A 115,343-nucleotide genomic window follows, 5' to 3' on the forward strand; every position below is an offset into this window, starting at 1 on the left:
TGGAGGAGGAGAAAAAGTTTTGGATATCGCATCTTCTTTTTCTTTGATTATCGGTATCGACAATTCACAGGAAATGATTCGGACAGCACATTCCAATCAGGAAAAGTCATTTGCTTCAAATGTCCGCTTTTTCCAACAGCCAGCGCAGAATCTCCAGTTTCCGGAAGGCTTTTTTGACATGGTATCAAGCAGGCATTGTTCGTTTGATTCCAACCAAATCGCTAAAGTTTTAAAAAAAGGAGGCCTTTTTTTGACTCAGCAAGTCAGCGAAGGCGATAAGCTGAACTTAAAGCAGGCATTCGGGCGCGGGCAATGTTTTGGTGAAGCGGATGGAACGATGAAAGAGCGCTACATAAAAGAGCTGGAGGCAGCCGGATTCTCTAAAGTCGAGGCTTTTGATTACAATGCGGCTGAATACTTTCAAACGCCGGAAGACTTGATTTTTCTTTTAACCCATACGCCAATCATTCCCGGCTTTGGAGAAAAGGAAAACGATCTGGCAGTTTTCAATTTATTCATTGAAAATAACCGGACCGAAAAAGGGATTCGAACCAACTCCAAGCGCTTCCTGCTGATTGCAGACTATTAAGGAGACAACTTATGAAGAAAATTAAAAAAGGGCGCTTTGCCTATTATATAGCGGAACCTTTAGTGAAAAAAGAAACCGGCTTAGCTGTGTTTTTCTATCACGGCTGGGGGACTACCGCTGAAAGTTACTTAGATTTTGCAAAAACCTTAACTGATGAAGGATATGTAGCGATTGTCCCGGAGCTGGTTTACCACGACACGCGAAATCCTTTGGAGAACCCTTTCCGGCAAGAGCTTGTGCAACAATATTTTTGGAAAACCATCTTCGAAAGCATCGAAGAGTTTGATGAATTCAGGAAAGGGGCTGGAATTCCTGCATCTCAGGCGATTGTCTGCGGCAGTTCGATGGGCGGCTTTATCGCTGCGGGCATTATGGCACAGCATCGGCAGTTGGGCGGATTAGCGAGCATTAACGCCTCGGGCGCTTTTTTGCTGACAGAGAAGATTTTTCGGAACAGAGATTTTCGGCCAGCGCTATCGCCTGCAGAAGAGCAGTTATGGGGAAAATATGATCCGCTCCTACAGGAGGCCCCTACTGCACCGGTCCTGCTCCTTCACGGAAAAGCCGATCAGACCATTCCTTTGGAAGCACAAATGCATTATTATCAATACCTTTCGAATAAAAGTGGAATCCAAAATGTGCAGCTTAACTTATATGAAGATGTAAATCATCAGTTTACCGACGAAATGGCCATGGATTTGCTGGAGTGGCTTAGCAAACTATCTCAAAAAGAGCTGGTTTTAAAAGAATTGGTTTCTCCTTTTATTTCCCGGGAAATAAAAGAATTATTGGGCTATGCGACTTCCCTAGAAAAAGTAGAGCCAGAGTACGGTGAGTATATAAAGGCAGCTAACCGAAAATTGTATAGTATTAAATTGGATGGGCAACTTACCGGATGTTTGGGCATTGAATTCAAAGAAAGAAAACAGATTGAAATCAAGCACATAGCGGTTATGCCGCATGCAAGAGGAAAACGAATCGGCAGCCGCATGATCCAAGAGGTCTTCGACAAACATTCACCCGATGTCATAGTTGCCGAGACAGATCAGGAGGCGGTAGAATTCTATCGCAAAACCGGTTTTGCCGTTGCAAGCCTTGGTGAAAAATATCCGGGTGTCGAACGGTTTTTGTGTGAAAGGAAAGGAAATTGATATTTGAAGAATTTTAAAACGGTTGCCGATTGGGCCGGAACAAATCGGGCTCCTGCTTCGTCAACTTGGTACTGAGCATCCGCTCTATTCAGTGGCAAAGCTTAAAGAAGTGCTGAAAGAAACTTTGGAAATTGCAGAAGACTGCTATTCCGTACTTGATTCCGCGTTTGCCCATTATGGCTTCAATCAGCCGTTCCTGAGGAATTGAGGAGTTGAGGTAAAAAAACACCTTTACTTCAAAAGTAAAGGTGCAGCTTGTTCAGGGATATCCAATTTTTCCGGCTGTTCTTGGCCGGCTTGTTTTACTGGTGGGCTGGCCGCTAAAGCGGCCAGCATTCCAAGCACGGGAAAGAGCATGATGCCCCAAAGCACTCCGGTATAACCGCCGAACTGATCGAACGCAATAGCGAGCGGCATCGGTCCCAGTGCAGAACCGGTAACGATCATTGCGATTGAAATGCCGCTGATGCTGCCGATATGCTTGCGGCCGAAATAATTGGGCCATACAACTGCCATGACAATCCGCTCGATTCCCATGCTGACTCCCCAAATGATGCCAAAGACAATCGCAGCGGAAAGGGCAGAAGTGTTTTGCAGCAGCAAGAGTGACGCAATTTCTCCGACAAATACCACTGCGAGCATGTATTGTACTTTGATCTTTTCGAGAAGGATGCCAGTCAAAAACGTCACCGGAAGGCCGATGAGCGCGGTTAGACTCAGCACACTTGCTGCCGCTCCAAGCGACAGGGATTTTTCGGAGAAAATCGAGACTAAATGGAATGTCAGGCCGGAATTGACGATTCCGGGAATCACGGCACAGACAAGAAGCAGCCAGAATGCTTTTGTTTTTGAAGCTTCTTTTACGGTCCAACTGATTTCCGCAATCGGTGTACTATTTTTTCCGCCTTTTGCCGAACTGCCGTTATCCGGCAGCAAACCCATGTCTTCCGGGGAATTTTGGATGAGGAAGAAAGCAAGAGGCGTGAAGCAGACGACAATGATCACTCCAAGAATAATCCATGAAGCGCGCCAGCCGAAAGCATCAATGAGCCAAACATTCAATAACGGAAAAGCCGCTGAACTGACCAACCCGCCAATTGCTGCAATGCTGATGGCCCGTCCTCTTTTTTTAACAAACCACTGAGGGATGAGCGAGCTTGAAATAAGGCCCATCGACCCTTGGCCGAGCAGCCGGATGAAAAAGAAGCCGATAAACAGCATGACGAGACTCGTGACAAAACTATTGAAAAAACAAGCAACAGCAAGTGCAAGAGATACGATGACCGCCATTTTTCTCGAACCGTTTCTGTCAATCAGCCGGCCGATAAAAAACAGCAAAAACCCCGCAGCCAATGTTGCGGAGGAGTAAACAGCGGAAACCGTTGAACGGCTCCAGCCGAATTCGCTTATATAATAATCGATAAAAATCGCGTTGGAATATGTTTGTCCGGGACCTGAAAAAAACTGGGATAGCGCGGCAAGCGCGATGATTACCCAACCGTAGTGAAAAGAATAGCCTGTCTGTTGTTTCATAGTGCATCTCCATTTTTCTTAATCCTTAAATAAGATTAGTTTATTGAATTTGAGAAGTAAAAATATATCAAAATCACAATTTATTATCATATCATAATCGAGTTGCATTAAAAACATTTGATTTTAACTAAATTAAAGTAAAATGATTCAGAAATTTAATATTTTCAAATAGCACTTATTTCTTTCGTTCAAAACAGTTTTAAGAGATGGATATTTTAGGATTGTGCGGTGTAAATGCGTTAAAAAAGGTGTATGATTAAACAGGCAAGCAGTTTATGGCAATTAAAAGTGCAGGCACAGCATCATTCCAATAAGTCGACAGCGAATAGAGGAACCTCTTGTGCTGCGGCTTCGCAGAGAAAAGAAGCCTTGAAGTACAATGTGCTGGATACAATCAGCGCTATTATAAATTTGCTCAGGACCTCTCTGAGATTGACTGGAACTTGTCCAAATGACTACAATGTCCAACCTTACGTCATCCTTGATGCCGCCTTGTGATAAGAACAATGTTTTAAGGTGAAAAAAGGAGATCCGGTTTGGAAGCTGTGAGGCTTCCAAATTTTTTCGGCAATTTTTCGCCGGGCGCCTGATTTCACTGCTTATGATCAACATTAATTATTTAATTTTAAAGGAGAAAAGAACATGCAGTTATGGGAATTAGTTGTTGCAATGATATTAGGGATTGTTGAAGGGCTGACAGAATTTGCACCGGTTTCTTCAACGGGCCATATGATCATCGTCGATGACATTTGGCTGAAATCAAAAGAGCTGTACACAGAGCCGGTAGCAAATACGTTTAAAGTAGTCATTCAATTAGGATCGATTTTAGCGGTAGTCATCGTTTTTAAAGATCGATTTAAAGATTTACTTGGACTGAATAGAAAAGCGACAGCCGGGAAAAAACAGCGCCTTAGTTTAACAAAAGTGATTGTCGGGTTAATTCCTGCAGGCGTGCTTGGCTTATTGTTTGAAGATTACATAGATGAGTATCTATTTTCGGTAGAAACGGTCGTGATCGGACTCGTTATTGGAGCGATTCTTATGTTGATTGCAGATTTTGTCACGAAAAAGAAACCTCATCATACCGAAACGGTTGACCAGATGACGTACAAGCAAGCATTAGGCATGGGCCTTTTCCAATGTCTTGGCCTCTGGCCTGGATTCTCGCGTTCCGGTTCTACAATTTCCGGAGGTGTTTTGCTGAGAATGAGCCACCACTCTGCCGCTGATTTTACGTTCATCATGGCTGTGCCGATCATGCTTGGCGCCAGTGGGTTGTCGCTGATTAAAAACTGGCAATATTTCACGATGGACGCTTTGCCGTTCTTTGCTGTCGGTTTTGTCAGTGCATTTTTTGTAGCGCTAGTGGTAGTTAAGTTCTTCTTGAAGCTGATCGATAAAATCAAATTGGTGCCTTTTGCGATTTACCGGATCGTTCTTGCAGCATTGATCTATGTAGTTTATCTTTAAGAGCATATGGACAAAACCCAATCTTCTTGTGAAGATTGGGTTTTTATTTATGAGGATAGAAGATTTTGCAACGGAGTGCTGAAAGAGTATGTGTTTTTCCTTTTAATTAAAATTTTGAAAATTCTTTAAATTAATATGAAAATTGCTTTATAATGAATTTTAACAGCTAAGTGAATGGTCTATTTATGGCAGTTTTCACGTATTGCATCGGAGCTTGTCGAAGACTAGAGCGCACAGGGAGGTTTTTGAATGTCTACAGTTCAAAGCACTGAAAAATCAGTACCTGTTGTACCGCGTACGTTAAAAGAGAAAGCCAAAATGGTCGGACCGGGATTTGTAACCGCTGCAACGGGAGTGGGGACTGGTGATTTAATTGCGGCTCTTGTCGCTGGGGCGGCTTTTGGCATGACGCTCGGATGGGCTATTCTGCTCGGTTCATTGTTCAAGTTTTACTTCACAGAAGGCATGGGACGCTGGCAGCTGGCTACAGGAAAGACCATCCTGGAAGGCTGGCATTCGCTTGGAAAGTGGGCAACGGGTTATTTCGGCGTCTATTCCATCATTTGGGGATTCAGTTACGGGGCAGCTGCGATGTCGACGAGTGCCATTATGATGGTAACGATGTTTCCCATTATGCCCCTATGGGCTTGGGCAGTCATTCATGGATTAGCCGGTCTTGCACTGGTGCTGTTCGGCCATTATGAACTTTTTGAAAAAGTGATGACGCTCATGGTCGGCCTCATGTTTATCACGGTTGTCGGTTCAGCAGTAATTCTTCTGCCGGACATCGGAAATATCGTGAGCGGTTTTGTGCCGCGGACCGGCGGCAGTTCGCTGCTGCTAGTTTTAGGGCTGCTTGGCGGGGTAGGCGGAACGATTACGATGGCGTCATACGGCTATTGGATCCGTGAAAAGAATTGGGTGGGCAAAGCTTGGATTCCAATGATGAGAGTGGATTCCGCTACCGGGTACATCATTACAGCGATTTTCACCTTATCTCTGCTGGTCGTCGGAGCAGAATTTTTATTCGGTACCGGCATTGAAATTAATGGAGAAGAAGGGTTAGTGGCGTTATCCGGTCTATATAGCGATCAATTTGGTTCTTTTGCCCGCTGGCTGTTCTTGATCGGCGCCTGGTCTGCCGCATTTTCATCCTTATTGGGTGTTTGGAACGGCGTGCCTTACCTGTTTGCTGACTTTGTCCGGATGGTGCGAAAAAAGGGGACAGATTCTGATGAGCCGGTTTCTAAGAAAGATCCGGCATACCGTTTTTATCTTCTATGGCTGACATTCCCGCCGATGCTGCTGCTGTTTTTCGGCCAGCCGGTGCTTCTTGTTATCTTATATGGTGCGCTCGGCGCTTTGTTCATGCCGTTTCTAGCAATCAGCCTAATGCTTCTGCTCAATTCGAAACGAGTGGACCCGGGATTCAAGAACGGCTGGGTCACCAATACCGTTTTAACAGCCTGTGTCATTGTCTTTGTTTACCTGGGGACCGTTGAGCTGCTTAAATTGTTTTAACCAAAAAGAGAGAATTTAGATGATGCATGAATCTGTAGAGTTTGATAGAGAAATTGAGTGCAGAAGAAAAATTGATTTTCCCTGGCAATAAAGAAGAAGTCAGCAGGCAAGTGCTTGCTGGCTTTCTTTAAATTTCTTGCATAAATTATTAGCTTGTAAAAGAAAAAGATCTAGTTTATAGTTTATAAATACAGTATTTAGTGAATTGTATACATAACAACACCATATATAGTAATGCCAATAATAATGGTGCCTGAAAAGGCTTAATAGGGAATCCGCTGAAAACCGGAGCTGTACCCGCAACTGTAAGTGCTGACGAACTATGGCAATCCACTGTCCAACGGACGGGAAGGACATAGTGTAGGAAGAAGCATGAGCCAGGAGACCTGCCATCGTTATAAGTTAATGACCTTCTCCGGGAGCTGGGAGGTATAACGAAGGTACTCCGTGCGGTGCAGCGGCTTTTTTGCCGGCTCCCACTGGATTATTTACGTTTATCCGACCCATCCTCTCGCCTGAGAAGATGGGTTTTTTGTTTGCCCAAATACCGACTGGAGGAATAGAGATGACACAGCAAATCACAGCAAGCCGTTCGCGGACGATTCAGACCAAATTGGTGCTGCCGCCGGATACCAATCATATGGGAACGATTTTTGGAGGGACGGTGCTCGCCTATATCGATGAAATTGCGGCTATTACCGCAATGAAACACAGCGGAAAAGCGGTGGTGACCGCATCGATCGACACGGTGAATTTCCTGTCATCCGTTCGGGTCGGCAATATCTTGATTTTGGAAGGCGTAGTGATTTCCACGGGCCGTACATCGATGGAAGTTTACGTGAAAGCGGAATGTCAAAGCATCGAAACAGGGGAGAAAACCTTGACGACAACAGCTATCCTGACGATGGTGGCGGTCGACGATGCTGGAAAACCGACGCCGGTGCCCGGGGTAGTGCCGGAAACGGAACATGAGAAGCAGCTGTTCCAAGGCGCTCAAGAGCGCAAGCAACTTCGCATGAAAATCAACGAATACGCAAAGGAGCTGGTTTGATATGAATACAATCATCCACACAGAAAAGGATGCCGTGACAAAAGCAATTCTGCGGGCGAGAGATGTCTACAAACTTGATGCGGCACCCTTACTTGAAAAAGTAGCAGACCTGGAAATTCAAGCAAAAGGCGAGCAGTCCCTAATTTATGCGCTCAACCGCATATCCATGGCGGAACCGGATTGGACATTCGTTGCGGCGGAACTTTATTTAAACGAGCTATACGAAAAAGCGGCGAAAAGCCGTGGCTTCCAGGCTGAATCCAAATACGGCGATTTTTACGAATTGGTTCAAAAACTAAGCGACATCGGTATTTATTCCGGTGATTTATTAAAGAGTTACTCGAAAGAGGAAATCCAAGTATTAGGCAATGAAATCCGTGCGGACCGCGATCTATTGTTTAATTACATCGGCTTGTTTTTACTGGCGGACCGTTACTTGGCTAAGGATTATGACGGGAATATGTATGAGCTTCCGCAGGAGCGCTTCCTCGTGATTGCGATGACCTTGATGCAGAACGAACCAAAAGACAAGCGGCTGGAACTGGTAAAAGAAGCTTATTGGGCCATGAGCAATCTTTATATGACAGTTGCGACGCCTACGTTGTCCAATGCCGGCAAGAGCTTCGGCCAGTTGTCGTCCTGCTTTATCGATACGGTGGATGATTCGCTTGATGGCATTTACTTGAACAACTGGGACATCGCGCGCCTCAGCAAAGACGGCGGCGGCATCGGCGTCTATTACGGCAAAGTGCGGGCACTCGGATCCGACATCAAAAAGTTCAAAGGCAATTCATCCGGTGTCATTCCGTGGATCCGTTTGGTCAACGACACAGCAGTCAGCGTCGATCAGCTCGGGCAACGCCAAGGCGCCGTAGCGATTTACTTGGATGTGTTCCATAAAGACATCATGAACGGTTTCTTGGATTTGAAAACGAATAACGGCGACGAGCGCCGGAAAGCGCATGATATTTTCACGGGCGTAGCGATTCCGGATCTGTTTATGGAAAAACTGAAGGAAACGGACAACAGCGGCCGCAGCAGCGGTGAATGGCATACGTTCTGCCCGCATCAGGTGAAACAGATGATGGGGTGGAAAGACGAGGCGGGAACTGCGCTGGGCCTGGAAGATTTCTATGACGAAACCGATGTAAAGCATTTCGCGGAGAAATACGAAGAAGCGGTCAATAATTCTTTACTGCCAAGGAAAACCTACCGGGCAATGGATATCATGGCGCGCATCATGGTGTCTCAGCTCGAGACCGGCACGCCGTATATGTTTTACCGCGATGAAGTGAACCGCCAGAACCCGAACAAGCACTTGCGCGGCAAAGGGCGCACATCGATTTACTGCAGTAATTTGTGCACAGAAATTATGCAAAATATGTCATCTACAACGATCATGAAAGAGTACACCGACGAAGATGGCAACCTTGTGATGATCCGCAAGCCGGGCGATTTTGTCGTCTGCAACTTGTCATCGATCAACTTGCCGCGCGCGGTGAAAGCGGACGTGCTAGAGCGCCTGGTGCCGATTCAGATGCGTATGCTGGATAATGTCATTGATTTGAATACCATTTCCGTGGGTCAGGCAGACGCGACGAATAAAAAATACCGCGCAGTTGGTTTGGGAACTTTCGGATGGCATCACTTACTTGCGCTTGAAGGCATCCATTGGGAAACCGAGGAAGCTGTCATGTTCGCGGATAAATTGTACGAAGAAATTGCCTACCATACCATCCGCTCTTCGATGGAGATTTCCAAGGAAAAAGGCGCTTACCGGGAATTTGCCGGGTCGGAATGGGAGACGGGCGAGTATTTTGAACGCAAGGGTTACACCAGCGAACGCTGGGGTGAACTGCAAAGCGCTATTACGGAAAACGGCGTCCGCAACGGCTGGATGATGGCGGTAGCGCCAAATTCATCTACAGCAAAAATCGGCGGTTCGACGGACGGCATTGATCCGCTTTATGCTGTTGAATACGCCGAAGAAAAGAAAAATTTCAAGTTCAAAGTGACGGCACCGGATTTGGATCACAACACTTACGATTATTACCGCCGTGCCCGCCACGTGCTCGATCAGAACTGGAGCATCCGCCAGAACGCAGCCCGCCAGCGCCATATCGATCAGGCAGTCAGCTTCAATTTCTATGTGCCGCATACCATCAAAGCGAAAGAATTGCTGGGGCTGCATTTCGAAGCATGGGAGCAAGGCCTGAAGACGACGTACTACGTGCGCAGCACATCCCAGGCAGAAATCGAAGAATGCGAAGCATGCCAAAGCTAAGGAGGAATCATCATGTCGATACACGCACCGTTACAAAAAATCAAGCTGCTCAATCCCGAGCAGCCGAATAAATCTACAGGCATCATCAACGGGGAATCGTCCGGTTTATTAAACTGGAACGATATCGCTTACCCACAGATGTATGACTTGTACCAGACGCTGCTGGCGAACTTCTGGAAAGCCCAGGAAATCAATATGCAGGATGACATTAAACAATGGGACCATTTGACGGATATCGAGCGTGACGTATTCCTGCGCATCAACACGCAGCTGGCATCGCTCGACAGCCTGCAGACACCGACGATGAGCCAGGTCATGGACTATGTCACCGATTCCAGCTTCAAGGCGATTTTCGCCGTCATTTCACAGCAGGAAGCGGTTCACAATGAATCGTATTCGTATATCCTGAGTTCACTCGTTTCCATCAGTGAACAAAACGCCCGTTTCAATCAAGCGAAAAGCGATCCGATTGTCCGGAAGCGCAACGAATTGATTCTGGATGCTTACGAAGCGTTTCGCCAGAACCCGACACCTCAGACTTTATTCCGCTTAAGCGTCAATTCGATCAATCTCGAAGGCATTTATTTCTACGCCGGCTTTGCCTTTTTCTATCACTTGGCGCGCCAGCAGAAGATGCTCAAGACCAGCACGATGATCAGTTATATCCAGCGTGATGAAATGCAGCATGCGTATTTCATTTCCCAGTTTATCCGTATCATGCTGACGGAAAATCCAGAGTTGAATACCGAAGAAAATATCCAGTATGTATACCGTGCAGTCGATCAGGCAGTGCAGCTGGAGAAAGAATGGGCGCATCACATTCTGGCGGATATCCAAGGACTCGATTTGGACGAGTTTGAAGGTTACGTCGAATACTTGGCCAATAAACGGCTGCGCCAGCTGGGGCTTGATAATCTATATGCAGAACAAAGCAACCCGATGCCGTGGATCCAGGTGTTCGGCGATGACATGATGAACGACACGAAATCGGACTTTTTTGAGCAAAAATCCCGGACCTATTCGAAAGTGTCGCAGTCGAATGGCTTTGACGAATTATGAGCCACGGATTGCCATCGTCTATGCATCTGTCACTGGGAATACGAAAGCGGTGGCGGAGATATTACAGGAAATCTGCATTGCCAAGGGGCTGGAAGTGGAGCTTTGGCCAGTAAAAGGCTTTCCGTTTTCTAGACTCTCACGTTACGATGCTGTTTTGATTGGCACATACACTTGGGGCAGCGGTGAGATTCCGAAAGAAATGCGGAGGTTGTTTGAAACTGTTGAGAACTTAGGCTGTAAAGAACTGGTGACAGCGGTTTTTGGTACCGGCGACAGCTTTTTCGCCGAGTTCTGCGGGGCTGTCGACCGCTTCCGGGACATGCTGTATGTGCAGACGGAACTGGCGGCTACCTTGAAAATCGAATTGGCGCCGCAGGACAAGGATATCGCACGCTGTGAGAAATTGATTGACAGCGTCCTCAATAGGCTATCGGTGTTTTCCCGAAAAATAGACGGGTATAATCAGTAGGGGACAGCTAACTACTGAGGAGGAACCTGGATGACAGTGAATAAATGATGGAAGCTGGGTGCAGCAGTCTTTTTATCCGCAGGCATGCTAGCGGCATGTGGAGGAAACAGCGGCGACGCAGAGAACGAGATGGAATCCGAAGTGAATGAAAACGAAAATGAAGGAAATGAAAACGAATCAGGCGAGAACGAGAACGAGTCGGATGAAAATGAAAATGAAGCCGATGAAGATGGAAATAATTGATGAAATCGGCTTCATCATTTTGAAGCAGGCCGCTGAAGATTCGCGGCCTGCTTTTTTAATTTCTGATCCATGCGATTCAGCTTTACTGGCGGAAAAGAGCCTGTTACTTGCAGCAAATCGAATTTACTTGCGGTAAACGAGACTTTACTTGCAGCAAGCTCGTGGTTACTTGCGGCAAATTCACTTTACTTGCAGCAAATCGAATTTTACTTGCGTCAAGCTCTATTTCGTCCCCTAGCTATATCTTTACAACAAAAAAGGATCTGCTGAAAATCAGCAGATCCTGCGCTTCACTTTTAAACTCTCAGATTCTCTACAACCGATGCAATTCCCATGCCACCGGCGATGCACAGTGTTACGACGCCGTACTTCTTGCCGGTGCGCTCCAGTTCGTGCACCAGCTTCGTCAACAGGATCGCGCCTGTCGCGCCGATTGGGTGGCCCATCGCAATGGCGCCGCCATTCGGATTGACCCGGCTGCGGTCCGCACCGAGTTCGTTGATGCAGGCGACTGCCTGGGAAGCGAACGCTTCGTTCAGTTCGATGATGTCGATGTCTTCAATCTTCAAATTTACTTGCTTCAATGCCTTGAATGTTGCATGGACTGGCCCCATTCCCATGATTTCCGGGGAACAGCCGACTGCCGCTTGAGCGATGACGCGTGCTTTCGGCTGATAGCCGCGTTTCAAAGCTTCGTCTTCAGACATCACCAATAAAGCGGCGGCGCCGTCGTTGCGTCCGCTGGCGTTGCCCGCTGTAACCGTGCCGCCTTCTTTAAAGACAGGCTTCAGGCCAGCCAGCTTTTCCAAAGACGTTTGGCGCGGATGTTCGTCTGTTTTAAACTCAATCACGCCTTTGCGTGTTTTCACCGGATAAGGGGCGATTTGGGAATCGAACAAGCCTTTTTCAATAGCGTTCGCCGCCCGTTCCTGGCTTTCCAGCGCAAATTCATCTTGTTCTTCACGCGAAATGCCGTATCTTTCAGCAATATTTTCAGCAGTGATGCCCATGTTCAGTTCGCCGTATGTTTCCACCGGCTGTGAACCTGGCTGGCTCGCCGTATTCGGGTCTTTCAATAACACATCGCCAGATTTCGTGCCAAAGCGTACCTTGTTAACGTAATAAGGAGCGGTGCTCATGGATTCGGCGCCTCCTGCGATGATGATATCGCTCAATCCGGTCTGGATTTGCTGTGCGGCGGAATTGACTGCCTGGACGCCTGAACCGCATTGGCGGTGCAACGTGTAGCCAGGCACTTCAACCGGGATGCCGGCGCGCAGCAAGGCAACGCGCGCCAAGTTCGAGACATCCGCACTTTGCTTCGCTTGCCCCATGATCACTTCTTCGACAGAAGCGGGATCCAGCTGAGTGCGGCGGAGCAATTCTTCGATCACATGGGCGCCGATCAAATCGACGGTTTCATTGCCGATGGTACCGCCTAGTTTTCCGATGGCGGTTCTGACAGAATCTACGATTACTGCATTCTTCAATTCATCATCTCCTGTTTTCCGGAAAATTCTCTTGCGTAATGTTTTACTTTTTCCTTGTCGATTTCCATGCCGAAGCCCGGACCGTCGGGAACGACTATTTCAAAATTCTCGAATTTGATTTCATTGACGGTGACATTGTCTTTGAAAAGCAGCGGACCGAAGATTTCGGTGCCGAATTTCAAGTCGGAAATCGTTGAGTACAGCTGAGCGCATGCGGCTGTCCCGAGGCTCGACTCAATCATCGTTCCGCCGTATAAACCAAGGCCCGCCGCTTCCGCAATGCCGACAACTTTTTTCGTCTGCGTCATGCCGCCGTGCTTGCAGGGTTTCAGAGCGATGGAGTTGCCGGCGCGGTATTTGGCGATCCGGAAGACGTCCTGGATGCTTGTCGCCGCTTCATCAGCCATGATTGGCACGTTGAATTTGGCGGTGAGTCTGGACATGCCTTCAAAATCCCAAGCCACAAGCGGCTGTTCGACCATCGATACACCGCCAGCTTCAAGCGCTGCGATGCAATAATTCGATGTATCTTCATCCCACGCCTGGTTAACATCGACTGTCAAGCGTGCTGCATCACCGAGCGCTTCCTTGATTTTACGGACATGCTCAACATTTTTGAAAGGATCGCCTTTGCCGATTTTCAGCTTGAAAATATTATGGCGTTTCTGCTGAAGAAGTTCTTGTGCTTCTTCGATATCTTTTTCCGTATTGCCGCTGGCGAGCGTCCAGGCGATTGGCAAGGATTTATGGATTTGGCCGCCGAACAGTTCGAAAGCGGGAATGCCTTTCGCTTTTGCTGCCAAATCGATAATGGCATTTTCCACGACGGTCTTAGCGAAATAATTACCCCGTACGAGTTTTGATACATCATTCATGATTTTATCGAAATGAATCGGATTCTGCCCGATGATGAGTGGGGTGATATACGTATCGATATTCGCTTTGATGGCTTCCGGCGTTGATTCACCGTATGAAGCGCCGCCGATCGTCGCCACTTCTGACCAGCCTTCACGGCCGTCTTCGTCCGTCACACAGCCAACCACAATTGTCTGTACCGTAATGGTATGCATCGCGAGCTGGTGGGGGCGGATGGTCGGTAAATCCAATATATAAACTTCAAAAGAACGTATCTTCATGCAAATAAACCTGCTTTCTTTAGTTGGTCCTGCCACAGCAGAATTCGCTTTATTCGATAAACGAAGCTTCGGTTTTTTCTTTGACGTCATCCAGCGTAACGCCCGGCATCAGATCCACCAGCTTCAATTGATTGCCGGTGACTTTGAATACCGCAAGTTCCGTAAAAATCATATCCACTTGGCGCGTGGAGGTAATCGGGTAGGTACACTCTTTCAACAGCTTGGAACTGCCGTCTTTGGATGTATGGCTCATGGTTACAAAGACTTTCTTGGCGCCGACAAGCAGATCCATCGCTCCGCCGACTCCCATGATGTTCTTGCCCGGAACCGCCCAGTTGGCGATTACGCCGGTTTGGTCTACTTGCAGCGCCCCGAGGATTGCGACATCGACATGGCCGCCGCGGATCATCGCAAACGAATCCGAACTGTTGAAGAATGACGCGCCGACCGCTTCGCCGACCGGCAATTTGCCAGCATTGACCAGGTTCGGATCAATATCCGCTTCCTCGACATCCGTCACGCCAAGTAAGCCGTTTTCCGTATGGAGGTATATATTGTCTTCGGTCATGTATTCCGCTACCAATGTCGGAATGCCGATTCCAAGGTTAACGGTGCAAGGGCCTTTCAATTCAAGGGCAACGCGTTTCGCAATCATATGCTGAGTTTCTGATTTGCTCATCTGGACTGTCATACGCTCACCACACCTTCTTTCGTCAGAACTTGCTGTGCTTTCACGATGAAATCGACATAGATGAAAGGAGTCACGACTTCTTCGGGATTCAACTCACCGGGTTCGACAATTTCGTCCACTTCGACAATGACCGTTTTCGCAGCGGTTGCCATCAAGGGATTAAAGTTCCGTGCCGTTTTGTAGTAAACGAGGTTTCCCAATGTATCCGCCTTATAGGCACGGATCAAAGCGACATCCGCACGGATCGCTTTTTCCAGAATATATTTCACTCCATCGATTTCGCGTTCTTCTTTTCCTTTGGCAAGGTCTGTACCGACGCCTGTAGTCGTATAATAGCCGCCAATCCCGGCACCGCCAGCACGCAAGGATTCCGCTAAAGTGCCTTGCGGCAAAAGCTCCAGTTCAATTTCGCCTTTTTGGTATTTGTCGCCGACATCCCGGTTGCTGGTGAAATAAGACCCAATGCCTTTTTTAATTTTGTTTTGGTTCAATAAAATCCCGAGCCCTTTTCCGGACTCTCCGAGGTTGTTGCTGACAATCGTTAAATCTTTGACGTCTTTTTCAGTTAAACCATCTATTAAGGTAAGGGGAGCACCGATCAATCCAAATCCTCCGACCAGAACAGTGTCTCCGGCTTTTACATAAGATAATGCTTGTTGTATGTCATGCTGTATTTTTGACATCGTGTGCCTCCGTTCTGCGCTTATTCCACAGTTTTTAATGAATCACTCAGTTCAAACCAAGCCGGAATGCCGGCAGTCAAGATGCAGATATAGCCAAGATCCGCCAAGTCGGCTTCTGAAGCTCCTGCATTGCGCGCTTTTTCCATCCACGGTGCAGCGCCGCTGCCATCAAGTTCAACAATGAAATTACCGGCCATGTTCAAAAGTTTCAACTTTGAAGATATTTTGCCGTCTGTAAGAATCAAAGCGGATACTTTTTCCATATCTCCTTGGTTGAGGGCAGATGCGACTTGTTCAAGATAAGAAGTATCTTCTTCTGTAAGCCAGCCAATCATCGTACCGAGCAGATCATCGGCCGTTTCCGGAGTGGCTTCAGGAAGAACGATGGTTTTTCCGCTCAATTCCAAAGCATAAGGAACTGCTTCAAACGCTTTTTTCAGTGCCGCATCGCCTTTGTAAAGGTAAGCGGTAAGGAAGAATTCAACTAATTCAGATGCAGAATAGCCGAAATCGACCGCGCCTTTCGTATGGAACATCATGCTTCGCGAGTACAGCCGGGCAGCGTTCATGCTGGCGATCAATGCGTCTTTCTCTTTGCGAGACAAGGAACCGTCCTGCATGATTTCCCCGCGGATACCCGTATATTTATCCAACACTTCCGGGCTGTAATCGTACATTTTCTGCACCCAGCCCGGAACGACGTCATAAACTTCTTTGAAATATTCTAATGCTTTGCTCATAATGACACTCCTAGGAAAAAATTATTTTAAACTTGCCGGATATTCAAACTGGTTGATGCCGAATATAACAGGAAGGACATAGTACACAAATACAATAATCAGGAAAAGCGCTAAAATGGTTAATCCTGTCCCTTTGCGGAGCATGTCCATCATTGTGATTTTGCCTGTGGCAAAAATAATGGCGTTTGATGGTGTGCCAATCGGCAGCATGAATGCGAATCCTGCTCCCATGGCAACGGCTGTCATCAGCGGAAGCGGATGAACATCAATAGCCAGTGCCAACGCTGCAGCAATTGGAACCAAAATCGTCACTGTAGCGGTGTTCGGCGTCATTTGCGTCATGCCGATTCCGAGCAATGTTGTGATCAGCAGCACCAGCAGATAAGGAGCTCCGTCAAGCAGCATTAATTGGCTGCCAATCCAAGAAGCCAGATCCGTACCGTTAAAGCCGGATGCCAACGCAAGTCCGCCACCGACTAGAAGTAAAACGCCCCAAGGCATGTTTTTCAGGGAATCAGCATCTAATAGGCGTTCTCCCGTATTACCGGAAGCAGGAATGGCGTGCAACAAGACTGCTGCCACCATTGCAATCATCGTGTCGCTCAATCCGGGGATCAAATCACTCCACAGGAACGTGCGCGTCATCCAGAAAAATCCGGTTAAGAAGAAGATGGCCAGGACGACTTTTTCTTCATATCCCAGTTTGCCGAGTTCTTGTTTGCGTTCGAGCACAAACTGCTGGCCATTTGCGATTTTTTTAACTTTCATGGGATAGGCGATTTTTGTGAGGTAGAAAATTGAGAATATCATTAGCAATACTGTCAATGGAAAAGCAAAAAGGAAAAAGTGGGCAAAAGAAATTTCGATTCCAAACAACTCTTTAGCAAGGCCAGCGAGCACAAGGTTCGTTGGTGTGCCGATCAAAGTGGCACTTCCGCCGATCGTACCGCCGAAACCAATGGCAAAAACAATCGATTTTGTGAATTTCTGTTCTTCTTCTACCGTATAAACATCGTCTTCTTTCATTAAGTTAACGACTTTGGCGATAATGGCCAGGCCAATTGGAATCATCAGCATGACAGTCGCCATATTGGACACCCACATGGAAAGGAAGCCGGTTGCAATCATAAAGCCAAGAACAAGGCCGGAAGTACTTGCGCCAACTGCACTTAAAACGGTAATGGCGATTCGTTCATGAAGATTCCATCGCTCGAGTGCCAAAGCCAGTGCAAATCCTCCGATGAATAAGAAAATCAGCGAATCGCCATAGCTTGAAGCGGCGACGTTTCCATCAACCGCTCCCATTAATGGCAGCAAGATCAGCGGCATGAGGGAAGTGATGCCAAGTGGAATCGCTTCGGACAGCCACCAGACAGCCATCCAGGCTGTAATGGCCAGCACTGCACGCCCGGGATCACTAAGTCCCGGAAGCGGCAAGGCGAAGAGCACTAATAGAAATAGGATTGGCCCTAAAAAGAGCCCAATCAATTGTGTGGTGCTGTATGAGTTCTTGTGCTCTGTCTGTTCCTGGCCAGTGGCCGTTGTTTTTTTCTTTCCAGGCATTTCAGCAGTTGCCACCCCAGCATTGCTGTGTGTCCGGAGTTCCGCCATGGTCACCAAGTCTTTTGTTTCTTTGTGAGATTTCCACATACTTTGATTCAGTTTCTTAAACGAAAAATTCATTCATATTCCCCCATTCAACCCTCATTACTAAATTATAGTTTCTCTAAAAAAGCATCCATCTCTTTTTGAATGTCATCGCGTTGTTCGAATACCATTGTGTAATGGTTGCAGTCGGAAACCACTGTTTTGATTTCGTCGATTGAAGCCTGCGTTTCTTTGTAATCGTCCAAATAGAACAACGGAGGCATAGAGCCGATGTTTCCTTCGGCGTAGACAAGCAATGTCGGGCACTCAATATTCTTGCCGATTTGTGCCGGGTCAAAAGTATAGAAGCTTTCGAAATCAGCAACAATCTGTGACTCATCCGCTTTGTTTTCCCAATGGTCACCGGCCGGTCCAACTTCATATTCCACTGTATCCTGTAGTACATCCGTCCATTCAATGCCAAGATTTGCATAGATTTTCTTGATCTCTTCTGCGTAATGTTCCTTGGAGTCGAAATGGCGGCTGATGCGGCCAAGAGAAGGCTGGATAATGCCGCGCTGATGTTCTGAAGCTTTAGCGGCTCCGTCCAATAAAATCAGCGCTTTTATGGATTTCAAGCGGCTTGCTACAATTGCGGAGATAAAACCGCCCATGGAATAGCCCAGCAAAATTGGATTTTCGAGCTTTAGTTCTTCAATGAGCCCGAGTATATCTTCCGCATGTTTGAAAATGGAAGTATCCGGATCGGCTTCCGAGCTGTTTCCGCGGCCCCGAAGGTCCACTGCGATAAAGCGGTATTCGCCTTTCAGCTTTTCTGCATAATAATGCATGTTTTTATGAGTGCCAGTCAGTCCATGAATCGCGATAATCGGACCTTTTTCCCCTGGATAATCAGCTATTTGAATGTCATTTCCATTGATATTTAATTTGTACAATTCCATCATCCGTTGCACCTCAATTCAAAGATTGGCCTTGCATGGTAAGTATGTAATAAGAAGAGGCTGTCAAGATTTCCTCGACAGCCATAGGATCCCTGCTTATTCAGTTCTCATTACAAAGTTCAGAGATGCTTCCTTGTGGTCGCCTTTATCAATTAATTTAGATGTCAATGAAGAGCGGACGCCACCAGCAACATCTGTTTCCAGCCACTCGTCGCCTTCGAAAAATACTTGTGTAATCAATGTTTCATGGCCTTCGTGCTCGAATTTGATATGGATATGCGCTGGCCGGTAAGCATGGTAGCCAGCAGCAAAAGTGAACTCGCCAGTTGGTCCGCTAGTCGGGATTTGATAAGGGATCGGAACGATTGAATGCACTTCGAAATCGCCGTTTTCATCCGTCTGGAACTGGCCGCGAAGATTGAAGTCCGGTGCAGTTGAATCGAAGTTTGAATACAAGCCATCTGCATCATCCTGCCACCATTCCACTTTCGTGTTTGCAAGAGGTCCGTTTACGGAACTGACATTTCCGAAGAATACCAGTTTGTCGCCCGGTTCGTTTTCGCGCTGCGGTATAACGAACGGTGCTTCTTCCACTAATGGCGGGTTTTCTACGTAGTATGGTCCAAGAAGAGAAGGTTCAGTACCTGGAGAGTCCTTGTACTTCGCTTCCAGTACATGGGTTTCCACAAAGACATCCAAGAATAACGGGATTTCTCCGCTGCGTCCAAGGCGGTCTGCCCATTTCACAAAGTTTGTATACTCTTCGTGATTGAATTGCTGCTCGTCCAAAAAGTTTTTAAGATGTTTTACAAAGCCTTCATATGCTGACAATACGCGTTCGTTTTTTACAGTCGTTTCTGCCATCCTCAATTCCCCCTAATAGATAGTATGGTAATGCGGGCTTGCTTATTACTAGTTTTGAAATTAAATAATGTAAACGCATTCATGAACCTGTAAAAAAGAAAAGATCCATTCAAAACGCTTGCAATGTCAATAAGATTATTGTACGATATACGTACAATAATTCGTTATACGTACAATCTCATCTTACACAGGGGGTAAAGCAATTGTCAACAAAAGAATTAGACAATTTTAAAAAATCGGGGGACTATATTCAGTCACTGGAGCGTGGACTGCAAGTCATACAGGCTTTTTCTCAGCATAATTCTTCAATGACTGTCAGTGAAGCTGCTAAACAAACAGGACTTAGCAGGCCGGCAGCCCGGCGAATCCTTTTGACGCTTGAAGCTCTTGGCTTTGCGGAATCGAAAAATGGAAGCTACTCATTAACTGCCCGAACCTTATCCTTAGGTTATGCATATTTATCTTCCAATAATAGCTGGAGTATTGCGCATCCATTCATGAAGCAATTCGTGGACCGGACAGGGGAATCGTGTTCGATTTCGATATTGGACGGCATGCACATCCTCTATGTGGCCCGTGTATCAACCAAACGCATCATGTCCATCAACCTGGGTGTCGGCTCGCGGCTTCCGGCTTATGCCACATCCATGGGTCATGTGCTTCTCGCCAATTTGCCGCCGGCAGAGCTGGAAGCTTACTTGGAAAAAATGGAATTCGAAAAATACACCGATAAAACGATTACAGATAAAGAAGAACTTTTCAAGGTGCTGGAAGAAGTACGCCAGAACGATTGGGGCGGCGTAGATCAGCAGTTTGAAGAAGGGCTGCGTTCCATTGCGGTGCCGATCCGAAATGCAAATGGGAAAGTCATCGCCGCCATGAACTGTTCAGTGCACGCCGGCCGCATCAGCAAAGACATGCTGCGCGATGATTTTCTGCCATTGCTGCAAGAAGCAGCTGAACAAATAGGCCAAGCGCTTGCGGCGGCCAATAGCTCCACTTACGAGCAATAGAAGAAACTTCGCTCAGTGAAGATTTTCTTCATCTCTCACTGACTGATAAAACGGGATAAATAAAATAAAACAAAGCCCAGCCATCTTATGGCTGGGCTTTGTTTATGAAAAATCAATATCGGCAGATAATCAGCAGGAGAGCTGCGATTTTTATTGCGTAAATCACACAGCTGCAGCGCAACCAAGTATAATAAAATCAACCAATAGATTCAGAATAAAGAGGTGCACCCATGATCGTCATCATCGATAACCAAGATTCGTTTACCTATAATCTGGTCCATTACCTGGAACAGTTCGACTCTGACGTTGCAGTCTTTCAAAATGAACAAATCACAGCAGAAGAAGTGAAAAAAATGTCTCCAGATCTGATTGTCTTGTCACCAGGGCCGGGCCGGCCAGTGCAGTCAGGAGCAACTAAGGAAATCCTGCTTTCGCTCAGCGGTGAGTTTCCGATTTTAGGCGTGTGCCTCGGCCATCAGACGATCATCGAACATTTTGGCGGACGCATCGGTAAAGGAAAGCAGCCGATGCATGGCAAGGTTTCTGTAATGGCTCATGACGGCATAGGCATATTTGCAGGAATTGCTTCCCCGACGAATGTGACGCGTTATCATTCATTGATTGCGGAAAAGTCTGCAATGCCCGAGTGCCTGCGAATTACCGCTGAAACAGAAGACGGCGTAGTTATGGGCGTGCAGCACAAAATGCTGCCAGTAACCGGGATTCAGTTCCACCCGGAATCGATTTTAACGACAGATGGATTTCAGATGCTCGAAAATTGCTATAAAGATGCAAGAGCTTGGAAGAACAAACAGGCAAGGAGGATAGCGCAATGACCAACCCTTACCTAATGTTCGAGTTTCAAAACGACCACGGCAAGCTTGAGCCGATCGCATTTCAGAATCCAATAAAAGTGTTGGAGACATACATTGTTGAAGAAGTGCCCACAATTATGGAAAGCATTGAACAGGAAATCCAACAGGGGTTTTATGCGGCTGGCTATGTTTCCTACGAAGCGGCACCTGCGTTTCATCCGGAAATGCAGGTCCGGTCCGGAGCTGAAATGCCGCTTGTCTGGTTCGGCATTTTTGAGCATCCGTTTTCTCTGGATCAAGCACAGACAGAAGAGCCTTACCAAGTGTCGGACTGGAACATAGCCAGTTCAATAGAGCAATATAAAAACGGCATAAAGCAGATCAAAGATGCCATCGAAGAAGGGCATACGTATCAAGTGAATTATACCGATAGGCTCCATGCGAAATTTACGGGAAGTGACCGGTCGTTCTATAACCAGTTAGCCAGAAATCAGCAGGCCGGATATAGCGCTTATTTAAATTTGGGGAAATACCGGATCCTTTCCGCTTCCCCTGAACTGTTTTTCCAGGTGAAAGACGGCAAACTGACCACCAAGCCGATGAAAGGCACAGCGCCAAGAGGGCGAAATACAGCAGAAGATGCAGAAAACATGGCCAAATTGCTGGCTTCTGAAAAAGAACGGGCAGAAAATCTGATGATTGTCGATTTGCTTCGCAATGACCTCAGCCGGCTGGCAAAACCAGGGACGGTCAATGTGGCGAAACTATTCCAAGCAGAGACGTATCCGACTGTGCTTCAGCTGACATCGACTGTGGAAGCCGAACTGGATTCTGAAGCAACGGTGCTGAACTGGTTCCAGGCATTGTTTCCGTGCGGTTCCATAACGGGAGCGCCAAAAATCAGCACCATGAAAACGATTGCGGCGCTCGAACAATCACCAAGAGAAGTGTATTGCGGAGCGATCGGCTTTATCACACCTGAAAAAAATGCTGTCTTCAATGTTCCCATCCGGACAGTCGTCATCGATGCAGAAGAGAAAACGGCCCGGTACGGGGTAGGCGGAGGCATAACATGGGATTCGACTTCAGAAGGTGAATACCAGGAGCTGTATACCAAAGCACAAGTGCTGACAGCGAAGCGGCCAGAGTTTAAATTGCTGGAATCGCTGAAACTGGAAGACGGAAAGTATCCATTGCTGTCTTATCATTTGCAGCGCCTCAAGGATTCTTCCCATTATTTTAATTTCCCGGGAAATACCGGTCAGGCGGAACAAAAGCTCATGGTTTTAGCGAAAGAGCATCCGAACGGTATCTTTAAAGTAAGGCTGCTCCTGGACAAAGAAGGGAATATTTCTACAGAGGCACAAGAAATCTCACCAATAGCGGAACCGGTCACTTGTGAGTTGGCGGCTTCTGCCGTAGACAGCTCCAATCCATTTCTATTCCATAAAACTACGTATCGAAAAATATACGATAAGCATAAAAGTGGTGAAAATCACAATTTTTCAGTATTATTGTGGAATGAAAAAGAAGAACTGACCGAATTTACGATTGGCAATATAGTGGTTGAAAAAGAAGGGAAGTTCTTTACACCTCCAGTAAGCTGTGGTTTATTGCCAGGGACCTTCCGGCAATATCTGCTGGATCAAGGGGAAATCGAAGAAAAAGTAATCCATAAAAAAGAGTTGAAGGATTTCGATGCGGTCTGGTTTATCAATAGTGTCAGAGGCTGGCTAAAGACTGAAATTCATTAAATAGAAGTTAGAGTGGATAATAATTCCTTATTGTCCATTGGTTTAGCAAAAATTAGAGGCGGGTATAGTGAAGTATCCGCTTTCCGGAATCAGATTAATATCTATTTATTAAATTTTGTGCAAAAGAGTAGGCCAAAAGATTTTACTTTTACATTAGTGCGCTGTAGGATATAAGTAATCAGAAAACAATAGAGTTTCTGGGCTGACTAAAAACTTAAAATCTACGCGCTTATTTATAAAATAAAATAAACTTGGTTGGATGTTACAGACAATAGAGCTGGAAACAACGCCGAAAAGAATGTTTCAATTCTTTTCGGCGTTTTTGTACGTTTTAACCGGAAAAAGGAGCGGAATTGATGAAGTATTTTATTGATCACAATCAAAAAAGCATTCATCAGCAAAAGTTTGCGGGCGATCGCTGTGGTTTTATGGGAACGCCAATCACAAGCAGAGAATTCACGAATTGCCCTAAGTATGTGGAACGGCTTATACAGGAAGAAAATTACGAAACTTGTCCTTACTGTGTATCTGTTCAAATAACTTTATACGGTTAAAGAACCAAACAGCGTTGAACATGATGGAAGGGGAGAGTTAAGATGGAGCGGTTGGAACAAGTGGCGGAAAAAGTGGGTATGCTGTTGAAATCGGAAATCGAGCTGCAGTCGGGAAGATGTATCGTCAAAAAGAAAAGAACATTGGTGATTCATGCCAATACATCATTCTTCACCTGCACTTTGGATTTGGATATTTCTTTTAAACATCTTAAAGAAGATGGCACTGCCCACAATAAAGCAGAAATTTACTTGCTGCCTGAAGAATTTCCATGTTTCACTTTCAACTTCAGAGAGTACCCGATTCCACTGCCGACAGATTTTCAGCAACGCTTGATATCGAATCCGAATATCGTCTGTGTGCGCCTGGAATCAAAAGAGCGTCCGGAGGATTTTGCAGAACGGCTTGGGGCGGCATTGGAAGTCATTGAGCAGCTGGATGGAAAAGTTTATATGAATTAATAAACAGCAGCTAGCGCAACGAGGCAAAAGAAATATTAATGAAGCGAGGATGGGCTTATGTTAGTCAGATATAAGAAATCATGCCAAAAGATTGCGATGGGTTTATTGTCCTTCATGCCACAAGAGAGAAATTTGAAAAGTTTATGCCAAACAATCACCCGTTACACTGAAGATCCTGATTGGCAATTATACTTGCTGAAAAACGAGGAGGACTATGTAGGACTGATCGGAGTGGAAGTGGCCGACACTTATTTCATAGTACATCATGTTTCAGTGCTTCCATCATACCGGGGTGAAGGGCTTGGCCGAAAAATGATTGAAAAAATACAGGTGATTATGCAAGACCGGGAAATGCGCAGCACGAAAGAAACGGAAGCTTTTCTTAATCATTGCTCAAAAAAAAAGTACGCACTAAGTTGATTGGATGATAATGAGAAGAACAGGGTGCCATAAAGAGGAGAGAGCTGGAAATCCTTTTATATAGTAAAACTATAATTGTTAGAATTTTCAGATATAAATTGCTATAATTGTATGGAGAGTTATTTTCCGATACAGGGAGGCAATTCAGATGGAATTGACAGGAAAAATAGCAGTAGTGACTGGCGGAGCTTCAGGAATCGGCTTAGCTACTGCTAAAGCGCTGTTGGGCAAAGGGGCTAAAGTAGTTATTGCGGACATTAATGTGGAAGGCGGAAAAGCAGCTGCCAAGGAACTTCAAAGCAACGGAGCAGAAATTGTATTTAATGAATTCGATGCTTCCCGAGAAGATTCAGTAGCAAACCTTGTATCAGAAACGATTAAACAGTTTGGGCGCATTGACATTATGGTCAATAATGCAGGAATTCGCGCACTCAGTGTAACCCATGAACTTTCCTACGAAGATTACCGGAAAATAATTGCGGTGAATCAAGACGGAGTTTTCTTTGGATCAAAACACGCCATCCGAGAAATGCTGAAAACCGGAGGAGGTGTCATTGTCAATACGGCATCCATTTTGGGAAGTGTTGGAGAAGCGAATGCTTTTGCTGTTACCGCTTCTAAAGGTGCGGTGAATTTAATGACAAAATCTCTGGCTCTTCAATATGCAGATAAAAACATTCGCGTAAATGCAGTGAGCCCGGGCTATATTGAAACGGGTATGTCGAATCGCAGCACAATGAGTCCGGAATTTTATGAAAGAATAATAGCGAAGCACCCAATCGGCCGCTTAGGACGGCCCGAGGAAGTGGCGCATGCAATCGTCTTTTTGTGTGAAAACGATTTTGTGACAGGCACCACATTAATGGTGGACGGCGGATATACGGCCCAGTAATTCAGCAATGAAAACAGCGGCACAAACACTAAAAATTCCATGAAAATTCTAAAACAGATTGCGAATTTTAGCAATCTGTTTTTTTATTTGGTTTTTATTACTATTAAATCATCGTTATTAAATTCTTTAGATTATTTAATATTCAAAATAGTATTGCAAATAAAAAACAATAAGAATATACTATAAAAAAATTGGCGAGCGGGGGAATTGGATTGGAGCAAAGTGTTAACAGTTTACAGTTGACTTTTGAAAATAAAACAGCAGTCGTCACCGGAGCAGCTCATGGCATAGGCAGGGCAATATGCCATGAGCTGGCAAGCCGAGGGGCGCATGTCGCCGCCATAGATATCCTGGAAGAACCGTTGGCTGATACTAAAGAAAAAGTGAAAAAAAGCATCGCAGCTGCCGGCTCATTAGGCACAGTGAATTCATATATATGCGATGCGACTGACTCTGGAGCGGTGGCGGATGTAATGCAAAAAGTCCTCACAGATTTTGGGAAAATAGATATCCTCGTCAATGTAGCAGGAGGCGTAGCGGGGCAGATCCATCAGCCGATTGAGCAAGTTTCAGATGAAGCATGGCAGAAGGTGATAGATATCAACCTAACTTCCACATTTCTCATGGTGCGGGCGGCTGCTCCACATATGAAAAAAGCTGGATATGGAAGAATCGTCAATATTTCGAGTGGTGCCGGAAGAAGCAGCAGCTTGACCGGAATACAGGCTTATACGAGCGCCAAAGCCGGCCAAATCGGTTTTACCAGGCAAATGGCACGGGAACTCGGTCCCCATGGAATCACGGTCAATAACGTTGCCCCGGGATTTGTGTTATCGAATCCCTCCACAGAACGGCAGTGGAAGGCGATGTCTGAGGAAGAGCAGTCCAGTTTAATCCAGTCCACCTCTGTAAAAAGACTGGGGAATCCGGAAGATATTGCTCATCCGGTACTGTTTTTTGCATCAGATTTTGCCCGTTATGTCACGGGGCAAGTAATATCCGCAGACGGAGGAATGCAGCTTTTTTAAAGGGGGAAGCAGTTTGGCAATCACAATAATCGGAGCCGGCGCGATTGGCGGTGTTCTCGGTGCTTACTTGGCGCGTGCGGGAGAAACAGTCATTTTTTGCGATATTGTTGAAGAACATGTAAACCGAATAAAAACTGAAGGGCTTACGATTGAAGGCCCAGATGAAACATTTACAGTAAAAGGAACCGCCTATACTCCAAAACAATTAGTTGAAAAAAATGAACCTCTTGAAACGATCTTCCTTTGTGTCAAAGCTCATCATACAGAAAAAGCTTTAACGCCTTTTTTGCCTCTTTTAACTTCTGATTCACAAGTGATTTCATTGCAAAACGGCCTGTGCGAACGGCAAATTTCAAAAATGATTGGAGCAGAACGAACAATCGGCTGCTTCGTCAATTTTTCAGCAGATTACCTGGAACCAGGAAGAATTCTTTACGGAGGAGTAGCCTCTTTATATCTCGGGGAACTGGATGGACGCATTTCCGGGCGTATCAACGTGTTGAAAGACAAATTGCAATGCTGGGGGCCAGCCGAAGTCACTGATAATATTTGGGGCTATTTATGGGGCAAAATGTCGTATGCCGGCCTGCTATATGCGACTGCTCTAGTAGACGAAACGATGGCCGAAGTGGTCAGGAGGCGCGATTTGAGGGAGACGCTGATGGCATTATGTTCGGAAATACTGGAAGTGGCGCACAAGCAAAACATTAAGCCGCTCGGTTTCGATGATTGGGAGCCGGCTCTGGTTTATCCAAGAGAGCGGCGCGATCCGAAAAAGCTGGATGTTCAGCTCGATAAGCTGGCAGATCGCATGGCCAAAAATAAGAAGACCAAAAGCGGAATCTGGCGGGATTTAGCGGTACGTAAACGGGAGACGGAAGTGGATGCCCAGCTGGGGACAGTACTGGAAATCGGCCAAAGCTACGGTGTTAAGATGCCTTTGCTTTGCGCTTTGATAGCTTTCATAAAAGAAATAGAACGCGGAACAAAAGAAATGAGCTGGAACAATCTCTATGAACTGAAAAAAATATATGAAGCCTTGCCAACAAAGGCGAGTTGAAATAGGAGTGAACAAAATGCTAATCCCGGACCAGAGAACGCTATCTGATGATGTTGCAGCAATCATAAGGAAAATGATATTGAATAGAGAACTGCATGCAGGCGAGCGGATCAATCAAGCGCAGCTTGCTGAAAAGCTGAGCATTTCAAGAGGACCGATCCGGGAAGCGTTAAAGCTTCTTCAAAATGAAGGGCTGATCAAACACGAAACGAATAAAGGGACCTTTGTGGCAACCTTGTCACGGCAGGATGCTTTCGAAATATATACATTGCGTGCCTTGCTGGAAGGAGAAGCAGCCCAGTTGGCAGTGCCTAATTTGAAAGAAAAAGATTTCGCCAAATTAGAGCGCTTGCTCGAGAAATTCCATCAAATGATGGTAGCGAAAGACCTGGAAAAACAAGCTCAGTGTGACATCCAGTTCCACAGTACCATTGTGGGGGCTTCCAAGCACAATCGGCTGATCAGCATCCACAGGCATCTTGATACTCAAGTGGGGGCCATGTTCTTAACGATTGCCACCCAAGTGCCATTAAGGGTGGAACAGGTCGTTCATAATCACCAGATTTTGCTGGACGCTTTACGGACACAGGATTGTGAAATAATCCAAGGGGCATTTTCAAACCATTACAAAGCAGCGCTGAAGGATTTGTCCAAAGTAGCTTCAACTAAAGACTGAAGGGCGGTGGAAATATGCTGTTAGATGTAAAAGACTTGTCTTTATCACTTAAAAGAGCCGGAAAATACTCGAAAATACTGGATGGAATTTCATTTCAGGTGGCCCAAGGGGAGACGCTCGGAATTGTAGGGGAATCCGGATGCGGGAAAAGCATGACAGCGCTTTCTTTGATGCAATTGCTGCCGGATAAGGCCCGTCTTGAAGGGACAGTCGAGTTGCAAGGAGACAGAATATCCAAGTATTCCAAACGAAAACTGGAGAAGATCCGGGGGAATCAGATGTCGATGATTTTCCAGGATCCGCTGACGTCACTCAACCCTCTCCATACTGTCGGGACTCAAATAGAAGAATCTCTGATTTTGCACACGAAAAAAAGCAAGAAAGAACGTAGAGAACGTGTATTGCAGCTATTAAAAGCAGTTGGGCTGCCGCGGGCGGAAGAGCTGATTGACGAATATCCCCATCAGCTTTCAGGCGGGATGAGGCAGCGCATCATGATTGCCATCGCCATGGCCTGTGAGCCGCAGCTCTTGATATGCGATGAGCCGACTACAGCGCTCGATGTGACTGTCCAGGCACAGATACTAGAATTGATGAATGATATCAAACGGCAAACCGATATGGGCATTATCCTGATCACCCATGATATGGGTGTCGTGGCAGAAGTCTGCGACCGGGTCATCGTCATGTATGCCGGAAAAATCGTGGAAGAGGCTCCGGTGATTGAATTGTTCCAAAATCCAAAGCATCCCTATACGCAAGGGTTACTGGATTCAATCCCTAAGCTTGGCGAACGCAAAAAGAAGCTGGGGTCGATTCCAGGAACTGTGCCGACACCTGGCAATATGCCAGTGGGCTGCCGCTTCGCCGACCGCTGCATCCATGCCATGTATATCTGCAGAACAACGGTGCCTCCGATGATTGCAATACGGGAAAAACACCAGACAGCCTGTTGGCTCTACGATGAAAAGGAGGCGAAAAATGATGGCTCTGCTAGAAGTGAGGAACTTGAAGCAGCACTTCACAACTAAAAAAGGGTTTCTGGGTGAAAAAACCATTGTCAAAGCAGTTGATGGCGTCAGCCTCTCCATAGAGGAAGGCAAAACCTTAGGAATTGTCGGGGAATCCGGATGCGGAAAATCCAGTTTGGGCCGCTCCATTCTCCGCCTGGTTGAGCCGACTGAAGGAAGCATTCTGTTTAAAGGGCAGGAAGTTGTCGATATGTCCCCAAAGCAGATGAAAGAGCTGCGGAAAGAGATGCAGATTGTTTTTCAAGATCCATATGCGTCACTGAATCCAAGAAATACAGTTCGCAAAATACTGGAGGCGCCATTGATTATCCACGGTGTCGGCAATAAAAAAGAACGCAAAGAACGAATTGAAAATCTGGCCGGCAAAATCGGCTTGCGGAAAGAGCAGCTTAATAACTATCCTCATGAATTTTCAGGCGGACAAAGACAGCGCATTGGAATTGCCAGAGCGCTGGCGCTGAACCCGAAACTGATTGTGGCCGATGAGCCTGTTTCTGCTCTGGATGTATCCGTGCAATCACAAGTGTTGAACCTGATGCTCGATTTACAGCAGGAGATGAATCTGAGCTATATGTTCATTTCCCACGACTTGTCGGTTGTCCAGCATATTTCCGATAAGGTGGCAGTCATGTACTTGGGGAAAGTGGTGGAAATTGCGGATGTGGAGAAGGTTTACAACGATCCGATGCATCCCTATACACGCGCCTTGCTGTCAGCTTTGCCGGTTCCGGATCCGGTCCATGTAAGAAACCGGATTATTCTGCAAGGTGATTTGCCGAGCCCATCCAATCCGCCGCCAGGCTGCCCGTTCCATACAAGATGCCCGATGGCGACAAAAGAATGTTCGGAAATTGTTCCGCCGCTGGAAGAGAAATCAACCGATCATTTTGCTGCCTGTATCCACACATAAAACAAAAGCAAACCAAGTCATTAAAGGGGTGACAGATGAATGGATGCCTTACGCTTTATTGCCAGACGCCTGCTGTTGATGATTCCGATTCTGATCGGGATCAGCATACTGACTTTTGCCATTTCGAATACGATTCCGGGGGATCCGGCCCGGCTGATTCTAGGTCCTAAAGCGACACCGGAAGGATTGGAAGCGCTGCGGGAAGATATGGGGCTGAACGATCCGCTTTATGTCCAGTACGGCCGCTATATGGCGGGGATTTTCCAAGGGGATTTGGGGGAAAGCACCTATTCCCAGCGTCCGGTTGCGGATGATTTAATCCGGTATTCGCCGGCCACTTTTGAACTGACGATTTTTGCGATGGTGATTACATTATTGATCGGTATCCCGTTCGGAATCATCAGTGCGAGCAGGAAAGACAAACTCGCCGATCAGTTTACGAGGATATTCGCACTTCTCGGTGTGGCGATGCCGGCGTTCTGGCTCGGCTTGCTGCTGTTATTATTTTTCTATCTGAGACTGGGGATGTTTCCGGGATCGGGCAGGCTCGATAACGGCATGTCCCCTCCAGATTATATTACGGGTATGTACACCATCGATGCTTTGCTGACTGGAAACTGGCCTGTTTTCTTTTCCGCGGTGATGCATTTGGTGCTGCCGGGCATTACGCTTGCAGCGGTGACGGTCGGAATGATTACACGGATGACCCGTTCGAGCATGCTGACGGTGCTGCAAAGTGATTACATCCGCACAGCCTATGCAAAAGGGGCTCCTGAAAACCGGGTGCTGTATGGCCACGCCTTACGAAACGGCGTCATGCCGGTCATTACATTGCTCGGAATGGCATTTGGCCATGCATTGGGAGGCAGTGTCCTGGTAGAAGCCGTATTTTCATGGCCGGGACTTGGCCAATATGCAGTAAATGCCATCAACTATCTCGATTTCCCGGCAGTCATGGGTGTTACGCTATTGATTGCCATTATGTTTATCCTGGTCAATTTGATCGTCGATACGATGTATTTCTTTATCGATCCACGATTAAAACACAATTGAGGGGGTGGCCGGATTGGTACGGAGAGTCGTAAGCAGCCCGCTGACTGTACTCGGGCTCGTTATTGTTTTGATTATCGTCATATCGGCTATTTTTGCGCCGGCAATCGCCACCCATAGCCCGACTGAAGTGGATTTGCTGAGCAAATTGGAAGCTCCGAGCGGAGAGCATTATTTTGGGACTGATGAAGTGGGCCGGGATATTTTCAGCCGCATTGTTTACGGCACAAGAATTTCCTTGCGCATTGGCTTATTGGTGGTGGTGATTGCTTTCCCGATTGGAACGATACTTGGAGCAATTGCAGGTTATATCGGCGGTCGGGTAGATCAGATCATCATGCGGATCACCGATATTTTCCTGTCTTTTCCCGGCATCATCCTGGCCATGTCAATCGCAGCAGCGCTTGGGCCTTCAATAGAAAACGTCATGCTGGCTTTAGCGGCTACTTGGTGGCCTTGGTATACCCGGATTGTGCGCTCATCGGTCCTGTCAATCAAGCACTCGGAATTTATCGAAGCGTCCCGGGCTTTGGGTGCGAATCCATTCCGGATTCTATTCAAAGAAGTCATTCCAAATTCAATTGCTCCAGCCACCATTCAGGCATCGCTCGATTTAGGTTTCGTCATCTTGTCTGCAGCCGGTTTAAGTTTCATCGGCCTTGGTGCACAGCCACCTTCTCCGGAATGGGGCGCCATGTTGTCCAATAGCCGTGAAATATTAAGGGAAGCTTGGTGGGCAGCTACATTTCCAGGTCTTGCCATCCTTCTGACAGTGTTAGGTTTCAATCTGCTCGGAGACGGACTCAATGATGTGCTGGATCCGAAGCAGCGCTGAGGATGCTCTGTTGATTTCATTGAAAGGAGGGATGGGATTGACGCCGTTTTTGTCTTGGGGAATCACCAACTTATAAACAGGGGGGAAATATAGTGAAGTTCAAAAGCCGATGGTCCAAAATATTGTTGTTTCTTGTCATTGGGGTGCTTGCGCTTGCTGGATGCCAAAATTACAGTGAAGAATCTGAAGGTACACAATCTCCTGGCACTACAGATTCTGCGGAACCAAATGAAAACTTCGATGAAAATGTATTTAACTTTGCGACGAACCAGGACATCCCGTTATTGGACCCCCACGGACAAGCGGCCAATACCACATTCCGTGTCATTTATATGATGTATGACCGTCTGGTGACATACGACGGAACTTCTACAGAGCCACAGCCGATGCTCGCGGAAAGCTGGGATGTTTCGGAGGATGGCAAAGAGTACACGTTCCATTTAGTCAAAGATGCTAAATTCCATGATGGCTCTCCGGTTACGGCTGAAGCGGTGCAGTACTCCTTTACTCGCGCAATTGATGTAGGGAAATCAGCAGCCGGTATTTTCAGCAAAGTCATCGATGAAAATAGCTTTGAAATTATTGATGACCATACGATAAAAATTACCTTGAAAGAACCATTTGCTCCTTTTATCAGCACACTCGGCACCGCTTTTGCCAATATCATCAACCCGGCATTGGAAGAAAGCCACGGGCAAGACTTGGGTCAAACCTTCCTGGCTGAAGCGGAAATGGGTTCAGGGCCTTATATCCTTGAAAGCTGGGACCGCGGTGAAACGCTGGTGATGAAAGCGAATCCGGATTATTGGGGAGAAAAACCGACGATGGAAACCGTCAATATCCGTTTTGTCTCGGAAGCCTCGACAGCCCGTCTGATGCTGGAAAAAGGCGAAATTGATTTGATTGACAATACGATGGTGTCACCGGAAGTGCTGGGCCAGATGGAAGGCACTGAAGGAATCGAAATCGTGAAGGCAAGCGGCTTCCAAATCGATTATATGCCGATGAATATTGAGAGCGGTCCACTTGCGGACGAGAAAGTGCGGCAAGCGATTGCCCATAGCATCAACTACGATGCACTGCTTGAAAGCGTCTACTTGGGAAATGCTGAACGCATTGTAGGTGCAGTGCCAAAAGGCATGTTCGGTTTTAACCCGGATGCGAAGCTTTATGAATACGATTTGGACAAAGCGAAAGCCTTGCTGGAAGAAGCGGGGCAAGCTGAAGGGTTGACGCTGGAAATCGCAATTTCCGAAGATGACGAAGTCCGAAGCAATACAGCGCTTCTGCTGCAGTCGGATCTTGAAAAAGTGGGTGTGACTCTGGACATCAAGACTTACGCGTGGCCGACGTTCCTGGATCTTGTAACAAGCGGAAAACATGATTTCGGGTTGGTATCGTGGACGCCGGATTATCCGGATCCGGATTACAACCTCTGGTATTTCGCTCATTCAACGAGCAAAGGCCCTGGCTTCAACTTGGCTTTCTATGAAAATCCTGAAGTAGATTCTTTATTGGAAGAAGCCAGAACCAGCACTGACGAAGACCTGCGCGAGAACAATTATCGGGAAATCCAGAATATCATGGCGGAAGAAGTGCCTTATATCTTTGTCGCACAGCCGCAGATCCAAGCTCCTGTCAGAACTTGGGTGAAAGGGTATGAACTGAACCCAATGAACACCTGGTACGTCCCGTTCCACAAAATTACAAAAGAACAATAAAGAAAGGGGAGCGGCTGCAATCCAGCAGCCGCATCCCATTTTTTTAGCGGAAACAGGCGGCCCTATGGAAAACCTTAGATGGAGGATGGTATAAATGAGCAAAACTTGGAAAATCGCGAATTTATCTGTTGCTGAAGGAGAAAAAGTGAAAAATTATCTGGAGCTGCCGACGATTGACGAAAAATTGCCCGCTTTTCTGGTCAACGGCTCTGAAGAAGGACCGAAAGTGCTGGTACTGGGAGGTATTCACGGTTGTGAATATACATCGATTGATGCTGCCCAGCAAGTCGGAGCCTCTCTCATTCCGGAAAAAGTGAAAGGAAAAGTGATCGTTTTGCCGATTGCCAATCCGGCATCATTTTATGCGCGCAGCATCTATGTCCATCCAAAAGACCAAAAAAACTTGAATCGCATGTTCCCCGGGAAAAAAGAAGGCACCGATGCTGAACGTTTGGCTTACTGGCTGAATGAGTCGGTGTTCAAAGAAGTGGATTATATTATCGACCTCCACGGCGGCGATATGATCGAAGCCCTGGTGCCGTTTACGATTTATCACGTCACAAAAGACGAAAAAGTGCTGGAAGCATCCAAAGAAATGGCATCGCTCTTTGATATCGACTACGTCATCGGAAGCAAAGGCCAAGTTCCGGGATCTACATATGGCTGTGCTGCTGAGCAAGGGGTACCGGCAATCATCGCGGAAGCCGGCCAGCAAGGGATTATGAGCAAAGAGCATTCTATTCTCTTGCAGGAAGGCGTGAAAAATATCCTCGTTTCACTTGGGCTGCTGGAAGGTGAAGTGAGAAAAAGTGATTGCACTTATATTTCGGTATTCGACTGGTACCGCTCCGATGTAAAAGGGCTTTGGTATCCAGCGGTGCAAATCGGCGATTCGGTAGCGAAAGAGCAAGTACTGGGCAGGCTGGCAAATGAATTCGGTGAGACCGTTAAAGAAATTGTCTCTCATACAGAAGGCGTCGTGCTGTTTTTGGTCAGCTCGCTTGCCATCAACGAGACAGATCCGCTGTTAGCGGTAGGAGCGTAGCAAATGGACAACTTACTGGATCAATCCATTGTGGAAATAGCCCGGCTTTATCGCCAAAAAGAAGTGTCGCCTGTTGAAGTAACCCAAAAAACATTTGAACGGCAACAGCAGCTCGAGCCTGACCTGAATGCCTTTATCACCTTATTAGAAGAAGATGCTAATAGACAAGCGCAAGAAGCGGAAAAAAAGTTCTTAAAGAATGAAGCGGCCCATCTGTTAACCGGAATTCCGTATTCTCTGAAAGACTTATTCTACACGAACGGCATCTTTACAACTTGCGCATCGAATGTCTTAAAAGAGTTCAAGCCCGGCTATAACGCAACAGTTTTGGAAAAATTGATCCGATTCGGTGGTGTATTGATCGGGAAGAACAATATGCTGGAATTTGCCTACGGCATTGTCCATCCGGATTTCGGTAAAACCAATAACCCCTGGGACACCGCCAAGACATCGGGCGGCTCTTCGAGTGGATCGGCAGCTGCAGTAGCAAGCGGAATCGGTTTCTTTTCCCTCGGTACGGACACGGGCGGCTCCATTCGGATCCCAGCTTCCTACTGTGGGGTGGTTGGCCTAAAGCCGACCCGCGGGCTGGTCAGTACCCATGGCGTCTTTCCGCTGTCGTGGTCGCTGGACCATGCCGGGCCAATTACAAGAACAGTGAAAGATGCCGCAATTGTGCTGGATGCGATAGACGGCTATGATCCGAAAGATCCGCATTCACTGGCAGGCAAAACCAGCCGGCTCGACTTGGAGCGTTTTTCGGCCAGCCGCAGCAAGAGAAGGGTGGGGGTGCTTTCTGCTGAAAAGCTGAAAGGCTTGAAACCGGATGTGAAGAAGGTCTACGATGATACGTTAAAAACGCTGCAGTCACTTGGCTGGGAAGTGAAAGAAATTGAAATTAAAGACTGGCAGCGGACTGAAGACATCATCATGAATATCCTTCTGCCAGAAGCGGCGCAAATCCATCAGGGCTGGTTTGACCGGCAGCAAGATTATGCTCCGCTGACTTATCAGCAAATTGCCCTTGGAATGGAGCATAAAGCGGTCGATTACCTGAACGGGTTAAGGGATCTTAAAATGTTTACAGATGCCGCTTCAAAATTATTCAATGAAGTCGATGTGCTGTTGACGCCAACGGTGGCTTTTGAAGCGCCGGAGGAAGATCCGGTAATCGGCAGCGAAGAATTGGATGAAATGCAATTTACTGGACCTTTCAATATTTCCGGGCATCCAGCGCTGACATTGAATATGGGTTATACCGAGAGTGGCCTGCCCATCGGCATGCAGCTGGTTGCCCCGCATTTTCAGGATATCCGGCTGCTTCAGACAGCTTATCTGCTGGAGCAAACACAGACTGCCAAGCTGCCGCCGGTCATTAGCCGATAGGAAAAATTGATCGAACACGCAATATGAACTGAAGGGGCCGATGCCAGTTATGGATATGCTGACGATGAATTTGAGTGAATTTGAAAAAATCCAAAACACGATCAATACGGTGCTGCTGCCGATCGGCATGATTGAAGCACATGGACCGCATTGTGCACTTGGCACTGATGTGCTGATTCCGCGGGAATTCGTCCGGCGCCTGGAAAAAGCGGCAGGCGATAAAATCTTAATGGCACCGGAAGTGGCATATGGGCATTCCTGGGGACTTGCACCGTTTGCCGGCACGATCGATGTTTCATCCCAAGCTTTTTCAGATTATGTTTTTGACATCTGCCGGGGCTTTTTCCAAAATGGTTTTGACAACATTATTTTATTCAATGGCCATGGCGGCAATAATTCCAGCTTGGATGTGGTGACGGAAAAATTGGCTGATCTGGGTGTCCGGACCTTGACGGTCAATTGGTTTATCGATTACCGGGAAGACATCAAGCAGATTGCGCCGGATCCTGGCCATGCAGGAGAAGATGAAACATCATTGGTGCTGGCAATCGATGAAAACTATGCCTATACGGAAGGAATTGGCAGCCATGAAATTCCGCTTCCGAAACGGTTTCGTTTCAAAGACGGCGGAACGGTTCTTTATCCCGCTGCTTTTTCAGGCAATGCCGGAGCGGCGACCGTCCAAAAAGGCGAGAAATTATATGAAATGCTGAGCGGACTGATCCTGAAAGATATTGAAACCTTATGGGAACTTGAACAACAGCAAAGGGGGATTGAAAGATGACGTTGCGTTGGACTTCTGAACCGGTGGGCGAAGCGATCGTTGACATTGTTTTAAGTTTGAATGAGCAGGCCCAAGCATTGCATGGGCAGGAAGTGGCGACTGCCAGCTACAGCCATATCAAGCCGACCCTTTCAAGCCTGGAAGACATCGGGCGCAAAGTAGAACAAGTGGAAAAGGAAATTACGAATTTGGAAGGGCATCCGGGAAGGTATCTTCGGTCCATGGTCAATGCCTACGGCTATTTTGTCCGAAGCCTTCAAGGGGATGACTTGCCATATTCCGAATACATCGCGAATATTCAAGAACTGCCGTCCACAAGAATAGGAGAAGAAACCATATCCAGACAAAAAGAACAGGTCGAGAAAGGTTTGGCTGACCTTGGATATAGGGGAATATTAAAAGAAAAAGCGGAACAATGGCTTGAAGAAACATTGATTCCGCCTGACCAAGTGGTAGCAGTAGCAGAATCTATGAAAGACAAAAGCAAAGCCGGCACATTGAAGCGGGTGATCGGGTTGCCGGAAGAAGACGGCATCGATTCAATCAAGCCGATTACCGGCGTTTTCTGGAGCGGCTATTCCAAATATGCGGGAAACTATCGCGGCAATTTGACTTTCAATATTGACCGGCCGTGGACAGAGCCGGTGCTTGCACAAATCATGACCCACGAAGGCTATCCGGGGCATCAGGCGTTTTACTGCCGATGGGATTATTTATTCAAGCAAGGTAAGCTGCCCATTGAAGCTTCCTATTACTTGATCAATTCGCCAACGAATGCCTTGTTTGAAGGAGGGCCTGAAAGCGCACTTCATTTTCTGGGATGGGACCGTGACGAGGAAGAAACGGAAGGCATCACGCTTCAGCAAAAAAAGCAGTACAAATTGGCGCGCGATTGGATTGATATGCAGCGGATGGCGATGACCAATGCTTGCTACGCTTACAACGAAGGAGAAATGAATAAAGAAGAAGCCATCCATTACATGATGGACAGCGGCCTGATCAGCGCCGTTGAAGCGAAGAACTGCCATCGCTTCTTCTCGGACCCGATCCAGAAAACTTATTATCCTTCGTATTATTATGGCCGCTGGATGGTCGGCAAAGCCTACGACGCAGTAGCGAAAGAAAAACGGGCGGACTTTTTCAAAGTTCTATATGACACACCGCATACCACCAATACCTTTATCGATGCAGTCAGCGGACTCAGCGGCACCGAGTTCCAGCCATTCGGACAAGTGAAAACCACTAAGGAAGACTTTGTAGGATAAAGTGAAACTGCAATCAGCGGGAGCATCACCCCCGCTGATTGCTAGTTGAACCAATCGGGCTTTTACGGACAGTGGGATTTCCGCTCGAAGAAGCGGGAAGCTTACTGTCCGTTAAAGCGGGATAAAGAGAAACTCAATCAGCGGGGCTTTATCCCCGCTGAGGAACAGCAGAACATAGGCTAAGAACGCCGCGTCCTGCGGCAACGCCTATGTGACCGACATCCTGTCGGCCTCAATCGGACTTTTATGGTCAGTAGATTGCTGCTTAAAAAGCGGAGATCCAACTGACCGCTAAAGAGAAAAAGATGTTTTTTAAGGACAGGGGGATTAAGTGATGATCATTGATTTGGAACAGCCGCATCTGAAGCTGGCTGAAGCCGTATCCGGGGAACAGTTGATGGCTTTTACAGAACGCATGTCAACAGAAGTGAGGCTGTCCGGTTCCCAGGAAGAGCTTCGTGCTTTCCGGTATGCTAAAGAGATACTGGACGTTTTAGGCGTGGAAACACATTTGAGTTTCCATGAAGGTTTTATCAGTCTGCCGGTTGAAGCGGCTTTAGAAGCGGATGGAGAGGATTTCACCTGTATTACACATTCCATGTCAGCATCGACAGGAGAAGAAGGGATAAGTGGAGAAGTTCTTTATGTGAAAGAACTGGCCGGCATCGTTCCAGCAGCAGAAAGGAAAATTATTCTGACAGAAGGGATCGCTACTCCAGGGGCTGTGGAACTGGCGGAAAAAAGCGGAGCTTTGGCTGCAATCTTCATCAATGGTCCGCTGACTCATGAAATGACGGTATCGAGAGTCTGGGGCAATCCAACCCCTGAAAGCAAGAAACATTTTCCCGTAATTCCGGTAATTTCGGTTGCTGAACATGAAGGTGGTCGATTAAAACAAAAACTGGGGGAAAGAGAGGCATTATCGGTATGGCTAAGGACAGTTGTTGATACCGGCTGGCGTCCAATCCCAACACTGATTGCTGAAATCAAGGGGGAAGTGGAACCCGAAAAGTTTGTATTGTTCAGCGGCCACATCGATTCCTGGCACTACGGGGCGATGGACAACGCCGGGGCAAATGCCACCATGCTTGAAGTCGCCAGGCTGATCAAAGAACAGCAAATTCCTTTAAGAAGAACCCTGCGCATCGCTTTCTGGTCGGGGCATTCCCATGGCCGTTATTCGGGATCGACTTATTATTGTGACAGCCATTGGGAAGACATCCATGAAAACTGCCTGCTTCATGTCTACATCGATTCCGTCGGTGGAAAAGGGGCCACTATTCTGGGAGAAAGCAATTGCATGGCAGAAACAAAAGATTATGGCGGAGCGTTTGTGGAGGCGTTGACAGGAGAAACGTTTATCGGTAAGCGGTTTGGCCGCGGCGGTGATCAGTCGTTTTGGGGCGCGGGAGTTCCAGCATTGTTTATGGGTCTCTCGGAACAGCCGCTGAGCGATGATATAGCTTCACGCACCCTCGTCAAATTGTTCGGCGGCGTTAAATCCGGAGGGTTTGGCTGGTGGTGGCATACCACTGAAGACACGCTCGATAAACTTGACAAGGAAAATTTGCGGCGCGACTGCCAAGTATATGTATCCGTCATTTACGATGCCTGTACAAGGAAAGTTCTGCCGTTGAACCATGCAGAAGGCGCGCGCGAACTCAAGAAAGCGCTGGCATACTACGCCGAACTTGCAGGAGACCGGCTGGATCTCCGATTGGCGCTTGAACGAGTGGAGAGGCTTGAACAGCTTGGCGAAGAAATCAATAAAATCGTTCGGCAAAGCGATTGGCTGGATGAAGATGCCAAGAAGTTCAATCAGCGCATGCTGGAGATTTCACATCACTTGATTCCCTTGAATTATGTCAGTGGTGATATGTACGACCAGGATTTGGCGATGAATCAGCCAGTGCTCCCGCTGTTGAAAGATATTGCTGTCTTAGCAGGAACCTCGCCAGGAAGCGACGAAGAATTAGAATGGCAGACGATATTGAAAAGGCGCTTAAACAAAGTTGAATACACACTGCTGCAGGCCATTAAAGCGGCAGAGTCTCTATTAACTTATTGAGGAGGAAATCTATGTCTACTGTTAAAGGGAAAGTCATTGTCATTACGGGGGCTTCAAGTGGAATCGGTGAAGCTACAGCAAAAAAGTTTGCTCGTGAAGGCAGTAAAGTGGTACTCGCTGCAAGGCGCGAAGACCGGCTTCAGAAGCTGAAAGAAGCCATTGAGCAAGAAGGCGGGGAAGCCGTAATCAAAGTGACGGACGTGACTTCCTACCAGGAAGTTGAGGAACTGGCGGAATTTGCAATCGATAGATTCGGACAAATCGACGTCATGTTCAACAACGCGGGGCTTATGCCTTTGTCATTCATGGACAAGCTGAAAATAGATGAATGGGATCGCATGATCGATGTGAACGTGAAAGGTGTGCTTTACGGCATCGCAGCTGTTCTGCCGCATATGCAGGAGCGCAACAGCGGACATATTATTACCACTGCTTCTGTTGCAGGGCATGGAGTATTTCCTTCAGGGACGGTTTATTGCGGTACGAAATTCGCAGCTCGCATCTTTATGGAAGGCTTGAGCAAAGAACTGGCGCAGACCAATATCAAGACCACCAGCATTTCACCGGGAGTTGTCCAGACAGAGCTGGCGTCTTTTATTACCGACCCGGACATCAAACCGAGATTTGAAGATCCGAATATTCCTTCGCTGAGAAGCGAAGACGTGGCAAACGCAGTCTATTACGCAGCATCACAGCCGGAAGGTGTAGCGGTCAACGAAGTGATTGTCCGGCCGACCAATCAGGGATAAACAGTTAGGGGGACCTCGGTTCTCCTTTTTTTGTGAGATTTTATAGAAGGAATTCCGTTTCCGCAATGAAACATGTACTTATTAAGCAAAACGGAGAACACTTATTGCTTCTATGAAAAGAGGCTTGCCCTAAAATGTGAAGGCAATGGTATTATAACTAGTAAAAGAAAGATGCCAGCAAAAGGAGGGGTCATCATTTCTGAAGATAAAGAAACATTGATACTCGACGATTTAATGCATCAAATCACTTCTAAAGCTTTTAAGTCCGGTGAGAAACTGCCTTCGGAAAATGAACTTGCTGAGAAATACAAAGTGCCCCGCATGACGGTCCGGAATGCTTTGCTGAAGTTGGAGGAACGGGGCTATATTTATTCGAAGCAAGGCAAAGGGCGGTTTTTAAAAGAAGAATCGATGCAAATCCAATTGCACTTAACTGCTAAAACGAGCTTTACTGAAAAAATGGAACAAGCGGGTTATAACCTGGAGACGCGCAATATCAATTGCGAAAAAATCGCCTTCGATGAACGGATCTATAGAATTTTAAATGCGCCGGAAAACGGTACAGTTTATAAAGTATCCCGGCTGCGGCTGATTGATGGGGAGCCGATTGCCATCCATAATTCCTATGTCAATGAAGCGATGTTTCCGGACATCGGGAAAGAAGGCGATCAAATCGGTTCCATGTTCGCCTATTATCGAAATCTTGGCTATACGGAATTCGCCAGCCGCAAGTCCCTTTTAAGCATTACTTTTCCGACGTCAAGAGAACAGCAGCTCCTGTCCTGCAAAAGCCTGGTGCCGCTCATTGTGGTGGAAAGTGATTGTGTCGATGCCAAGGAAGGGAATATATTAGAGCATACGAAAATTTTATACCGCAGTGATAAGTTTAAATACGATATCACAATGGATTAAGCTAACAAGATAAGAAGGCTGTTGAGAACCTTTCGATAGCCTTTTCATTTCGCTCCAGGTGGGACGCTTTTCGCGGGATGCGGCCTAAGCCTCCTCGATCGCCCGCGGTAAGCGGAGCTGTTTGGCGGAATATCGGTTAAGGAATGATCACCAATACAAGTTTTATCTTTCTCAACAAGCCAAGCAGGCGACAGAGTTTCTCTGTCGCCTGTTTTTTTCTTTTTTAAAAGTAGTGATTTCTAACTTCCGCTTTTGGACGCTTCTGCTTTTCTTAATGTCTAGCTGCAGCGCCCAACCCCTCGAGACGCTTCGGCCTTGGCGGTAATGGCGAAAGGCCGCCATTGCCTTCAAGCCCTCCAGCGCTTGTCGGGGCTAAACGGTCGCTTCCGCTTTTCTTATTGTGAAGGTTCTTTACACAAGCTTTACCGTACCTTAAAACACAGCAACTTGGCGACAAGTTACGATGAATTTGTAGCGAAGGAGGCAGCGAATATGAAAAGACGCAGAAGAACGGAAATTCTGATTCAAGGAAATGAACGGCTGGCCAAAGAGTTTGCAGAAACGATTACACAGGCATATGAATGCCGGGAAATCTCTGCTCCGCACTATGGAATGACAATGATCAAAATGAGGGAATCGGCAAAAAACTCCCTATTTTATATCGGTGAAGTGCTCATCACCGAAGCGAAAGTGGAAATTGACGGCCGGATTGGCATCGGCATCGTCGCTGGCATGAAAGAAGAGCTGGCCCGTAACCTGGCAGTTATTGATGCTGCTTATAAAGCGGATTTACCCGAAATAGCCGAATGGCAAAATCCATTATTGGAAATGGAAAAGGTCATTGCACAAGCAAAATCACGTGAACAAGCAGAACTGTTTGAAACGAAAGTCAGTTTTGAAACGATGGAAGTTTAATCCGGCAAACTACATTACAAGTTCAGGAGAGATAATATGGCGATTGATCAAATACACGATTTGCAGCAAGTTTATCGGAAATTATTACATAGTATGTCACGGCCAGGCACCATCTCCGATCTGGAGCAGGAAGCAACAGGACTGGATTATGAACTGCCTTGCAAAAAAGCGACAATGCTGTGCGCAATGGCTTTGCTGGATGCCGAAGTCACTTTTCACATCCTGCCCGGAAATGATCAAAAGTTGAGCGAGAAAATTTCCGAATATACCTCAGCTCGATATGCAGCGATTGATCAAGCGGATTTTGTCATCATTTTAGAAAATGACAGTGAAGAAGCGGTCCTGCAGGCGATGCAGCAATGCAAAATAGGAACCCTTATCGATCCCCAGCTTTCTGCGACATGGATCATCGAAAGCGGCCAATTGGCTGAAGGCGGCGAATTGGTATTGTCAGGCCCTGGCATCCAGAACCAGAGCAGATTGCACACGGGAATACCTGCTGCTTTCTGGGAAGCACGGAACAGCCGCATCAAAGAATACCCGCTGGGTGTGGATTTGATTTTTGTGGATGAATATTCACGGATTGCCTGCATGCCACGGACGACCCAAGTACTTGCGAAGGAGGTGGAGTAAATGGGATATGTACCTGTAAAAGGCGGTACCCATGCAATTGATGCTTCCATCAAACGTTTGAAATATGAGCGCTTGAAAGGCGAAGAAATTGTGGAGATCAAAGCCATCTTGTCTTCGATGCGCAGCATGATTGACCAAGTGATGTCTGAAGCGAGCCTGTATTCGCCCGAACTGGCTGCTCTCGCCATCAAACAGGCAGAAGGCAGCATGGAAGAAGCAGTGTTTTTGATGCGCGCCCACCGCTCCACTTTGCCGCGCCAATATTACAGCCGGACAGTAGAAGCGGAATCGATGTTTGTCGAGCGGCGGATTTCTGCCAGTTTCAAAGACATTCCCGGCGGCCAGCTTCTTGGCGCTACATATGACTATACCCATCGCTTGCTGGATTTTGATTTATTGGAAGAAGAGCCTGCCGAAAACATTAAATGGCTAGCTGATTACAAAAAACAGCTGGAAAGCGTTAAAGCGAATCAGGATGTCGTTTATTTTCCAAAAGTAGTCGAGTATCTTCGGGAAGAAGGCTTGTTTGAAGTTTATGAGAAAAACGATGCCGAACCGGATGACGTGACTAAAAAAAGCTTGCAATTCCCGTCCAGCCGCAGTGCCAGGCTGCAAATTCTAACCCGCGGCCAGACTGGCGCAGTTACTTCACTCGGCTACGCTTCTCTCCGTGGCTATGGGCAAGTCCATCCGACAGTCGGAGAAGTGCGGGTTGGCAGAATGCCGATTTACGTGGACCATCCGAACGAATCGGAACAGGACAGCGGTGATGAATTTTATATTGGAGACATCCGCATTACCGAAGTGGAGTCGTTTGTGCCGGTAAAAGTGAAAAATGACAGCAATGAAGATGAATTGGAGTTTGAAATCGGCTATGGCATCTGCTACGGGCAAAACGAGACAAAAGCCATTGCCATGAGCATCCTTGATCAATGCCTGGAGCATACAGAAGCTGATTTCCCGACTCATGATGAAGAATTTGTCTTATTGCACATCGATTCGGTAGAGTCCACCGGTTTTATCTCCCACTTGAAAATGCCACATTATGTGACATTCCAATCCAAGCTCGATAGTATCCGGCAAGTGAAGAAAGGAGTGCAGCCGATTGAAAGCTAATACACATTTCGCCTTTTTTGATGAAGGCTCGAAAAAAGAAATCCGCCGTGCCACTTTAAAGGCCGTTGCCATTCCCGGCTATCAGGTGCCGTTTGCTTCAAGGGAGATGCCGATCGCACGCGGATGGGGAACTGGAGGACTTCAGCTGACCCTTTCATTGATTGGCAAAACAGATGTCTTGAAAGTGATTGACCAAGGAGCTGATGAATCCGTCAACGCCGTCAGCATCAAAAAACTGGTTCAGGAAACAACCGGAGTCGAAGTGACGGAAGAGACCGAAAAAGCAGATTTGATTCAGTCTCGCCATCGCATACCGGAAGTTCCATTGACGAAAGACCAGATATTGGTGCTGCAAGTGCCGATGCCGGAGCCTCTTCGGCCGGTCGAAGCCCGCGAATATATGACAAAGCGGATGCATTCGGAAGACGATTACAGCGGAGCTTGGCTCATGTTGTTCGAGCAGATCATGAAATACGGAAAAACCGCAACGGCGGCAGACCATCCGGTTTACGTCAATGGCCGTTACGTGATGGCCCCAAGCCCGATTCCACGCTTTGACAATCCGAAGATGCATCAATCGGAAGCATTGATCTTGCTTGGTGCCGGACGAGAGAAGAAAATCTACGCCGTTCCGCCATACACCCGTGCCGAATCGCTCGCTTTTGAAGACTATCCATTCCAAGTGGAATCGTTCGATGGAGTACAATGCCAGCTTTGCGGATCGGAAGGCGTGTTCATGGACGAGCTGGTTGACCAAGAAACCGGCAAGACCGTTTACCAGTGCAATGACACCAGCTTCTGCACGGAACAGCTCAATAACAATGAAAAAATCGAGGTGGAGAGCGCTTATGCATGAAACACCAATCTTACAAGTACGCAATCTGCGCAAACAATTCGGACCCGGCTGCACCCGTTGTGCCGATCTTGATGCGGGTCAATTAGAGAAAAACTATTGTACCAGCTGCGGCACGGTTTATGCTGTGCGTGATGTGTCACTGGATTTATATGCCGGTGAAATTCTCGGGATTGTCGGAGAAAGCGGCAGCGGCAAGTCGACAATGATGCAATGCCTCTATTTCGACACTGACGTAACGTCAGGGGAGGCTTTCATCAATGCTCCCCATCTTATCGGAGACAATGTCTTTAGTCTGTCCTCCCAGCAAAAGCGCGCCATCCGGAACCGCGATTTCGGCATGGTTTACCAGAACCCGATTCATGGCTTGAAAATGGACTTTTCTTCAATCGGCAATATCGCTGAAAAGCTGATTGCCGCTGGCAGTAGACAGGTCGGAGAAATGGAAGAGACGGGTAAAAGGCTGCTTGAGAATGTCCATATCCCGCTGCATCGCATGAAAGAAGAGCCGCGTAATTTTTCTGGCGGCATGCAGCAGCGTGTCCAGATCGCCAAAGCGTTATCCAATAATCCGCCGATTCTGTTTTTGGACGAAGTGACGACCGGACTTGATTTATCCGTACAGGCAAATGTGCTGGATTTGATTAAGAAAATCCAGCGTGACCTCGGCATCAGCATGGTCGTTGTATCGCATGACTTAGCTGTCATCCGCATGCTTGCAGACCGCACCGTAGTCATGCTGAATGGTGAAATCATTGAACAGGGCCTTACGGATCAGGTGCTTGAAGATCCGCAGCATCAATATACGCAGCAATTGGTGTATTCATTACTCTAGGAGGTTCGGTACTTTGTATATTATTCATAATGGGAAAATCATAACGGAAACTACGATTTTAGAAGGCCACGCCGTTGTTGTGGAAGGCGAAACGATTCAGGAAATCATTCTCGAACAGCAAGTGATGAATTATCCGGATGCCCAATTGATTGATGCCAACGGAGGTTTTATTTCGCCGGGTTTTATCGATATCCATTCCGACTATATTGAAACGATCGCATCTCCACGTCCGACCAGCATGATGGATTTCGATATCAGCTTGCGGGAAGCGGAAAAGATCCTGATCAGCCACGGCATCACGACGATGTTCCATTCGCTGTCGTTTTACAAGGAAGATGTATTTTCCCATAAACCGATGCGAAACCCGAATAATATCCAGCGCATGGTGGACGCCATCGATGCAACGCATAACCGGCTGCACCTGATCCGCCACCGGCTCCATGCTCGTTTTGAAATCGACAATATCGACGAAGTCGGCCAGCTGGTAAGAAATATTGAAGACGGCAAAGTCCATTTGCTGTCATTTATGGATCATACGCCGGGTCAAGGGCAATACCGCAACCTGGAAGTTTACCGGGAAACACTGAAAGGCTACCGCGATATTTCCGATGCGGACGTCAATGTCTTGATTGCGGAGCGCCAAAGTACCGAGTATCTGACAGCTGAAAAAATCAAGGAAGTGGCGGACATCGCTTTGGCAAGAGGCATCGCCGTAGCGTCCCATGACGATGATGATTGTAAGAAGCTGGATTTGGTGAAAAGCTTTGGAACGACGATCAGCGAGTTTCCCATCACACTGGAAGTGGCGATGAAAGCGAAACAGCTCGGACTTTACACCATTGCAGGCGCACCAAACGTCATGCTTGGCGGATCACATTCCGGGAACTTGTCAGCAGCCGAAGCCATCGGGCATGGCTGCATGGATATCCTGTGCAGTGACTATTACCCGTCTGCTTTGCTCCATGCCGTGTTTGACCTCCATGAGAAATACGGCAACGATCTGCATGACATGTTCATGATGGTTACTTTGAATCCGGCAAAAGCGGTTCAGTTGGACCATGAACTAGGCTCGATCACAGCTGGAAAGAAAGCCGACATCCTGGTGATTGAACGCATGGAAGACGGTTATCCGATGCTGACTGCAACAATGGTCAATGGCACGCTGATTACGACCACTAATTACCGTGTGAAATAACTCAAAACGAGAGGAGGCAACACCATGTCCATGTTGGAAATAGCAGGATTCGGCAAGAGATTCACCATTCATCATTTAAACAAAACCATGCCGGCCATTGAAGAAATCTCCTTTTCTTTAGAAGCCGGAGAATTTATCGGCATTGTGGGCAAGAGCGGCAGCGGAAAATCCACCATTTTGAAAAGCATTTACCGCACATATTTGCCGGATACCGGCCGGATTCTTTATGACTCGGAAAAATACGGATTGATCGACCTTTCCCAAATATCTGAAAGGCAAATGCTGTATTTGCGCAAATACGAAATCGGCTATGTTTCACAGTTTTTGAACGTCATGCCAAGGACGACTTGCCGGCAGCTGGTGGTGAACGCTTTGCTTGAAATGGGTGAAGACGAGGGATTGGCCGAGCTGGAAGCGGAAAAAGCGCTGACTCATTTTGAACTGGACCCGAAATTATGGGACAGCTACCCGAATACGTTTTCCGGCGGAGAAAAGCTGCGCTTGAATATCGCCATGGCAACAGTCAAGAAACCGCGCTTGCTGCTGCTTGATGAACCGACGGCGAGCCTGGATCAGCAATCGAAGATCAAAGTGCGGGAAATCATTGAAAAGCTTAAGAGAAACGGCACGACGCTGGTAGGGATTTTCCATGATATCGAGTTCATGGAAGGGCTGTGCGACAAAGTATACGATATGCAGTCAAGAACATTGACAATAACCGAAAAAGTAGGTGTTGGCACTGAGAGCTGATTTGCATGTCCATAGCCATTATTCCGATGGTTCGGATTCAGTCGCGGATGTACTGCAGCGGGCAAAAGCTTCTGGCGTGGAAGCGATCAGTTTTGTCGACCACGATACGGTGACTGGCTGGCCTGTTATTAAAGTGCTGGCATCGGGATACGGCATTAAAGCGATTCCAGGGATCGAGATATCGGCATACGACTTTAAGCGGAACCGGAAAGTGCATATTCTTGGCTATAACTACAATTCGGAGGCGAAGCATATAAAATCGCTTTGCGACAAGTTATCAGAAAGGCGCCATCGTCATTCCCTTTGGCAAATCGAACAAATCAAAGCGGCCGGATTCGACCTGGATCTGGAAGCGATCATCGTCTCTGCGCTGCCATCAAGAACGGTCTATAAACAGCACATCATGAAAGGGCTGACGAATGCGGAGTATTCTTCTATTGAATATCAGCAGCTTTATCAGCGCTTGTTCAAAGGACAAGGGCCTGCGGCAGGTGATATTGACTATATCGATGCATTGGAAGCAGTCAAGGCGATCAAGGCGGATGATGGACTTGCCGTTGTGGCCCATCCCGGCCAGCTTGATTCCTACGAGCTGATTCCGGAGCTTGTCGAGGCAGGCCTTGGTGGAATTGAACGCAACCATCCGGATCATACAGCGGAAGACTTTCAGAAAGTGGAGAAGCTTGCTGAGAAATATGGTCTGGTGTTGACCGGCGGAACCGATTATCATGGTGGATTCGGCTCACCGATTGATATAGGGGATATTGTGAGCCCCGTGGCTGTAAACAATTTTAAAAGTCTATGAAGTTCCTGTAAATTGCGATTTTTCTATCATGTATTATGTTCTAATGAAACAGACAAAGCAGGAATACCTGCTCATATTCAGTTAAAAAGGAGAATCAACCATGAAGAAGAGAAATTCGGTAATGGCAATGTTTTTGGGAGCGGCTTTACTGTTGTCTGCGTGTTCTGACGGCAGTGCGGAAGCAGGAAAAACTGAAGTGGATGATGTCATCAAAGTGGTATGGTATCCGAACGAATCAGGTACAGACATGAAATCTTCCCGTGACGAGATCGGACGGGTTATTGAAGAAGCGACCGGCAAAGAAGTGGAGCACCAATTGACAACGGATTATGCCATTGCCATTGAAACGATGGTTAATAATAATGCGGACTTGGCATTTATGGGAGCACAGGGCTATATCGAAGCAAAAAACGGCAACGATGCGATTGAGCCCTTGGTGGTGCCTACCGGCGAATCCGGAACTTTGGACGATGCCATCTATCACAGCTTGCTTGCTGTTAATGTCGACGACCAGGAAAAGTATAAAGCCGATGGCGAGTTTTCGCTGGACACCTTGGAACAAAAAAGCATGTCATTCGTATCGAATAGCTCAACTTCAGGGTTTGTAGTGCCTTCTTCTACAATCATTGAACATTTTTCTAAGAAATCAGGCTATGAAGATTTGACGCCGGAAGATTTGATGGAAGGCGGACCGCTCTTCTCTCAAGTGCTGTTCGGAAACTCGCACCAAGGATCGGCAGTCAACCTCTTAAATGGCAGTTCTGAAGTGGCGGCATTCTGCGATACTTGCGTAGAAAACTATGTGGAAGTAGCAGAAGGCGAGGCCAATACAGTGGGCTCAGTTTACAAAGTGAAAGACGATGCAGCAGAACCTTTCAATACGGTTGCTGGCAGCGAATTTGCCTTGATGGAAGTCACTCCGGTACTGAATGCGCCATTCGCAGCTAATATGGAAGTGCTCGGGCAGGAAGACTACGACAAGTTAAAAGAAGTGCTCACTTCAGATGAAATCGCCAATAACGAAAAGATTTTCGTCCCTGAAGATTCCGGTAAACCAGGTTTGTTCTTCAAATCAGCGGAAGAGCGCTTTGCACCGGTTGAAGACGAGTGGTTCAATCCAATTCGCGAACTTTCAAAAGAATAGCCATGGACAACAGAGTATGCGTCTATACCGCTGCATACTTTGTATGACTGAATTGCTGAAAAAGGAGCGGATGAAAATGTCTTTATTGCAAATCGAAAATCTCGGTAAATCCTATAATTCCGAAACAAAAGTGCTGCAGAACTTGAGCTTCGAAGTGGAGTCAGGGGAATTCGTCTCGGTCATCGGTCCTTCCGGCGCGGGAAAGTCTACGCTGCTCCGATGCATCAACAGGATGGTCGAAATTGATGAAGGAAAAGTCTTTTTTGACGGTCAGGATGTAGGGGCTTTGAATAAAAAGGAATTGCGGAAACTACGCACGAATATCGGCATGATTTTTCAGCATTACAATTTGGTGCCGCGTTTATCGGTCATTGAAAACGTTCTGCACGGACGCTTCGGCTACAAGACCACGCTGCAAGGCATCTTCGGGAAATTCAATGAACAGGAAAAAGAGCATGCTTTCTTTCTGCTGGAAAAACTGGGCATTGAAGAACATGCCTATAAGCGCTGCGACCAGTTGAGCGGTGGCCAACAGCAGCGGGTCGGCATTGCGCGTTCACTGATTCAGGAGCCGAAAATCGTTTTATGCGATGAACCGATTGCATCGCTTGATCCAAACGCTTCGAAAGTCATCATGGACCATTTGAAATCGATCACACAAGAACTGGGTATCACGTGTATTGTCAACTTACACCAGGTAGACGTGGCGCGAAACTATTCCGACCGCATAATCGGTTTGAACAAAGGCGGCATTGTTTTTGACGGGCCAAGCAAGCTGTTGCAGACACATCATACGGACGCCATCTACGGAACGAAAACCCAAACTATTCCGGAAATCAGGGAACTGGTTACGGTGTAAGGAGCAATGACAGTGAATGAAAAACATATGAAAACCAGCCGGAAAGGGCAGACGATTCTTTTTATCCTGTTGATTATCGGAATGACCATTGCTTCTTCCGCAATCACCGGCTTTAATATCGTTCACGGCATTGCGACCTTGCCTGAAGCACTTGGCTGGATTTTCTCCAATTTATTTATCACACAGGAATCACTGGAACGTTTGCCGACGATTCTGGATAAACTGATTGAAACCATTCTGATGTCTGTTGCTGCAACGACTACAGGAACAGTTGTCGCTTTTTTCTTTGGGCTCATGGGCTCCAAAAGCACGGGAACGAACAAAGCCATCGGAGCATTTGCACGCTTCGTTGCTTCTGTTTCACGGAACATTCCAGTAGTCGCCTGGGCTTTGATTTTGCTGCTTTCATTCGGACAAAACTCGGTTACCGGGTATTTGGCATTGTTTGTGGGATCAGTTGGATTTCTGACACGGGCGTTCATAGAATCGATTGATGAGACCAGCCAAAGTGCAGTAGAAGCGCTGCGGGCAACGGGAGCAACTTACTTCCAGATTGTTTTTAAAGCCGTGCTTCCTCAATGTTTGCCCCAGATGATCAGCTGGATTTTATTCATGATTGAAACCAATATCCGGAATGCGACGCTGGTCGGGATTTTAACAGGTACCGGCATCGGTTATAGCTTTGACCTGTACTATAAAACGCTCAACTACAATGCGGTTGCCCTTGTCACTTTCAGCATTGTGCTGGCAGTCATCTTGATTGAGCTGATATCAAACCATATCCGGAAGGTGATTCTGTAATGGAAGCAAGCACATACATAAAACGCAAAGCGGATGGCCGAATTTCCATCAAAACGGGCAGCCCTTCGGAGAAGGTGATTGCCTGGACACTAGCAGCACTTACTGCTTTAACGGTTTTGGCGTTTCTGTTCTTTGATTATACGGGACTGGATTTGGCAAAAGCTGTTCCCGAAACGATCTATAACCTAAAAACGATGTTCTTTGAACCCGCACTCACCCATTTCACATGGGGAGAGGCATTCTATCAAGTCGGCATCACGCTTGGTCTTGCCTTTTTGTCCACCATCCTGGGAGCGGGAATCGCTTTTTTCCTGGCTTTGATGGCGGCTGCCAACTTATCGAAAGCCTGGGTTTCAAAATCGGTAAGGGTTGCAGTGGCGTTTATCCGCGCAGTGCCAACGGTCCTATGGGTGCTGATTTTTGCCATTGCGGCAGGGCTTGGCAGTGAAGCGGCAGTGCTCGGGATGCTGTTCCATTCCATCGCTTATTTAGTAAAAGCCTTTTCGGAAGCTTTTGAAGAAGTGGATAAAGGCATCATCGAAGCACTTCGAGCGACTGGTGCAAACTGGTGGCATATTGTCGTGCACGCTGTTCTGCCTTCGACTTTCACCTACCTGCTGTCCTGGACTTTCCTGCGCTTTGAAATCAACTTTTCTGTGGCTGTGGCAATGGGTGCTGCCGCAGGAGCAGGGGGAATTGGTTTTGAATTATTTATGGCATCCGGATTTTACTTTGACTTGCGCGAAGTGGGGATGATCACATATATGATTTTGATTTTCGCGATTGTCCTGGAAATCGTATCCACCCGCCTGAAAGGCCGGTATTTTCCAGCAGCTGTGAAAAACTGATTTCAGAAGCTTTCCATTTCTATGGAAGGCTTTTTTGATTGAATGAAAATAGAAAAGTGATTAAAGCAGTCGGGATAATGGGTATAGTAGGGGTTAAATGGATTCCGTTTATCAAAGGAGAGAAGTCTTATGCGGAAATTAGGCCTTATTGGAGGGACAGGTCCCGAATCGACTGTCGATTATTATCAGGCGATTATCGCCAAGTATCAGGAAAAGACAGGGAATAATGAAGAACTTCCCGAATTCCTGATCAATAGCATCAATATGTACAAAATCTTTGAGCTGCTGGAAAAAGGGGAGACAGAGGATCTCACCGATTATCTGGCATTGGCTGTGCTAGCCCTCGAAAAAGCAGGAGCTGAGTATGCCGTATTGACCGCCAATACGGCACATATCGTATTTGAAGAAGTGCAGAAAGAAGTTGGGATTCCGCTGATCAGCATTGTAGAAGAAACTGCCCGTGCCGCTGATAAAATGAAGTTGGAGAAAATTGGCCTTCTGGGCACTAAGTTCACGATGGAAAATGATTTTTTCCAAAAAATCTTTACTGCTGCCCAAAAAGAAATTGTCGTGCCGAATCAGCAGGAGCAGGATTTCATCCATGAGAAAATTGTAGAAGAATTGGAAAAAGGCATCGTTGAACCTGAAACGAAAGAGGAGTTTCTAAAAATTGTGTCACGGATGGCAGAGCAGGAGGGTATCCAAGGAGTCATACTCGGCTGTACGGAGCTGCCGATGCTGATTAAACCGGAAGATTCGGCTATTCCGCAGATGAATACAATGGAAATCCATGTGGAAGCGATTGTCGAAGCGATGCTGAGAGAATAATGTCATTGCAGAAGCTGACCAAGATGTCTGCTCTTTGAAAAAGTTCTTTTTGCTGTAACCAATTATTTCCTGGAAGCGTCTACTCCATAAAGCGTAAATCAATGGAGGCAGGTCTATGAAAAGACTAGTAATCCTGGTATTGGTTTGCCTCAGTTTAGCGGCTTGCCAATCACACACGGTCATCGATTGGGTTGACTTTATTCAGTTTGAAGGCAAGCATTACACTTCAGTAGATTCTGCGGTCATCAAAGAGGCGAGTGGCATTGGAAAAAAGGCAGGGGAAGTAAATTTTAAAGTGGCCGATAACATCGGCAACCCCAGTTACCAGGTTAAAAACGGCGATGCGGCTTTTTGGGAAAAAGGCACCGATCTTTTTGAAGTCAATGGCTTGCCGGAGCTGCTGGCTGTAGCGGATGAGCATGAAGTGAATGGCTATCGCCTATACGTGGAAGAACAGGCAGGGAAAGATTTTCCGCACCACTTCAAAGACGTGGAGCTGGAGCGTGTGAAGAGTATCGAAATTTATACAGGAGAAAATGTCCCGGAACTGTTAAACCGCATTACCGATGCCGGAGAACTTGAGGAATTCAAAAGACTTTTGACTGAAGCTTATATACCTCCGCCGCCGGAAGAAAAGGCGGAACATCAGGATCCGGATATCTATCAAATGGTTTTATACACCGATGCAAAATTGGCCCATTCATTTTATCTCTACAAAGAAAACGGACAATGGCTATGGCATCCATGGAATCAGCAGTTTCTGCCGGACGAGATTGAGAAGTTGATCAAGCCTTAAGCCAATAAAATTCGGGCAAGCTTTTCTGCCGCTGTCCTGAGAGCAGATAGTTTGATGGAAAAAACGCCAGCCTTTACACTGGAAAAGTAGCGATAAAGAGCTGCTAAGAGGGGGATTGAATATGGTTAAGTCCATTAGTACAGAAGAATATAATACACTTGTGAAAAACGCCAACAAACCGTTTGTCCTTGATTTTACAGCAGACTGGTGACCAAGCTGCCGTTTTTTGGGGCCGGTGGTCTCAAGCGTAGCTGAACAACTTGATTCAGTTGATTTTTACAAGGTGGACGTCGATGAAGCACCGGAACTGGTTAAACAATTCGGTGTCCAAAGCATCCCGACTTTAATTTTGATTAAAGACGGCAAAGAAGCGAATCGCTCGGTCGGATTTATTCCGGAAGAGCCGATAAAAGAATTTGCGCAGTCTTAATGCGAAAAAAAGGACCCTTTTAAAAGGGGCCTTAGGCTGTAGGCAGGCTCGGGAGTTTCGAGCTGCCTATGGCTTTTTTAATTTCACAAGGATTTTGAGAGCTTCTCTTGTTTATGCCTGCTAATCCACTTGAATTTCTTCCACTGTTTGTTCCACTTCCGCACGGGTAATCTTTTCACGGCCATCTTTCATCGCTTTTAAAGATTTATGGGCCAACGCCAATGGCAGACGGCAGAACAATAAAATACTTCGCTTATTGAGTGACTTCATATAGTCGTCTGCTTTCGCCAAGTTTTCATCCGCGTAGTCAAATAATTCTTTACGGGTCCAGCCATCCGGAACGAAACTCACTCCGCGCTCCTCTAAATCCTCCTGCTCATTACGCAAGATGTTGACAGCCTGCAGGCCGCGACCATAACCGATGGCAAGGTCCCGGTCTGTTTTGACACCGGCACATCGCTCCCATAGTTCTGACAGCATCACTCCAACAAGCCCTGCTACGTAATATGTATAGTCATCTAAATCATCACGTGTATGGATTTGCCAGTTTGCCTTTGCCCATTTCGCCATGCCAAAGGCCATTTCACTAGCCGAATCCATCACGATTTCCAGCGTGTTCTCTGGGCACGCCTCTATCCACTCACCTAAACGAAGCGTGACTTCAGGCATTGCCTCTTTTACGGGCCCGATAATCTCTAAATATTTCTGTTCATTGAAAGGATGTTTGAACAGTTCGCTCAATTGCATTAGGATTGTGTATTTAACCTCGTTGGCTGTTTCTTCATGATCCTCGATTTCATCGATTGCCCGAAAGATCAAATAAGCGGATGCAACCGAATGCTTTAAGTCCTTTTGCAAAAAAGTGATCGGGATATAAAATGTGCGGCTTGTTTCTTTTAATACACGGATAGCTTCCTTTGGGAACTTCTTTTCATTCATATGATCAATCTCCTCCATCTCAATTCAACTTGTCCAGTTTTTTCAGGCTTTCAATATGCTGCAGGTGATTTTTTCCCCAATCATGCAAAGTCTCCATAAGAGGTTCAATCGTTTTGCCGTATTCAGTTAACGAATATTCCACTTTTGGCGGAACTTGCGGATACACAACGCGTTTGATCAAATCCTGCCCTTCCAGCTCTCGCAGGTGAAGCGTCAGCATTCTTTGGGTAATATCAGGTATACGTTTTTTCAATTCATTAAACCTAAGCGTCTCTTCTGCTAATAAATGCTGCAGAATAATTGGCTTCCACTTACCGAGAAGGGTGTTGAGAGAACTTACCACCTGACATTGCTCTGGGTTAATATTTTTCTTCAACTTCGTCACTTCCTCCTAAGTACCTTTTTTGATACTATGAAACATTTTTGTGCCTACTTACATTTAAGTCATATATACATGATAATGTAATTGTAACTATTATTCATTATACTAATTAAAGGACGTGAACTGAAATGAAAGTAGTGGCGATTGTAGGCAGTGTTCGTGAAGATTCCTATAATAAGAAGTTGGCAAAGTACGTGCAAAAAAGGTATGCGGACAAATTTGATTTGGAGATTTTAGATTTATCCGGGCTTCCTATGTACAATCAAGATATCGAAAACGATCCAACGGAAGCAGTAGTGAATTTCAAATCGAAAGTCAAGGCTGCGGATGCTGTACTTTGGGTTACCCCGGAATATAACGCGACCATTCCCGGTGTACTTGGCAATGCCATTGACTGGTTGTCACGCGTTGAGAAAGTGATGATCGGCAAACCGTCTTGGATTATGGGAGCTTCAATGGGGAACCTTGGCACCGTAAAAGCACAGGCTCATTTACGCGACATTTTGTTTGCAGCTGGGCTTCAATCTCCAGTTCTTCTTGGTAATGAAGTATATGTCGGCGCCGTTCATACGAAAATGGACGAAGCTGGAGATATCACGGATGAAGCGACCATCGCATTTTTAGACACGGTTGTTTCTAACTTCTTGCAATGGATGGAACAATCAGCAAAAATCCAATACGCGTGAGCTTAAAGGTTTCTATAAATTATACTTTATGCTTGTTACATAAAGATCTCAAATCGATACGGTAAAACAAAAAGAGGTTTCGGAATGAATTCATTCCGAAACCTCTAGCTTGTTGAGAAAGTTAAAGTTTTTTAGTTTTCATCACTTAACCGATATTCCGCCAATCAGCTGCGATGCAACGCCCTTTCATGTCTCGAAGCTAGCGCAGCGGCGGTTTTTTTTCATGCACCGAAGCTAGCGAAGCGATGCAGGTGCAATGCAAAGACAGAGACAGTACGGTTTTCTTCGCCGCTTGGTCAATATCTAGAGAGCAGGAAGCAACAGAAGAGAACTTATCTAAACAGTCGTGATTACAGAGAACTGTAAAAGTGATAAGCGGAAGCTGAATGCAGCGGAAGGTGGGCGACTCCTGCGGAAATAACATGAGCTGAAGGCCCCGCAGGAGCGAAGTGACGAGGAGACTGAAGCCATGTCCGCGGAAAGCGTCCCACCTGGAGCGAAATGATGAATAAGGGGGCCGAGAATTTCTCGACACCCTGAAGGTTTTGGAATAAGTCTATTCCAAAACCTCTTTTCTATTCAGCTGGCAATCCGCTAAAGCTATAGCCTTTTTCCCGGATCGCTTTGATCAAGTCCGGCAGGATATCAGCAGTATGTTGGAGTTCATGGAGCAGGATGATGGCGCCGTCTTCGAGGTTATCCCGGACGGTGCACACTATTTGCTGAGGGCTTTCTTTCAGCTCCCAGTCCATGGAAGCCACTCTCCACATCACTGTCTTCACATCCAGCACTTTTGCCGCTTGAAGAGTATCATCATTAAACTGGCCAAACGGCGGGCGGAAATGCTTTACTTCAAACCCGGTCACTTGTTCAATTCTCGTGATGCTGTTTTTGATGTCCTGGTACTGCTCCTCAAAAGAAAGGTTTACTAAATTCAAGTGTTTGGTCGTATGCGACCCGATTTGATGGCCTTCTTCAAGAACTCGTTTCCAGGGCCTTGCCGGATGCAGCAGACGAGTCTGCCAAAAGAAAGCAGCAGGAACATCTTCCTGTTTCAGTACATCCAGAATCTGTGGCAATGCCCGGCTAGGGCCATCATCAAATGTAAGGACAACCGATTTTTTTTCAGCTTTCGGGTTAACGGTTATGATATCAGGGTTAGATGAGCCGTACACGACTCTGGAACTATCAACTGCTCAAGGACTTTTCATCATGCTGATCTTCTCCTTGTGAATTCAGATTTCAGCGCCAAAGAAATAATCCTGGGACTTTGACTCGTAGGTTTCCCGGTATTCGGCTTCCGTGAAATTCCCGGGAAGGCCGTCAAAAATAACTTTGCCGTCTTTTAAAGCGATGAGGCGGGTAGCATAGCGCTTGGCCAGTTCGATATCATGTACATTGATGATGGTCAACAAGCCGAGCCTTTCATGCATTTCTTTCAGCAAAGTGAAAATGTGATTGGATGTACCTGGATCAAGGCTTGCCACCGGTTCATCACCGAGCAGCACACATGGCTGCTGAACCAGTGCGCGTGCTATGCCGACACGCTGTTTTTGTCCGCCGCTCAGCTGTTCCACACGGCGGTCCATCATTTCGGACAATCCGACATCTGCAATAACGCTCTTCGCAAAGTCGATTTCTTCCGTTGTGAACCAGCCAATCAAATTCTTAAAGGAAGACCGGTAACCGAATGTGCCGGTCAGCACATTCTGCAGGACACTGAGCCGGGGAATTAAATTGAAATGCTGAAAGATCATTCCCATTTCCCGCCTGATTTTCCGCAATCCGTCTTCACTGGCGTTTGTGATGGTCTTGCCATCCAGGTGAATTTCACCGGATGTAGGTTTTTGCAAGCCATTGATGCAGCGGATGAACGTGGATTTTCCGGCGCCGCTTTTTCCGAGCACGCAGATGAAATCACCTTTTTGAAGTGACAAATTCACATCAGAAAGGGATTCTACGGTGTTTCCATCATAAAGGACAGATAGATTTTTTATCTCAATCATTAAGCCTGCCTCCTTCATATAATCCGCTTCCGGACATAGCTGGCTAAAAAGTCGATGATAATTACCATGATCATGATGATCAATACATCAAGAGAAACGGATGAGTACTGGAACGTTTTAAAGTCATTGAACAAGCGCTGCCCGATTCCGCCTCCGCCAATAAATCCTAAAACAAGGGAAGTTCGGATAGCCACTTCAAAACGATAGAAAAACTGGGAAAGGACATTTGGCCAAATCTGCGGCAGAATGCTGAACAGGTTGGCAATCCACATTTTAGATCCCACTGCTTTCATCGCTTCCTGTGGTCCCGGGTCGGCCGCTTCGATCAATTCGGAGATCAATTTGCCAAACACCCCGACATTATGGAACATGATGGCAATCACTGCCGGAAATGGTCCAAGCCCGAGTGTCGTCAGCAAAATCAAACCAAAAACGATTTCGGGAATGGAACGGACAAAACTTAGCACAATCCTTGAAGATTGGAACAGGAACGGCGAAGGTGACGTGTTCCGGGCGGCGATAAAACTGATCGGCAAAGCGATCACAAGACCCAGGAAACTCCCCAAAAAAGCCATTGCTAAAGTTTCAAGTGTATCCTGCACCATATCCGGCAGCAAAGAAAAGTCCATAGGGAACCATTGCGAAAGGAAATCGATCATATTGCGGAAATCCTTGAATTTCGACAGATCGAATTCAGTCAGCCTCATGCTGAGAAAGACGAATACGATCAATATAGCCAATGTCAGTAAATTGCTTTTTTTAAACCACACCCAAGATCAACTCTATTCTTTAATGATGCCCTGTTTGATTGCAGCTTGTCTGATGCTTTCATAATCTTCGTTGCTTGCTTCTGTAAAGCCGCTTGCCCCAAAGGCGTCAAGGATTTCCGGATCATCGATCGCCAGGAAAGCTTGCTGCAGTTTTTCAATCGTATCTTGGTCGGTGCTTTCTAGAACAGCCCAAGGATACTGAAAAAGTTCTTCCGATTCCCAAATGATTTTCAACTGGGAATCATCGATTTTTCCTGCTTCAACCAATTGGTTGTAAATGGCACTGTCGATTGCACCTGCATCGACTTGTTTGTTCTGGACAGCCAAAGCGGTCGCATCATGTGAGCCCGTATAGCGCACCGTACTGAATTGATGGTCATCTTCCGACTTATAGACGCCGCGGTCCTGCAATTCTATAGAAGGAATCAAAGAGCCGGAAGTGGAATTGGGGTCCCCAAATGCAAAATCGACTTCTTTGGAATCTTTAAGCATGTCTTCTATAGAATTCCATGGGTTGTCTTTATGGGTAATGATGTACGAATGATAGAACGGTTCACCATCCACAAGTTGTGTGATGATCGCTTTTGTACCGCTGTTTTCCTGTGCAATGACGAAAGTCAATGGCCCTAAATAAGACATATCAATTTGATCGTAGTTCATTGCTTCGACTACGCCGTTGTAATCAGGATAAACTTCAATTTCCACTTCGCGTCCAAGTTCTTCACTCAGAATGGTTTGCAATTTATCCATTGCCCCTTGCATAGCGCCTTCTGTTTGGGCAGGAATAACCCCAATGGTAAAGGTATCTTGTTCTGCTTCACCGCCCGAAGCCGGATTTTCTTCTTCTGAATTGCTTCCGCATGCAGCCAATAATAGTGTCAGGCCCAAGAGGATCGCTGCTATTTTCAAGTTTTTCAATGGTGGCACCTCGCTTTAAGTTTTTATTTTTTCCATTATGTAAAACAAGGACTCAAGCAGAGTCCTTGTTTTAGATGACGTGGATTCTTCCAGCGTTTTCGCTGGTCACTTCGCCAATAATTGAAGACTGTACATTTCTTGCTTGCAAATCGCGAAGCAATTCCTCCGCTTCATCTTCCGGAACGGAGATCAATAACCCGCCGGATGTCACAGCATCACAAAGAATCAATTGATCCAGCTTGCTGATGCTGCTGTCATAGTCGATATCTGCAGCGAGCCAGCTGTGGTTTTTATACGTGCCGCCCGGAATGACATGCTTTTCGGCGAACTCTTTCGCTTTTGACAGAACAGGAACGTCTTTATTGGAGATCGTCACGCCGACGTTGCCGCCTTTGGCGATTTCCATGGTGTGGCCAAGCAGGCCGAACCCTGTAATGTCGGTACACGCATTGACCGAATAATTTTCCATGGCCTCGGCTGCGTCTTTGTTCAAGGCTGCCATAACTGCCATAACTTCATTCAAATCTTCAGTTTCCAAAATGCCTTGTTTGATGGCGGTCGTTAAAATACCAACGCCGATCGGTTTCGTTAAAATAAGGCGGTCGCCCGGTTTTGCACCGGCATTCGAGCGGATCCGGTCCGGATGGATGGTTCCTGTAACAGAAAGCCCGAACTTTGGCTCCTTGTCATCGATGGAATGTCCGCCAACCAGTGTGGCACCGGATTCTTTCACTTTATCAGAAGCACCGGCCAAAATTTCCGCCAGGATGCTTTTATCGAGCGTATTGATTGGGAAAGCGACAATGTTCATGACGGTCAATGGCTTGCCGCCCATCGCATAGACATCGCTGAGTGAATTGGCAGCACCGATTTGCCCGAACATATAGGGATCATCCACAATAGGGGTAAAGAAATCCAAAGTCTGGACAAGTGCAACTTCATCACTGATTTTATAAACACCTGCATCATCGGCTGTATCCAGTCCGACGAGGAGATTTGGGTCTTCTACATTTCTCGGTAAATGACGCAGAACCTGCGCCAGGTCCTCAGGACCAATTTTGCAGCCTCAACCACCTTTAGATGATAAAGACGTTAACTTAACCATATCTTTTTCAGTCATTTTGATTCACTCCTTTTAATGAAATTAAATCTTTGCTGTGGTATAGAAAAACTGGCTCACTGCAATATGCTCTTGTAGATGTTCAGCAAAGCTTCCGCTTCACGGATGCTGGAGTGCTGTTCGGCGGCATACTGTTTCGCCTGCTGGCCAAGACGTTGCCTGGCTTCATCATTATTTAGCAGCTGTTCTGCATAATTGAGGAATTCCTGTTCGTCATTGTACAGATACCCCGTACTGCCATTTTCAACCATGCCGCTATTCCCTTGGACATTTGAAACCAGGACGGGCAAACCATAACTCATCGCTTCCAAAATGGCAGCGGGCTGGCCTTCCGAAAGGGAAGTGTTGAGCACCACATCGGCTTTTTCGTACACTGCGCCCATTTGCAGGTGGGGCAGTTCGCCGATATAGCGGATCCAGCCGGAATGCTGTTTAGCCAAGCCGAGTACAATTTCCGCTTCCTCTTCTTCAAGGACCGGGCCAACCAGCCAGAGCCGGAGGTGAGGATGCCTTTCATGCAGCTTGCCGAGCGCTGAAATAGCGGAAGGAATATTCTTCACTTTTCTGATTCCGGCAGGCAGTACATATAAAAAAGTGCCAGTCTCTTTTTCCAGCGGCGGACTGGCTGAAGGAAAGCCGCTCGCTCCTTGGGCAATCGGGAAAACTTTATCTGCAAACTCAGGAGTTTCCTGAAGCAAGATGCTTTTTGCGGCCTCGTCAAAAACATGGATTGCTTTTGCCTCCTCCAGAACTGAAAGAACATTTTCGCGCTTTTGCGGATGGAATAAATCAATGTTCAAGTCGGTGCCGGTCATGGTCACGATAAAAGGGTCAGGGCGTTTCTCAAGCCGCTGCATAAACTGGTAAAAATAATGGGCATGGAAACCGTGGACCAAATCAGCAGGCGGCAGAGGCTTGACTGCTTCGGTCGTGGAGACAATCTCAGTCTGGATACCCAGCTTTTCTAAATTAGCGGCAATCCTCCGGACCGTCACAGTATTGCCGCGTGGCTGCGGATAATTAGGCGCTGCCAATACAATCTTCATGGGTATTCAATCCTTTGTAGCTCTGGCGGGCAGAGGATTTTGGCAATAAGCTGGAGAAAAGCGGATCTCTTTTTTAATTATCATGAAACCAGGGAAATTTGTCACTTATCGTGCCTGAAACCGCCGGATTATTTTTTAAGAAAAAAAGGCTGCCCGGCAGGCAACCTTTGTGGATCGTATGTATGGCGGGATTGTGTGGGAATCGAACCCACCGAGCCTGGCACGCAGGCCCCTCAGGGTTTTGAAGACCCAGGAAGACACCAGTCACCCATCCAACCCCCTTATAGCTGGTTCTGTATAAGTCTATATTGAAAAAAGGGGAAGTGCAAGAAAGGTGCTTAATAAATAGTTGGAAATGAATCGATCAAAGAGAATGGCATTTTTTAGGGAAACTAAAACCCTTCGCTTGAAACCCTCCTTGGTGAAGATTAAAGTAGAGGTACTAAGAATCTTAGAAAGCGTGTGAGCGGAATGGACAATACTTATTTTACGATTGGAATGGCCGGGCATATTGATCATGGCAAGACCACACTGACAAAAAAATTGACGAATGTCGATACGGACCGTTTAAAGGAAGAAAAAGAGCGCGGCATCTCGATTGAACTGGGGTATGCTCCGCTTCAGACAGAAGACGGCACCCATGTATCGATTGTCGACGTTCCGGGACACGAGCGTTTTATCCGCCAAATGATTGCCGGAGTGGCAGGAATCGATTTGGTGGTTCTGGTGGTGGCGGCAGATGAAGGCGTTATGCCGCAGACCGAAGAACATCTTGAAATCCTTCAGTTTCTGGGAATTGAACATTGTATTGTCGCTATTTCTAAGATTGACCGGGTTGATGAAGAAATGCTCGAACTGGTGACAGATGACATCCAGGAACGCCTCGAAGGGACGATTTTTGACGGCGCTCCGTATGTCCTGGTTGATAGCCTATCCGGCAAAGGCATCAGCGAGTTGAAAGAAACGATTTTCAACGAATTGAAAAAAGTGAAGTACCGTGATGCATATGGTTCGTTCCGATTGCCGATCGATCAGGTTTTTACAGTGCAAGGACAAGGCACGGTCGTGCGGGGAACGATATACGAAGGAGTCGTCCAGCAGGGGAGCCAGCTGACGCTTCTTCCGAAAGGCCATAAAGTAAAAGCGCGGCAAATTCAAGTTCACCATGAGGAACAGCTTCAGGCAAGGGCGGGGCAGCGGACAGCCATCAACTTAGGCGGCATTGACAAGACGGACGTAACCAGGGGCGATGTGCTCGTGGCGTCCGACCATTTTATGGTGACAGATACGATTGATATAGCGCTTCAGCTGATTGACGGCGATTTTTCGCCGCTCAAACAGCGGGCGCCTGTGAAAGTCCATGTAGGAACTTCTGAAGTAATGGGCAAAATCGTCTTTTTTGACCGCAACGAGCTTGCCGCGACAAAAGAAGAAGTGCTTTGCCAAGTCCGGCTGGAAGAAGAAATTGTGGTGCGGCGCGGCGACCGCTTTATTTTGCGGCGTCCGACTCCGGTGAAAACATTGGGCGGCGGCTGGGTCATCCAGCCGAAAGGGGCCAAATACCGCTTCGGTAAAGAAACGATGGCTATGCTGTATGCTATAAAAGAAGGGACGCCGCAGGATTTGATAGAAGATGTGTTGGACAAGCACATCGTGCTGGATGTTCAACAATTGATTCAGCAGACTTCGCTCGATGGCCATGTGCTGCAGGAAACCCTCCTAAAGGGGCTGGAAGAAGGGCGATTGCTGGAAGTGTCTCCTAAAAAATACAGCCTGGCGAAAACATTTGCGAGAATAACCGATGAAATGCTTGGCCGGCTCGACAGCTACCATGAGGAATTTCCGATGAGAATGGGCATGAGCAAAGCCGAACTTGTACAGTCGCTCAGCGGCGCTTATCCGAAATTGTTCATTGAATATAGCTTGAATGCGTTAACCGCACAAGAAAAAATCAAGAAAATCGACCAATTTATCGCATTGGCTTCTTTTGAATCGCATTTGCCGAAAAAGTGGAAAACCCGGATGGAAGGAATTATCGCCTCCTTGGAAAAGGATGGCCTGCAAGTGAAAAAATGGGACGAATATTTCGAAGGGACTCCGTTGCCGAAAAATGACATTCCCGAACTGACGCTTTATCTGCTGAACACCGGACAGGCATTCCGGCTGCTCGAAGATACGCTGATCCACCATAAAGCATTTGAACAGGCAGTAGCTAAACTGCAAAACGGGACGGACGAAGCATTCGGGTTAAAAGAAGCAAAAGATGCGCTCGGCGTCTCAAGAAAATACTTGATTCCGTTCCTGGAATTGCTGGACGGACTGAACCTTACCAGCCGTTCGGAAGAGCAGCGGCATTGGACGGCTGAAGTAAAATTAAAATAATAAAAGAGTTAAGAGGAGGAAGAATCATGGCCTACAGAATTTCAATTGAATTTTGCATGCAGTGAAACTATGCCCCAAGAGCCGCAAGTTTTGCGGAACAGTTGTTTACCCATTTCCGATCGGACATTGCTTCACTCGAACTGATTCCAAGTTCAGGAGGAGCTTTTGAAATCACCGTAGACGGAGAAAAAATCCATTCCAAACTCCGCACCAGACAACATCCGGACATTAACGAAATCATCCGGATGATAGAAAAATAGATATTGCGGAAAGCTTGCCTGCGGAAATCGCGAAGTTCCGCAAGTAGATAGGGGAATTAAGATGAAACAATATTTGCGCCAGCTTCCGCCGGTACATGAATTGCAGAATGATAAGCGCTTTGAAGAATTCCGTGAAGAATTTCTCCTGACAGCTGAACAGGCAACGAAATTCATCCAGCAGGAACTCCGCGATTTGCGCGAAGAAGTATTGAGCGGACAGTTGCCTTTTTCACCGTCTCAGCAAAATTTCGCCAATACAATTTTTGGGAATGCTGCCCATAAGGCACGCCAGTGGAATGAAGATCGCTTGATGCGCGTCATTAACGGCACCGGCACCATTCTGCATACCAATCTGGGGCGCTCGCGATTGAGTGAACGCGCTGTTGCCCATATCACAAGAGCTGCACGGAATTATTCGAATCTGGAATACCGGATTTCGGAAGGCAAGCGGGGGTCCCGCCATGAAATCATTGAAGATCTTCTAAAAGAGGCTACGGGTGCTGAAGCGGCTATGGTCGTGAACAATAACGCGGCGGCCGTGTTTTTGGTGTTGAGTGCATTGGCCAAACACAAGGAAGTCATCGTTTCGCGCGGTCAGCTTGTTGAAATTGGCGGTTCTTTCCGGGTTTCTTCCATTATGGAAGAAAGCGGCGCCAAACTTGTGGAAGTAGGGACGACCAATAAAACGCATTTATTTGATTACGAAAAGGCACTGAACGAAGAAACCGCCATGATCATGAAAGTCCATACCAGCAATTTCCTGATGGTCGGCTTCACTGAAACAGTGGAAACTGAAAAACTTGTCAAGCTGAAGAACCATCACGATGGAGTAGTGTTTTATGAGGATTTGGGAAGTGGTGCACTATATGACTTCAAAAAGTATGGCATTGGCGATGAACCGCTCGTACGGGAAGTGATTGCTTCAGGTGCGGATGTAGTTTCCTTCAGCGGCGATAAATTGCTTGGCGGGCCTCAGGCTGGCATCATTGCCGGGAAAAAAGAAGTGATCGACCGTTTGAAAAATCATCAACTGGCCCGGGTATTAAGGGTCGATAAGCTGACATTTGCTGCTCTTGAGGAAACATTGAAAGCTTATGTCATCGGCGAAGGAGCCGCCATGGAATTACCGACTGTCCGTGATGTGATCCGGCCGATTGAAGAAATCCGCCAGCAAGCGGAAAAATTCATCGCTGATCTGGAGTCGAAGACTTCGGTGTATAAGCTTTATTTAAAGGAAAGCACTTCGCAGATTGGCGGTGGCACGATGCCGGGGGTAGAACTGCCGACATATATGGCCGGCATTTCCCATATTAATTTGTCGGCACAGGAACTCGCGGAAAAGATGCGGGGCTGCCGTCCGGCTATTATCGCTAGAATCCAGGACGAACGGGTCTGTATCGACTTCCGGACGATTGAAGAGGGGGAAATGCCGGAAGTGCTGAAAGGCCTGATGGACATCGAAATGGGAAAGTGATGAAGTGAATTCTATAGGAAAAGCAGGAAGCTTTACGCTTCCTGCTTTTTACGGTTACAGCAGTTTTTGAAAGCCTTCCTTGATTGCCCAGATATGGTGTTCATGGAAAAGCAGCTGATCCGCTTCACTTACCGGGATCCATTTAAGAAGATGGTCGTCCTCAATCGGTTCCTGCACTTTATCGCCAATATCCGCCAGGTAAAAATAGCCGTCACTGAGCATGGCAATGTCGGTCCGGCTGGAATAATAAAATTGCTGGGCATTGCCGATAAAGGGACCGACAAATAATTCATATCCCGTTTCTTCCAGCATTTCACGCTTTAAGCATTCTTCGGGCAATTCGTTGTCTTCAAGGCCGCCGCCCGGAAGGAAAAATGAGCCTCTTGTTAATTGGACAGTTGCCACCATGTCTTTTTGCGGACTGAAAATGACGGCATACACGCCTTTTCTTAATTGATATTCAATACCTTCTATTTTTTCGCCGAATATTTTTTTAGGCATGATGATTCTCCTTTGCTGCAGCCAGGTCGTTAAAATGAAGTTTATGGCTTTATACATCATTCGCTGCGGGACGCGGGCATTCCTTTTTGATGAAGGTAGAAAAGTAGAAAAAGAGGCCGCATGTGAAATTTGCTCCGCGTTATTGATTTGATTGCAACTCAAAGCTGTTTCGTCGTAATTCAAGCTCTATTCGTCGTAACTCATGCCCAATTGGTCGTAATTCACTGCGAAAAGGTCGTAACTCGGGCTGCCCAGAAATAACAGCCCTTGATTTCAATAAATTAAATGGAAATGCTTCAACTCCAGAAAGCAGGAGGCTATACTGTATGCAAAGAGTTTTCATTGTTGCAGAAAGAAAAGAGGGGAATTTATGAAAAAACAAGTCGTGGTCATCGGGCTGGGCCGATTCGGTACCAGCGTTTGCAAAGAGCTTTACCGGCTGGGCCATGAAGTGCTGGCGATTGATACAAAAGTGGACCGGGTGGATTACCTGAGGGATTATTCTTCCCATGCCGTTGTCGCCAATGCTACGGACGAAAGTGAGCTGAAATCACTGGGTGTCCGGAATTTCGACCATGCCATTGTCGCGATTGGCGATAATTTGCAGGCGAGTGTGTTGTGCACACTGATGCTGAAAGAAATCGGGATTGCCAAGGTATGGGTCAAAGCAAGGGACTTGCAGCATCAGAAGATATTGGAGAAAGTGGGAGCGGACAGAGTGATCCAGCCTGAAAACGAGATGGGCATACGGGTTGCGCAGCATATGCACTCCGATAAAATCATTGATTATATCGATTTGTCCAATGAATACAGCATCATTGAACTGGTGGCGTCCGCAAAAGTTGCTGATAAAACCTTAAACCAGTTAAATATCCGTGAAAAATACAAATGCATCGTGCTGGCCATCAAACGCCAGGAAGAAGTGAATATTGCTCCGCTTCCGAATGACCAAATTGAGCTTGGGGACATACTCATTGTCATGGGACATAGGGATGACCTGAAACGGCTGGAAGACAGAGGCATGTAAATTCATCAGCTTTGCGAAAAGGCAGCTATTCCAAATGGAACAGCTGCCTTTTCGTCTGCACTCAAATATTCGGAAGTTCCCGTCCTTCCGCAAAAGCCTTCAAATTCTCCAGGCTCAGCTGAAAGCCATCTGTATTGACAGTCACACGGGTACCGGCATTTTCCGGCCGCAGATCAAAGATGAAATGGAGCTGGTCTTCATCCGCCGTATAGGAAAAGCGGCTGTACGGCACGACTTCCGTAATGGTGAAGCTCATATCCACATGTTCGCCTTCTTCCAGCTGGTTATGCTCACTCGGCATCAGCGTAAACAGTGCTTTGCAGCCGACTTCAAGTTCCGGTATTTTCCACACCGAACCGGGTGCGTACCAAGTCGAGAAATTCTCATCATTTGTCAGCGCCATCCAGACAGTTTCGGGGTCAGCATCAATAAAAACCGAGCGGGTTTCATCGTTCATCTTTTCAACCTCCTCATTTTTCTTTTATCGTATTGAATGTCAACGCGATATACAAGTCTAGCCGCTTTCAAAGAAATATACTTTTCTCTGTTTTCCAATAAACCCATCCGTCGGCCAATAAAATCTTTAATAAAAGTTTCTATACGAAATGAGCGCAAATAAGCAAAAAGAATACAAAATATATTGAAAATAACGAATAATTAAATTAGAATAAGCGCAAACGTTCAAAAAAGAACGGAAATGAGCGTTTTAAAGGAGACGGTTTTCATGATGGCCATTCAACGAAGGGAATTGATAAAGAGCCAAGTTGAAGAAAAAGGAGAAGTTTTAGTTGCAGAATTGAGCAAGGATTTACAAGTGTCAGAAACTACAATCCGCCGTGACTTGGATTATCTGGAAAGTCTTCAAATCGTCTCTAAAACTTATGGTGGTGCAGTGCTGCATGGAAGTTATGCATTGAAAGCAGAACCTTTGTTTACAGATCGGGCGAATCTTCATGATGAAAAGAAAAATCGTATTGCGAAAATGGCAGCGGATTTAATCGAAGATGGTGACGTGGTCATTTTAGATAATGGCACGACTACATCATTAATTCCCCTGTATATACAAGACAAAAAAGATATCACCATTATTACAAATTCCCTTCACATTGCCTATGGCTTGATGGAGAGTGAACAGGTTGATGTCATAGTACTCGGTGGGGAACTGCGGAAACGTACAGGCGCTATCATTGGGAATAATACATTGCTGGAACTTCAAGCACTATTTGTTAACAAGGTTTTTCTGTCCTGCAGTGGTGTTTCTTTGGAAGGAGGGGTGACTGTATCGAATATCAATACAATGGCGCTCCGTAAACAAATGATAGAGTCCGGCCATTCAACGACATTATTGGTTGATAGTTCAAAGATCGGGAAACGGTATTTCGCAAAAGTCTGTCCGCTGGAAAAGATGACAAATATGGTAACGGATATGGATTTTCCAGAAAGGAAAGAATATGAAGCCCTTGGAATACGCATTTTAATTTCTGATGAGAAGCAGGGGGATCAGTGATGAATATTTTTGAAATAAAGAAAGAAATTGTGGAATGGGGAAAAAATTTAACTGATAAAGGACTGGTAAACGGGACAGGGGGGAATATTTCTGTCCGTTTTGGAAATCTAGTGGTATCGACTCCAAGCGGTGTGTCCTTAGGGCAAATGCAAAGTGAAAATCTGTCCATAACCACGCTGGAAGGAGAAGCAGTCGAGGGACCAAAAGCCACAAAGGAACTTCCTATGCATCTTGCTGTATATAAAGCGCGTCCGGATTTGAATTCCGTTGTCCATACCCACTCAATTTATGCAGTCACTTTTTCCTGTACGGCTCCCGTGGGATCATTAATTCCAATTTATATTCCAAGCATTGCTGCAAAAGTTGGCAACGTAAAACTCATTCCCTTTTCTTTGCCAGGATCAAAAGAACTTGGAGAACTGGTTGGAAATGAGATCAAAGACTATAACGGATTGCTGCTTGAAAACCATGGAGTGCTTTCAGCAGGAGAAACTTTAGAAAAAGCTGGGATAGGGGCATATGAAATCGAGGACAATCTAAAAATTGAGTTCTTGTCGAACCACACTGCGAGAAGCATACCGCAAGAGTCTGTTGAAAAAATCATTGAACTTTACGGAGGGTGAGTAAATGGAAAAGACAATGAGGGCACTTACATTCTATGGACCGAAAAACCTGCAGGTAGAAGAAGTTCCGATTCCGGTTATCAATGACAACGAAATGCTGGTTCGGGTTTCGTTTGCCGGAGTATGTGGGACAGATAACCGGATTTATCAAGGAACTAAGAAAATTGAGGGTCCCCGGATTATCGGACATGAATTTTCAGGAACGATTGAAGGCCTTGGAAGCAATGTAGAAGGGTTCTCAAAAGGAGACCATGTCACTGTATATCCAATGATATCCTGCGGAGAATGCTATACCTGTAAGACCGGAAGAAAAAATATTTGCGTCAATCGAACAACTTTAGGCTATGAAATTGATGGCGGCTTTGCCCAATATATCAAAATACCTGAAAAAGCCATTCGGATGGGCAATGTCTTGAAAGTATCAGCTGAATTGGATGAAAAATCAGTAGCAATAACAGAACCGATTGCCGCTGCACTCAATGGCATTAAACGTGCAGGAATACAAAAAGGTGACAGCGCAGTAATTATCGGTGCAGGACCGATTGGGCTTTTCCATGTCCAGCTTGCCAAATTGAGGGAGCCAAAAACTTTGATCGTTATTGAGCCTGACCAAGCGAAAAGGGATATGGCGTTGCAGCTCGGTGCTACTCATGCAATAAATCCTTTTGAAGAAAATCCGGGAGACCGTATAAAAGAGCTGACGGACGGGGACGGGGCTGATGTTGTCATCATAGACGTCGGCATCCCGAAAATTATTGAAGAGTCGATTGAGTATGTGAAAAAAGGAGGGACGTATGTCATTTTTGCCGGTGCTCCCCACGGTTCTGAAATTACACTTGATCCCAATCTGATACATTATAAAGAAATCAACTTGACCGGATCCTCAGCTGCTACTCCTGAAATCCATAAGGAAGTGCTGGATCTGGTTGAAAGCGGACTATTGGATGTCTCTTTGCTGATTTCAGAAGTAGTGCCGCTGGACGACTGGAAACGAGCTTTGGAAATGAAAAACAATTTCGAAAAAATAAAGGTCATTATTGATCCTTGGGCCTAAAAGGGATGATGTACAATGCGTTATTTGGCAGGAATTGATGTTGGGACCACGGGCACCAAAGTAACAATATATGATCAGTCAGGCAACAGAATTGACGGCAGCTATTTTGAGTACGCGTTGTCATACCCTGAACAATATTGGGCAGAACTTGATCCGCAAATATGGTGGGATGCAGTCTGCGGATCTTTTCAAAAGATTTTCCAAAACGGCTTGGCAGTGTCCTCTGATATTCAAGCAATTGGAGTCAGCAGTACAAATGCCTTAATCCTTTTAGATGACTCCGGCGCTCCAGTGAGGCCGGCAATTATGCAATTGGATCAGCGGGCCGGAAATGTGCTTGAAGACATTAAACGGGATGTTGGAGCGGAATACATTGAAAGGAAAACGAAGAATAGAATTGCTTGTGGTGCTTTTTGGGGTCCGACACTCTACTGGCTGAAACAGAACCGGAGTGAAGAATTGAAAAAAGCTGCATATTTCATGACGCCGCATAGCTATATCAATTATAAATTAACAGGCGTCTATTCGATTGATCCAAGCCGGGCTGCAACTACCATGCTCTACGATTTGGAAAAAGGCGAGTGGGACGACAGGCTGTGCCAATATTTTGGAATAGGAAAAAATCTTCTTCCGCCTATCCATCCATCAGCGGAAATCATTGGAGAAATATCAGGAGAAGCGGCTTTTTTAACAGGTTTAGCGAAAGGAATTACAGTCATTTCAGGCTGTATGGATTCTTTGGCGGGCCATATTGGAACAGGGGCGGCGGAATCCTCAGCATCCCTGATTCTGGGCAGCGTCGGCAGAATTTGTTTTAACACGGAACAGACCGATTCCAGGTTCATGAATGCCAAGAATTCAATCCACTCTGGAGTTTTTTCTATGACGCCGACTAACGGCACCGGAATTTCTTATAAGTGGATAAAAGAACTTTTATTTGAAGAAGCCGCAGCAAAACAGCCGGATATTTACCGTGAAATGGATGCCATGGCGGCCAGTTCTTCTATCGGTGCCAAGGGCTTGATCTATCATCCTTATATATCAGGAGAACGTTCCCCCATCTGGAACCCGAAAGCTACAGGTTCATTTTTTGGTATGACAACAGAACATAAAAGAAGAGATTTTATCCGGGCAGTGCTTGAGGGAGTAGGATATTCGCTTGCTCATAATTATAAAATCATCCAGGAAGAATTGAATGGCGGCATCACCATGCTGCATGCCAGTGGCGGGGGAGCCAATAGTGGCATTTGGCTGCAGATCTTATCCGATATTTTAGAAGTTCCCATCCAAGTTCCGGCAAATTCGGAAAGCGAGACGTTAGGGGCAGCCGTTTTAGCGGGAGTTTCCATTGGGATGTATGAAGATATTCAAGACGGAATAAATCAGACGATTTCTTATCATAAGTGTTTTTTTCCGGATAATAACAGTAGTCAGATCTATCAGGAGTATATGCAAATGTACCTCCAGATTTACGAAGCCAACAAAAATCTTTATGAAAATTTAAGGGATTTACAGCTAAGAAATTAACCGCAAGCTTAAAAATTTATTTAAATAATAAAAAAATATTAAAAAATCAGATAACTTTGTTGATTTTTAAAGAATAATTTGATATTATTTTTTTACAAGTTAGGAAATCGATTTCCTAAAACGATTTCCTAATTTTTTAGCCTCTTTAGGAAATCGATTTCCTAAGGCGGAAAACTAGAGAAATAGAGAATTGAGGCAAGATGTATGAGAGAGAAGACTACAATTGCAGACGTAGCAAAAAAAGCAGGTGTTTCCAGAGCTACAGTGTCCAGGATATCGAATGGGAATTATGGCCAAAATACTGCAGAAACTGTTCAGAAAGTGTTAAAGGTCATTGAAGAACTGGAATATCGGCCGAACGCTCTTGCCAAAGGGCTGAAAGTAATGAAAACCAATGTGATTGGAATCGTTTTAGCCAATCTGCAAAATCCATTCTGGATCAAAGTGCTTGAAGGAGTAGAAGATACATGCCGCAGCAAGGGGTACAGTTTGATGATCTGCAACTCAAGTGATGAAGCTGAAATAGAGGCAGAGCACATTAAACAGTTCCGGATGCGGCAAGTGGATGGCATCATCATCAATCCAACAATTAAAAATATTGAACTATACAAGCAGCTTACAAAAGATGGAATCCCCTTCATTTCAATCAACCGCAAAGTATATGGCCAGGAATTCGGTATGGTTGTTGTTGATAATGTCTCGGGCGGAAAAATGGCGGTCAATCATTTACTGAGCTTAGGCAAGAAGAAAGTAGCTATTTTTCTTTATCCGCCAAAAGGGATCAGCCCAAGGATTGAACGGCTGCAGGGATACAAAGAGGCTTTGCATGAAAATGGAATTGAAATCGATCCTGAACTGATTGTCATATCAGAAGAAGAACCGGGAGCGGTAAAAGAAAAGGTGAAAGAGCTATTGAAAAACTCGGACCGTCCGGATGCCATCCTTTCTACGAATAACATGATGACTCTTGAAGTGATAGAAGGAGTTAAGGAACTTGGATTGCAGATTCCAAAAGATGTTTCTTTGGTTGGATATGATGAGACGGTTTGGTCAAAACATCTAAATCCACCTTTAACAACAGTCAACCAGCCTTCTTACAAGATGGGCCAGTTGGCAGCCGAACGCCTTATTAGTCAAATCGAGAAAATCAGCCAGCCGAGTGAAGAGAAACAAATAGTTTCCTTGGAGCCTAATCTCATTATTAGACAATCCTGCGGATCCCATGAAGGAGTGAATGTAAATTGACAAACATCGGCTTTGCAATCTTCCCTAGAATCAAAAAAGCAGATGAAAACCTGATCAAGGAATTTGAAACTGTCGTAACCCCGCATGTCAGCGATAATTTAAACCGGATGTACGCGGCAGACGAAACACTGCGGCCCTATCATCGGGAAGGAAAGCTTCTGGGAAGCGCATTGACCGTTAAAACCAGACCAGGTGATAACTTGATGGTCCATAAAGCGATTGATATCGCCGAACCCGGCGATATCCTGGTGGTTGATGCCGGAGGCGACACGACGAATGCCATTGTTGGAGAAATTATGCTGAGATTGTCGCAGCAAAAAGGAATTAAGGGATTTGTCATTAATGGGGCGATCCGTGATTTAGCGGCATTCCAAAAAGGTGATTTTCCTGTGTACGCAAAAGGTGTCACCCATCGAGGCCCGTATAAAGATGGCCCGGGTGAGATCAATGTTCCGATAGCGCTTGGCGGCACCCTTGTCCATCCAGGTGATATCGTTCTTGGCGATGAAGACGGCCTTGTAATCATTCCTCTCGAACAAGCTGAAAAGATATTGGAGAAAGTAAGAATCCAAGAAGCCAATGAACAAAATATCCTGAAGTCGATTGCCGATGGCACAATCGACCGGAGTTGGGTGGATGCAGCTCTTTCTCAGAAAGGAGTAGAAATCCTATGACTCTGCCGGCCAAATATGATTGGAAGAAGCTTAAGGAATTTTGTTCAGAAGTATTTGTCCGAGCCGGTGTAAGGCAGGAAAATGCAGATACCGTTGCCGACTCGCTCATTCAGGCAGACTTGCGGGGAGTGGAATCCCATGGTGTGGTCCGGACTTCCATTTACCTCGAACGCATTGAAAGAAAAATGATTGACCCGAGCAGTGAGGTGAAGATCGAATCAGAAAGCGAGTCGACAGCTTTGGTAAATGGCGGCAATAATTTCGGTGCAGTTGTAGGATCCTACGCTTTAGCTTCTGCCATAAGAAAAGCAAAAGAAAAAGGGGCAGGAATTGTAGGCGTAAAAGAATCCAATCATTTTGGAACGGGCGCATATTATGCGATGAAAGCGATTGAAGAAAACATGATTCTGCTGGTCATGTCCAATGCCTCTCAAACAATGCCGCCGACTGGCGGAATCCGTCCCTTTATTGGCACTAACCCTTTAGCGGTAGGAGTTCCGGCCGGCAAAGAGCAGCCGTTTGTTTTGGATATGGCAACAAGTGTGGTAGCACGCGGAAAAATCATTGTGGCAGCACAAAAAGAGCAGGCCATCCCTGAAGGATGGGCGATTGATAAAGACGGCAATCCTACCACGGATGCAAAAAAAGCGCTGGAAGGATCAGTGCTTCCGATTGGCGGGCCTAAAGGGTATGCAATTTCAATGTTCATTGATATCTTATCCGGCGTCCTTACCGGGGCAGGGTTTGGAAAATACGTAAACAATATGTATGAAAATTGGGAAGATCCTCAAAATGTCGGACATTTTTTCCTGGTGATTGATATCAGCCGGTTTATGCCAATAGAGGAATTTAAAAAGCGCATGGACTTATATATCAGGGAAATCAAAGCGGAGCCGAAAAGTGAAGGGATCCAAGAAATATATATTCCGGGAGAAATTGAATACCGCCGCTCTAATGAATTTAAAGAGTCCGGCATAAAACTTCCAGAAAAAGTAGCTGCCGAACTTGATGAAATTGGAAAGCGATATGGGTTGGAACTGAGAGATGCTGCATTATTGGACGATGAAAATGAGAAGGAGGGCATTTCATGATATTGAAAAATTTCCGGTACGAGGTGCCGACGGCTATAGAATTTGGAAGCGGTTACATCAGGGATTTGCCAAACCATGTCAAGCAATTGAACGGTTCAAAAGTATTGCTGGTCGGAGATCCCGGAGTTCTGCAAGCAGGCATTGTCTCCAGACTGGAAGAACCGTTGGATTTGGCAAGTATTCCTTATGCTGTATTTACAGAGGTTGGCATGGAAGCGACGATTGAGTCGGTTGATTCAGGAGTGGAACTGGCAAAACGGGAGAACTGTGACCTTGTAGTCGGAGTTGGTGGAGGGAGTGCATTGGATACGGCAAAAGCGATTGGCCTCATGCTAAAGCATCCCGGCACCATACGCGATTATGTTGGAATGGACTTGGTCCCAGGACCGGGAGTGCCGGTAATCGCAGTGCCGACTACTTCTGGAACGGGCAGTGAACTTACCAGATTCGCAGTTTTATCGGATAAAAAGGCGAACGCAAAACTTAGTGTCGGCAGTATGCATGTCTGCCCGGCTCTGGCGCTGTGCGACCCGGAGCTGACACTCACCTTGCCGGCACATTTAACTGCTGCGACTGGTATGGATGCCTTGACGCACGCTTTGGAATCCTATGTGAACAAGGCAACCCAGCCGATTTCTGAAGCCTTGTCTCTCCAATCGATGAAGCTGATTGCGAAAAGCCTTCGGTTGGCAGTAGTGCAAGGCGAAAACATCGAGGCGCGGCACGATATGCTGCTCGCAAGTTCGATAGCCGCGATGGCATTTAATACAACGCGTTTAGGTTTGGCGCATGCACTGGCCATCCCGCTCGGTGCCCACTTCAAAATTCCGCATGGAGTAGTTAATGCCATTTTGCTTCCGGAAGTAATGAAATTCAATTTGCGGGGCAATCAGGAGAAATTCATTGAAATTGCTAAGGTTTTCGGCGAAAAAGTAGATGGCCTGTCTGACCGGGAAGCAGCTGAAAAAGCAGTTGCCGCCATCAGGCAGCTGAATCAGGATGTAGGAATCAGACAAACGCTGTCAGATTATGGAGTGGAAGAAGAACATCTTGAAGCTATCGCACAAGAAGCTATGCTTTCGGGCAATGTGCCGATAAATCCAGTAAAACCGACGGTAGAAGACTTTAAAAATATATGTCGGGCAGTCATGGTCACTGGAAGCAAAGAAACGATAAAAGTTTAACCACATACCTGATAAAGGAGTGCTTTGAATGACATCAATTAAACCGGCCGCAACTATGGAAGAATGGCTTTCGCAAGTGGAGCCTAAAACTTACGGGAATTTTATCGGTGGACAATGGCTTAAAAGCAGCAGCGAAGAAACAATCTCTATTTATAATTCTGCAGATAAAGACCAACTGCTTGCAAGCTTTGGGAATTCAAGCGAAGAAGATGTTGATAAGGCAGTGCAGGCGGCAAACGAAGCTTTTAAATCCTGGTCGAAAGTACCGGGGCCGGACCGTACAGCGATTCTCTATAGATTTGCGGATCTTCTGGAAGAAAATGTAGACGAGCTTGCTTATATGCTGTCTGCAGAACAAGGGAAAGTGCTTGCAGAATCGAGAGGGGAAGTATTCCGGGCTGCAAAAGAAACGAGATTCACGGCAGGAGAAGCCTCCCGGACATTTGGAGAGACATTGCCCGGTGAACGCCCTAGCGTATGGAGCTCCACCATCCGCAAACCGATTGGTGTTGTGGCAGCCATCGCTCCCTGGAATTTCCCGATCGTTACCCCTGTCCGTAAAATTGTTCCGGCTTTAGCATATGGCTGCACCGTTGTTTATAAGCCGGCTTCGGTAACGCCATGGACTTCCGTATTGCTGATGGAACTTTTTGCAAAAGCAGGTGTTCCCGAAGGAGCCGTCAATTTGATTGTAGGCAGTGGTTCAAAAGCGGGGAATGCACTTGTCAATCACCCTTTGATCAAAGGGATCAGCTTTACGGGATCTACGAAAATGGGAATGCGGATCAATGAGCAGGCTGCGGGACGTTTAGCGAAAACACAGCTTGAGCTGGGAGGGAAAAACCCGGCTATCGTCCTTGACTACGATAATGCGGCGGATGTAGCCAAACAAATTACGACAGCAGCGTTTGCATGCAGCGGCCAGCGCTGTACAGCAATCAGCCGAGTGGTTGTCCTCAAAGAAAAGCAAGAAGAACTACTCGAAGCTCTGGTGGCGGAAATGAAGAAAATCAAAGTCGGTCCGGCATGGGGAGAAGGAGCAACCATGGGGCCGATGATAAATAAATCGCAGCTGGACTCCGTTCAGGAATACGTTGAAATTGGAAAATCGGAAGGAGCAACCCTCTTATATGGAGGAGAGGTTCTGGAAGGCGGGGCTTTTGATAAAGGCGCTTATATGCAGCCGGCCATCTTCACCGATGTGAAGCCGGGAATGAGAATCGCTCAGGAAGAAATCTTCGGTCCGGTGCTGTCGGTCCTTACTGTAGCGGATAAACAAGAAGCGGTCGAAGTGGCAAATAACGTCGAATACGGCCTGGCAGCTTCAGTGTTTACCAAAGACCTAAGCGCAGCTTATGAAATAACTGAACAAGTAGAATCGGGCATGGTCCATGTCAATCATGGCACTGCCAGTGCGGCACATGCGCCTTTTGGCGGAACAAAGCATTCAGGCTATGGCGCATTCTCAATTGGCAGCACGAACGCAGAATTCTTTACAGAAGTGAAAGCGGTATATGTACAGTACTAAAAGGAAGTAGTGTGCGGTGATTTAACAAACCAAAAAGGGAGATGGAGAAATGAGAAATCGGTTGAAAGGTCTATTGGCATTAATGTTGGTTTTATCGATTGTTACAGCATGTTCATCTGAAACAGGCGGAGGCAGCGGTGCAGGAGGAGAGTCGGCAGAACCGACGGTCTTGAAACTGGGCCACGTGCTTCCGGGATCGGAAATCCATGCACAGGCAGCTGAACAATTTGCGACTGAAGTGGAAGAAGCTACAAACGGCCAGTTAAAGATTGAAGTGTTTCCTGATGGAACATTAGGGGATGATAAAGAACTTTTGGAAGGTCTGAAAGTCGGTACTGCTGATATTTGGCTTGGAGGGGCAGGCGTAATTTCAGGTGCTTCTGATACGGCAAAAATTTTCACTGTGCCATTCATGTTTGATGACCAGGCCCATTTCGAGAAAGTCTATGACGGGGAAGTCGGCCAGGAAATTTCAGATAGAATTTTAGAGGAATCCCAATACCAAGTACTTTCTTACTGGCCGCGTGGAGCACGTTGGCTGACGGCTAATAAAGAAGTGAATACGCCAGAGGATTTGGCAGGACTTAAGATACGTGTTCCAGATAGTCCGGTGTTTGTAAAATCTTTTGAAACTTTGGGAGCATCACCGACTCCAATGGAATTTGGCGAAGTTTTTACCTCTTTGCAGCAAGGGGTAATTGATGGACAGGAAAACCCCTTGTCTTTAATTGCAAATGCCAAATTAAATGAAGTGGTAAGCCACTTGATGAAAACTGAGCACGTTCGGGAACCTGTTTCTGTGGTAATCAGTGGAGCGGCTTTTGATAAACTTAGCCCTGACTTGCAGGATGCATTAATTGAGGCAGCAAATGGCGAAGCAAAATCTTTTGTGGCTGAAGAAGTACAAAAAGGGGATGAACAGTTCTTAGAGGATTTAACGACTACTGGCGGAATGACTTTGGTTGAGCCGGATATTGCCGCTTTCCAAAGCAAGCTGGAAGGATTTGTAGATGCGGAATTCCCCGAAATCAGCGACATATACGAAAAAATCCGTTCAACAAAATAAGGTCACATCTGAATAATTGGGGAGTACCATCCCCAATTATTTCTTTTTACGGCCAGTTTGAAGCGGCTTTATGATAAAAATCCAGCTAAGAAATGGGGTTGAAAAAATGAAAAGGATTATAGGCTTCGTTGACCGATTGAATCTCTGGCTTTTTAATGCACTGGCCATCTTATTCGGTCTTGTTACGATATTGACCATTTATCAAGTATTCGCTCGTTATATTCTTGATAACCCGCTTGTCTGGTCTGAAGAAGTAGTCCGCTACTCCATGATTTGGATAGTTATGCTGGGCACGGTTATAGCCATGCGCAAAGGGTTGCTGGTATCCGTTGAAATCGTACTGCATATTGTGCCAAAAAAAATCAAGAAAATAATGAAAATCATTATTGTCCTGCTGAATATTTTATTTTTGATTATTTTAATTCGATATGGATTAATTTTGGTTGGATTGACGAGCGGCCAAAGTGTTGGAGCTTTGGATTTGCCTGTATCGGTTATGTACTACTCGGTGCCCGTAGCGGGTGTATTGGGAATTGTAAATGCTTTAGTGATTTTGTTTGAAGTGATTACGGAAAAAGATGACGACGAGGAGGATAAAATAGATGGTAGCGCTCTTATTTAGCTTACTTTTTGTCCTCTTCGCCTTGGGGTTTCCAGTCGCTTTTGCTATGGGGCTGTCTTCAGTGGTAGCCATGCAAAATGTCGGGATCCCAATAGAAGTAGCAGTACAGCGCATTGTATCCGCTTTGAACTCTTTTCCGTTAATGGCCATCCCTTTCTTCATATTGGCAGGTAATTTAATGGAACACAGCGGAATTTCCCAAAGGTTGATCAATTTTGCGAATGCTTTAGTAGGAAAAATGACAGGCGGATTAGCAATTGTGTCCGTTATGACCGCCATGTTTTTTGCTGCTATTTCAGGCTCTAGTGCTGCAACAGTAGCGGCGGTAGGGGGAATCCTGATTCCAGCAATGGTGAAACGGGGGTTTCCTAAACCGTTTGCCACCTCTGTCCAGGCAGCTTCTGGTGAACTAGGAGTAATTATACCGCCCTCCATTCCGATGATCATTTTTGCCTTATCTGCAGGAGTTTCAGTTTCCATTGGTGATTTGTTTATGGCTGGAGTAATTCCGGGAGTATTAATTGCAGCTTCTTTGATGTTATTGATTTTCTTTATCTCCAAGAAAAAAGGGTATGGAAAAAACAATGACGTAGAAGATGAATTAGTTTTGCAGGAATCTAGGTTGACTTCATTCAGAAAGGCGATTCTGCCTTTACTTATGCCACTCATTATCCTTGGAGGTATTTACGGAGGGATATTTACGCCGACAGAGGCTGCAGCTGTCGCTGTTGCTTATGCCTTTGTGGTCGGTGCATTCGTATACCGCTCGCTCGATAGAGTCAATATAGCGGCTGCATTGAAAAGTTCAGTGATTTCTACGGCGATTATCATGATCATCATTGGCAACGCTGGATTATTTGGCTGGATTTTAACAGCGGAGAGAGTGCCGGACCAAGTGGCGGAATTCTTCCTTGGCATATCCGACAGTCCAATTGTCTATTTGCTATTAGTCAATGTGCTGCTGCTGTTAGTAGGAATGTTCTTGGAAACCGGCGCAGCAATCGTTATTTTAGCTCCAATTTTAACACCGGTCGCAGTTACATTTGGAATTGATCCTCTCCAGTTTGGAATCATCATGATTGTGAACTTGGCAGTCGGAATGCTGACTCCGCCTGTCGGAGTTAACTTGTTTGTAGCAAGTTCCATTGCAGGATTAAGAATCGAGCATCTCATCAAGCCGCTGCTTCCATTTTATGCGGTTCTTTTGGTGGATATTCTGCTTATTTCCTATCTTCCGGTGATTTCTTTATGGCTGCCAGAAGTCTTAAGATAGCGGCTGCATTTTTGTAAAGGAGGAATTTTCTTGAAAGTCATCGTTGCACCCGACTCATTTAAAGGGTCATTATCTGCCCCTGACATTTGCAGGATTATCAAAAGCGGAATCATCACGGTTTTTCCTGAAGCCGAAGTCATCGAATTGCCGTTGGCTGATGGAGGAGAAGGGACTATGGAAAATCTGGTGTATTCTTCGAAAGGGGAAATCGTCACGGTCGGAGTCCAAGACCCTTTAGGAAGGGAAAGACAGGCTTCCTACGGAGTGCTCGGTGACGGCGAAACGGCAATTGTCGAAATGGCCCAAGCATCAGGGTTGCCCCTGATGAAAGAACACGAAAGGCTTCCGCTAGCAGCGAGCAGCTATGGAACTGGGGAATTGATCAAAGATGCCGTGCAGAAAGGTTACCGGAAATTCATAGTCGGCTTGGGAGGAAGCGCCACAAATGACGGTGGAACGGGAGCACTGAAGGCTTTGGGAGTCAAATTCTATAACCGGGAAGGCCAAGAATTAAAAGAAGGAGGAGCAGACTTGATCAATTTGCATCGCTTTGACGAAAGTGGTCTGCTCCCCGCACTGAAAGAATGTGAATTCATCATCGCCAGTGATGTTGAAAATACGCTTTGTGGAAAAGATGGAGCTTCTTATGTTTTCGGACCGCAAAAAGGAGCGACACTGGAAATGGTCCAGCAATTGGATGAGGCATTGCGTCATTTCAGCGATATTGTCATACAGCAAAAAAAAGTGGATATGAAAATCCAAGTTGGCGGTGGGGCTGCCGGCGGATTAGGCTCAGCGCTCATTACTTTTCTAAATGCAATATTTGAGCCGGGCATTGAAGTGGTAATGAAGGCAATCGGTTTTGAAGAACAGATTCAAAACGCAGACCTGATCATTACTGGTGAAGGAAAACTGGACATCCAAACCTTGTCCGGGAAAGTGATAGCCGGAGTGGCAGAATCAGCTGACAAAGCTGGAGTTCCAGTCATTGCTTTGTGCGGTAAAATGGAGTTGAATCATGTCCAATTGAAGCAGCTGGGTGTAGAAGCTGGGTTTTCGATTGTACCAGGCCCTTGCACTCTTGAAGCGGCTATTGAACATGCGCCTGTTTGGATAGAGGAACGAACGGTTCAATTGATGAATATGGTTAATATTTTCCGAAAGCGGATGTAATGGGAGGGATGCAAATGAAGCCGAAGGTTTACGTTACGAGAAAGCTGCCGGAGGAAGCAATTGATCACTTAAAAACCGTGTGTGAAGTAAAGATGTGGAATGAGGAAGAAGTGCCGGTGCCGCGTGAAGTTCTGGAACAGGAAATTCAGCATGCGGATGGATTGTTCTGTTTGCTGACAGAAAACATCGACAAAGAACTTCTGGATAAAGCGGTGAATTTGAAAATAATCAGCAATATGGCGGTCGGCTATAACAATATCGACGTAGATGCTGCAACAGAAAAAGGGATTACAGTAACCAACACTCCAGGTGTTCTAACAGAAACCACTGCCGATTTAACGTTCGCTCTTTTGATAGCTACGGCAAGAAGGCTGATTGAATCCTCGGATTATTTGCGTCAAGGAAAATGGCAGACATGGTCGCCGATGCAATTGACGGGCCAGGATGTCTACGGAGCCACTCTGGGAATTATCGGCTTAGGGCGAATTGGCGAAGCTTTAGCCAAAAGAGCCGGCGGATTTGACATGAAAGTCCTGTACCATAATCGAACCAGAAAAATGCAAGCAGAAGAAAAACTGGGGATTCAATATACCGGCAAACAGACATTGCTTAAAGAATCGGATTTCATATGTGTTTTAGTGCCTTTTTCTCCTGAGACAAAAAATACGATTGATAAAGAAGAATTCGCCTTAATGAAACCAAATGCAGTCCTGATCAATACTGCCCGCGGTGGCATCGTAAACGAAGAAGCGCTGTACGAAGCGCTAAAAAACAAACAGATCTGGGGAGCCGGGTTGGATGTTTTCGAGGAAGAACCTTTGCCGAAGGACCATAAGCTATTAACTTTGCCTAATCTAGTGGCTCTGCCTCATATCGGAAGTGCAAGCATCAATACACGAATGAAAATGGCGTTGTTGGCTGCTGATAACTTAATCGAAGGGATTTCCGGCAAAACGCCGAAGTATGCGGTGAATGCCAATCCGTAAGCCTCTCCCCTTTTTTGATGAAATGAAAACTACATAACGACCGGGGAAAAGCGCTTACTGGAAGGGACAGCGAAGCCAAAATACCCTAAATAGGCGCAGTAAACAACGGCTCTAGCCGAACAGAGGTTTACTGCGCCTATTTATTCGGCCATTCCAGAATCTTTTTACGATTGGTATAAAGATGAAGGCATGGACAAGTGAAAGAGAATTTATCATAAAGTTAAGAGAGGTTCGGTATACAATTTTAAAGAAAATAAATATTTAATTGCTTATAATATTCAATTTATTTATAATTCATTTAAAATGGTATACCATCTTAAAAAAGACAGGAGCCAATCCATGATTCATATCACTGAAGTAAAAAAGAACTCTGTCTATGATTACCTCTATAACGCCATCCGTACGGGGGACATCAAACCTGGGCAGACGCTGACGGAAAGAGAGCTGGCAAAGAAAATCGGCGTGAGCCGGACGCCAGTCCGGGAAGCAATCCGGAAGCTTGAAGAGCAGGGACTGGTGACGCATGTGCCCCATAAAGGCGTAAGAGTCGTCACGCTGACGGTGGAAAAAGTGGCGCAGCTCTATGAAGTGCGGGAATTGCTGGAGGGACTTGCGGCCCGGAAGCTTTCCCAAATCCGGACGCCGGAAATCATCGAGGAGTTAAACAGCTACGTCGCAAAAGCAGAAAAAGAAGCAGCCGCACACAACATCGAACAGTTGGCCGGCATCAATTCGGAATTCCATCTGGCGCTGGCGCGGCTGTCTGAAAATCTTTATCTGGAAGCCATTATGACGATGCTGCAGTCGCAAATCAGTTTGATGATGTCGACATCGCTGTCTCAAGACGGGCGTCCATTGCAGAATGTAGAAGAGCATAAGATGTTGATCAACGCAATCCAATCGGGGGATGGGGATTTTGCGGAAAGCATGGCGAGGTTCCACGTGCGAAAAGCGAAAGAAAACTCGTTTAAAAAAATAGCAGAGGGTGGAAACAGATGACGGTAACGAAAATATTGGTACAGAATGTATTGAAGACAAAAATGAGCGACATTCCGGAAGAGATAAAGCTTCACGGCAAACGAAGTTTGTTTAACTGGATGGGGGTGGCGATCGGCGCATCTCAACATCCATCGGTCGACATGGTGCTCGGGCTGAAAGAAGACATCAATTCTTCTGAACAGGTATCCATTTTTGGGCGCACCGAGAAGGTCGATTTGCTGCTTGGCAGCTTGATTAACGGCATGTCTTCGCATATTTTCGATTATGACGATACACATCTCGATACCATTCATCACCCAAGCGGACCGGTCGCTCCGGTCGTGCTGGCACTTGCTGAGAAATTAAATCTGACGGGGGAGCAGGTGCTTCACGCTTTTATTCTCGGCTGTGAAGCGGAACTGCGCATTGCAAATGCGGTGTATCCAAGCCATTACCATCTCGGCTACCATATCACGAGTTCCACGGGTGTTTTCGGTGCGGCAGTAGCAGCGGGAATCCTTCTGGAACTGGACGAGGAACAGATGGGCTGGGCGCTTGGCATTGCCGGGACACAGTCGTTTGGTCTTCGGGAAATGTTCGGGACAATGACAAAACCGTTCCACCCCGGGAAAGCGGCTCAGAACGGCTTGATGGCAGCACTTCTTGCCAAGAGAAATTTTACGAGTTCGACTGAAGTGCTGGAAGCAAAGCGCGGATTCGCCAATGTTCTGGCTCCTGAACATGATCTGTCAAAAGTGAATGTTAATTGGGGCAAGCAATGGGAATTGTTGAAGAATGCTTTCAAACCCTACGCATGCGGCATCGTTCTGCATCCATCGATTGATGCCTGTATCGCACTTGGCAAGCAAGTGAAGGCGGAAGACGTGGAACGCATCGAATTGACGGTTAACCAATACGTGCTGGAGCTGACCGGCAAACCGACACCGCCGACTGGCCTGGCCGGAAAATTCAGCATCTACCATACAGGAGCGATTGCGTTCCTTGAAGGTGACGCGGGCGAAGCGCAATATGCGGATGACAAAGTCGTTGATCCGAAAGTGGTCGAATTCCGTTCGAAGATTTCTCCGAAAGTTGATGACCACATGAAGGAAGATGAAGTGCATGCGAAGGCGTTCCTGAAAAATGGCAGCACAATCGAGCATATCGTGAAAAATGCGACAGGCAGTATCGAAAATCCGATGACCGATGAAGATTTGGCCAGAAAGTTTAATAATCTGACGCATCCGATCATCGGCGCTGAACGGGCGAACAAACTGCGGACAGCAATGTATTTCATCGATGAAAAAACGGATCTAGCGGAATTGATCGAATTGACGAAAGCCGACGCTGAAAAAATCTACAATTGACGCAAGAAAGAGAAAGAGCCTTTATTCATAGAGGCTCTTTCTCGCGTTCTGTTCATCCGGCATTTAGAGCATCATGATTACACACTGTTCATATGTTTACTTTGCCCTTGATCATCTACCGCAATTGATTTTTCTGTAGCTAATTGGGTAGAAAGATACGATGATATAGATATATACGGTGGGATGGGAGGGAATCAGATGAAGAGCGAGAAAGAGAAGATGGTGCAAGGAGAGTTTTATGATGCAACTGACCCGGAATTAATGAATGAAAGAATCAATGCACGCAGGCTGACTCGTCTATTCAATCAATCACTGGAATCGGACACGGACAGAAGAACCGGACTTTTGAAAGAGCTGTTTGGATCCACTGGAAACGAGCTGATAGTGGAGCCGATATTCCACTGCGATTACGGCTATAACATCCACGTCGGTGAAAACTTCTACGCCAATTTTGACTGCGTTTTTCTGGATGTCTGTGAAATCCGGATCGGAGCGAATTGCATGATGGGGCCGGGAGTCCATATCTACACAGCAACGCATCCGTTGAATGCCAAAGAACGGATTGCCGGTCCGGAGTTTGGAAAACCCGTCACCATCGGCACCAATGTCTGGATCGGCGGACGGGCCGTGATTAATCCGGGCGTAACGGTCGGGGACAATGCCGTCATTGCTTCCGGCGCAATCGTTACAAAAGACGTGCCGGCTGGTGCCTTCGTTGGCGGCAATCCGGCGAGAATTATCAAACAGCTGGAAGAATAGAAGCTAACTTAAAAAAGAATACTATTAATTTAAAATAAACAAGAATTCTCATTTTAAATTCAACGAAATTTTTTTACATTGACTTAAAGGAGCTATGTCTATTGCGCATAAGTTTAAGTAAACCGCCTATTTTAATTAGAGATAAACAAGTGTGATTTTAAAATTATTTAAATTATAAAAAAGAATATTTATGCAAAATCATCGTTCATAAAGAGCGATGATTTTTAAGTTTAATAACTATTCCTGTATTAATAAAAGAATCTAATTTCTGAATAAGCAATTTTGTATATAAAATTATCGAATTAATTGATCTCTTATTTAGTCTAAGTTAAAGAACTTATTAATTTTTTCAAATGACTTCTTGGTAAATAGAAATAAAAAATTTTTAAATAATATAAACACTATAAAAATAACTTTTTTAATTATTTCTATATAAATTTTAATTCTAAAGCTTTAGGTTGTATTCTGTGGGACTTAAGAGAATTTATGTATTCTCAAGGTCCTTTTTGAAGTAGCGAAGAATTTGGTAGGAAGTCATATTTTTTTAAGGCTTTTACTCTTTTCTAACTTTCCAAAAAAAGCATAAGGCTTTGAAAACTAATCAACTATATAAGTTGAACTGATAATTTAAAGCTGTAAATATTCCACCAAAAAGCTGCGAAGACTTTGGCCTAGGTCTGTGGGACCAAAGTCTTTGCACCGAAAGCGCATAGCGTAAGCAATGCAACGCTTGTCCAGTTTCGAAACTAGCTCAGCGATGCAGAGACAGAAACAGTGCAGTTTTCTCCGCTTTTTGCTTCATATCTAAGTAAGTAACCATCAAAAACTATATAAATGGCTTCTCTTTTCTAGAAAGCTTATCCAGCGCCGGAGCCCTGCCCAAAGCGGCATATAAAAGGATTATTTTTTAGTTTAATCTATATATTTATTTAGGATTCTATTGGTTTTTTTGTCTTTATGATTACTGTTTTGAATTTTGCTGAATTCAGATAGAAAAAATTTAATATTTATTTCTAAATTCAAAGCATCTTTTAAGACCAAAAAATGATAAAAGTAAAATTTGATTAAAATAATATAAATTCAATAAATATTATTAAATCAATTATTTAACAAAAATATTGAAATTTTATGATTATTTAATTAATATAGTCATTGAGGTTGTCGACTGTCGACAAAAAACTGCTTAGCATCTTGTCACTATGAAACGAATGGAGAGTAGAGATGAGGAATCAAAAAACACTCGAAAAAGCAGAGCCTTATTATTCCCAGTTGCAGCAAACAATAAAAGAAAGAATCTGGGACGGTTTCTATAAACCGGGAGATCGTTTGTACGAAGCACAACTTGCAAAAGAGTTTGAAGTTAGCAGAAGCCCTGTTCGTGAAGCAATCCGTACATTGATTAATGAAGGTTTATTAACCATGGGTTCTAACTCTCAAATCACAGTATACGAACCTTCCTTACAAGATGTACGTGACATATATGAATGCCGGATAGCACTTGAATCGATTGCAGTAGCCCTTACTGCTAAGCAAGCAACTTCTGAACAAGTGGATGAATTGAGAAAGATACTGCAAGAAACTCGGAAAGCTATTGAAATGAAAGATAAGGAGAAAATTGTGAAGTGCAATGTGCGTTTTCATGAAATGATTATTGATATTAGCGGAAACTTAAGACTGAAAAAAATTGTAGAAGATCTTCATTCATTGACTTATTACTATAGGCTTTTAAATACTCAAGGAAGTCAGCGTGCTAATGCAATACTAAAAGGCCACTCAGAAATCTTTGATGCAATTAAAGAAAAAAATCCAGAAAAGGCTGCAAAAAAACTAGCTGCACATACACAAGAAGATCTCGTGAACTTAACGCAGCTCTTCGAATAAGCAAAAAGCTATTAGCATTCTATAGCAGTGACTTTATCGAACAAAAAAGAAAATAATCGTTATGAATTTCATTAAGGATTTTGAAAACGCTTACAATAGGAGCTGGCAGTATGATTTAGCTTCTAAAACTTCATTCAATCCTATGTATTGTGGAAGATATTTAATTAAATATATTTTAGGAGGTGGTGTACCGACTGAGAAAGAAGCAGAAGTGCATGAAACAGCGGTATGGCCATGGGAAATGATTATTGAAGAAATTGAGAACATTAAGGGGGCAAATATAAATCATGAAAAATTTCAAAAAAGGTTTTATTGCTGTGTTCGCATTAGTTTTATTGATGGCCTTATCAGCTTGTGGCAGCGGAGGAGGATCCTCGTCAGAGCCTGGCGCTGCTGGGGATAATGAAGTGCAAGAAGTGACGATTAAACTTGCTCATGAAGTAGCAGAAAATACATCTCAACACGCTGGGTCTGTGGCAGTTAAAGATTATATCGAGAAAGAATCAGAGGGTAAAATCAAAGTCCAAATTTATCCGAATGGACAGTTATTCGGTGATAAGGATGTTTATCAGCAATTAGTTGCAAACAATGTTCAGATCACACAAATTGATTTATCAAAATTGGTGGGAGAAGATCCGCGGTTTAATATTCCCTCATTGCCTTTCCTTTTTGAAGGAGATGCCGAAGCAGCGAAATTCTGGGACAGCGAAAAGGGAATGGAAATCCTGACAAGTTTAGATGACGATGGAATCTACGGTATTGCTATGTGGCCGAATGGTCCTAAGCATCTGACAAACGACAAAAAACCGCTTAAGAAACCGGAAGATTTAAAGGGTTTAAAATTCCGTACACAGGGTGGGCAAGTTCTCGAATCCGTGTTCTCTACTCTTGGAGCCGGTTCCGTCTCAATTCCTTTCACTGAGCTTTACACTGCGCTGCAACAAGGCACAGTCGATGGCCAAACAAATACCTTCGTAAACATAGATTCCAAGAAGTTTGATGAAATTCAAAAGCATATGACCATTTCTGGCGAAACGCGCGTAGATCTTGGGCTGTTTGTAAATAAAAAGTTCATGGATGGGCTTAACGAGCCCACACGTAAAATAGTTGAGGATGGGTTAAAAGCAGGCACTGAAGAAGCTCGCAGAGCAGCGGAAGTGATGAATAAAGAAAGCCGCAAAAATCTTGAAGAAAGAGGAGAAATTGAAATTTATGAACTCTCCGATCAAGAAATAGAAGCTTTCAAAAAGGCTTGGGCACCTATTTACGAGGAATATACACCGATTATCGGCGAAGAATATATTGAAGCTGCAAGACAGGCAAATGAATAAAGGAAAATTAAACAAGATTGCAGCATAAGCTGCAATCTTGTTATTAATCTTTGTCCTATTACTGCGGAGGGGATTGATTCAAATGAAAAAATTACTGTGGGTTTTAGAAAAGATTGAAGAAAGTGTCGCTTCATTCTTTTTTATTGCAGGTTCTATTATCGCGGTTTACGGAGTCTTTATGCGTTATATATTCAATAGCCCAGCGGCATGGACAACTGAAATTTTTGAAATGTTCATGGTCATAGCCATTTTTATCGGCTTTGGCATGGCCTTGAAAGACGATCGCCATATCGTTGTTGATTTGCTTTACGACAAGATGCCTCCTTTTATCAAGAGAACTTTCAATGTAATAAGCAATGTTCTGGGTGCTGTCTTTAGCATTTTTCTGACAATCATGGGGATGGAAATGGTAAGTATCGCACGTATTCAAGGCGGTGCAACTGTCGATGTCGGAATTCCGATTTGGATTACCTACTTGATCATGCCCATCGGAATGGGCCTGCTGGCGTTCTATTTCTTAGTCCGAATTGTAAGATCAATTCGCGATCCGCTTCCAAGTGTGGAACAGGAAGAGAGAGACCGTATTAACAATGCCATATAAGAGGAGGAATGAAATTCTATGAGTCCAACACTTGTTCTGCTGGTGGGATTTTTTGTTCTTTGTTTAATCCGGGTTCCGATTGCTGTGAGTCTAGGATTAGCAAGTTTAGTTTCATTAAGCTTAATCGATTTTACAATGTATGCGGTTATACAAAAAATGTTCACGTCAGTCAGTTCTTCAGCATTAATGGCAATTCCCGGCTTTATTTTTGCGGGAATCATAATGTCGAGAGGCGGGATTTCTTTCCACTTGATTTCGGCATTAAGATCCTGGATTGGCCACTATAGAGGTGGGCTTGCGCTTGTTACAATTTTCGCCTGTATGATTTTTGCAGCTATTTCAGGATCCAGTCCGGCTACAGCAGCAGCCGTTGGGGCTATTATGATTCCTGCCATGGTAGAAGCAGGTTACAGCAAACGTTATTCGATGGGACTTGTGGCAGCAGCAGGGACCCTTGGAATATTGATACCGCCTTCAATTCCTTTGATTATTTACGGCGTCGTTTCTGAACAATCTATTGGAGATTTGTTTACAGCGGGTATCCTGCCGGGTATATTCTTGGGTTCTTTATTAGTGATATCCGCTATTATAAATGCCCGGATAAAAAATTATGGCACATTGCCAAAAGAAAGCATGCAGGAGAGAATGCGTAAATCCCGAAAGGCGATATGGGGGATGGTCTTGCCTTTCTTAATTCTTGGGGGAATTTATACAGGAATTATGACACCAACAGAGGCATCCTTCATGGCAGTTCTTTATGCTGTAATCGTTTCTGTATTTGTATATAAAGAAATGAAGCTTCCTTTATTCGGAAAAATAGTAAAAGAATCAATCAATATCTCAGCAATGATTTTCCTCATCATTGCAGCTGCGAATATTTTCGGAATGTTTTTGACTACCGAACAAATTCCGCAAATGGCTACACAATGGATAGAGTCAAGTTCCGCAAATATCTGGATTTTTCTGATTGCTGTTAACTTGATGTTTTTCGTATTAGGAATGTTCCTGGATGCTGTTTCTATCATATTAATTACATTGCCGATTTTGCTTCCAATTCTTGCATTATTCGATTTAAACTTAATTCATTTTGCTATTATCATGACCATAAACATGGAATTAGGAATGATAACGCCTCCAGTAGGTTTGAATCTATTTGTAGTAAGTGGAATTACCAGGGAAAAAATAGGGAATGTTGTGCAGGGCGTATTACCGTTTTATGCTGTTCTAGTAATAGGGCTGGTTATAGTCATTGCATTTCCGGCAATTTCTCTTTGGTTAATCCAGTGATATTAAAAAAATGAAATGAAGGTGGCAAAGTAAATGAAAACAACAGAAGAGCTGATAACTTATGATATTCAGAAAGTTTCACAGTTAATTAAAGAAAAAAAAGTATCTCCGGTGGAACTAGCTAAACAGCTCTTAGAGCGGATTGAAAAAATCGATTCATTAATCAATTCCTTTATTACCGTTGATGAGGCAGATGTAATAGAGCAAGCGAATGTTGCAGAAAGGGAAATAGAAGCAGGTACATATAGAGGCCCGCTTCATGGAATTCCTATCGGTTTAAAAGATTTAATCTATACAAAAGGCATAAAGACAACAATGGCATCTGAAATATATAAAGATTTTGTCCCGACATATAATGCAACTGTAGTAGATAAATTGAAAGAAGCCGGAGCCATCATAATTGGAAAATTGAACACCCATCAATTTGCGTACGGTCCAACAGGTGATCGCTCATTTTTTGGGCCGGTTCGGAATCCCTATGATCTTGAAAAAATGACAGGAGGATCAAGCAGCGGATCTGCTGCTGCAGTTGCGGCTTGTTTGTGCTACGGTTCCTTGGGTACTGACACAGGGGGATCGGTTAGGGTTCCCGCTTCCTTCTGCGGTGTTGTCGGGATGAAACCAACTTACGGACTTATCAGTAAGCACGGCGTCTATCCTCTTTCTTGGACACTGGATACTATCGGACCTCTGACCCGGACTGTAATGGATAATGCAATTCTTTTAAATGCTCTTGCCGGATACGACCAGGCTGATCCATCTTCCGTTCAGCATAAACCGGAAAATTTTTTGAGAGATATTGATAAAGGAATCGAAGGGGTGAAAATCGGGTTGCCCTCTAAGTTCTTTTTTGAGGACATGAACGAGGAAGTAAGAGTAAGTATCGATAAAACTATCGAAGTGTTGCGGAATCTGGGCGCTGTTATTAGTCCTGTGGATTTACCGAATATTGAAAAATTCTCTGATGCGCATAAAGCTATTTTGCGAAGCGAGGCATTTGCAGTTCACGAGCAGAATTTAAACGATTATCCCGATATATGGGATGACGAAGTAAAAGAACGACTGTTTACTGCGTTGGAGACGAAAGGATACGAATATGCCCAAGCGTTACAGGCCAGACAACTTGCTAAAGAAGAGTTCAATCAAATACTCGATAAGGTAGATGTAATTTTAACACCTACCTTGCCTATCCTGCCTCCTAAAATTGGTGAACGCCATGCTGATCTTGAAAAGTACGTCGGCCAGCATATTCGCTGGTCAATCATTAAATTGACGGCACCGACAAATCTTAACGGTTTTCCCAGTTTATCGATGCCTTGCGGCTTTTCTGCTGACGGGATGCCTATAGGGGTTCAGCTGATTGGACGAGAATTCAATGAAGCGACATTATACAGAATAGGTTATGCGCTGGAATCGGAACTATCAATTAATACAGCAAGATATAATATATCTGACTCAGTAATCTAAAAGAGCTATTCAGTACGATATCGTTTAACAGCTTCTTAAAAGGAGGGCATTGGATGAGTGAAACGAAAAAGTTCAAGCTGGCGGTAATACCTGGAGACGGCATCGGCAAGGAAGTCGTCGCGGCTGGGCTTCAGGTCTTGGACCATTTGGCAGCAGAATCAGGAGGGCGTTTTGCCTTTGAGAAAGACTCATTTTTGTGGGGATGCGAATATTACCTGGAACACGGCAAAATGATGGGTGAAGACGGTGTCGAAAAGATGAAGGAGTACGACGCCATCTATTTTGGAGCAGTCGGCTTTCCTGGAGTGCCGGATTCCATCTCCTTATGGGGACTGCGATTGGCAATTTGCCAGGGTTTGGACCAGTGGGCAAATGTGCGGCCGATCGAATTTTTGCCAGGAGTGCCAAGACGTCTCAATCATCCGGATGTCGATAAATTAAACTGGGTGCTTGTCCGTGAAAATTCCGAAGGTGAATATTCAGGGATCGGCGGCAGGAACTTCTCCGGCCGTGGCCTTGGCAAGGAAGTGGCGGTGCAGTCCGCGCTCTTTACCGAGCACGGTTGTGAACGGATCATCCGCTTCGCTTTTGAATTGGCGCGTACACGCAAGCGCAAAAAGGTGTTGAGTGTGACAAAAAGCAATGCCCAGCAGTACGGCATGGTTCTCTGGGATGAAGTATTCGTCCGCGTCAGCAAGGAATATCCGGATGTCGAGGCGGAACAGGGCTTGGTCGATGCTGTAGCAGCTCATTTTGTCCTGCGGCCGGAAGAGCTCGAAGTTGTGGTAGCCTCTAATTTGTTTGCGGACATCTTATCCGACCTTGGCAGCGCGCTTGCAGGCAGCCTGGGTCTCGCGCCAAGCGCAAACCTCAACCCGGAGCGGAATACTCCAAGCATGTTTGAATCGGTCCACGGTTCCGCGCCAGATATCGTAGGCAAAGGCATCGCGAATCCAATCGGTTCCATTGGCAGTGTAGCGATGATGCTTGATCATCTTGGGCTTAAGGAAGAAGCGGAGCTGCTGAACTGGGCTATTGCTGAAACGACGCGCCAAGGCATCATGACACGTGATATCGGAGGGACGCATGACACTCAGGCAGTAACAGATGCAATTATTGAAAACTTGTCTGCTGTAAAGGAGGAAGTTCATAAATGAGAATTAAGAAATTGACTGGAAGCGGATGCGGATAGAAGAACCGGTGTATTGAAAGAACTGCTTGGCTCCAACGGAAACGAGGTGGACGTCTGCAAAATCCGGATTGTGGGCAGGCAGTAATCAATCCGGCGGAAATCATCAACCAGCTATAAGAATAGCTATTGGTCTAAGAAAGGCGATCCATTCCAAACCGGGATGGACTGTTTTACTATCGCTTAAAAGGTTTCAGTTGTTCGGCGGCGTCATCGTGCTGCCGGTCATTGGAATGCTAATTGGACAAGTCAGTGGGCTGTTCCTGCTCGGGATCCAGCTGACGCTGCTGATTTCAGCAGGGCTTCTGATCGTCAATTTGATGTTGCTGCACCGGATTTCCAAGTACAATGACCGCTTTGTTTTATTTGAAAAACAGATTCATTAAATCCAAAACAGCCCGGCATCTCAAATGATGCCGGGCTGCCGTTATTCAATTTCCGAAATGGATAGCTTCCCATTCGGGGCGCAAAATCCCCATCACGATGACGTCAAAGCGTTTGCCGTCACGGTAAACCATCGAGCGCTTGCGGCCTTCTATTTGAAAGCCCGCTTTTTCATATGCCCGGATGCCGCCTTTATTGTACTCGATCACTTCGAGGCCGACCCGGTCCAGGTTCAATTCATGGAAAGCATAGCGGAGAATCAGTTTCAGCGCATCCGATCCGTAGCCTTTGCTGCGGTCCGCGGCATCCCCGATGCCGATGGCCATCATCCCGGCGCGGTTATTCCATTCAATTGAGTGGATAACAATGAAGCCGATCAAACGGTCTCCATTAATTGTTCTCAGTCGGAAATAAGCTTCATTAGGGTTCGGGGCGCCTTCACCAGAAAGCTGCTCCCGGCTGCGGGGAAGGGCGAACTCGGTATCGACGTTCCGCAGATATTCCGCGTCTTCTCCCCATTGCAGCATGATGTCTGTGTCTTCTTCTCGCGGCAGTGAAAGCTTCAGCTTTTCACCGGTAAAAAGGTTTGAAGTAATGGTTGTCATGTCAGTCTCCTTAGCATTTGTGATTTTTCAACACCTCATTAATTGAAAACCGGTCTGTCATACGCAATAACCTCAACCCCTTAACCTGTAGTAGTTCCATCATAGAATTTTTAATAATGGATGGCAATAAACAATGTGGAAAAGTTGACGGTAAAATAAAAAGATTAAGAATTTTAGAAAGCGCTTTAAACACGACAGGGAAAAGGTTCAAAGAAAAACCTGTAAATTAATACCGGAATAAGTAGTTATAAAATTTGAAATGTTTGGTTGACTTTAATATTTCCTAGTATTATGATTGGATTTAAATTTAATAATCTTATCCAGAGAAGCCGAGGGACTGGCCCATTGACGCTTCAGCAACCTCTGACATTTGTCGGAAAGGTGCTAATTCCAGCAAGATTTTTTCTTGGGAGATAAGAGAGCGGATTCTGTCCATTTACGCAGCCCTCTTTTCTCGATTGTTGAGAAAAAGAGGGCTTTTTATATTTTCTGCTGTCGGTGCCGCATAAATTTAACGATTAAAAATGAGGAGGAAGAATATGACGAAGAAACGGATTTACTTGAACGCATTTGAAATGGTATGTGCGGGTGGGCACCAGTCCCCTGGCTTATGGGTACATGAAGACGATCGTTCCCATACGTACACAGACAGTGAATACTGGATTGAACTTGCCAAGCTTTTGGAAAAAGGGAAATTCGATGCGGTGTTTTTGGCGGATGTGCTGGGTACTTATGACGTTTATAACGGATCCCGGGATGCCGCGCTCCGCAATGCCGTACAGTCTCCGGTCAATGATCCGCTGCTGGTCGTGCCGCTGATGTCTTCAGTAACTAAACATTTGAGTTTCGGGGTCACAGCTTCGGTCAGTCATGAACATCCTTATACATTTGCGCGGCGCATGTCGACACTGGATCATTTGACGAAAGGGCGGATCGGCTGGAATGTGGTGACCTCTTATCTGAAAAGTGCTGCGCTCAATATCGGTCTGGAAGATCAAATGAACCATGACCAGCGCTACGACTTCGCAGCTGAGTTTCTGGAGGTCTGCTATAAGCTATGGGAAGGAAGCTGGGAAGAGGGCGCTGTCGTCCGCGATAAACAGACGAAAGTCTACACCGATCCTTCAAAGGTCAATGACATCCGGCATGAAGGGAAATATTTCAAAGTGCCTGGCGCGCACTTGTCAGAACCTTCGCCGCAGCGTACACCGGTGTTGTTTCAGGCAGGCGCTTCACCGCGCGGCCGTGAATTTGCAGCCAAGCATGCGGAATCCGTCTTCACAGCGGGACCGACAACCCAAGTAGTGAAAAAGGGAGTAGCCGCATTGCGGGAACGGATCCAGGCAAACGGGCGCAATCCCGAAGATGTCATCGTCTATACAACATTCACGGCCATCGTCGGCAAGACGGAAGAGGAAGCGCAAGCCAAATACGAGGAACTGAAAAGCTACGTCAGTTACGAAGGAGCTCTTGCGCTGCTCGGCGGCTGGACGGGCATCGATTTTTCAGGCTATGATCCTGACGACACGTTGGAGTATATCCAAAGCAATGCCATGCAGTCAGCGGTGGAAGTATTTACACGTGCCGATCCGGACCGCAAATGGACCATCCGTGAACTTGCCACATTTGTCGGCATTGGCGGCAGAGGGCCCGTCGCAGTAGGGACTCCAGAACAGATTGCGGATGAAATCGAATATTGGGCGGAAGAAACAGGCGTTGACGGCTTCAACCTCGCCTATACGCTAGCCCCTGGCAGTTTTAAGGACTTTGTTGAACTCGTCATTCCTGTCCTGCAGGAACGCGGCCTTGTCCAGAAAGAATATGCAGAAGGCACATATCGCGAAAAAATTTATGGAAAAGGCCAGACCGGATTGAAAGAAACGCATCCCGGAGCAAGCTACAAACAATTGCACCAGCCGGTTGAAAACTAAGGGGGAGTGGACATGATTACAGCTTACTGGATTGCAGTCGCGGTTTTCTGGATTGCCGGACTGGCACTATGGGATAAGATCTATCCAAAAACGAAGCAGAAAGGAGAGGAAAGCAATGAGTGAAAATACAACATGGCTACTGCCATTTATTATCGTAATGCTTGTCGGCTATTTTGCATGGACGACGTGGCTCGGCAAGAAAGGCGCTGTCCACAGCGGTTCGATGAAAGGCTTTGCCCTTGCTAAAGGTAAAATAAGGCCGTCTTTGGTCGGCCTGAGTTTCGGCGCTTCCTACGCGAGCGCGAATTTATTCCTCGGCGTCCCGGGCTGGGCCTATACATATGGGTTGTCGACATTATGGTACACCATTGGCTGCTTTGGCGTCACATGGCTCGGTTTGCTGCTGTTCACGAAGACCTTCTGGCGCTATGGCCAGAAAAATGGCGGCAGCCTGACCCTTCCACAATGGCTCGGCAATCGCTATAATAGCAAAACGCTTCAAGTGCTCGTGGCACTTTTGGTATTGTTCAATATCTATTATATTGTTGGCCAGAATGTTGGGCTTGCCACGATGTTTGAAACGGTCATCGGCATCCCGTATATGTGGGGCATTGCGATCGGCGTCGGCATTACCATTGTCTACGTCAGTCTCGGTGGCGCTTTTGCCCAGATAGTCAGTGACGGTATACAAGGCACCGCGATGGCGGTTGTTTCGATCCTGCTGTTCCTCTCGCTGCTGTGGACGATTGGTGGGGGCATGAATGTCTTCGGAACACTTTACTCGGAACTCCGTGCAATCGATCCGGCGTTGGTGGCACCGCTCTCAAACGGTGGCCCTTTCTATAGCGGCTTTGCTATTTTAAGCATCCAGTGGCTGCTGTTTTCATTCGTACTGCTGCCGCATTTGATGAACAAAGTGTTGACCGTTGAAAAAGAAGAGGATTTGCGGACCTTCACTTTATCAGCCGGGTTTTCCCTCTTCGTCTTATCCGTCTTTTCGGTCTTTGCCGGCCTTGCGGCACGCGTTATCTTGCCGGGTCTCGCTTCAGCGGACAGTGCCATCCCGGCCTATATCATGGAAGCCTTCCCGGTTGTCATCGTTGCCTTGCTTGTCATGGGATTGATTTCCGCCATCCTGTCGACAACCGACAGCCTGTATCTCGGCATCACCAACAGCATCGGCAATGACCTTTATAAAGTTTTAGCGGTACCACTGCTGTACAAAAACAAAGACCTGTCTGAACAGGAACTCGATGGTAAAGTGCTTAAAGCCTCGAAAGTTTCCTTGATCTTCATCGGGCTGGCATCGCTGTATATGTCGTTCAGCCGGCCGGAATCACTGGCCTTGCTGACCAGTTTCGGTACATCCGCCATCATCAGCGGAATCGCAGCGCCGATCTCTCTCGGCTATTTCTGGAAGCATGCCAATAAAGCCGGAGCCATCGCTTCGGTCGTTAGTGGAGCGGGCTGTTACATGTTGTTGACCAGTTCAGGGATTGTCGAACACGTCTTTCAGGCTATGTTCTTCAGTTCCGCGCTCGGCTTCGTCTTCATGATTGGCGGAAGCCTGCTTGCGGAAGTGGCAAAAAAACGAGGGAAAACAGTGCAGCAGGCATTATGAAATAAGCTGCATGAACTGGATGAATTGAAAACAAGGAACTCCCATTATGAGGAGTTCCTTGTTTTTGTTAAAACGCATATTGGAACAGGCCGTAATACAGAGGCCCGAGCAGGATGACCGTCGAGATTGCCATGAACACTGTGCCGGCGGTACCGGTTGCCGCTTCCGGTTCTTCTGCTTCAAACCGGCTTTTCAATTTAAATGCAAAAAGGACATCCCAGAGCAGGGCGCCGAAAAAGACGATTTTCCACACAAGCGGATCAAGAATCTGGTTATTGGTCACAAACCCGAACAACCCGACCCATGTAACAACGGATACAGCCAAATCGAATTTGATCGGAAAGTCCGCATGGCGGCTGTGGATCATGAAGCCAATAGTGGCCGTGCCTAAAAATGCTGCATAAATAAACCATAACGTTTGTTCCATATTTCATTTCCTTCTTTAGTGAGACTTCTTTCATTATAGAAGAATTGAAGAGGGAAGAAAACAATTTCTAAATGAAATTCGCCTGGTATGAGTTACTGCTTCACAGTAATTTTGGCATTGACGATTTCCCGGATGTATTTCATTGTAACTTCATGGGCCTTTTCGGCAGAGTAATGATTGCGGTTGTTCAGCACGTTGCTGAACATGCCCTGCCAAACCAGATTGGTTAATTCGTTCAGTTCTTCTGCCTGTGTTTCATCAAGCAATCCTGCTCTGACAATGGCATTGATGGCAAAGCGCCCCCGATTATCGATGCTGCGCTCCATTAAAGCGGGCTGCAGTTCTTCCGGAACGGCCAACAGATCCGACGGGTATAGCTCGTAATAATGCGCCAGCAGATTTTCGGGATGTTCTCCGAGGTCCATGAGGAAAACCGACTGAAAAATGTCGGGGAACTTGAATGAATATTCACTGAAGACTTCCCAGGCGATCAAGTATTTCTCAATGGGTTCGTCCGTTTTCTTCATCTCCAATGTGACTGTTTCAATATAAGGCTTTAAAAATTTTAATGACGCAAAAAATAGCAGATGCGATAATTCACCGAAATAATTGTAAATCGTCGCACTGTTATAGCCGGCTTTATCCGCCACTTTACGGATGGTGACCTGCTGCAGGCCTTCCGATTTGATCAATTCTTCAGTAGCGTCAATAAAGTACGTCCACATCCGCCGTTTTTTTATTTCTTTTTTATCCATAAAACTCCACGTCCTTGAAAAATTAAATATTTTAAAAAATATTGATTATTCTTATATCCTCATGATAACATAAACAACAATAAAATTAATCATGATTACTAAATAATCATGGTTAATTTATGGGAGAAAAAGGGGGAAGAATAATGGGGAAAGTAAAAATTGATCCAACAGTTTTCTGGTCTTCTTTAGTGGTTATCGTCATTGCAACACTGACATTGGTCATTTTCCGGAATTCGGCAGAACCGGTAATGAGCAAAATGATGACAGACATTACATATAATTTGGACTGGGCATTCCAGTTCCTGACATTCGGTTTATTCATCTTATTGATTTGGCTGGTTTTCGGCAAATACGGCAAAATCCGGCTGGGGGATGAAGCACCGGAATTCTCGACTTTCAGTTGGGGCGCGATGTTATTCTGTGCCGGGATGGGCACAAGCATCATGTTCTGGTCAATGATGGAACCAATGTATTACTATATGGGACCGCCTTTCGGGATAGAACCTAACAGCAACCAGGCAGCAGAATGGGCAGTAGCCTATGGCATGTTCCATTGGGGCATTTCCGCGTGGTCGCTATACGCATTGCCGACAGTGGTCATCGCTTATTCGTTTTTCGTAAAGAAAAACCGTTCTTTGAAAATCAGTACAGCCTGCAGAGGGATTTTAGGAAAACATGCAGACGGGCCGATTGGGAAAATTATCGATATCATGGTCATTTGGAGCCTTGTTGGAGGACTGGGTACTTCCCTTGGACTTGGAGTACCTATGGTTTCAGCAGTCATTGGGGAAATTTTCGGTGTCCAGCAATCTTTGAAACTGAGCATCATCATCATTGTCATTTGGACAGTCATTTATGGAGCCAGTGCTTATATGGGCTTGTACAAGGGAATCCGTAAGCTCAGTGACTGGAATGTCTATTTGGCACTTGGCCTTGCCTTATTTGTACTCATTACTGGACCGACTTTGTTCATCCTGTCAAATTTCACCAATAGCTTCGGGCTGATGCTCCAGAATTTTGCCTTGATGAGCTTCTCAACCGATCCGATTGGAAAAGGCGGTTTCCCGCAAGCCTGGACGGTTTTCTATTGGGCCTGGTTCGCGGCAACTGCACCCTTTATCGGCTTGTTCGTAGCGAGAATTTCACGAGGGCGCACCATTCGTGAATTGATCATGCACATTTTGCTGTGGGGCTCGCTTGGAAGCTGGATTTATTTCGGTATATTCGGCGGCTATACGATGAACCTGCAGTTGACGAATAAATTGAATGTCATCGAAGTATTGAACAGCAGCGGAGGTCCTGCTGCCATCGTGGAAATTTTAAGAACAATGCCGCTCGACTTCTTGGTCTTGCCGTTCTTTGCAGTGCTTGCGTTTATCTTCCTGGCAACTTCACTCGATTCGGCGACTTATATTTTATCGGCGATTGCCACAAAAGAATTGATAGGCGAACAGGAACCCGCACGCTGGCACCGCATGCTGTGGGGAGCCGTTCTTGCCATTCTGGCCGTTTCGTTATTGATGATTGGCGGACTGGAAGTCATCCAGACTTCTTCTGTTATTGTATCAGTGCCGGTCATCATCCTTTATCTGCTGCTGACGCTTTCCTTATTGAGATGGCTGAAGCAGGATTATCCTGAAGTTCCTGCCGGCATTACAGTAAATGCGCAGGAGACTCCGGCGGCAGGAAAACTTGTGAAAGAAGCGAAAACTCCGAAGGTTTTATTGAAAAATGCTAAAGAGGTGAAAGAGTAATGGTTTTCAACGTTCGCGAAAGCACCCGGGGCATCAAACAGGAATTCCCGTTTGAAGTAGAAGTGACAAACCATATTTGGATCCCAATGTCAGACGGCACACGCCTGTCCGCAAAACTGTGGATTCCTAAAGGCGCCACGGCTAATCCGGTGCCGGCTATCCTGGAATATCTTCCTTACCGAAAAAACGAATTCACGGCATTGCGCGATTCCATCCGCCATCCTTATTTTGCGGGCCATGGCTATGCCAGCATACGGGTGGATATGCGCGGCTGCGGGGATTCTGAAGGCATTATTTACGACGAATATGCCCAGCAGGAGCAGGATGATGCGCTTGAAGTGCTCGACTGGATCGGGAAGCAGGAATGGTCAACAGGTTCGGTTGGCATGATTGGAAAATCATGGGGTGGCTTTAACGGGCTTCAAGTCGCGGCTCTGCAGCATCCCGCGCTTAAAACCATCATCACGCTATGTTCGACGGATGACCGCTATGCGGACGACGTCCATTATAAAGGCGGCGCTTTGCTCGCTTCGGATATGCTGTGGTGGGCTTCAACAATGCTCGTTTATAATGCGCGTCCTGCAGATCCGGAACATGTCGGAGAGGCCTGGCGCAAGAATTGGCTGGAGCGCCTGGAAAAGACGCCGCCGTTTGTGGAAGAATGGATGCGCCATCAGCGCCGGGATGGCTACTGGAAACACGGTTCGGTCTGCGAGAATTACGACGACATCAAAATTCCGGTTTATGCCGTCGGCGGCTGGGCGGATGGCTATACGAACGCCGTGTTCCGCCTAATACAGAATTTAAAGGGGCCGAAAAAAGGGCTGATCGGTCCATGGGCACATGAATATCCGGAAGTGGCAGTGCCCGGACCGCAAATCGGTTTCCTGCAGGAATGCCTGCGCTGGTGGGACCAGTGGCTGAAAGAGGAAGAAACCGGCATCATGGATGAACCAGTGCTGCGCATGTGGCTGCAGGACGCCGTACCGCCGAAGACGGATTACCATATCCGTCCGGGAGAATGGGTGCTTGAAGACAGCTGGCCGACTCCGAATGTCAAAGAAAGAAACTTCTACCTGGGTGACCAGCAATTAACTGAACAACCGGCTGGAGACAAAGAAAACTTGATGACGCACCAGCAGCACGGCCTGTATGCCGGTGTTTACTGCCCGTTTGGCCAGGAAGGTGATATGGCTTCTGATCAGGCGATTGAAAATGGGCTGTCCAATACCTTTACAGGCGAAGAATTGCAGGAAGAACTGGCAATCCTCGGTTTTCCAAAAATGCAGATCAAGCTCAAGAGTGACAGCAAACGGGCAAATCTGGCCGTGCGCTTGAGCGATCTGTCGCCTTTTGGGACTTCCAAGCTAATCAGCTGGGGCCAGCTCAATCTGACTCACCGCCACAGCCACGAGTTTCCGGAAGATGTACCGGTAGGGGAAGAATTCACGGTGACAGTAGAACTTGATGCCATCGGCTACAAAGTGCCGAAAGGGCATCGCCTGCAATTATCAGTGGCTCCGACTTACTGGCCGCATGCCTGGCCAACTGCAGAAGAAGCACAGCTACAAATCATCAAAGACGCAGATACGAAGTTGATTTTACCGGAATACACCAACGTTACGAGAGAAGAGGATATCATTCCGTTCGAACATCCGGAAACAGCGGCGGTCATGGAGCGTGAAGTGTTGCGCGAAGCGGGGCGGACACGCGAAATCCGCCACAATACTGTGACGAACGAATGGGTTCTCGATGACTTTTCAGACGAAGGCTGCCGCCGTCTGCCGTCGAACGGCCTTGAATACGGCAGCACCAACAGGAACGTCTACCGCATCACAGAAGGGGATCCGCTGTCTGCTTCGGTTCAATGCGACTGGACATTGACAGTCGGCCGGGAAGACTGGCAGACGCGTCTGGAATCCACCAGCACGATGGCTGCTGATGCAGAGAAATTCTATATCACCAGCCAGTTGAAAGCGCTCGAAGGAGACAAAGTGGTTTACGATACATGCAGAACCTTTGAAGTTGATCGCGATTTTATTTGATCGGCTATCCTAACGACAGGCGGGGACATCGTGGATTCAATTCTATTGCTCATCATCCTTATCAATGTTGCTTACATGACCCTTTTTACTTTGCGGATGATTCTGGTCATCAAAGGGTACCGGAAAGTGGCTGCAGCTTTGTCCATGGCAGAAGTATTCATCTATTTAATGGGATTGACCATCGTTCTTGATAATTTGGATAAACCGCTGAATGTCGCCGCATATTGCGCTGGCTGGGGACTGGGTGTTTACCTTGGCGGCATTATCGAAAACCGTTTGGCGCTCGGCTATATCGTTTTTGATATTATCGTCGATGCGCTGGAATTGGAGCTGCCGCTTCAAATCCGTGACAAAGGCTATGGAGTCACTTCGTGGATGGCGGAAGGAAAAGACGGAGCGAGGCTTTGCATGAAAGTTTTGGCGAAGCGGAAAAACGAGAAAAAGCTGCGTGATTTTGTGACCGGGCTATCGCCGAAGGCCTTCATCATTTCCTATGAACCAAACCGCTATAATGGCGGCTTTCTTACGAATCCCATCAAATCAGCGGGATGGATTAACCGAAGAACATAAAAACTTTTTGGGCAGACGCGAAAGTGTCTGCTTTTTTTCATTGTTAATCGTTATAATGGATAAAACGAGGCGGAAATTCCTTCGCCGATTTGAATTTGCTAAGGAGGTGTAGCTATGGGCAACAAAAGCCACGGCCTGAAACATGGCTGGACATTGATCGCACATAAATCATTCACGCTGTTTTCGAACGCCAATTCCTACATCATCATCGACGATGAACACGACACCGTCATGCAATTCAAAGTCACCGATTCTGAATTCGAAGTCATTTCCGCCAACTGGGGACTCAATTATAAAGTCATTCTAGGTTTCAAGACGATAAAAATCCTCGATGTGCCGGAAGAGGAATAATAGTGCTAAAACAAGAGGCTATCCATAAAGTGGATAGCCTCTTTTCGTGCTCTTAAAATCTTCATGCAGCACTACTGTCAGTGTGGAGAGGAGAGACCATATTTCTTGAGGTGGTATTGCAGGCTCTGGCGGGTAATCCCCAATTTTTTAGCTGCTTGGGACACATTCCCATTCACTTCGCGTAAAGTTGCTTCTATATAATATTTCTGGGAATTATTGAACAGCTCTTTTAATGGCCTGTTGCTGCTGTTTGGCTGCTCGTGTTCCTCGGTTGTCCGGGAGTTGATCAATTTTCTTTTCATATAAGAAGGCAGATGCTCCAAGTCGATCTTTTCGGCTGTTTCCGGAACCCGTATTACCAAGTTTTCGATTAAATGTTCCAGTTCCCGTGTGTTGCCCGGCCAGCTGTAGTTCAACAGGGCTGCCATTAAAGCGGCGGAAAAGCCAGGAACTGCTTTGCCCAATTTGGTTTGATAGATTTTCAGGAAATGGTCCAGAAAATAATGGATATCTTCAGTGCGTTCCCGCAACGGCGGGATATACAAGCTGGCATGGGCAATCCGATAAAATAAGTCGATCCGCATTTTAGCCTCTTCTATCAAGTGTTCAGGATCTTCGTTTGAAGCGCTGATAATAGTGCATTTAATTGGTGTGACCTTATTGGATCCGACTTTTCGGACAGCCCGTTCCTGAAGAGCACGCATTAATTTTGCCTGCAAAGAAACCGGCATGGAATTTATTTCATCCAGAAAAAGAGTGCCTCCCTGAGCATATTCAAACAATCCGGCTTGATCAGTGGCTCCCGTAAAAGCCCCTTTTACAGTGCCGAATAAGGTGCTTTCTAAAAGATTTTCAGGAATGGCTGCACAGTTTAGGGCAACAAAAGGTTCCGAAGCCCGGGGGCTGTGATTATGCATGCTTTGCGCAAACAGCTCTTTTCCAGTCCCTGTTTCACCGACAAGCAGCGTGTCGGAATTATAGAGGGAAATATTCTGGGCTTCTTTGATCAGCTCTTTAAGAACCAGGCTTTTTCCCTTGATGTCCTTAAAAGTAAAAGTCGTGCCGTTCTCATAGACGATTTTGGGAGTGTCCTGTGACCTTGTCTGCCTTCTTACTTCTATAGTTTGATGCAGCATGTCTTTTAACTTTGATTCACTGGTGCTGATTGAAAAAACCCCTATGGTATCGCCGTTTCTCTTGATGGGATATGTACTGTAATTCACATACCGCGGAACGCCGTTGATGGTCGCATGGGCCTTGTATCTTGAAAAGATGGGCTTTCCTGTTTTAAAAGTATGCTTATGCTCAGAATGCTGAGGATTGTAATTGTAAACAGACCATAGCGGTTTTCCTAGAATGTCGTGGCTGTTCAACCCCTCCATTTTTTCCTGGGCATTATTATATAGAATGATTTCCCCTCCCGAATTGCTCATCATCACACCCTCTTCCAGGGCATCGATGATTTTCTTCAAGCAATATACTTCGGTTTCCAAATTTTTAATGTCTTCACGGATTTCAGTGATGCATAAAAAAATGAAGTCGGCTTCTGCGCTGAATTTTTTCAATTCAATTGCGACTTTTCTTCCATTCAACAAATAGCCGGTCGACTCAATCTGATCAAAATCAATGGAGCCGCAATTTAAAGAAATGGCTACATGCTGACCGTCCTGCACAAGCAGTCCAAACTTCTCCGAGACGTCATGCCAGACCACCTCGAATTGTTTATTTAAAACAATGACCCCCTCTACAAAGCTTCTAATAATTGTTCCGAATAAGTTAGCTGACAAACCATTCCACTCCTCTGCAAGAAAACTTGTATCTGCAAATTGCACTTTCTCTGCACCACGAAAGCGATATATAAAAGCATATAAGAGCAGTTTAACATTTTTTTAAATAGTTTTGAAGATTCTGAATGAAAAATTTATCTGCACCTGCTAAAACCCCTGTAAGTAGAAGGTGCCGCAGGAAATTGAAGAAAGATTTAACATTTCTCTGAAATAAGCGCTAATTTATCTGCACTTTTTTGAAGAGCCTGTAAACGAAGAGAGAAGCTTAAGACGATTTTTCTCTATCAAGGGACTGGTTTTGAATAGAAACAAGCATTTTTATCTGTTTTTTTTTTCTATAGTTTGGCGTTTTCGGAAACTTGGCACGCTTATTGCACTATAAATAAACGAACCACTAAAACAAACTTAAGAGAAAGTAGGAGGAATGCGTAATGACACAACCAGAAATTTTGTATTCAGTGAAAGCACAAAGAGGATCTACACTTCGTTGTAAAGGCTGGAGACAAGAATCGATTTTAAGAATGCTGGAAAACAATATGGAGAATGCAGAAAAACCGGAAGAGCTTGTCATCTACGGCGGTATTGGCAAAGCGGCGCGAAACTGGGAATCCTACCATGCGATTGTAAAAACTTTAAAAGAACTAGAAGACGATGAGACATTGGTTGTCCAGTCGGGGATGCCAGTTGCCGTTTTCAAAACACATAAATATGCGCCAACAGTAGTTATGGCTACTACTAACATCATGAAAGCGGATTGGCCGACTTTCTATGATTTGCAGGATAAAAACCTGACAATTTATGCTAACTATACAGCAGCTCCGTGGGAATACATCGGTACACAAGGAGTCATCCAGGGGACATTTGAAACATTGTCCGCAATTGCCCGGTTGCATTATAACGATTCACTTGTCGGCAAAATTCTATTGACTGCAGGTGCAGGCGGCATGGGCGGGAACCAGACACGCGCCATGACAATGCACGGGGGAGTAGCGATTCTTGTTGACGCAAACGTTGACATTATCAACCGCCGAATTGAAAAAGGGTTTATCGATGAGTTAGCCGGTTCATTGGATGAAGCGATTGCTAAGGCAAAAGAATATGCTGCTGAAGGAAAGCCGCTTGGCATTGCAGTAGTTGGGAACGCTGCAGATGTGTTTGAAGAAGTGCTCGAAAAAGGCTGGCTTCCGGATATTTCTACTTCAATGACTCCGGGGCATGATCCGATTTCCTATTTGCCTTCAGGATACACGGTTCAAGAAGCTGAAGAGCTCCGGGATACGGACCGCGACCTGTATTTGGAAAAAGGGCGCGAAACGATGGTCCGCGAATTGAAAGCATTGATTAAATTCATGGATCTTGGGGTTCATTCATTTGAATACGGGACCAGCCACCGCAAAGAATGCATCGATGCAGGAATGGATGAAAAAGAAGCAAAACGGCTGCCAGGCTTCGTAGCTGAATATATCCGGCCGCTTTTCTGTGAAGGACGCGGGCCATTCCGCTGGATTTGCTTGTCAGGGGAAGCTGAAGATCTTCGCAAAATTGATGACATGATTCTGGAGAAATTCAGTGATGATCATTTGGTAACCCGCTGGATCAAACTTGCGAAAGAGCATATCCCGATTGAGGCTCTTCCGGCACGCATCTGTTATATGGGCTTTGGCCAGCGGAAAGCTTTCGCCTTGGAAGTCAATGACATGATCCGCCGCGGAGAGCTTGCCGGACCGGTTGCTTTCTCCCGTGATAACTTGGATTCGGGATCGATTGTCAACCCGACTTTCGAATCGGAGAACATGAAAGACGGAAGCGATCTGATTTCTGACTGGCCGATGCTGAACGGTCTTCTAAACGCAGTCGGCATGTGCGACCTTATTGCTATCCAGGCGAATTACTCCATGGGGGAAGCGGTCCATACCGGGGTAACCATGGTTGCTGACGGTACTGCCGAAGCAGATATGCGCCTTGAAGTGGCAATGACTGTCGATTCAGGAATTGGGGTTGTTCGGCATGCACAAGCAGGTTACGAAATTGCCCAAGATGTAGCAAACGGAAAAGGAAAATTAACGGATGAAAGCATCCAGATTCCGCTTTGGTGGAAAAAAGAAGCGACATTCGGTCCGAAAGACTTGAAAAAGCAAGTGACAAACTGATAGGCCATAAATTTTTACTGTATGTAAAGGCTCCATTTTAGGCGGAAGAGAAATTCTTATTTGGAGGAATTTAGAGACTTTAAGCTCCTCCTTTCTTTTAAAAGCTCTTCTTAAGAACCTCTTTTCTGACAAGACTGTTCTGGTAGTCAGCGATGCAAAAAAGAAAGCCAGAGGGGATGAAAAGTTGATTGAACAAAAAGTGATGTCGAAAAGCCGGAAACTTGCTGTTGAGGAAACTCAAGATATCTATTCAATCCGCAATATCTTCAAATTTTTCGTTTTCAGTGGCATCGGGATATTCATGTTTTTTATCCCCATAGAAATGAATGGCAAAAGTTCCATCCCATTAGATCATCTTGTTACATGGCTTCGGGCAATGGCTGGTCCGGCTGCTGCTTATTATACGGTGATCATTGTGGCTCTGGGAGCAGCTTATCCATTCTATACAAAAACTTGGCGCAAGAATAAGGTGGAAACAGTGTTGTCAGGCTTTAAAGTATTGGGAGCCATTGCTGCTTTTCTTGTCTTACTTGAGCTTGGTCCGGCATGGTTGATGGCGGAAGATATGGGTCCCTACTGGTTTTATAACTTGCTCATCCCGATTGGTGTTCTAGTGCCGATTGGAGCAGTTTTTCTGGCATTGCTGGTAGGTTACGGTTTGCTGGAGTTTATCGGAATTTTTATGCAGCCAATTATGAGGCCGCTTTGGAGAACGCCTGGAAGGTCGGCCATTGATGCTGTCGCCTCATTTGTTGGTAGCTATTCAATCGGTTTGCTTATTACCAACCGCATCTATAAAGAAGGGAAATACACCCAGAAAGAAGCCACTATTATTGCAACCGGTTTTTCTACCGTTTCTGCAACATTTATGATAGTCGTGGCAAAAACCTTGAATTTGATGCATATTTGGAATTTGTATTTCTAGCTTACATTTTTTGTCACCTTTGCCGTTACAGCAATTAGTGTAAGAATCTGGCCCATAAATAAAATAAGCGATGATTATTACACCGATAAAGGATTTCCTGAAGAGACGATTAAGTCGAATCGCATTCGATATGCATGGAAAGAAGCGATGACCACAGCGCATAATGCACAAGGGTTAAAGAACAATATAATAGTCAACGTGAAGGATGGATTAGTGATGGCGATGGGTATATTGCCTTCCATCATGTCAATTGGATTAGTGGGATTGATACTCGTCAATTTTACACCGGTTTTTGATTACCTAGGATATCTTTTTTATCCACTGACATGGCTGCTTCAAATTCCAGATCCTCTGCTGGCGGCAAAAGCGGCAGCCATTAATTTGATTGACATGTTTTTGCCTTCATTAGTTGTGCTTGAAGCCGATTTGCATACTCGCTTTATCATCGGTTCGTTATCAATATCAACTATTTTATTTTTTTCAGCATTGATTCCATGTATTCTTTCGACGGAGATACCAATTAAAATGAGCCATTTGCTCAGCATTTGGCTAATCAGAACCGTCTTGACATTAATCATTATCACACCGCTTGCGTTTTTGTTTCTTTGATTTAGCGGGTTACGGGAAAGGAATCGAATTGAAAAGGAGGATTGATCAGTTTGCCTGGCATTAAAGTGGATTTAATCATCAAGAATGCAGCAGAAGTCGTGACATGCATAGGAGATAGCTCCGCTGATCTCGGAGTCGAGCTGGGATCCTGGATTGCTGTGAAAGATGGTCTAATCGTCGGCATTGGCACGGAGGAACAATTCAAATCAACATTCAGCATGGAAAGAGCTCAACAGATTGATGCAAGCGGAAAGGTTGTGGCGCCTGGATTTGTAGACTGCCACACTCACTTGGTCTTTTACGGAACACGGGTCGAAGAGTACGCAAACAAAGTGGCGGGGTACGGTCCTGAAGAATTAAAAAAACTGGGGATTAAGACGGGTCCGAACCGCACGATTGAGCTGACCCGCGATGCAGAAGCGGAAGAGCTGTTCCGGCAGGCTAAGAAAAGAGTGGAGACCATGCTGGATTATGGCATTACCACCATTGAAAGCAAAAGCGGCTACGGTTTGACGACTGACAGCGAAATAAAGATTTTGGAAATCGGCAGAAGGTTGGCGCAAGAAACGCCGGCAGATATTCTAAACACTTTTTTAGGTGCTCATGGTTTTCCTGAAGGGGTGTCGAAAGAAGAATACATGGACATTATTATTGAAGAAATGATTCCGGAAATCGGAAAACTGGAACTTGCCGAATTCTGCGATGCTTGGTGTGATGAAGGGTATTTTACAGCGGAAGAGTCGGAAAAGATTTTAAAAGCGGGCATGGCTTATGGGATGAAACCGAAGCTCCATGCGGATGCCTATTCCTATATCGGTGGATCTGACCTGGCCTTAAGTTTAGATATGGTATCACTTGATCACATGAATTATACTCCGGTGGAAGTGATGGAGAAATTGGCGAAAGCTGACGTAACGGCAGTGCTGATGCCAGCTCTGGATTTTGCAGTCGGCCACAAACAGCCTTTTGATGCCAGAAAAATGCTGGATTTGGGAGTGAAAGTCGCGCTTGCCACGGATCTTTGCCCAGCCAGCTATACGCAGTCCATGCAGTTTGTCATTAATCTGGCATGCCGCCAATATCAATTTTCAGTAGAAGAAGCCATTAAAGCGGCCACTTATGGAGGAGCACAAGCCTTGGATCTGGATGACCGGGGAGTTATAGGAATCGGGAAAATAGCGGATCTGCAAATTTGGGGTATTCCGACGTACAAGCATATCGCATATGAACTTGGCACAAATGCAGTGGAGACTGTGATAAAGAATGGACAAGTCATCAGAAACAGAAACAATATGGAGGTACGACTATATGACGCAGACTCAAAAGAGTACAGCCGCTGAACGGGTAGATGAACAACGCTTACTGGAACTTTTTCTGGAACTTGCAAAAATAAACGGCCCGAGCACAAAAGAGCAGCTTGTGGCAGACTACTTGGTTAAAGCGCTTCCGGAACTGGGGTTCACTATTGAATTTGATGAAGCCCATAAAAATTTCGCAGGCGAAGTTGGAAACCTGGTAGCCTGGAAAGAAGGAACAGATCCATCGGTTCCCCCTTTGTTTTTCTCGACCCATATGGATACTGTCTTGCCAACCGAAGGATTGAAGCCGGTCATCAAAGATGGAATCATCCATTCTGATGGAACCACAATTCTAGGAGCAGATGACCGCGCCGCACTCGCTTCTTATTTGGAAGCTGTGCGCGCCATTATAGAAAGTGGCACACCGCACGGACCCATTGAATTCATATTGACCGTCAATGAACAGCCGGGACTTGTCGGAGCCCGTCATATGGATTACAGCAAAGCGAAAAGTAAGACAGGCTATATTTTCGATAGCAGCGGTGATGTCGGGCAAATCATTTTGAAAGGTCCGTACAGCAGCCGCATCTGGATGGAAGTGAAAGGAAACGCTGCTCATATTGCCTTGAATGCGGAAGAAGGAAACAGCGCTTTTCTTATAGCTGCAGAAGGGCTGTCGGCTATGAAGCTTGGCAAAATCGATGAAGAAACCTTAGCAAATGTCGGCGTGATCGAAGGAGGGGAACTGACGTCAATCATTCCAGGAAGTGTCACCATCGGAGGAGAAGTGCGCAGCTTTTCGAAAGACAAGCTTGATAAACAATTGAGTGAAATGGCAAAAGAAATGCAAAAAGCAGCCCATAAAAATGGCGGGGCTGTTGAAGTTCGGTTAGAGAAGAAATACAGCGGTTTTGATATTCCGGAAGATCATATCCTGACAAGAACTGCTTTGCAATCCGGCCAGCAAATTGGCGTCCAAGCTTATTTAACCGAAACGCTTGGCGGCGCAGACACCAACGTATTAAACGAAAATGGCCTTACTTGCCTGACTTTGGGCAACGGCTTCCAGAACATCCATTCATTTAGAGAATGCATCAGCATCGAAAATCTCATCAATACAGGCCGGATGACGGCAGCTCTTATTGAACAGTGGTATATCAATCATAAGAGCTGAATTCATAGATGCACAGGCCCATTTTGACGGACATTTCCCTAAATTTTAAAAATCTTACAAAGCACGTGACATTAGATTTAAAGGGGGAGCTTTATGTTAACAAATCCGGTCGTATTGTCAGTTATTGTATTAACTGTTCTGAGTTTAATGAGAGTCCATGTCATTTTTGCATTAATCATCTCTGCTTGCGTGGCAGGCATCGCGGCAAATCTATCTCTGTCCGAAACGATTTCCATGTTTCTTGGCGGAATGGGCGGGCAATCAGAAACAGCCATGAGCTATATATTATTAGGCATATTCGCAGCGATGATCGCTTACTCAGGCATCACAACGACATTGATTGATAAATTGCTCGCCATGAAAAAAACAAAGAAAGTGGTGCTTTTGCTGCTGATTGCAGGGCTCACTTGTTTATCGGGGAACTTGATTCCGGTCCACATAGCGTTTATCCCAATTTTGATCCCGCCTTTGCTCATCTTCTTCAATTATTTGAAGATGGATCGGCGAGCGGTTGCCTGTTCACTTACCTTCGGTTTAAAAATGCCTTATCTGTTAATCCCGGCTGGCTATGGACTTATCTTCCATGGAATCATTGCCGGTGAGATGAAAGCGAGCGGCATGCAGATCTCCATGTCCCAAATTCCTTTGGCGATGGCGATCCCTTCTATTGGAATGTTTGTCGGGTTATTTATAGCCCTATTCATCACTTACCGGAAGCCGCGGGATTATGACCAAGGCCAGACAAAAGAAGAGCTTATTGAGCCCTCTGAAGTAACAGCTCCTGCAGGGAATGTTCTTGGAATTGTAAAGAAGCCGACAATGAATCCGAAAACCTTTGTCACGTTGTTGGCCATTGTAGTGGCTTTAATTACGCAAATTTCCTTTGGCTCGCTTGTAGTGGGGGCAATGGCAGGTATTATTGTCATGTTCGTCGGCCGTATTGTCACATTGAAAGAAGGGGAAGAAGTGGTCCAGGAAGGCGTAAAACTGATGGGGGCAATTGCTTTTATCATGCTCATTGCTTCAGGTTATGCAACCATCCTGAAAGAGACGGGAGCTGTGACGGAACTAGTGACTGCAGTTGGTTCGGTTCTTGGGGACAGCAAACTATTGGCAGCCACTATCCTGCTTTTGATCGGCCTTTTGGTGACGATGGGCATTGGAACTTCTTTCGGTACGGTGCCAATCTTGGCTACTGTGTTTGTCCCGCTCTGCTTGCTCATGGGATTCAGCCCATTGGCGACGGCAGCTTTGATCGGAACGGCAGGAGCACTGGGAGACGCAGGCTCTCCGGCTTCCGATTCTACATTAGGGCCGACATCGGGATTGAACGCAGACGGCCAGCACAACCATATATGGGATACGTGCGTACCAACGTTTCTTCATTACAATATTCCGCTGTTCATCTTTGGCTTGGTTGCAGCAATGGTTCTCTAAAGATGTAAAAAACGACAGAACAATAAGTTTTTGATTAGTCTGAAATTTATATAGGCAAAAAAGAAGATTAATGTTAGCTTAGTATGGATTGAAGCGGCAGAGGAGTGGAGAAAATGGCGAATGAAAAAACAGTTGAATTGGACATCCAGGCAGTTGCCGAGCATCTGAGCGTCGATTTGGATGGCAGGACGCTGGATAGGCATAAAATAGAAAGAGTGGTCTTCGGAGAAGCGAAAGTGGCAGTGCCTGAAGCTGATTTGAAACGGGTACGGGCGAGCCGTGAACGGATTGAAACTCAGCTTAAGGACGGAAAAGTGATTTATGGAGTGAACACCGGATTCGGAAAATTAAGCGATATCGTCATTGAAGAAGAAGACATTGCCAAATTGCAGCTGAATCTATTGCGGGCAGATGCGGTGGGTGTCGGAGATCCGCTTCCGACCCCGGTTGTCAGAGCCATGATGGTGCTGCGGGCGAATGCGCTTGCTAAAGGTTTTTCCGGAATCAAGGAAGATACGCTTCAGCTGCTGGTTGAAATGATCAACCGAAAAGTGCATCCGGTTGTTCCATGTAAAGGTTCAGTAGGGGCGAGCGGTGATTTGGCACCGCTTTCCCATATTGCCATCGTTTTGATCGGCGAAGGAAAGGCTGAGTTTGGAGGAGAAGTGCTGAGCGGTGCAGAAGCACTCAGCCGTGCCGGGCTAAAGCCGGTTTCGCTGGAAGCAAAGGAAGGACTCGCTTTGATCAATGGAACTCAAGCAATGACGGGAGTAGGAGTTGTGGCGCTTAACGAAGCGGAACGCGTCGGGCTGGCCGCGGATATGGCTGCCTGTTTGAC

The 115,343-nt window shown here is 46.0% G+C and carries 109 protein-coding genes, 1 tRNA gene, 2 pseudogenes and 2 riboswitches (2 of these 114 running past the window's edge); of the genes and pseudogenes, 88 read left to right on the plus strand and 24 right to left on the minus strand.

All coding sequences use genetic code 11. From position 1 onward, the window contains the following. The 3 genes in view from AC3AQ9_RS12100 to AC3AQ9_RS12110 are tightly spaced (at most 22 nt apart) and all read left to right on the plus strand, a layout consistent with a single transcriptional unit that may run on beyond the window. On the plus strand, window positions 1–589 hold the 3' portion of the coding sequence (locus AC3AQ9_RS12100) for a class I SAM-dependent methyltransferase (RefSeq protein WP_488307742.1). Its footprint begins 152 nt before the window's first position; the window shows 589 of its 741 coding nt (coding positions 153–741); its start codon lies off the left edge, out of view; the stop codon is at window positions 587–589. A gap of 11 nt (window positions 590–600) precedes the next feature. Continuing rightward, complete coding sequence (locus AC3AQ9_RS12105; protein ID WP_488307743.1) at window positions 601–1,740, plus strand: GNAT family N-acetyltransferase; 1,140 nt, start codon at window positions 601–603, stop codon at window positions 1,738–1,740. Window positions 1,741–1,762: 22 nt separating this feature from the next. Beyond that, a complete protein-coding gene (locus tag AC3AQ9_RS12110) occupies window positions 1,763–1,948 on the plus strand; it encodes a hypothetical protein (RefSeq protein ID WP_488307744.1) in 186 nt (61 codons plus the stop codon). Between the two features lie 23 nt (window positions 1,949–1,971). On the opposite strand, the gene AC3AQ9_RS12115 is transcribed toward AC3AQ9_RS12110, so the two are convergent. After that, window positions 1,972–3,273: an MFS transporter gene (locus AC3AQ9_RS12115; RefSeq protein WP_488307745.1), complete on the minus strand. Its 1,302-nt coding sequence runs from the start codon at window positions 3,271–3,273 to the stop codon at window positions 1,972–1,974. 642 nt (window positions 3,274–3,915) lie between these two features. Here AC3AQ9_RS12115 and AC3AQ9_RS12120 point away from each other — a divergent pair. The 7 genes from AC3AQ9_RS12120 (at window position 3,916) to AC3AQ9_RS12150 (ending at window position 11,506) form a co-directional block, all read left to right on the plus strand. Next, complete coding sequence (locus AC3AQ9_RS12120; RefSeq protein WP_488307746.1) at window positions 3,916–4,743, plus strand: undecaprenyl-diphosphate phosphatase; 828 nt, start codon at window positions 3,916–3,918, stop codon at window positions 4,741–4,743. Window positions 4,744–4,992: 249 nt separating this feature from the next. Beyond that, the gene (locus AC3AQ9_RS12125) at window positions 4,993–6,264 is read left to right on the plus strand and encodes an Nramp family divalent metal transporter (protein ID WP_488307747.1); all 1,272 of its coding nucleotides are present in this window, start codon (window positions 4,993–4,995) and stop codon (window positions 6,262–6,264) included. Between the two features lie 230 nt (window positions 6,265–6,494). Next, a riboswitch (cobalamin riboswitch) is annotated at window positions 6,495–6,672 on the plus strand. Window positions 6,673–6,829: 157 nt separating this feature from the next. Then, window positions 6,830–7,315 carry an acyl-CoA thioesterase gene (locus tag AC3AQ9_RS12130; RefSeq protein WP_488307748.1) on the plus strand — a complete coding sequence of 162 codons (486 nt, stop codon included), beginning with the start codon at window positions 6,830–6,832 and terminating at the stop codon, window positions 7,313–7,315. Between the two features lies 1 nt (window position 7,316). Continuing rightward, window positions 7,317–9,599 (plus strand): ribonucleoside-diphosphate reductase subunit alpha, encoded by a 2,283-nt coding sequence (locus AC3AQ9_RS12135; RefSeq protein ID WP_488307749.1) that lies wholly within the window; start codon window positions 7,317–7,319, stop codon window positions 9,597–9,599. Window positions 9,600–9,611: 12 nt separating this feature from the next. Next, window positions 9,612–10,658: a ribonucleotide-diphosphate reductase subunit beta gene (locus AC3AQ9_RS12140; RefSeq protein ID WP_488307750.1), complete on the plus strand. Its 1,047-nt coding sequence runs from the start codon at window positions 9,612–9,614 to the stop codon at window positions 10,656–10,658. Beyond that, window positions 10,639–11,127, plus strand: a complete 489-nt coding sequence (locus AC3AQ9_RS12145; RefSeq protein WP_488307751.1) for a flavodoxin domain-containing protein — start codon at window positions 10,639–10,641, stop codon at window positions 11,125–11,127. Before AC3AQ9_RS12140 ends, AC3AQ9_RS12145 begins: the two co-directional genes overlap by 20 nt. 145 nt (window positions 11,128–11,272) lie before the next feature. Further along, window positions 11,273–11,506 carry a hypothetical protein gene (locus AC3AQ9_RS12150; RefSeq protein WP_488307752.1) on the plus strand — a complete coding sequence of 78 codons (234 nt, stop codon included), beginning with the start codon at window positions 11,273–11,275 and terminating at the stop codon, window positions 11,504–11,506. A 160-nt stretch (window positions 11,507–11,666) separates the two neighbouring features. Here AC3AQ9_RS12150 and AC3AQ9_RS12155 read toward each other — a convergent pair whose 3' ends face one another. The 8 genes from AC3AQ9_RS12155 to AC3AQ9_RS12190 form a co-directional block, all read right to left on the minus strand. After that, the gene (locus AC3AQ9_RS12155) at window positions 11,667–12,860 is read right to left on the minus strand and encodes a thiolase family protein (protein ID WP_488307753.1); all 1,194 of its coding nucleotides are present in this window, start codon (window positions 12,858–12,860) and stop codon (window positions 11,667–11,669) included. Next, window positions 12,857–13,996 carry a muconate cycloisomerase family protein gene (locus tag AC3AQ9_RS12160; RefSeq protein ID WP_488307754.1) on the minus strand — a complete coding sequence of 380 codons (1,140 nt, stop codon included), beginning with the start codon at window positions 13,994–13,996 and terminating at the stop codon, window positions 12,857–12,859. The genes AC3AQ9_RS12155 and AC3AQ9_RS12160 overlap by 4 nt, the downstream gene beginning before the upstream one ends. Window positions 13,997–14,045: 49 nt before the next feature. Beyond that, on the minus strand, window positions 14,046–14,687 hold the full coding sequence (locus AC3AQ9_RS12165) for a 3-oxoacid CoA-transferase subunit B (protein ID WP_488307755.1): 642 nt from the start codon (window positions 14,685–14,687) through the stop codon (window positions 14,046–14,048). Continuing rightward, a complete protein-coding gene (locus AC3AQ9_RS12170) occupies window positions 14,684–15,370 on the minus strand; it encodes a CoA transferase subunit A (RefSeq protein WP_488307756.1) in 687 nt (228 codons plus the stop codon). Before AC3AQ9_RS12170 ends, AC3AQ9_RS12165 begins: the two co-directional genes overlap by 4 nt. A 20-nt stretch (window positions 15,371–15,390) precedes the next feature. Beyond that, on the minus strand, window positions 15,391–16,110 hold the full coding sequence (locus AC3AQ9_RS12175) for a carboxymuconolactone decarboxylase family protein (RefSeq protein ID WP_488307757.1): 720 nt from the start codon (window positions 16,108–16,110) through the stop codon (window positions 15,391–15,393). Between the two features lie 21 nt (window positions 16,111–16,131). Then, window positions 16,132–17,793: an SLC13 family permease gene (locus tag AC3AQ9_RS12180; protein ID WP_488307758.1), complete on the minus strand. Its 1,662-nt coding sequence runs from the start codon at window positions 17,791–17,793 to the stop codon at window positions 16,132–16,134. A 32-nt stretch (window positions 17,794–17,825) separates the two neighbouring features. Beyond that, entirely contained in the window at window positions 17,826–18,662 is an 837-nt protein-coding gene (locus AC3AQ9_RS12185) for an alpha/beta fold hydrolase (protein ID WP_488307759.1), read from the minus strand. Window positions 18,663–18,755: 93 nt separating this feature from the next. Continuing rightward, window positions 18,756–19,523, minus strand: a complete 768-nt coding sequence (locus tag AC3AQ9_RS12190; protein ID WP_488307760.1) for a dioxygenase family protein — start codon at window positions 19,521–19,523, stop codon at window positions 18,756–18,758. 203 nt (window positions 19,524–19,726) lie between these two features. Between AC3AQ9_RS12190 and AC3AQ9_RS12195 the strand changes: the two genes are divergently transcribed. The 37 genes from AC3AQ9_RS12195 to AC3AQ9_RS12375 all read left to right on the plus strand — a co-directional run bounded on the left by AC3AQ9_RS12195 (window position 19,727) and on the right by AC3AQ9_RS12375 (window position 54,758). Further along, complete coding sequence (locus AC3AQ9_RS12195) at window positions 19,727–20,536, plus strand: IclR family transcriptional regulator (protein ID WP_488307761.1); 810 nt, start codon at window positions 19,727–19,729, stop codon at window positions 20,534–20,536. Window positions 20,537–20,766: 230 nt separating this feature from the next. Next, on the plus strand, window positions 20,767–21,372 hold the full coding sequence (locus AC3AQ9_RS12200; RefSeq protein WP_488307762.1) for an anthranilate synthase component II: 606 nt from the start codon (window positions 20,767–20,769) through the stop codon (window positions 21,370–21,372). Continuing rightward, window positions 21,369–23,105: an aminodeoxychorismate synthase component I gene (pabB, locus tag AC3AQ9_RS12205; RefSeq protein WP_488307763.1), complete on the plus strand. Its 1,737-nt coding sequence runs from the start codon at window positions 21,369–21,371 to the stop codon at window positions 23,103–23,105. Before AC3AQ9_RS12200 ends, pabB begins: the two co-directional genes overlap by 4 nt. A 356-nt stretch (window positions 23,106–23,461) precedes the next feature. Further along, window positions 23,462–23,659, plus strand: coding sequence for a hypothetical protein (locus tag AC3AQ9_RS12210; protein WP_488307764.1), 198 nt, complete (start codon window positions 23,462–23,464; stop codon window positions 23,657–23,659). A gap of 42 nt (window positions 23,660–23,701) precedes the next feature. Beyond that, window positions 23,702–24,118: a DUF1259 domain-containing protein gene (locus tag AC3AQ9_RS12215; protein WP_488307765.1), complete on the plus strand. Its 417-nt coding sequence runs from the start codon at window positions 23,702–23,704 to the stop codon at window positions 24,116–24,118. Between the two features lie 57 nt (window positions 24,119–24,175). After that, window positions 24,176–24,538, plus strand: coding sequence for a GNAT family N-acetyltransferase (locus AC3AQ9_RS12220; RefSeq protein ID WP_488307766.1), 363 nt, complete (start codon window positions 24,176–24,178; stop codon window positions 24,536–24,538). 148 nt (window positions 24,539–24,686) lie between these two features. Continuing rightward, window positions 24,687–25,430: an SDR family NAD(P)-dependent oxidoreductase gene (locus AC3AQ9_RS12225; RefSeq protein WP_488307767.1), complete on the plus strand. Its 744-nt coding sequence runs from the start codon at window positions 24,687–24,689 to the stop codon at window positions 25,428–25,430. Window positions 25,431–25,642: 212 nt separating this feature from the next. Further along, entirely contained in the window at window positions 25,643–26,458 is an 816-nt protein-coding gene (locus AC3AQ9_RS12230) for an SDR family NAD(P)-dependent oxidoreductase (RefSeq protein ID WP_488307768.1), read from the plus strand. A gap of 13 nt (window positions 26,459–26,471) precedes the next feature. Continuing rightward, on the plus strand, window positions 26,472–27,518 hold the full coding sequence (locus AC3AQ9_RS12235; protein ID WP_488307769.1) for a ketopantoate reductase family protein: 1,047 nt from the start codon (window positions 26,472–26,474) through the stop codon (window positions 27,516–27,518). A 16-nt stretch (window positions 27,519–27,534) separates the two neighbouring features. Next, the gene (locus AC3AQ9_RS12240; RefSeq protein WP_488307770.1) at window positions 27,535–28,194 is read left to right on the plus strand and encodes a GntR family transcriptional regulator; all 660 of its coding nucleotides are present in this window, start codon (window positions 27,535–27,537) and stop codon (window positions 28,192–28,194) included. A gap of 14 nt (window positions 28,195–28,208) precedes the next feature. Then, the gene (locus tag AC3AQ9_RS12245; protein WP_488307771.1) at window positions 28,209–29,225 is read left to right on the plus strand and encodes an ABC transporter ATP-binding protein; all 1,017 of its coding nucleotides are present in this window, start codon (window positions 28,209–28,211) and stop codon (window positions 29,223–29,225) included. Further along, window positions 29,179–30,135 carry an ABC transporter ATP-binding protein gene (locus tag AC3AQ9_RS12250; RefSeq protein WP_488307863.1) on the plus strand — a complete coding sequence of 319 codons (957 nt, stop codon included), beginning with the start codon at window positions 29,179–29,181 and terminating at the stop codon, window positions 30,133–30,135. The genes AC3AQ9_RS12245 and AC3AQ9_RS12250 overlap by 47 nt, the downstream gene beginning before the upstream one ends. Window positions 30,136–30,174: 39 nt before the next feature. After that, window positions 30,175–31,188: an ABC transporter permease gene (locus AC3AQ9_RS12255; protein WP_488307772.1), complete on the plus strand. Its 1,014-nt coding sequence runs from the start codon at window positions 30,175–30,177 to the stop codon at window positions 31,186–31,188. Between the two features lie 4 nt (window positions 31,189–31,192). Further along, complete coding sequence (gene nikC, locus AC3AQ9_RS12260) at window positions 31,193–32,020, plus strand: nickel transporter permease (RefSeq protein WP_488307773.1); 828 nt, start codon at window positions 31,193–31,195, stop codon at window positions 32,018–32,020. Between the two features lie 92 nt (window positions 32,021–32,112). Then, window positions 32,113–33,741: an ABC transporter substrate-binding protein gene (locus AC3AQ9_RS12265; RefSeq protein WP_488307774.1), complete on the plus strand. Its 1,629-nt coding sequence runs from the start codon at window positions 32,113–32,115 to the stop codon at window positions 33,739–33,741. 94 nt (window positions 33,742–33,835) lie between these two features. After that, window positions 33,836–34,786, plus strand: coding sequence for a M14 family metallopeptidase (locus AC3AQ9_RS12270; RefSeq protein WP_488307775.1), 951 nt, complete (start codon window positions 33,836–33,838; stop codon window positions 34,784–34,786). Window positions 34,787–34,789: 3 nt separating this feature from the next. After that, on the plus strand, window positions 34,790–36,172 hold the full coding sequence (locus tag AC3AQ9_RS12275; RefSeq protein WP_488307776.1) for an amidase: 1,383 nt from the start codon (window positions 34,790–34,792) through the stop codon (window positions 36,170–36,172). Between the two features lie 40 nt (window positions 36,173–36,212). Continuing rightward, window positions 36,213–36,956 carry a creatininase family protein gene (locus AC3AQ9_RS12280; protein WP_488307777.1) on the plus strand — a complete coding sequence of 248 codons (744 nt, stop codon included), beginning with the start codon at window positions 36,213–36,215 and terminating at the stop codon, window positions 36,954–36,956. Next, window positions 36,953–38,221, plus strand: coding sequence for a hypothetical protein (locus AC3AQ9_RS12285; RefSeq protein WP_488307778.1), 1,269 nt, complete (start codon window positions 36,953–36,955; stop codon window positions 38,219–38,221). Before AC3AQ9_RS12280 ends, AC3AQ9_RS12285 begins: the two co-directional genes overlap by 4 nt. 334 nt (window positions 38,222–38,555) lie before the next feature. Further along, the gene (locus AC3AQ9_RS12290) at window positions 38,556–40,289 is read left to right on the plus strand and encodes a M28 family peptidase (protein WP_488307779.1); all 1,734 of its coding nucleotides are present in this window, start codon (window positions 38,556–38,558) and stop codon (window positions 40,287–40,289) included. Window positions 40,290–40,300: 11 nt separating this feature from the next. Continuing rightward, window positions 40,301–41,038 carry an SDR family oxidoreductase gene (locus AC3AQ9_RS12295; protein WP_488307780.1) on the plus strand — a complete coding sequence of 246 codons (738 nt, stop codon included), beginning with the start codon at window positions 40,301–40,303 and terminating at the stop codon, window positions 41,036–41,038. Window positions 41,039–41,209: 171 nt separating this feature from the next. Next, a complete protein-coding gene (locus tag AC3AQ9_RS12300; protein WP_488307781.1) occupies window positions 41,210–41,950 on the plus strand; it encodes a GntR family transcriptional regulator in 741 nt (246 codons plus the stop codon). A 492-nt stretch (window positions 41,951–42,442) separates the two neighbouring features. Further along, window positions 42,443–42,865, plus strand: a complete 423-nt coding sequence (gene phnG, locus AC3AQ9_RS12305; protein ID WP_488307782.1) for a phosphonate C-P lyase system protein PhnG — start codon at window positions 42,443–42,445, stop codon at window positions 42,863–42,865. A 36-nt stretch (window positions 42,866–42,901) separates the two neighbouring features. Further along, window positions 42,902–43,498 carry a phosphonate C-P lyase system protein PhnH gene (gene phnH, locus AC3AQ9_RS12310; protein WP_488307783.1) on the plus strand — a complete coding sequence of 199 codons (597 nt, stop codon included), beginning with the start codon at window positions 42,902–42,904 and terminating at the stop codon, window positions 43,496–43,498. Next, the gene (locus AC3AQ9_RS12315; RefSeq protein ID WP_488307784.1) at window positions 43,499–44,614 is read left to right on the plus strand and encodes a carbon-phosphorus lyase complex subunit PhnI; all 1,116 of its coding nucleotides are present in this window, start codon (window positions 43,499–43,501) and stop codon (window positions 44,612–44,614) included. Next, entirely contained in the window at window positions 44,604–45,470 is an 867-nt protein-coding gene (locus tag AC3AQ9_RS12320) for an alpha-D-ribose 1-methylphosphonate 5-phosphate C-P-lyase PhnJ (RefSeq protein WP_488307785.1), read from the plus strand. Before AC3AQ9_RS12315 ends, AC3AQ9_RS12320 begins: the two co-directional genes overlap by 11 nt. Beyond that, window positions 45,463–46,302 (plus strand): ATP-binding cassette domain-containing protein, encoded by an 840-nt coding sequence (locus AC3AQ9_RS12325; protein ID WP_488307786.1) that lies wholly within the window; start codon window positions 45,463–45,465, stop codon window positions 46,300–46,302. The genes AC3AQ9_RS12320 and AC3AQ9_RS12325 overlap by 8 nt, the downstream gene beginning before the upstream one ends. A 13-nt stretch (window positions 46,303–46,315) precedes the next feature. Next, on the plus strand, window positions 46,316–47,497 hold the full coding sequence (phnM, locus tag AC3AQ9_RS12330; RefSeq protein WP_488307787.1) for a phosphonate metabolism protein PhnM: 1,182 nt from the start codon (window positions 46,316–46,318) through the stop codon (window positions 47,495–47,497). A 24-nt stretch (window positions 47,498–47,521) separates the two neighbouring features. Next, complete coding sequence (gene phnL, locus AC3AQ9_RS12335) at window positions 47,522–48,247, plus strand: phosphonate C-P lyase system protein PhnL (protein WP_488307788.1); 726 nt, start codon at window positions 47,522–47,524, stop codon at window positions 48,245–48,247. After that, window positions 48,237–49,052, plus strand: coding sequence for a PHP domain-containing protein (locus AC3AQ9_RS12340; RefSeq protein ID WP_488307864.1), 816 nt, complete (start codon window positions 48,237–48,239; stop codon window positions 49,050–49,052). Before phnL ends, AC3AQ9_RS12340 begins: the two co-directional genes overlap by 11 nt. 100 nt (window positions 49,053–49,152) lie before the next feature. Then, window positions 49,153–50,196, plus strand: coding sequence for a PhnD/SsuA/transferrin family substrate-binding protein (locus AC3AQ9_RS12345; protein ID WP_488307789.1), 1,044 nt, complete (start codon window positions 49,153–49,155; stop codon window positions 50,194–50,196). A gap of 76 nt (window positions 50,197–50,272) precedes the next feature. Further along, a complete protein-coding gene (gene phnC / locus AC3AQ9_RS12350) occupies window positions 50,273–51,055 on the plus strand; it encodes a phosphonate ABC transporter ATP-binding protein (RefSeq protein ID WP_488307790.1) in 783 nt (260 codons plus the stop codon). 12 nt (window positions 51,056–51,067) lie between these two features. Beyond that, entirely contained in the window at window positions 51,068–51,856 is a 789-nt protein-coding gene (gene phnE / locus AC3AQ9_RS12355) for a phosphonate ABC transporter, permease protein PhnE (RefSeq protein ID WP_488307791.1), read from the plus strand. Then, complete coding sequence (locus AC3AQ9_RS12360) at window positions 51,856–52,704, plus strand: ABC transporter permease subunit (protein ID WP_488307792.1); 849 nt, start codon at window positions 51,856–51,858, stop codon at window positions 52,702–52,704. The genes phnE (AC3AQ9_RS12355) and AC3AQ9_RS12360 overlap by 1 nt, the downstream gene beginning before the upstream one ends. 129 nt (window positions 52,705–52,833) lie before the next feature. After that, a complete protein-coding gene (locus AC3AQ9_RS12365; protein ID WP_488307793.1) occupies window positions 52,834–53,532 on the plus strand; it encodes an aspartate/glutamate racemase family protein in 699 nt (232 codons plus the stop codon). Between the two features lie 115 nt (window positions 53,533–53,647). Further along, complete coding sequence (locus AC3AQ9_RS12370; RefSeq protein WP_488307794.1) at window positions 53,648–54,328, plus strand: hypothetical protein; 681 nt, start codon at window positions 53,648–53,650, stop codon at window positions 54,326–54,328. A gap of 226 nt (window positions 54,329–54,554) precedes the next feature. Next, window positions 54,555–54,758, plus strand: coding sequence for a thioredoxin family protein (locus tag AC3AQ9_RS12375; RefSeq protein ID WP_488307795.1), 204 nt, complete (start codon window positions 54,555–54,557; stop codon window positions 54,756–54,758). 120 nt (window positions 54,759–54,878) lie between these two features. Here the strand turns inward: AC3AQ9_RS12375 and AC3AQ9_RS12380 are convergent, their stop codons facing one another. Beyond that, window positions 54,879–55,697, minus strand: a complete 819-nt coding sequence (locus AC3AQ9_RS12380; protein ID WP_488307796.1) for a squalene/phytoene synthase family protein — start codon at window positions 55,695–55,697, stop codon at window positions 54,879–54,881. Window positions 55,698–55,716: 19 nt separating this feature from the next. Continuing rightward, window positions 55,717–56,073: a winged helix-turn-helix transcriptional regulator gene (locus AC3AQ9_RS12385; protein ID WP_488307797.1), complete on the minus strand. Its 357-nt coding sequence runs from the start codon at window positions 56,071–56,073 to the stop codon at window positions 55,717–55,719. Window positions 56,074–56,207: 134 nt separating this feature from the next. Between AC3AQ9_RS12385 and AC3AQ9_RS12390 the strand changes: the two genes are divergently transcribed. Then, window positions 56,208–56,765 (plus strand): NADPH-dependent FMN reductase, encoded by a 558-nt coding sequence (locus AC3AQ9_RS12390; RefSeq protein ID WP_488307798.1) that lies wholly within the window; start codon window positions 56,208–56,210, stop codon window positions 56,763–56,765. A gap of 575 nt (window positions 56,766–57,340) precedes the next feature. Here the strand turns inward: AC3AQ9_RS12390 and AC3AQ9_RS12395 are convergent. From AC3AQ9_RS12395 to AC3AQ9_RS12425, 7 genes are all read right to left on the minus strand, one after another. Continuing rightward, complete coding sequence (locus AC3AQ9_RS12395; RefSeq protein WP_488307799.1) at window positions 57,341–57,940, minus strand: polysaccharide deacetylase family protein; 600 nt, start codon at window positions 57,938–57,940, stop codon at window positions 57,341–57,343. Between the two features lie 60 nt (window positions 57,941–58,000). After that, window positions 58,001–58,771 carry a phosphonate ABC transporter ATP-binding protein gene (gene phnC / locus AC3AQ9_RS12400; protein ID WP_488307800.1) on the minus strand — a complete coding sequence of 257 codons (771 nt, stop codon included), beginning with the start codon at window positions 58,769–58,771 and terminating at the stop codon, window positions 58,001–58,003. Window positions 58,772–58,785: 14 nt separating this feature from the next. Continuing rightward, a complete protein-coding gene (phnE, locus tag AC3AQ9_RS12405) occupies window positions 58,786–59,541 on the minus strand; it encodes a phosphonate ABC transporter, permease protein PhnE (protein WP_488307801.1) in 756 nt (251 codons plus the stop codon). A 12-nt stretch (window positions 59,542–59,553) separates the two neighbouring features. Then, entirely contained in the window at window positions 59,554–60,459 is a 906-nt protein-coding gene (gene phnD, locus AC3AQ9_RS12410) for a phosphate/phosphite/phosphonate ABC transporter substrate-binding protein (protein WP_488307802.1), read from the minus strand. Between the two features lie 70 nt (window positions 60,460–60,529). Continuing rightward, window positions 60,530–61,579, minus strand: coding sequence for a selenide, water dikinase SelD (selD, locus tag AC3AQ9_RS12415; protein ID WP_488307803.1), 1,050 nt, complete (start codon window positions 61,577–61,579; stop codon window positions 60,530–60,532). A 56-nt stretch (window positions 61,580–61,635) separates the two neighbouring features. Continuing rightward, window positions 61,636–62,625: a glycosyltransferase family 4 protein gene (locus tag AC3AQ9_RS12420; RefSeq protein ID WP_488307804.1), complete on the minus strand. Its 990-nt coding sequence runs from the start codon at window positions 62,623–62,625 to the stop codon at window positions 61,636–61,638. A gap of 183 nt (window positions 62,626–62,808) precedes the next feature. Continuing rightward, a tRNA-Sec gene (locus AC3AQ9_RS12425) sits at window positions 62,809–62,905 on the minus strand. A gap of 191 nt (window positions 62,906–63,096) precedes the next feature. Here AC3AQ9_RS12425 and selB point away from each other — a divergent pair. The 3 genes and pseudogenes from selB (at window position 63,097) to selA (ending at window position 66,741) form a co-directional block, all read left to right on the plus strand. After that, entirely contained in the window at window positions 63,097–65,007 is a 1,911-nt protein-coding gene (gene selB, locus AC3AQ9_RS12430) for a selenocysteine-specific translation elongation factor (RefSeq protein WP_488307805.1), read from the plus strand. A gap of 77 nt (window positions 65,008–65,084) precedes the next feature. Further along, window positions 65,085–65,267 (plus strand): annotated as a pseudogene (locus tag AC3AQ9_RS12435) (Rdx family protein); the annotation flags it as partial. 61 nt (window positions 65,268–65,328) lie between these two features. Beyond that, window positions 65,329–66,741 carry an L-seryl-tRNA(Sec) selenium transferase gene (gene selA / locus AC3AQ9_RS12440; RefSeq protein WP_488307806.1) on the plus strand — a complete coding sequence of 471 codons (1,413 nt, stop codon included), beginning with the start codon at window positions 65,329–65,331 and terminating at the stop codon, window positions 66,739–66,741. A gap of 54 nt (window positions 66,742–66,795) precedes the next feature. On the opposite strand, the gene AC3AQ9_RS12445 is transcribed toward selA, so the two are convergent. Beyond that, window positions 66,796–67,242 (minus strand): NUDIX hydrolase, encoded by a 447-nt coding sequence (locus AC3AQ9_RS12445; RefSeq protein ID WP_488307807.1) that lies wholly within the window; start codon window positions 67,240–67,242, stop codon window positions 66,796–66,798. A 370-nt stretch (window positions 67,243–67,612) separates the two neighbouring features. Between AC3AQ9_RS12445 and AC3AQ9_RS12450 the strand changes: the two genes are divergently transcribed. Beyond that, entirely contained in the window at window positions 67,613–68,269 is a 657-nt protein-coding gene (locus tag AC3AQ9_RS12450) for a potassium channel family protein (RefSeq protein WP_488307808.1), read from the plus strand. 61 nt (window positions 68,270–68,330) lie between these two features. On the opposite strand, the gene AC3AQ9_RS12455 is transcribed toward AC3AQ9_RS12450, so the two are convergent. After that, window positions 68,331–68,726 (minus strand): SRPBCC family protein, encoded by a 396-nt coding sequence (locus AC3AQ9_RS12455; RefSeq protein WP_488307809.1) that lies wholly within the window; start codon window positions 68,724–68,726, stop codon window positions 68,331–68,333. 267 nt (window positions 68,727–68,993) lie between these two features. Between AC3AQ9_RS12455 and AC3AQ9_RS12460 the strand changes: the two genes are divergently transcribed. From AC3AQ9_RS12460 to AC3AQ9_RS12575, 24 genes are all read left to right on the plus strand, one after another. Beyond that, the gene (locus AC3AQ9_RS12460; protein WP_488307810.1) at window positions 68,994–69,776 is read left to right on the plus strand and encodes a DeoR/GlpR family DNA-binding transcription regulator; all 783 of its coding nucleotides are present in this window, start codon (window positions 68,994–68,996) and stop codon (window positions 69,774–69,776) included. Continuing rightward, window positions 69,776–70,399 carry a class II aldolase/adducin family protein gene (locus tag AC3AQ9_RS12465; RefSeq protein WP_488307811.1) on the plus strand — a complete coding sequence of 208 codons (624 nt, stop codon included), beginning with the start codon at window positions 69,776–69,778 and terminating at the stop codon, window positions 70,397–70,399. The genes AC3AQ9_RS12460 and AC3AQ9_RS12465 overlap by 1 nt, the downstream gene beginning before the upstream one ends. 4 nt (window positions 70,400–70,403) lie before the next feature. Next, window positions 70,404–71,453, plus strand: coding sequence for a zinc-dependent alcohol dehydrogenase (locus AC3AQ9_RS12470; RefSeq protein ID WP_488307812.1), 1,050 nt, complete (start codon window positions 70,404–70,406; stop codon window positions 71,451–71,453). 15 nt (window positions 71,454–71,468) lie between these two features. Beyond that, window positions 71,469–72,980 (plus strand): xylulokinase, encoded by a 1,512-nt coding sequence (locus tag AC3AQ9_RS12475; protein WP_488307813.1) that lies wholly within the window; start codon window positions 71,469–71,471, stop codon window positions 72,978–72,980. A gap of 204 nt (window positions 72,981–73,184) precedes the next feature. Then, window positions 73,185–74,225, plus strand: a complete 1,041-nt coding sequence (locus AC3AQ9_RS12480; protein WP_488307814.1) for a LacI family DNA-binding transcriptional regulator — start codon at window positions 73,185–73,187, stop codon at window positions 74,223–74,225. After that, window positions 74,222–74,899 (plus strand): RraA family protein, encoded by a 678-nt coding sequence (locus AC3AQ9_RS12485; RefSeq protein ID WP_488307815.1) that lies wholly within the window; start codon window positions 74,222–74,224, stop codon window positions 74,897–74,899. Before AC3AQ9_RS12480 ends, AC3AQ9_RS12485 begins: the two co-directional genes overlap by 4 nt. After that, window positions 74,896–75,990, plus strand: a complete 1,095-nt coding sequence (locus tag AC3AQ9_RS12490) for an Ldh family oxidoreductase (protein WP_488307816.1) — start codon at window positions 74,896–74,898, stop codon at window positions 75,988–75,990. The genes AC3AQ9_RS12485 and AC3AQ9_RS12490 overlap by 4 nt, the downstream gene beginning before the upstream one ends. After that, on the plus strand, window positions 75,987–77,174 hold the full coding sequence (locus AC3AQ9_RS12495; RefSeq protein WP_488307817.1) for an iron-containing alcohol dehydrogenase: 1,188 nt from the start codon (window positions 75,987–75,989) through the stop codon (window positions 77,172–77,174). Before AC3AQ9_RS12490 ends, AC3AQ9_RS12495 begins: the two co-directional genes overlap by 4 nt. Window positions 77,175–77,202: 28 nt before the next feature. Further along, complete coding sequence (locus AC3AQ9_RS12500) at window positions 77,203–78,702, plus strand: aldehyde dehydrogenase family protein (RefSeq protein WP_488307818.1); 1,500 nt, start codon at window positions 77,203–77,205, stop codon at window positions 78,700–78,702. A 49-nt stretch (window positions 78,703–78,751) separates the two neighbouring features. Next, window positions 78,752–79,768, plus strand: coding sequence for a TRAP transporter substrate-binding protein (locus AC3AQ9_RS12505; RefSeq protein WP_488307819.1), 1,017 nt, complete (start codon window positions 78,752–78,754; stop codon window positions 79,766–79,768). Between the two features lie 106 nt (window positions 79,769–79,874). Next, complete coding sequence (locus AC3AQ9_RS12510; protein ID WP_488307820.1) at window positions 79,875–80,390, plus strand: TRAP transporter small permease; 516 nt, start codon at window positions 79,875–79,877, stop codon at window positions 80,388–80,390. Then, complete coding sequence (locus AC3AQ9_RS12515; protein ID WP_488307821.1) at window positions 80,371–81,663, plus strand: TRAP transporter large permease; 1,293 nt, start codon at window positions 80,371–80,373, stop codon at window positions 81,661–81,663. Before AC3AQ9_RS12510 ends, AC3AQ9_RS12515 begins: the two co-directional genes overlap by 20 nt. 30 nt (window positions 81,664–81,693) lie before the next feature. After that, a complete protein-coding gene (locus tag AC3AQ9_RS12520) occupies window positions 81,694–82,836 on the plus strand; it encodes a glycerate kinase (RefSeq protein ID WP_488307822.1) in 1,143 nt (380 codons plus the stop codon). Between the two features lie 14 nt (window positions 82,837–82,850). Beyond that, on the plus strand, window positions 82,851–83,822 hold the full coding sequence (locus tag AC3AQ9_RS12525; protein WP_488307823.1) for a 2-hydroxyacid dehydrogenase: 972 nt from the start codon (window positions 82,851–82,853) through the stop codon (window positions 83,820–83,822). 339 nt (window positions 83,823–84,161) lie between these two features. Next, complete coding sequence (locus tag AC3AQ9_RS12530; RefSeq protein WP_488307824.1) at window positions 84,162–84,821, plus strand: GntR family transcriptional regulator; 660 nt, start codon at window positions 84,162–84,164, stop codon at window positions 84,819–84,821. Beyond that, window positions 84,818–86,167, plus strand: a complete 1,350-nt coding sequence (locus tag AC3AQ9_RS12535) for an MmgE/PrpD family protein (RefSeq protein ID WP_488307825.1) — start codon at window positions 84,818–84,820, stop codon at window positions 86,165–86,167. The genes AC3AQ9_RS12530 and AC3AQ9_RS12535 overlap by 4 nt, the downstream gene beginning before the upstream one ends. A gap of 198 nt (window positions 86,168–86,365) precedes the next feature. Further along, on the plus strand, window positions 86,366–86,926 hold the full coding sequence (locus AC3AQ9_RS12540; RefSeq protein WP_488307826.1) for a maltose acetyltransferase domain-containing protein: 561 nt from the start codon (window positions 86,366–86,368) through the stop codon (window positions 86,924–86,926). A gap of 1,221 nt (window positions 86,927–88,147) precedes the next feature. Beyond that, a complete protein-coding gene (locus tag AC3AQ9_RS12545; RefSeq protein ID WP_488307827.1) occupies window positions 88,148–88,807 on the plus strand; it encodes a GntR family transcriptional regulator in 660 nt (219 codons plus the stop codon). A 287-nt stretch (window positions 88,808–89,094) separates the two neighbouring features. Continuing rightward, window positions 89,095–90,138, plus strand: a complete 1,044-nt coding sequence (locus tag AC3AQ9_RS12550; protein WP_488307828.1) for a TRAP transporter substrate-binding protein — start codon at window positions 89,095–89,097, stop codon at window positions 90,136–90,138. A gap of 82 nt (window positions 90,139–90,220) precedes the next feature. Beyond that, window positions 90,221–90,739: a TRAP transporter small permease gene (locus AC3AQ9_RS12555; RefSeq protein WP_488307829.1), complete on the plus strand. Its 519-nt coding sequence runs from the start codon at window positions 90,221–90,223 to the stop codon at window positions 90,737–90,739. 18 nt (window positions 90,740–90,757) lie between these two features. Next, window positions 90,758–92,026, plus strand: coding sequence for a TRAP transporter large permease (locus AC3AQ9_RS12560; protein WP_488307830.1), 1,269 nt, complete (start codon window positions 90,758–90,760; stop codon window positions 92,024–92,026). A 33-nt stretch (window positions 92,027–92,059) separates the two neighbouring features. Next, window positions 92,060–93,493 carry an amidase gene (locus AC3AQ9_RS12565; protein ID WP_488307831.1) on the plus strand — a complete coding sequence of 478 codons (1,434 nt, stop codon included), beginning with the start codon at window positions 92,060–92,062 and terminating at the stop codon, window positions 93,491–93,493. 53 nt (window positions 93,494–93,546) lie between these two features. Then, complete coding sequence (locus AC3AQ9_RS12570; RefSeq protein WP_488307832.1) at window positions 93,547–94,650, plus strand: tartrate dehydrogenase; 1,104 nt, start codon at window positions 93,547–93,549, stop codon at window positions 94,648–94,650. 61 nt (window positions 94,651–94,711) lie between these two features. Next, window positions 94,712–95,068 carry a hypothetical protein gene (locus tag AC3AQ9_RS12575; RefSeq protein ID WP_488307833.1) on the plus strand — a complete coding sequence of 119 codons (357 nt, stop codon included), beginning with the start codon at window positions 94,712–94,714 and terminating at the stop codon, window positions 95,066–95,068. A gap of 45 nt (window positions 95,069–95,113) precedes the next feature. Here AC3AQ9_RS12575 and AC3AQ9_RS12580 read toward each other — a convergent pair whose 3' ends face one another. Continuing rightward, a complete protein-coding gene (locus tag AC3AQ9_RS12580; RefSeq protein ID WP_488307865.1) occupies window positions 95,114–95,662 on the minus strand; it encodes a GNAT family N-acetyltransferase in 549 nt (182 codons plus the stop codon). A gap of 322 nt (window positions 95,663–95,984) precedes the next feature. Then, window positions 95,985–96,091, plus strand: a riboswitch (SAM riboswitch). A 119-nt stretch (window positions 96,092–96,210) separates the two neighbouring features. Between AC3AQ9_RS12580 and AC3AQ9_RS12585 the strand changes: the two genes are divergently transcribed. Together AC3AQ9_RS12585 and AC3AQ9_RS12590 are read left to right on the plus strand one after the other, a co-directional pair. After that, window positions 96,211–97,602, plus strand: coding sequence for an LLM class flavin-dependent oxidoreductase (locus AC3AQ9_RS12585; protein WP_488307834.1), 1,392 nt, complete (start codon window positions 96,211–96,213; stop codon window positions 97,600–97,602). Between the two features lie 115 nt (window positions 97,603–97,717). After that, a complete protein-coding gene (locus tag AC3AQ9_RS12590) occupies window positions 97,718–99,223 on the plus strand; it encodes a sodium:solute symporter family transporter (RefSeq protein ID WP_488307835.1) in 1,506 nt (501 codons plus the stop codon). 67 nt (window positions 99,224–99,290) lie between these two features. Here the strand turns inward: AC3AQ9_RS12590 and AC3AQ9_RS12595 are convergent, their stop codons facing one another. After that, complete coding sequence (locus tag AC3AQ9_RS12595; RefSeq protein WP_488307836.1) at window positions 99,291–99,650, minus strand: hypothetical protein; 360 nt, start codon at window positions 99,648–99,650, stop codon at window positions 99,291–99,293. 92 nt (window positions 99,651–99,742) lie between these two features. Then, the gene (locus tag AC3AQ9_RS12600) at window positions 99,743–100,405 is read right to left on the minus strand and encodes a TetR family transcriptional regulator (RefSeq protein ID WP_488307837.1); all 663 of its coding nucleotides are present in this window, start codon (window positions 100,403–100,405) and stop codon (window positions 99,743–99,745) included. A gap of 143 nt (window positions 100,406–100,548) precedes the next feature. Here AC3AQ9_RS12600 and AC3AQ9_RS12605 point away from each other — a divergent pair, with 143 nt between their 5' ends. The 4 genes from AC3AQ9_RS12605 to AC3AQ9_RS12620 all read left to right on the plus strand — a co-directional run bounded on the left by AC3AQ9_RS12605 (window position 100,549) and on the right by AC3AQ9_RS12620 (window position 105,125). After that, a complete protein-coding gene (locus AC3AQ9_RS12605) occupies window positions 100,549–102,159 on the plus strand; it encodes a BCCT family transporter (protein WP_488307838.1) in 1,611 nt (536 codons plus the stop codon). Continuing rightward, entirely contained in the window at window positions 102,159–104,204 is a 2,046-nt protein-coding gene (locus AC3AQ9_RS12610) for a CocE/NonD family hydrolase (RefSeq protein ID WP_488307839.1), read from the plus strand. The genes AC3AQ9_RS12605 and AC3AQ9_RS12610 overlap by 1 nt, the downstream gene beginning before the upstream one ends. A 30-nt stretch (window positions 104,205–104,234) precedes the next feature. Beyond that, complete coding sequence (locus AC3AQ9_RS12615) at window positions 104,235–104,774, plus strand: DUF2179 domain-containing protein (RefSeq protein WP_488307840.1); 540 nt, start codon at window positions 104,235–104,237, stop codon at window positions 104,772–104,774. Between the two features lie 114 nt (window positions 104,775–104,888). After that, on the plus strand, window positions 104,889–105,125 hold the full coding sequence (locus tag AC3AQ9_RS12620) for a hypothetical protein (protein WP_488307841.1): 237 nt from the start codon (window positions 104,889–104,891) through the stop codon (window positions 105,123–105,125). A 77-nt stretch (window positions 105,126–105,202) separates the two neighbouring features. On the opposite strand, the gene AC3AQ9_RS12625 is transcribed toward AC3AQ9_RS12620, so the two are convergent. Next, complete coding sequence (locus AC3AQ9_RS12625; protein ID WP_488307842.1) at window positions 105,203–106,912, minus strand: sigma-54 interaction domain-containing protein; 1,710 nt, start codon at window positions 106,910–106,912, stop codon at window positions 105,203–105,205. Between the two features lie 431 nt (window positions 106,913–107,343). Here AC3AQ9_RS12625 and AC3AQ9_RS12630 point away from each other — a divergent pair, with 431 nt between their 5' ends. The 6 genes and pseudogenes from AC3AQ9_RS12630 to hutH all read left to right on the plus strand — a co-directional run. Next, on the plus strand, window positions 107,344–109,062 hold the full coding sequence (locus AC3AQ9_RS12630; protein WP_488307843.1) for an N-tau-methylurocanate hydratase: 1,719 nt from the start codon (window positions 107,344–107,346) through the stop codon (window positions 109,060–109,062). A gap of 202 nt (window positions 109,063–109,264) precedes the next feature. Continuing rightward, a pseudogene (locus AC3AQ9_RS12635) lies at window positions 109,265–110,596 on the plus strand (YjiH family protein). Window positions 110,597–110,646: 50 nt separating this feature from the next. Beyond that, window positions 110,647–111,936 carry an imidazolonepropionase gene (gene hutI, locus AC3AQ9_RS12640; protein WP_488307844.1) on the plus strand — a complete coding sequence of 430 codons (1,290 nt, stop codon included), beginning with the start codon at window positions 110,647–110,649 and terminating at the stop codon, window positions 111,934–111,936. Continuing rightward, on the plus strand, window positions 111,905–113,068 hold the full coding sequence (locus AC3AQ9_RS12645; RefSeq protein WP_488307845.1) for a M20/M25/M40 family metallo-hydrolase: 1,164 nt from the start codon (window positions 111,905–111,907) through the stop codon (window positions 113,066–113,068). The genes hutI and AC3AQ9_RS12645 overlap by 32 nt, the downstream gene beginning before the upstream one ends. A gap of 93 nt (window positions 113,069–113,161) precedes the next feature. Next, window positions 113,162–114,505, plus strand: coding sequence for a Na+/H+ antiporter family protein (locus tag AC3AQ9_RS12650; protein WP_488307846.1), 1,344 nt, complete (start codon window positions 113,162–113,164; stop codon window positions 114,503–114,505). Between the two features lie 113 nt (window positions 114,506–114,618). After that, window positions 114,619–115,343 carry the beginning of a histidine ammonia-lyase gene (gene hutH, locus AC3AQ9_RS12655; RefSeq protein WP_488307847.1) on the plus strand. Its footprint extends 829 nt past the window's final position, so 725 of the gene's 1,554 nt are visible here — the first part of the coding sequence; it begins with the start codon at window positions 114,619–114,621; its stop codon lies beyond the right edge, outside the window.

The sequence above is a fragment of the Planococcus sp. VCh962 genome, assembly GCF_057748275.1.

Excerpts from the sequence above, each read along its gene's own strand:
- AC3AQ9_RS12600 (WP_488307837.1), bottom strand. The coding sequence starts at position 100,405 with ATGGATAAAAAAGAAATAAAAAAACGGCGGATGTGGACGTACTTTATT.
- AC3AQ9_RS12345 (WP_488307789.1), top strand. The coding sequence starts at position 49,153 with ATGAAGAAGAGAAATTCGGTAATGGCAATGTTTTTGGGAGCGGCTTTA.
- phnC (WP_488307800.1), bottom strand. The coding sequence starts at position 58,771 with ATGATTGAGATAAAAAATCTATCTGTCCTTTATGATGGAAACACCGTA.
- AC3AQ9_RS12290 (WP_488307779.1), top strand. The coding sequence starts at position 38,556 with ATGATCATTGATTTGGAACAGCCGCATCTGAAGCTGGCTGAAGCCGTA.
- pabB (WP_488307763.1), top strand. The coding sequence starts at position 21,369 with ATGACCAACCCTTACCTAATGTTCGAGTTTCAAAACGACCACGGCAAG.
- AC3AQ9_RS12295 (WP_488307780.1), top strand. The coding sequence starts at position 40,301 with ATGTCTACTGTTAAAGGGAAAGTCATTGTCATTACGGGGGCTTCAAGT.
- AC3AQ9_RS12215 (WP_488307765.1), top strand. The coding sequence starts at position 23,702 with ATGGAGCGGTTGGAACAAGTGGCGGAAAAAGTGGGTATGCTGTTGAAA.
- AC3AQ9_RS12210 (WP_488307764.1), top strand. The coding sequence starts at position 23,462 with ATGAAGTATTTTATTGATCACAATCAAAAAAGCATTCATCAGCAAAAG.
- AC3AQ9_RS12525 (WP_488307823.1), top strand. The coding sequence starts at position 82,851 with ATGAAGCCGAAGGTTTACGTTACGAGAAAGCTGCCGGAGGAAGCAATT.
- selA (WP_488307806.1), top strand. The coding sequence starts at position 65,329 with ATGAAACAATATTTGCGCCAGCTTCCGCCGGTACATGAATTGCAGAAT.
- AC3AQ9_RS12220 (WP_488307766.1), top strand. The coding sequence starts at position 24,176 with ATGTTAGTCAGATATAAGAAATCATGCCAAAAGATTGCGATGGGTTTA.
- AC3AQ9_RS12245 (WP_488307771.1), top strand. The coding sequence starts at position 28,209 with ATGCTGTTAGATGTAAAAGACTTGTCTTTATCACTTAAAAGAGCCGGA.
- AC3AQ9_RS12590 (WP_488307835.1), top strand. The coding sequence starts at position 97,718 with ATGAGTGAAAATACAACATGGCTACTGCCATTTATTATCGTAATGCTT.
- AC3AQ9_RS12255 (WP_488307772.1), top strand. The coding sequence starts at position 30,175 with ATGGATGCCTTACGCTTTATTGCCAGACGCCTGCTGTTGATGATTCCG.
- AC3AQ9_RS12455 (WP_488307809.1), bottom strand. The coding sequence starts at position 68,726 with ATGAACGATGAAACCCGCTCGGTTTTTATTGATGCTGACCCCGAAACT.
- AC3AQ9_RS12250 (WP_488307863.1), top strand. The coding sequence starts at position 29,179 with ATGGCTCTGCTAGAAGTGAGGAACTTGAAGCAGCACTTCACAACTAAA.
- AC3AQ9_RS12115 (WP_488307745.1), bottom strand. The coding sequence starts at position 3,273 with ATGAAACAACAGACAGGCTATTCTTTTCACTACGGTTGGGTAATCATC.
- AC3AQ9_RS12190 (WP_488307760.1), bottom strand. The coding sequence starts at position 19,523 with ATGGCAGAAACGACTGTAAAAAACGAACGCGTATTGTCAGCATATGAA.
- AC3AQ9_RS12630 (WP_488307843.1), top strand. The coding sequence starts at position 107,344 with ATGACACAACCAGAAATTTTGTATTCAGTGAAAGCACAAAGAGGATCT.
- AC3AQ9_RS12565 (WP_488307831.1), top strand. The coding sequence starts at position 92,060 with ATGAAAACAACAGAAGAGCTGATAACTTATGATATTCAGAAAGTTTCA.
- phnH (WP_488307783.1), top strand. The coding sequence starts at position 42,902 with ATGGCGATTGATCAAATACACGATTTGCAGCAAGTTTATCGGAAATTA.
- phnL (WP_488307788.1), top strand. The coding sequence starts at position 47,522 with ATGTCCATGTTGGAAATAGCAGGATTCGGCAAGAGATTCACCATTCAT.
- AC3AQ9_RS12105 (WP_488307743.1), top strand. The coding sequence starts at position 601 with ATGAAGAAAATTAAAAAAGGGCGCTTTGCCTATTATATAGCGGAACCT.
- AC3AQ9_RS12140 (WP_488307750.1), top strand. The coding sequence starts at position 9,612 with ATGTCGATACACGCACCGTTACAAAAAATCAAGCTGCTCAATCCCGAG.
- AC3AQ9_RS12130 (WP_488307748.1), top strand. The coding sequence starts at position 6,830 with ATGACACAGCAAATCACAGCAAGCCGTTCGCGGACGATTCAGACCAAA.
- AC3AQ9_RS12325 (WP_488307786.1), top strand. The coding sequence starts at position 45,463 with ATGCATGAAACACCAATCTTACAAGTACGCAATCTGCGCAAACAATTC.
- AC3AQ9_RS12585 (WP_488307834.1), top strand. The coding sequence starts at position 96,211 with ATGACGAAGAAACGGATTTACTTGAACGCATTTGAAATGGTATGTGCG.
- AC3AQ9_RS12530 (WP_488307824.1), top strand. The coding sequence starts at position 84,162 with ATGATTCATATCACTGAAGTAAAAAAGAACTCTGTCTATGATTACCTC.
- AC3AQ9_RS12595 (WP_488307836.1), bottom strand. The coding sequence starts at position 99,650 with ATGGAACAAACGTTATGGTTTATTTATGCAGCATTTTTAGGCACGGCC.
- AC3AQ9_RS12390 (WP_488307798.1), top strand. The coding sequence starts at position 56,208 with ATGAAAGTAGTGGCGATTGTAGGCAGTGTTCGTGAAGATTCCTATAAT.
- AC3AQ9_RS12540 (WP_488307826.1), top strand. The coding sequence starts at position 86,366 with ATGAAGAGCGAGAAAGAGAAGATGGTGCAAGGAGAGTTTTATGATGCA.
- AC3AQ9_RS12570 (WP_488307832.1), top strand. The coding sequence starts at position 93,547 with ATGAGTGAAACGAAAAAGTTCAAGCTGGCGGTAATACCTGGAGACGGC.
- AC3AQ9_RS12555 (WP_488307829.1), top strand. The coding sequence starts at position 90,221 with ATGAAAAAATTACTGTGGGTTTTAGAAAAGATTGAAGAAAGTGTCGCT.
- AC3AQ9_RS12490 (WP_488307816.1), top strand. The coding sequence starts at position 74,896 with ATGACTCTGCCGGCCAAATATGATTGGAAGAAGCTTAAGGAATTTTGT.
- AC3AQ9_RS12475 (WP_488307813.1), top strand. The coding sequence starts at position 71,469 with ATGCGTTATTTGGCAGGAATTGATGTTGGGACCACGGGCACCAAAGTA.
- phnG (WP_488307782.1), top strand. The coding sequence starts at position 42,443 with ATGAAAAGACGCAGAAGAACGGAAATTCTGATTCAAGGAAATGAACGG.
- AC3AQ9_RS12510 (WP_488307820.1), top strand. The coding sequence starts at position 79,875 with ATGAAAAGGATTATAGGCTTCGTTGACCGATTGAATCTCTGGCTTTTT.
- AC3AQ9_RS12450 (WP_488307808.1), top strand. The coding sequence starts at position 67,613 with ATGAAAAAACAAGTCGTGGTCATCGGGCTGGGCCGATTCGGTACCAGC.
- AC3AQ9_RS12610 (WP_488307839.1), top strand. The coding sequence starts at position 102,159 with ATGGTTTTCAACGTTCGCGAAAGCACCCGGGGCATCAAACAGGAATTC.
- AC3AQ9_RS12135 (WP_488307749.1), top strand. The coding sequence starts at position 7,317 with ATGAATACAATCATCCACACAGAAAAGGATGCCGTGACAAAAGCAATT.
- AC3AQ9_RS12535 (WP_488307825.1), top strand. The coding sequence starts at position 84,818 with ATGACGGTAACGAAAATATTGGTACAGAATGTATTGAAGACAAAAATG.
- AC3AQ9_RS12480 (WP_488307814.1), top strand. The coding sequence starts at position 73,185 with ATGAGAGAGAAGACTACAATTGCAGACGTAGCAAAAAAAGCAGGTGTT.
- AC3AQ9_RS12315 (WP_488307784.1), top strand. The coding sequence starts at position 43,499 with ATGGGATATGTACCTGTAAAAGGCGGTACCCATGCAATTGATGCTTCC.
- AC3AQ9_RS12285 (WP_488307778.1), top strand. The coding sequence starts at position 36,953 with ATGACGTTGCGTTGGACTTCTGAACCGGTGGGCGAAGCGATCGTTGAC.
- AC3AQ9_RS12125 (WP_488307747.1), top strand. The coding sequence starts at position 4,993 with ATGTCTACAGTTCAAAGCACTGAAAAATCAGTACCTGTTGTACCGCGT.
- AC3AQ9_RS12445 (WP_488307807.1), bottom strand. The coding sequence starts at position 67,242 with ATGCCTAAAAAAATATTCGGCGAAAAAATAGAAGGTATTGAATATCAA.
- AC3AQ9_RS12365 (WP_488307793.1), top strand. The coding sequence starts at position 52,834 with ATGCGGAAATTAGGCCTTATTGGAGGGACAGGTCCCGAATCGACTGTC.
- AC3AQ9_RS12505 (WP_488307819.1), top strand. The coding sequence starts at position 78,752 with ATGAGAAATCGGTTGAAAGGTCTATTGGCATTAATGTTGGTTTTATCG.
- AC3AQ9_RS12515 (WP_488307821.1), top strand. The coding sequence starts at position 80,371 with ATGGTAGCGCTCTTATTTAGCTTACTTTTTGTCCTCTTCGCCTTGGGG.
- AC3AQ9_RS12185 (WP_488307759.1), bottom strand. The coding sequence starts at position 18,662 with ATGATGGAATTGTACAAATTAAATATCAATGGAAATGACATTCAAATA.
- AC3AQ9_RS12180 (WP_488307758.1), bottom strand. The coding sequence starts at position 17,793 with ATGAATTTTTCGTTTAAGAAACTGAATCAAAGTATGTGGAAATCTCAC.
- AC3AQ9_RS12500 (WP_488307818.1), top strand. The coding sequence starts at position 77,203 with ATGACATCAATTAAACCGGCCGCAACTATGGAAGAATGGCTTTCGCAA.
- AC3AQ9_RS12300 (WP_488307781.1), top strand. The coding sequence starts at position 41,210 with ATGCCAGCAAAAGGAGGGGTCATCATTTCTGAAGATAAAGAAACATTG.
- AC3AQ9_RS12150 (WP_488307752.1), top strand. The coding sequence starts at position 11,273 with ATGAAAACGAAAATGAAGGAAATGAAAACGAATCAGGCGAGAACGAGA.
- AC3AQ9_RS12160 (WP_488307754.1), bottom strand. The coding sequence starts at position 13,996 with ATGAAGATACGTTCTTTTGAAGTTTATATATTGGATTTACCGACCATC.
- AC3AQ9_RS12225 (WP_488307767.1), top strand. The coding sequence starts at position 24,687 with ATGGAATTGACAGGAAAAATAGCAGTAGTGACTGGCGGAGCTTCAGGA.
- AC3AQ9_RS12420 (WP_488307804.1), bottom strand. The coding sequence starts at position 62,625 with ATGAAGATTGTATTGGCAGCGCCTAATTATCCGCAGCCACGCGGCAAT.
- AC3AQ9_RS12545 (WP_488307827.1), top strand. The coding sequence starts at position 88,148 with ATGAGGAATCAAAAAACACTCGAAAAAGCAGAGCCTTATTATTCCCAG.
- AC3AQ9_RS12165 (WP_488307755.1), bottom strand. The coding sequence starts at position 14,687 with ATGACAGTCCAGATGAGCAAATCAGAAACTCAGCATATGATTGCGAAA.
- AC3AQ9_RS12460 (WP_488307810.1), top strand. The coding sequence starts at position 68,994 with ATGATGGCCATTCAACGAAGGGAATTGATAAAGAGCCAAGTTGAAGAA.
- AC3AQ9_RS12170 (WP_488307756.1), bottom strand. The coding sequence starts at position 15,370 with ATGTCAAAAATACAGCATGACATACAACAAGCATTATCTTATGTAAAA.
- AC3AQ9_RS12270 (WP_488307775.1), top strand. The coding sequence starts at position 33,836 with ATGAGCAAAACTTGGAAAATCGCGAATTTATCTGTTGCTGAAGGAGAA.
- AC3AQ9_RS12280 (WP_488307777.1), top strand. The coding sequence starts at position 36,213 with ATGCCAGTTATGGATATGCTGACGATGAATTTGAGTGAATTTGAAAAA.
- AC3AQ9_RS12120 (WP_488307746.1), top strand. The coding sequence starts at position 3,916 with ATGCAGTTATGGGAATTAGTTGTTGCAATGATATTAGGGATTGTTGAA.
- AC3AQ9_RS12360 (WP_488307792.1), top strand. The coding sequence starts at position 51,856 with ATGGAAGCAAGCACATACATAAAACGCAAAGCGGATGGCCGAATTTCC.
- AC3AQ9_RS12275 (WP_488307776.1), top strand. The coding sequence starts at position 34,790 with ATGGACAACTTACTGGATCAATCCATTGTGGAAATAGCCCGGCTTTAT.
- AC3AQ9_RS12380 (WP_488307796.1), bottom strand. The coding sequence starts at position 55,697 with ATGAATGAAAAGAAGTTCCCAAAGGAAGCTATCCGTGTATTAAAAGAA.
- AC3AQ9_RS12605 (WP_488307838.1), top strand. The coding sequence starts at position 100,549 with ATGGGGAAAGTAAAAATTGATCCAACAGTTTTCTGGTCTTCTTTAGTG.
- AC3AQ9_RS12145 (WP_488307751.1), top strand. The coding sequence starts at position 10,639 with ATGGCTTTGACGAATTATGAGCCACGGATTGCCATCGTCTATGCATCT.
- AC3AQ9_RS12620 (WP_488307841.1), top strand. The coding sequence starts at position 104,889 with ATGGGCAACAAAAGCCACGGCCTGAAACATGGCTGGACATTGATCGCA.
- AC3AQ9_RS12495 (WP_488307817.1), top strand. The coding sequence starts at position 75,987 with ATGATATTGAAAAATTTCCGGTACGAGGTGCCGACGGCTATAGAATTT.
- AC3AQ9_RS12560 (WP_488307830.1), top strand. The coding sequence starts at position 90,758 with ATGAGTCCAACACTTGTTCTGCTGGTGGGATTTTTTGTTCTTTGTTTA.
- AC3AQ9_RS12650 (WP_488307846.1), top strand. The coding sequence starts at position 113,162 with ATGTTAACAAATCCGGTCGTATTGTCAGTTATTGTATTAACTGTTCTG.
- AC3AQ9_RS12470 (WP_488307812.1), top strand. The coding sequence starts at position 70,404 with ATGGAAAAGACAATGAGGGCACTTACATTCTATGGACCGAAAAACCTG.
- AC3AQ9_RS12175 (WP_488307757.1), bottom strand. The coding sequence starts at position 16,110 with ATGAGCAAAGCATTAGAATATTTCAAAGAAGTTTATGACGTCGTTCCG.
- AC3AQ9_RS12550 (WP_488307828.1), top strand. The coding sequence starts at position 89,095 with ATGAAAAATTTCAAAAAAGGTTTTATTGCTGTGTTCGCATTAGTTTTA.
- AC3AQ9_RS12370 (WP_488307794.1), top strand. The coding sequence starts at position 53,648 with ATGAAAAGACTAGTAATCCTGGTATTGGTTTGCCTCAGTTTAGCGGCT.
- AC3AQ9_RS12200 (WP_488307762.1), top strand. The coding sequence starts at position 20,767 with ATGATCGTCATCATCGATAACCAAGATTCGTTTACCTATAATCTGGTC.
- AC3AQ9_RS12465 (WP_488307811.1), top strand. The coding sequence starts at position 69,776 with ATGAATATTTTTGAAATAAAGAAAGAAATTGTGGAATGGGGAAAAAAT.
- AC3AQ9_RS12240 (WP_488307770.1), top strand. The coding sequence starts at position 27,535 with ATGCTAATCCCGGACCAGAGAACGCTATCTGATGATGTTGCAGCAATC.
- phnC (WP_488307790.1), top strand. The coding sequence starts at position 50,273 with ATGTCTTTATTGCAAATCGAAAATCTCGGTAAATCCTATAATTCCGAA.
- AC3AQ9_RS12645 (WP_488307845.1), top strand. The coding sequence starts at position 111,905 with ATGACGCAGACTCAAAAGAGTACAGCCGCTGAACGGGTAGATGAACAA.
- selB (WP_488307805.1), top strand. The coding sequence starts at position 63,097 with ATGGACAATACTTATTTTACGATTGGAATGGCCGGGCATATTGATCAT.